Source organism: Pedobacter africanus (assembly GCF_900176535.1).
Taxonomy (GTDB): domain Bacteria; phylum Bacteroidota; class Bacteroidia; order Sphingobacteriales; family Sphingobacteriaceae; genus Pedobacter; species Pedobacter africanus.
The window spans coordinates 1-115,343 of sequence record NZ_FWXT01000002.1 but is presented as its reverse complement, the minus strand read 5'-3'; the positions used below and the strand labels follow the sequence as shown (position 1 = coordinate 115,343).

The 115,343-nt window shown below is 43.1% G+C and carries 93 protein-coding genes, 1 other RNA gene and 1 riboswitch (1 of these 95 running past the window's edge); of the genes, 36 read left to right on the top strand and 58 right to left on the bottom strand.

Annotated elements, in window-relative coordinates; all coding sequences use genetic code 11:
* Positions 1-415, top strand: the 3' portion of a protein-coding gene (locus B9A91_RS14840; RefSeq protein ID WP_084239800.1) for a sulfite exporter TauE/SafE family protein. 266 nt of this gene lie to the left of the window's left edge; the window shows 415 of its 681 coding nt (coding positions 267-681); its start codon lies beyond the left edge, outside the window; its stop codon occupies positions 413-415.
* A gap of 3 nt (positions 416-418) precedes the next feature.
* Positions 419-805 carry a group III truncated hemoglobin gene (locus B9A91_RS14835; protein WP_235012568.1) on the top strand — a complete coding sequence of 129 codons (387 nt, stop codon included), beginning with the start codon at positions 419-421 and terminating at the stop codon, positions 803-805.
* A gap of 7 nt (positions 806-812) precedes the next feature.
* Here B9A91_RS14835 and hemN read toward each other — a convergent pair whose 3' ends face one another.
* The 4 genes from hemN to B9A91_RS14815 form a co-directional block, all read right to left on the bottom strand.
* Positions 813-2,177, bottom strand: coding sequence for an oxygen-independent coproporphyrinogen III oxidase (gene hemN, locus B9A91_RS14830; RefSeq protein ID WP_084239798.1), 1,365 nt, complete (start codon positions 2,175-2,177; stop codon positions 813-815).
* Positions 2,167-2,643, bottom strand: a complete 477-nt coding sequence (locus B9A91_RS14825; protein ID WP_084239797.1) for a Rossmann-fold NAD(P)-binding domain-containing protein — start codon at positions 2,641-2,643, stop codon at positions 2,167-2,169. The genes hemN and B9A91_RS14825 overlap by 11 nt, the downstream gene beginning before the upstream one ends.
* An 82-nt stretch (positions 2,644-2,725) precedes the next feature.
* Complete coding sequence (locus B9A91_RS14820; RefSeq protein WP_084239796.1) at positions 2,726-3,784, bottom strand: response regulator; 1,059 nt, start codon at positions 3,782-3,784, stop codon at positions 2,726-2,728.
* Positions 3,785-4,969 (bottom strand): PAS domain-containing sensor histidine kinase, encoded by a 1,185-nt coding sequence (locus B9A91_RS14815; RefSeq protein ID WP_084239795.1) that lies wholly within the window; start codon positions 4,967-4,969, stop codon positions 3,785-3,787. It lies immediately after the preceding gene.
* A gap of 133 nt (positions 4,970-5,102) precedes the next feature.
* Between B9A91_RS14815 and B9A91_RS14810 the strand changes: the two genes are divergently transcribed.
* Positions 5,103-6,875: a hypothetical protein gene (locus B9A91_RS14810; protein WP_084239794.1), complete on the top strand. Its 1,773-nt coding sequence runs from the start codon at positions 5,103-5,105 to the stop codon at positions 6,873-6,875.
* 42 nt (positions 6,876-6,917) lie between these two features.
* Here B9A91_RS14810 and B9A91_RS14805 read toward each other — a convergent pair whose 3' ends face one another.
* From B9A91_RS14805 to B9A91_RS24250, 18 genes are all read right to left on the bottom strand, one after another.
* On the bottom strand, positions 6,918-7,559 hold the full coding sequence (locus B9A91_RS14805) for an SCO family protein (RefSeq protein ID WP_084239793.1): 642 nt from the start codon (positions 7,557-7,559) through the stop codon (positions 6,918-6,920).
* Entirely contained in the window at positions 7,559-7,993 is a 435-nt protein-coding gene (locus B9A91_RS14800; RefSeq protein WP_084239792.1) for a hypothetical protein, read from the bottom strand. The genes B9A91_RS14805 and B9A91_RS14800 overlap by 1 nt, the downstream gene beginning before the upstream one ends.
* An 11-nt stretch (positions 7,994-8,004) precedes the next feature.
* Entirely contained in the window at positions 8,005-9,288 is a 1,284-nt protein-coding gene (locus B9A91_RS14795; RefSeq protein ID WP_144008949.1) for a sialidase family protein, read from the bottom strand.
* Positions 9,289-9,299: 11 nt separating this feature from the next.
* The gene (locus B9A91_RS14790) at positions 9,300-11,606 is read right to left on the bottom strand and encodes a TonB-dependent receptor (RefSeq protein WP_084239790.1); all 2,307 of its coding nucleotides are present in this window, start codon (positions 11,604-11,606) and stop codon (positions 9,300-9,302) included.
* A gap of 261 nt (positions 11,607-11,867) precedes the next feature.
* A complete protein-coding gene (locus tag B9A91_RS14785) occupies positions 11,868-12,239 on the bottom strand; it encodes a hypothetical protein (protein ID WP_084239789.1) in 372 nt (123 codons plus the stop codon).
* 71 nt (positions 12,240-12,310) lie between these two features.
* Positions 12,311-12,700 (bottom strand): acyl-CoA thioesterase, encoded by a 390-nt coding sequence (locus B9A91_RS14780; protein ID WP_084239788.1) that lies wholly within the window; start codon positions 12,698-12,700, stop codon positions 12,311-12,313.
* A gap of 149 nt (positions 12,701-12,849) precedes the next feature.
* Positions 12,850-13,854, bottom strand: coding sequence for a beta-ketoacyl-ACP synthase III (locus B9A91_RS14775; RefSeq protein WP_084240242.1), 1,005 nt, complete (start codon positions 13,852-13,854; stop codon positions 12,850-12,852).
* Positions 13,855-13,907: 53 nt separating this feature from the next.
* On the bottom strand, positions 13,908-16,226 hold the full coding sequence (gene metE, locus B9A91_RS14770; RefSeq protein ID WP_084239787.1) for a 5-methyltetrahydropteroyltriglutamate--homocysteine S-methyltransferase: 2,319 nt from the start codon (positions 16,224-16,226) through the stop codon (positions 13,908-13,910).
* Positions 16,227-16,408: 182 nt separating this feature from the next.
* Positions 16,409-16,600, bottom strand: a riboswitch (cobalamin riboswitch).
* 59 nt (positions 16,601-16,659) lie between these two features.
* Positions 16,660-18,414 carry a HAMP domain-containing sensor histidine kinase gene (locus tag B9A91_RS14765; protein WP_084239786.1) on the bottom strand — a complete coding sequence of 585 codons (1,755 nt, stop codon included), beginning with the start codon at positions 18,412-18,414 and terminating at the stop codon, positions 16,660-16,662.
* 35 nt (positions 18,415-18,449) lie between these two features.
* Positions 18,450-19,580, bottom strand: coding sequence for a sensor protein KdpD (locus B9A91_RS14760; protein ID WP_084240241.1), 1,131 nt, complete (start codon positions 19,578-19,580; stop codon positions 18,450-18,452).
* A gap of 124 nt (positions 19,581-19,704) precedes the next feature.
* Positions 19,705-20,775 carry a porin gene (locus tag B9A91_RS14755; RefSeq protein WP_084239785.1) on the bottom strand — a complete coding sequence of 357 codons (1,071 nt, stop codon included), beginning with the start codon at positions 20,773-20,775 and terminating at the stop codon, positions 19,705-19,707.
* A gap of 8 nt (positions 20,776-20,783) precedes the next feature.
* Entirely contained in the window at positions 20,784-21,350 is a 567-nt protein-coding gene (locus B9A91_RS14750; protein WP_084239784.1) for a K(+)-transporting ATPase subunit C, read from the bottom strand.
* Positions 21,351-21,362: 12 nt separating this feature from the next.
* Positions 21,363-23,393 carry a potassium-transporting ATPase subunit KdpB gene (gene kdpB, locus B9A91_RS14745; RefSeq protein WP_084239783.1) on the bottom strand — a complete coding sequence of 677 codons (2,031 nt, stop codon included), beginning with the start codon at positions 23,391-23,393 and terminating at the stop codon, positions 21,363-21,365.
* A 9-nt stretch (positions 23,394-23,402) separates the two neighbouring features.
* The gene (kdpA, locus tag B9A91_RS14740) at positions 23,403-25,121 is read right to left on the bottom strand and encodes a potassium-transporting ATPase subunit KdpA (protein ID WP_084240240.1); all 1,719 of its coding nucleotides are present in this window, start codon (positions 25,119-25,121) and stop codon (positions 23,403-23,405) included.
* Between the two features lie 10 nt (positions 25,122-25,131).
* On the bottom strand, positions 25,132-25,209 hold the full coding sequence (locus B9A91_RS24600; protein ID WP_084240239.1) for a potassium-transporting ATPase subunit F: 78 nt from the start codon (positions 25,207-25,209) through the stop codon (positions 25,132-25,134).
* Between the two features lie 262 nt (positions 25,210-25,471).
* Positions 25,472-26,008 (bottom strand): pyridoxamine 5'-phosphate oxidase family protein, encoded by a 537-nt coding sequence (locus tag B9A91_RS14730; protein ID WP_084239782.1) that lies wholly within the window; start codon positions 26,006-26,008, stop codon positions 25,472-25,474.
* A gap of 86 nt (positions 26,009-26,094) precedes the next feature.
* On the bottom strand, positions 26,095-27,441 hold the full coding sequence (locus B9A91_RS14725) for a sigma-54-dependent transcriptional regulator (RefSeq protein WP_084239781.1): 1,347 nt from the start codon (positions 27,439-27,441) through the stop codon (positions 26,095-26,097).
* A gap of 20 nt (positions 27,442-27,461) precedes the next feature.
* Positions 27,462-28,415 (bottom strand): hypothetical protein, encoded by a 954-nt coding sequence (locus B9A91_RS24250; RefSeq protein WP_200815667.1) that lies wholly within the window; start codon positions 28,413-28,415, stop codon positions 27,462-27,464.
* Positions 28,416-28,610: 195 nt separating this feature from the next.
* Here B9A91_RS24250 and B9A91_RS14715 point away from each other — a divergent pair, with 195 nt between their 5' ends.
* Complete coding sequence (locus B9A91_RS14715; RefSeq protein WP_084239780.1) at positions 28,611-29,264, top strand: SCO family protein; 654 nt, start codon at positions 28,611-28,613, stop codon at positions 29,262-29,264.
* Between the two features lie 3 nt (positions 29,265-29,267).
* Entirely contained in the window at positions 29,268-29,690 is a 423-nt protein-coding gene (locus B9A91_RS14710) for a c-type cytochrome (protein WP_084239779.1), read from the top strand.
* Positions 29,691-29,732: 42 nt separating this feature from the next.
* Here the strand turns inward: B9A91_RS14710 and B9A91_RS14705 are convergent, their stop codons facing one another.
* The 3 genes from B9A91_RS14705 to B9A91_RS14695 all read right to left on the bottom strand — a co-directional run bounded on the left by B9A91_RS14705 (position 29,733) and on the right by B9A91_RS14695 (position 34,786).
* On the bottom strand, positions 29,733-31,040 hold the full coding sequence (locus B9A91_RS14705; protein WP_084239778.1) for a PepSY-associated TM helix domain-containing protein: 1,308 nt from the start codon (positions 31,038-31,040) through the stop codon (positions 29,733-29,735).
* A gap of 157 nt (positions 31,041-31,197) precedes the next feature.
* Positions 31,198-32,421, bottom strand: coding sequence for a DUF4374 domain-containing protein (locus B9A91_RS14700; RefSeq protein ID WP_084239777.1), 1,224 nt, complete (start codon positions 32,419-32,421; stop codon positions 31,198-31,200).
* A gap of 1 nt (position 32,422) precedes the next feature.
* Complete coding sequence (locus tag B9A91_RS14695) at positions 32,423-34,786, bottom strand: TonB-dependent receptor (RefSeq protein WP_084239776.1); 2,364 nt, start codon at positions 34,784-34,786, stop codon at positions 32,423-32,425.
* 675 nt (positions 34,787-35,461) lie between these two features.
* Between B9A91_RS14695 and rnpB the strand changes: the two genes are divergently transcribed.
* An RNA gene (rnpB, locus tag B9A91_RS14690) (RNase P RNA component class A) lies at positions 35,462-35,836 on the top strand.
* Between the two features lie 72 nt (positions 35,837-35,908).
* Positions 35,909-37,315: a sigma-54-dependent transcriptional regulator gene (locus B9A91_RS14685; RefSeq protein ID WP_084239775.1), complete on the top strand. Its 1,407-nt coding sequence runs from the start codon at positions 35,909-35,911 to the stop codon at positions 37,313-37,315.
* A 47-nt stretch (positions 37,316-37,362) separates the two neighbouring features.
* Here the strand turns inward: B9A91_RS14685 and B9A91_RS14680 are convergent, their stop codons facing one another.
* The 12 genes from B9A91_RS14680 to B9A91_RS14625 all read right to left on the bottom strand — a co-directional run bounded on the left by B9A91_RS14680 (position 37,363) and on the right by B9A91_RS14625 (position 53,302).
* The gene (locus B9A91_RS14680; RefSeq protein ID WP_084239774.1) at positions 37,363-38,685 is read right to left on the bottom strand and encodes a DUF3472 domain-containing protein; all 1,323 of its coding nucleotides are present in this window, start codon (positions 38,683-38,685) and stop codon (positions 37,363-37,365) included.
* 10 nt (positions 38,686-38,695) lie between these two features.
* Complete coding sequence (locus tag B9A91_RS14675; protein WP_084239773.1) at positions 38,696-39,655, bottom strand: BT_3987 domain-containing protein; 960 nt, start codon at positions 39,653-39,655, stop codon at positions 38,696-38,698.
* A 19-nt stretch (positions 39,656-39,674) separates the two neighbouring features.
* Positions 39,675-41,516, bottom strand: a complete 1,842-nt coding sequence (locus B9A91_RS14670; RefSeq protein WP_084239772.1) for a RagB/SusD family nutrient uptake outer membrane protein — start codon at positions 41,514-41,516, stop codon at positions 39,675-39,677.
* 8 nt (positions 41,517-41,524) lie between these two features.
* The gene (locus B9A91_RS14665; RefSeq protein ID WP_159451704.1) at positions 41,525-44,851 is read right to left on the bottom strand and encodes a TonB-dependent receptor; all 3,327 of its coding nucleotides are present in this window, start codon (positions 44,849-44,851) and stop codon (positions 41,525-41,527) included.
* 233 nt (positions 44,852-45,084) lie between these two features.
* The gene (locus B9A91_RS14660) at positions 45,085-46,248 is read right to left on the bottom strand and encodes a FecR family protein (RefSeq protein WP_084239770.1); all 1,164 of its coding nucleotides are present in this window, start codon (positions 46,246-46,248) and stop codon (positions 45,085-45,087) included.
* An 81-nt stretch (positions 46,249-46,329) separates the two neighbouring features.
* Entirely contained in the window at positions 46,330-46,893 is a 564-nt protein-coding gene (locus B9A91_RS14655; protein WP_084239769.1) for an RNA polymerase sigma factor, read from the bottom strand.
* Between the two features lie 155 nt (positions 46,894-47,048).
* Positions 47,049-48,833 (bottom strand): chloride channel protein, encoded by a 1,785-nt coding sequence (locus B9A91_RS14650; RefSeq protein WP_084239768.1) that lies wholly within the window; start codon positions 48,831-48,833, stop codon positions 47,049-47,051.
* A gap of 11 nt (positions 48,834-48,844) precedes the next feature.
* Positions 48,845-49,567, bottom strand: a complete 723-nt coding sequence (locus B9A91_RS14645) for an RluA family pseudouridine synthase (RefSeq protein WP_084239767.1) — start codon at positions 49,565-49,567, stop codon at positions 48,845-48,847.
* Positions 49,568-49,597: 30 nt separating this feature from the next.
* Positions 49,598-50,287, bottom strand: a complete 690-nt coding sequence (locus B9A91_RS14640) for a response regulator transcription factor (protein ID WP_084239766.1) — start codon at positions 50,285-50,287, stop codon at positions 49,598-49,600.
* A gap of 105 nt (positions 50,288-50,392) precedes the next feature.
* Entirely contained in the window at positions 50,393-51,502 is a 1,110-nt protein-coding gene (locus tag B9A91_RS14635; RefSeq protein WP_084239765.1) for a TlpA disulfide reductase family protein, read from the bottom strand.
* 5 nt (positions 51,503-51,507) lie between these two features.
* Positions 51,508-52,971, bottom strand: a complete 1,464-nt coding sequence (gene gatB / locus B9A91_RS14630; protein WP_084240238.1) for an Asp-tRNA(Asn)/Glu-tRNA(Gln) amidotransferase subunit GatB — start codon at positions 52,969-52,971, stop codon at positions 51,508-51,510.
* 82 nt (positions 52,972-53,053) lie between these two features.
* A complete protein-coding gene (locus B9A91_RS14625; RefSeq protein WP_084239764.1) occupies positions 53,054-53,302 on the bottom strand; it encodes a hypothetical protein in 249 nt (82 codons plus the stop codon).
* 233 nt (positions 53,303-53,535) lie between these two features.
* Between B9A91_RS14625 and B9A91_RS14620 the strand changes: the two genes are divergently transcribed.
* Positions 53,536-54,678, top strand: coding sequence for a histidine decarboxylase (locus B9A91_RS14620; protein WP_084239763.1), 1,143 nt, complete (start codon positions 53,536-53,538; stop codon positions 54,676-54,678).
* On the opposite strand, the gene B9A91_RS14615 is transcribed toward B9A91_RS14620, so the two are convergent.
* Positions 54,650-56,521, bottom strand: a complete 1,872-nt coding sequence (locus B9A91_RS14615) for a TonB-dependent receptor plug domain-containing protein (protein WP_159451703.1) — start codon at positions 56,519-56,521, stop codon at positions 54,650-54,652. The two genes, B9A91_RS14620 and B9A91_RS14615, sit on opposite strands and share 29 nt — an antisense overlap.
* Positions 56,522-56,827: 306 nt before the next feature.
* Between B9A91_RS14615 and B9A91_RS14610 the strand changes: the two genes are divergently transcribed.
* Together B9A91_RS14610 and B9A91_RS14605 are read left to right on the top strand one after the other, a co-directional pair.
* On the top strand, positions 56,828-57,526 hold the full coding sequence (locus B9A91_RS14610; RefSeq protein WP_084239761.1) for a 3-keto-disaccharide hydrolase: 699 nt from the start codon (positions 56,828-56,830) through the stop codon (positions 57,524-57,526).
* A 51-nt stretch (positions 57,527-57,577) separates the two neighbouring features.
* A complete protein-coding gene (locus B9A91_RS14605; RefSeq protein WP_084239760.1) occupies positions 57,578-57,712 on the top strand; it encodes an alanyl-tRNA synthetase in 135 nt (44 codons plus the stop codon).
* Positions 57,713-57,729: 17 nt separating this feature from the next.
* Here the strand turns inward: B9A91_RS14605 and alaS are convergent, their stop codons facing one another.
* Positions 57,730-60,432 (bottom strand): alanine--tRNA ligase, encoded by a 2,703-nt coding sequence (gene alaS, locus B9A91_RS14600; protein ID WP_084239759.1) that lies wholly within the window; start codon positions 60,430-60,432, stop codon positions 57,730-57,732.
* Between the two features lie 136 nt (positions 60,433-60,568).
* Between alaS and B9A91_RS14595 the strand changes: the two genes are divergently transcribed.
* From B9A91_RS14595 to B9A91_RS14570, 6 genes are all read left to right on the top strand, one after another.
* Complete coding sequence (locus B9A91_RS14595) at positions 60,569-60,904, top strand: MerR family transcriptional regulator (RefSeq protein ID WP_084239758.1); 336 nt, start codon at positions 60,569-60,571, stop codon at positions 60,902-60,904.
* 217 nt (positions 60,905-61,121) lie between these two features.
* Positions 61,122-62,936, top strand: a complete 1,815-nt coding sequence (locus B9A91_RS14590; protein WP_084239757.1) for a ComEC/Rec2 family competence protein — start codon at positions 61,122-61,124, stop codon at positions 62,934-62,936.
* A 7-nt stretch (positions 62,937-62,943) separates the two neighbouring features.
* Positions 62,944-63,723 carry an enoyl-CoA hydratase/isomerase family protein gene (locus B9A91_RS14585; protein ID WP_084239756.1) on the top strand — a complete coding sequence of 260 codons (780 nt, stop codon included), beginning with the start codon at positions 62,944-62,946 and terminating at the stop codon, positions 63,721-63,723.
* Positions 63,724-63,741: 18 nt separating this feature from the next.
* The gene (locus B9A91_RS14580; protein WP_084239755.1) at positions 63,742-64,419 is read left to right on the top strand and encodes a hypothetical protein; all 678 of its coding nucleotides are present in this window, start codon (positions 63,742-63,744) and stop codon (positions 64,417-64,419) included.
* Between the two features lie 12 nt (positions 64,420-64,431).
* Positions 64,432-66,297, top strand: coding sequence for an LTA synthase family protein (locus tag B9A91_RS14575; protein WP_084239754.1), 1,866 nt, complete (start codon positions 64,432-64,434; stop codon positions 66,295-66,297).
* Positions 66,298-66,301: 4 nt separating this feature from the next.
* The gene (locus B9A91_RS14570) at positions 66,302-68,476 is read left to right on the top strand and encodes a S9 family peptidase (protein ID WP_084239753.1); all 2,175 of its coding nucleotides are present in this window, start codon (positions 66,302-66,304) and stop codon (positions 68,474-68,476) included.
* A gap of 35 nt (positions 68,477-68,511) precedes the next feature.
* On the opposite strand, the gene B9A91_RS14565 is transcribed toward B9A91_RS14570, so the two are convergent.
* Positions 68,512-70,479, bottom strand: coding sequence for a sensor histidine kinase (locus B9A91_RS14565; RefSeq protein ID WP_084239752.1), 1,968 nt, complete (start codon positions 70,477-70,479; stop codon positions 68,512-68,514).
* A gap of 92 nt (positions 70,480-70,571) precedes the next feature.
* Here B9A91_RS14565 and B9A91_RS14560 point away from each other — a divergent pair, with 92 nt between their 5' ends.
* Positions 70,572-71,438, top strand: a complete 867-nt coding sequence (locus B9A91_RS14560) for an aldose 1-epimerase family protein (protein WP_084239751.1) — start codon at positions 70,572-70,574, stop codon at positions 71,436-71,438.
* A 166-nt stretch (positions 71,439-71,604) separates the two neighbouring features.
* On the opposite strand, the gene B9A91_RS14555 is transcribed toward B9A91_RS14560, so the two are convergent.
* Both B9A91_RS14555 and B9A91_RS14550 read right to left on the bottom strand, forming a co-directional pair.
* Positions 71,605-72,417 carry a DUF4249 domain-containing protein gene (locus B9A91_RS14555; protein WP_235012567.1) on the bottom strand — a complete coding sequence of 271 codons (813 nt, stop codon included), beginning with the start codon at positions 72,415-72,417 and terminating at the stop codon, positions 71,605-71,607.
* Positions 72,418-72,420: 3 nt separating this feature from the next.
* Positions 72,421-74,751 carry a TonB-dependent receptor gene (locus B9A91_RS14550; protein WP_084239750.1) on the bottom strand — a complete coding sequence of 777 codons (2,331 nt, stop codon included), beginning with the start codon at positions 74,749-74,751 and terminating at the stop codon, positions 72,421-72,423.
* Positions 74,752-74,846: 95 nt separating this feature from the next.
* On the opposite strand from B9A91_RS14550, the gene B9A91_RS14545 reads away from it, so the two are divergent.
* The 5 genes from B9A91_RS14545 to pdeM are packed head-to-tail and all read left to right on the top strand — an operon-like array spanning position 74,847 to position 81,399.
* On the top strand, positions 74,847-75,614 hold the full coding sequence (locus tag B9A91_RS14545) for a DUF2625 domain-containing protein (protein WP_200815666.1): 768 nt from the start codon (positions 74,847-74,849) through the stop codon (positions 75,612-75,614).
* Positions 75,615-75,663: 49 nt separating this feature from the next.
* Positions 75,664-76,665, top strand: a complete 1,002-nt coding sequence (locus tag B9A91_RS14540) for a ligase-associated DNA damage response exonuclease (protein WP_084239749.1) — start codon at positions 75,664-75,666, stop codon at positions 76,663-76,665.
* The gene (locus B9A91_RS14535; protein ID WP_084239748.1) at positions 76,662-78,269 is read left to right on the top strand and encodes an ATP-dependent DNA ligase; all 1,608 of its coding nucleotides are present in this window, start codon (positions 76,662-76,664) and stop codon (positions 78,267-78,269) included. Before B9A91_RS14540 ends, B9A91_RS14535 begins: the two co-directional genes overlap by 4 nt.
* Positions 78,270-78,293: 24 nt before the next feature.
* Complete coding sequence (locus B9A91_RS14530; protein ID WP_084239747.1) at positions 78,294-80,774, top strand: ligase-associated DNA damage response DEXH box helicase; 2,481 nt, start codon at positions 78,294-78,296, stop codon at positions 80,772-80,774.
* Complete coding sequence (gene pdeM, locus B9A91_RS14525; protein ID WP_084239746.1) at positions 80,764-81,399, top strand: ligase-associated DNA damage response endonuclease PdeM; 636 nt, start codon at positions 80,764-80,766, stop codon at positions 81,397-81,399. The genes B9A91_RS14530 and pdeM overlap by 11 nt, the downstream gene beginning before the upstream one ends.
* Here the strand turns inward: pdeM and B9A91_RS14520 are convergent.
* Genes B9A91_RS14520 through B9A91_RS14505 form a run of 4 tightly spaced genes read right to left on the bottom strand, consistent with a single transcriptional unit; the run spans position 81,389 to position 84,702 of the window.
* The gene (locus B9A91_RS14520) at positions 81,389-82,000 is read right to left on the bottom strand and encodes a hypothetical protein (protein WP_084239745.1); all 612 of its coding nucleotides are present in this window, start codon (positions 81,998-82,000) and stop codon (positions 81,389-81,391) included. The two genes, pdeM and B9A91_RS14520, sit on opposite strands and share 11 nt — an antisense overlap.
* Position 82,001: 1 nt before the next feature.
* Positions 82,002-83,267 (bottom strand): adenosylmethionine--8-amino-7-oxononanoate transaminase, encoded by a 1,266-nt coding sequence (gene bioA, locus B9A91_RS14515; RefSeq protein WP_084239744.1) that lies wholly within the window; start codon positions 83,265-83,267, stop codon positions 82,002-82,004.
* Positions 83,264-83,704: an NUDIX domain-containing protein gene (locus tag B9A91_RS14510; RefSeq protein WP_084239743.1), complete on the bottom strand. Its 441-nt coding sequence runs from the start codon at positions 83,702-83,704 to the stop codon at positions 83,264-83,266. The genes bioA and B9A91_RS14510 overlap by 4 nt, the downstream gene beginning before the upstream one ends.
* Positions 83,701-84,702, bottom strand: a complete 1,002-nt coding sequence (locus B9A91_RS14505; protein WP_084239742.1) for a cation diffusion facilitator family transporter — start codon at positions 84,700-84,702, stop codon at positions 83,701-83,703. The genes B9A91_RS14510 and B9A91_RS14505 overlap by 4 nt, the downstream gene beginning before the upstream one ends.
* A 113-nt stretch (positions 84,703-84,815) precedes the next feature.
* Between B9A91_RS14505 and B9A91_RS14500 the strand changes: the two genes are divergently transcribed.
* Positions 84,816-86,009, top strand: coding sequence for a pyridoxal phosphate-dependent aminotransferase (locus B9A91_RS14500; RefSeq protein ID WP_200815665.1), 1,194 nt, complete (start codon positions 84,816-84,818; stop codon positions 86,007-86,009).
* Between the two features lie 235 nt (positions 86,010-86,244).
* On the opposite strand, the gene B9A91_RS14495 is transcribed toward B9A91_RS14500, so the two are convergent.
* Both B9A91_RS14495 and B9A91_RS14490 read right to left on the bottom strand, forming a co-directional pair.
* On the bottom strand, positions 86,245-87,486 hold the full coding sequence (locus B9A91_RS14495; protein ID WP_084239741.1) for an ABC transporter permease: 1,242 nt from the start codon (positions 87,484-87,486) through the stop codon (positions 86,245-86,247).
* A 93-nt stretch (positions 87,487-87,579) separates the two neighbouring features.
* Positions 87,580-88,284, bottom strand: a complete 705-nt coding sequence (locus B9A91_RS14490) for a hypothetical protein (RefSeq protein ID WP_084239740.1) — start codon at positions 88,282-88,284, stop codon at positions 87,580-87,582.
* A 206-nt stretch (positions 88,285-88,490) separates the two neighbouring features.
* Between B9A91_RS14490 and queA the strand changes: the two genes are divergently transcribed.
* Together queA and B9A91_RS14480 are read left to right on the top strand one after the other, a co-directional pair.
* Entirely contained in the window at positions 88,491-89,540 is a 1,050-nt protein-coding gene (queA, locus tag B9A91_RS14485; protein ID WP_084239739.1) for a tRNA preQ1(34) S-adenosylmethionine ribosyltransferase-isomerase QueA, read from the top strand.
* Between the two features lie 8 nt (positions 89,541-89,548).
* Complete coding sequence (locus B9A91_RS14480; RefSeq protein WP_084239738.1) at positions 89,549-90,223, top strand: 2-C-methyl-D-erythritol 4-phosphate cytidylyltransferase; 675 nt, start codon at positions 89,549-89,551, stop codon at positions 90,221-90,223.
* Between the two features lie 48 nt (positions 90,224-90,271).
* On the opposite strand, the gene B9A91_RS23980 is transcribed toward B9A91_RS14480, so the two are convergent.
* The 6 genes from B9A91_RS23980 to B9A91_RS14455 form a co-directional block, all read right to left on the bottom strand.
* Positions 90,272-90,433: a lmo0937 family membrane protein gene (locus B9A91_RS23980; protein WP_144008948.1), complete on the bottom strand. Its 162-nt coding sequence runs from the start codon at positions 90,431-90,433 to the stop codon at positions 90,272-90,274.
* 156 nt (positions 90,434-90,589) lie between these two features.
* Positions 90,590-90,811 (bottom strand): DUF2795 domain-containing protein, encoded by a 222-nt coding sequence (locus B9A91_RS14475; protein ID WP_008240955.1) that lies wholly within the window; start codon positions 90,809-90,811, stop codon positions 90,590-90,592.
* Positions 90,812-90,940: 129 nt separating this feature from the next.
* On the bottom strand, positions 90,941-91,489 hold the full coding sequence (locus B9A91_RS14470) for a cob(I)yrinic acid a,c-diamide adenosyltransferase (RefSeq protein ID WP_084239737.1): 549 nt from the start codon (positions 91,487-91,489) through the stop codon (positions 90,941-90,943).
* 8 nt (positions 91,490-91,497) lie between these two features.
* Entirely contained in the window at positions 91,498-92,304 is an 807-nt protein-coding gene (locus tag B9A91_RS14465) for an ABC transporter ATP-binding protein (RefSeq protein ID WP_084239736.1), read from the bottom strand.
* A 51-nt stretch (positions 92,305-92,355) separates the two neighbouring features.
* Complete coding sequence (gatC, locus tag B9A91_RS14460; RefSeq protein WP_084239735.1) at positions 92,356-92,646, bottom strand: Asp-tRNA(Asn)/Glu-tRNA(Gln) amidotransferase subunit GatC; 291 nt, start codon at positions 92,644-92,646, stop codon at positions 92,356-92,358.
* Positions 92,633-93,376, bottom strand: a complete 744-nt coding sequence (locus B9A91_RS14455; protein WP_084240234.1) for a lysophospholipid acyltransferase family protein — start codon at positions 93,374-93,376, stop codon at positions 92,633-92,635. The genes gatC and B9A91_RS14455 overlap by 14 nt, the downstream gene beginning before the upstream one ends.
* 88 nt (positions 93,377-93,464) lie before the next feature.
* Between B9A91_RS14455 and trpS the strand changes: the two genes are divergently transcribed.
* The 10 genes from trpS (at position 93,465) to B9A91_RS14405 (ending at position 108,363) form a co-directional block, all read left to right on the top strand.
* The gene (gene trpS / locus B9A91_RS14450; protein WP_084239734.1) at positions 93,465-94,463 is read left to right on the top strand and encodes a tryptophan--tRNA ligase; all 999 of its coding nucleotides are present in this window, start codon (positions 93,465-93,467) and stop codon (positions 94,461-94,463) included.
* Positions 94,464-94,508: 45 nt separating this feature from the next.
* On the top strand, positions 94,509-95,123 hold the full coding sequence (locus tag B9A91_RS14445; RefSeq protein WP_084239733.1) for a deoxynucleoside kinase: 615 nt from the start codon (positions 94,509-94,511) through the stop codon (positions 95,121-95,123).
* Between the two features lies 1 nt (position 95,124).
* Positions 95,125-95,859: a 3-deoxy-manno-octulosonate cytidylyltransferase gene (kdsB, locus tag B9A91_RS14440; protein ID WP_084239732.1), complete on the top strand. Its 735-nt coding sequence runs from the start codon at positions 95,125-95,127 to the stop codon at positions 95,857-95,859.
* Positions 95,856-96,389, top strand: a complete 534-nt coding sequence (locus tag B9A91_RS14435; RefSeq protein WP_084239731.1) for a hypothetical protein — start codon at positions 95,856-95,858, stop codon at positions 96,387-96,389. The genes kdsB and B9A91_RS14435 overlap by 4 nt, the downstream gene beginning before the upstream one ends.
* A 506-nt stretch (positions 96,390-96,895) precedes the next feature.
* Complete coding sequence (locus B9A91_RS14430; RefSeq protein WP_084239730.1) at positions 96,896-99,673, top strand: outer membrane beta-barrel family protein; 2,778 nt, start codon at positions 96,896-96,898, stop codon at positions 99,671-99,673.
* A gap of 1 nt (position 99,674) precedes the next feature.
* Positions 99,675-100,433: a GLPGLI family protein gene (locus B9A91_RS14425; protein ID WP_084239729.1), complete on the top strand. Its 759-nt coding sequence runs from the start codon at positions 99,675-99,677 to the stop codon at positions 100,431-100,433.
* Between the two features lie 156 nt (positions 100,434-100,589).
* Positions 100,590-102,206 (top strand): CTP synthase, encoded by a 1,617-nt coding sequence (locus B9A91_RS14420; protein WP_084239728.1) that lies wholly within the window; start codon positions 100,590-100,592, stop codon positions 102,204-102,206.
* Between the two features lie 20 nt (positions 102,207-102,226).
* On the top strand, positions 102,227-104,029 hold the full coding sequence (gene yidC, locus B9A91_RS14415) for a membrane protein insertase YidC (protein WP_084239727.1): 1,803 nt from the start codon (positions 102,227-102,229) through the stop codon (positions 104,027-104,029).
* A 182-nt stretch (positions 104,030-104,211) separates the two neighbouring features.
* On the top strand, positions 104,212-107,064 hold the full coding sequence (locus tag B9A91_RS14410; RefSeq protein ID WP_084239726.1) for a S9 family peptidase: 2,853 nt from the start codon (positions 104,212-104,214) through the stop codon (positions 107,062-107,064).
* A gap of 27 nt (positions 107,065-107,091) precedes the next feature.
* A complete protein-coding gene (locus B9A91_RS14405; RefSeq protein WP_084239725.1) occupies positions 107,092-108,363 on the top strand; it encodes a nucleoside recognition domain-containing protein in 1,272 nt (423 codons plus the stop codon).
* On the opposite strand, the gene B9A91_RS14400 is transcribed toward B9A91_RS14405, so the two are convergent.
* Positions 108,349-109,272 carry a LysR family transcriptional regulator gene (locus B9A91_RS14400; RefSeq protein ID WP_084239724.1) on the bottom strand — a complete coding sequence of 308 codons (924 nt, stop codon included), beginning with the start codon at positions 109,270-109,272 and terminating at the stop codon, positions 108,349-108,351. The genes B9A91_RS14405 and B9A91_RS14400 overlap by 15 nt on opposite strands.
* Before the next feature lie 96 nt (positions 109,273-109,368).
* Between B9A91_RS14400 and B9A91_RS14395 the strand changes: the two genes are divergently transcribed.
* Positions 109,369-109,986 carry an NAD(P)H-dependent oxidoreductase gene (locus tag B9A91_RS14395; protein ID WP_084239723.1) on the top strand — a complete coding sequence of 206 codons (618 nt, stop codon included), beginning with the start codon at positions 109,369-109,371 and terminating at the stop codon, positions 109,984-109,986.
* 58 nt (positions 109,987-110,044) lie between these two features.
* Here B9A91_RS14395 and B9A91_RS14390 read toward each other — a convergent pair whose 3' ends face one another.
* The 3 genes from B9A91_RS14390 to B9A91_RS14380 all read right to left on the bottom strand — a co-directional run.
* Positions 110,045-110,869 carry an energy transducer TonB gene (locus tag B9A91_RS14390; RefSeq protein ID WP_084239722.1) on the bottom strand — a complete coding sequence of 275 codons (825 nt, stop codon included), beginning with the start codon at positions 110,867-110,869 and terminating at the stop codon, positions 110,045-110,047.
* Positions 110,870-110,954: 85 nt separating this feature from the next.
* Entirely contained in the window at positions 110,955-111,950 is a 996-nt protein-coding gene (locus B9A91_RS14385; protein ID WP_084239721.1) for a PorP/SprF family type IX secretion system membrane protein, read from the bottom strand.
* Between the two features lie 10 nt (positions 111,951-111,960).
* Positions 111,961-115,343, bottom strand: a 3,383-nt coding sequence (locus tag B9A91_RS14380; RefSeq protein WP_144008947.1) for an Ig-like domain-containing protein, incomplete at its 5' end; no start/stop codon positions are given.

Below are 115,343 nucleotides of genomic sequence, written 5' to 3'. Positions count from 1 at the left end.
CTCCTCCAGACTATTTAAGCTCAGCCTATTTAAAAACCAAACCTTCCTGCTGGGTCCATTCAACAAAGCATTCAATTACGCACTGAAACATCAGGCCAATCACCTGATCATTGGCTTCATCAACGGATTTTTACCTTGCGGTTTTGTATACCTGGCACTTGCCGGCGCATTGAACACCAATGGGATACAAAATGCGATTGGTTACATGTTCTGGTTTGGACTGGGAACCTTACCTTTGATGTTTATAGCGACACTTGGCCTGGGCTTCACAGGGACGGTGTTCAGAAGAAAAATTAACCGGGTGGTCCCCTACCTCATGTTGTGCATCGGCATATGGTTCATACTGAGGGGAATGACCTTAAACATCCCTTATTTAAGTCCAGCCAATACCAACGAGATCAGCAATTGCAGATAAATCATGAAAGACATACTAAACAAGACAGACATACAATACCTGGTAGAGACATTTTACAGTAAGGCATTAAACGACACGGTGATCGGACCGGTATTTAAGCAGGCAGATTTTAAGCTGGAGGCCCACATTCCTGTAATGGTCGCTTTCTGGGAAACCCTATTGTTTGATGTGATCACCTATAGCGGAAACCCAATGCTGAAGCACCTGGAACTGAACCGTAGGGTGGCTTTGAAAGGCCCGCATTTTGAGCGCTGGATGCAAATCTGGGAAGAAACGGTAAGCTCTGAATTTCAGGGACCGCTTGCCGAAAAAGCTGTGATAAGGGCCAGCTCTATCGCCCAACTGATGAGCTATAAAATTCAACAAGCTGGTCATTCGACCAGCCTGTAATTGAGCATTAATCTGCGATACTGAACACCTGCTTTTCAGGTTGTTTTTCCCATAAGCGTGCGTCCAACGTCATACAAATATTCCTCAGGAAACGTTTACCAAACCCGGTGACACGCAATTCACCGGCCGATAAAAGCACTAACCCGTCCTGAGCGAGCCAGCGCATTCTGAGCAATCCTTCTGCCAGGGCGTTGTTTTCCGCTTCTTCAAGCGTCCATGAAGTATAACCCCGGCACATGATGTTCAGAATATTTTTGCGGATCAGCAGATCCGTTTCATTTAAAATATGTCCTCTGAAAACCGGAAATTCTCCATTGTTAACCATTTCCATATAGTTTTCCACGGTTTTTACATTCTGAGCAAAAGCATCCCAGCTGTCGCTGATCGATGATACGCCTAAACCGATCATCAGTTTACTGTACTGGTGTGTGTAGCCCATAAAATTGCGGTGCAGGCTACCGTCCCGTTCAGCTTTGTACAGACTGTCGCTAGCCAACGCAAAATGATCCATACCGATCTCTGTATACCCACCTTCCTTTAAGCGTTTCCTGCCCAGTTCATATAGTTCCTGTTTAGATTCGGATGAAGGCAGATCGCTTTCGGTATACCGGCGCTGTCCAGGTTTAACCCATGGTACATGTGCATAGCTGTAAAAGGCGATACGATCGGGCTTTAGCCTCAACACTTCTTCGATGGTATTGGCCAGGCCATTAAAAGTCTGGTTCGGCAATCCGTAAATGAGATCGTAATTGATGGAATGATAACCGTTTTCCCTGGCCAGTTCAGAAATTTCTGCCACCTGCTCAACGGTCTGCACCCGGTTGATGATCACTTGTACCTCCGGATCAAAATCCTGGATACCCAGGCTCAGCCTTCTGAAACCCAGTTTGTTTAAAGCCAGCAAATGTGCTGCAGTGGTATTTGCAGGATGGGCCTCGAAACTAAATTCGGCCTCGGGATGAACAATGGCCTTGTCCAGTAAACCATTAATTAAAAGCTCCAGGTTGCCGGCGCTGAAAAAAGTCGGCGTGCCGCCTCCGAGGTGAATCTCTCTGATCAGGGGCTTACTTTCGAAAAGTCTGCAATATAGCTGCCATTCCTTTAACAGGGCATCGATATAAGATTTTTCTACGCCATGGTTTTTGGTGATGCGGGTAGTACAGCCGCAGTAAGTACACAAGCTTTCACAAAAAGGCAGGTGTATATACAGGCTAAGCCCATCTTTGGCATTACTTTCTTTAAAGGCATAGACAACGGATTTGCTCCATTTCTGTACATCAAACCCGGCTTCGTCCCAATAGGGAACTGTTGGATAACTGGTGTAACGCGGTGCGGCAACATGATATTTACTGGTCAGCGGTTTAGTGTTCATGCGTTTGAACGTTATGGTTTTTTGATGAAGTTTGTTTTACCTGATCGCATGCTCTTGAACAGACACAGGCATTGCCCAGGCAACGTTTATTTTGCCATTTATCAAGGTTCAGAATGGTTTCCTCTGCCAATGCCATCGGCATATCGGTGTGGTTAAGCCCAATCAGGGCAGTTAAGGGGACGCTCGCAATACGGATAGCCCTGAGGGCCGCAGCGTCCTGGTCAATATGTGCAGCGGAGGTTGAACGTGTAGCTATGTATTTCACACCCAGATCGGCCAGGCTATTGATCACAGCTGCCGATAGGTCATCCTCTTCAAATACGATTACAGCCTCTTTACCTTCAGCATAGCTTACAGAGTCAACACTTAAAACATTAGATATTAAAGTGATATCATGTCTTTTACGATTGGCTATTGCCAGGGGCTCTTTCTCGAACGACTTTATACTATACGCTACTACTTTCATGCATCCTATTATTGATGCATCAAAATTAGTGGTATGCAAGTACTCAGGGAATGAGTTTAATCAAGCAAAAATGTGATCTTAATCAGTTTTTCATGTTCCGCAGTTTCTGTTCATCAAGGATGATGATCTGACTGCCTTTTCTTTCGATGATAGCTTCGTCTTTGAAATCGCTCAGTATGCGGCTCACAGTTTCTGTGGCCATGCCTGCCATTGCGGCAAGATTATCTCTCGATACCTTTAAGTTTGAAACCGCAGCTTCCTTTTCCTGTTTACAGAGGCGGATCAGCACTTCAGCCATCCTTTTCCTTACGGAATGATAGGCCAGCTGCAGCAGTTGCTCTTCCTTGTCCAGCAGGTCATTTGACAGGATTTGGATAAACTGTCTGGCTACATCAGGATATTTATCCAGCAGTTCTTCTACCATTTCCCTCGGCAGCAGGCATACGGTGGTGTCTTCCAGGGCTTCAGCAGTTTCGGCATAGGGCTCATGACTCAACAGGGCCGGAATGCCGAAATACTGATCGGCGGTATAGATCCCTGTCAGTAATTCCCGGCCATCCTCAGTTAATTTCAAAGTTTTCACCTTTCCACTCAGTACCAGGTATATCCCCGAAACAGCATCACCATCGTAATAAATAACCTGTCTTTTTTTGACATTGCGCACCTTACGCTCTGCAATCACTTTCTGAAGTTCTTCTATGCCCGAAGTACCGCTGAGGAGATGGCTGAGTTTGTCGAGCGACTGGCTATAAAACTGTTCCTGTTTGTCTTTTTTATTCAGACGGCTTTCAATGGCGTTGAGCAGCTCCACATCATCAAAAGGCTTGGTCAGGTAATCATCTGCGCCCATTTCCATGCCTTTTCTCATGTCGATCCGTTCTGCCTTTGCCGTCAGAAATATAAATGGTGTAGCTGCAGTACCCGCATTTTTGTTCAGCAGGTACAATACCCCATAGCCATCAAGCTCGGGCATCATGATATCGCAAAGGATAAGGTCCGGCAGGTGTATCGTAGCCATTTCAACCCCCATCCTACCATTCTTCGCCTGCAACACTTCGTAACCGGCAAGTTCCAGTATTTCAGCGGTACTTTCTCTAATGTCTTCGTTATCTTCTATAATCAGTATCGTAGTCGTCTTCATCTATTTGTTAAAAGAAAGTTTAAAGGTTGTTGCTTTGTTAATGCTGCTTTCGAAATGGAGGTTACCCTGCATTAACGTAGCATACCGGAGTACAATATTTAAGCCCAGCCCCGTACCAGGGATATTGCCGGTATTGTTGGCTCTGAAAAATGGCTGAAACAGGTGTTTCTGGTCAGACTCCGGTATACCAATACCATTGTCTTTAATGGTAATGAAGCATTGCTTATCATTAATCTCCGTATTGAATTCTATGAAGGTATTTTCTCCGGAATATTTGATGGAATTGGAGATCAGGTTGATCATACAGTTCCGGATCAGGTTCTGATCCAGGTTTACCATACTTTCCAGGCCGGTATGCTGATAAATGATGTGCTGCTCCTGTTTGGCAATCATCTGCATCTCTTCGGTTACTTCTTCTGAAAGCTTCACCAGATCAAAGGGTGCAAAAGTCGGTTCTATGATACCGGCTTCCAGCCTTTCCAGCGATAAAAAGTCGTTCAGTATAGTGGTCAGGTTCCCAACCGCATTCTTTATTTTCCCTACATGTTTGGTAATGTTCTTATTGTTGAAAGGCTGCGCATACTTTTCAATGAGCGAGGAAGAAAGCTGTACAGAACTGAGTGGTGTCCTGAACTCATGGGAAGCCATAGAAACAAACCTGCTTTTCATCTGGTTCAGTTCTTTTTCCTTTTCCAGCGACAAACTCACTTCTTCCTTGGCTTCACTCAGTGCCCGCACTGTTTTTCTCAATGATTTGGTCCTCTCCTCTACCAGTTCCTCCAGTTCGGCGGCATATTCTCGTAAACGCTCCTCCGCCTCTTTCTCTTTGGAAAGATCGTGTATAAAGCCGGTATAAATGATACGGTCATCGTATTGAACTTCACTTACAGCAAGTCGGAAAGGAAAGGTAGTTCCATCTTTACGCAGTCCCCTTACCTCACGTCCGATGCCAATAATGCGTTTTTCATGTGTAGTCTGGTAGCGATGCAGGTAACCGTCATGCCCGCTTTTATCAGGCTCGGGCATGAGCATATTGATATTGCGGCCTTTTACCTCATCCAGACCATAACCAAAAAGCTTTAGCGCAGCGGGATTCAGACTTTCTATGCGTCCACGGGTATCAATGGTAATGATCCCATCGATAGCAGTTTCTATAATGGCCTCTAATAATCGGACTTGCTCCATAATGTCTTTTCACAAATATATAAATTTTGTCATTACCCGATTTATCGCCCCTGTCATATTTTAAGATGACCCAGATCATATTTTATGCTGAAAATACTCCGCTATTTTGTGGCCTGAACTTTTTATTTAAGCCATGCATCATACTTTTCACATTCCTGTCCTGGGCCTGGGTTATTCCATTGACACCCCTTTAAAGGTAGCCAGATACGGCATTTCTTCAGTTGTTTCAATAGTCGACGATGAACTCACTGAGCGCATGCGCGAATTTCACTCGGTAAAACAGCTGGAAAGTTATACGCCTATTGGTAAAAAGGAGGCCGACAGCAGGGCAAGGCGGATCACGGCCTATCTGAACTTACTGAACAAACTCGTGAACATTCAGTTTGATAACCTATTGAATAATGACAACAACGATTTCGACAAATATTTCGAGCTGCTGCCAGATCATGCTGTCCTAAAGCGCCAGTACCAGGACTTGCAGAAAGTAACTGATCCCGAAAAGCAAACACAGGCGCTTGAAGTGCTAAAAAGCAGGATGCAACCGGGGAAAATTGATGTAAACATCATGTCTAAAGTAGACAAGGCCAATTACGGTGTGGGTAATGAATATCTGGGTGATGATTTTACGGATGCCCTGGCCGCTATGCGTGGCTTTGCCAATAGTGAACTTAAAGCATCGGTAATCATTTCAGCTGGTTTAAACCCAAAGTTATACCACTATATGGAGCAATGCAGCTGTTTTTACCCCGACCAATCGGGGGCATTGAACAAACAGATCATCCTTAAGGTAAGCGACTTCCGCTCGGCCATGATCCAGGCAAAAATGCTGGCAAAAAAGGGGCTTTGGGTTTCAGAGTTCAGAGTAGAGTCTGGCCTGAATTGTGGGGGCCATGCCTTTGCAACGGAAGGTTTTTTGCTGGGGCCTATACTGGAAGAATTTAAGCAAAAGCGAGCGGCGTTGATGGAAGAATTGTTTGACATTTATGCCGCTGCATTAAATACAAAAGAGATTAACCTATATGCCACTCCCCCACAGCGCATCACCGCGCAGGGCGGCGTAGGCACAGCAGAAGAACACCAGTTTCTGCTGAGCTATTATCAGCTGGACGCCGCCGGCTGGGGCAGCCCGTTTTTACTGGTACCGGAAGCTACAAATGTAGATGAGGCTACCCTGAACGACCTGGCAAATGCGCAGCAAGACGATTATTACCTGAGCAACTCTTCACCTCTAGGTGTACTTTTTAACAGTTTCAGAAAAGGCAGCATAGAACAGCAGCGCCTGCAGCGGATAGAAAAAGGAAGGCCCGGAAGCCCTTGCACAAAAAAATTCCTTTGTACAAATACTGAATTTACAGAAATGCCCATTTGTACCGCATCAAGGGAATACCAACACCTAAAGCTCAAAGAACTCCAGGCACAGGCTTTGTCCGATACAGCATACCAGCAGCAGTTTGAACAGATTACCGAAAAAGTATGCCTGTGCGAGGGGCTTTGTGCTTCGGTTTACCTAAAAAACGGTATGATAAAAGCAAAGGAAAGCAAGGCGGTGAGCATTTGCCCAGGCCCCAACCTGGCCTATTTTTCCGGAAAATACAGTCTAAAGGAAATGGTACAGCACATTTATGGAAAAACAAACCTATTGGCCATGGTGAACCGCCCTAACCTGTTCTTTAACGAGCTGAACCTGTATATCGATTATTTAAAGAAAGACATCAGCACACAACTCACGGAACTGAACAGCAAAAAAGAAAAGTACTTCCATAAGTTCAAAGCGCAGCTGGAAGAAGGAATTGCTTATTACAAACAACTGTTGCCGGTACTAAAACAACATACAGCTATTCCCGTAGCTGAATTGTACCGTCAGTTGCTGCTGGCTGAGCAAAAACTAGAAACTTGTAAACTATAAAAGCATACTGCTTCTCTCAGCTGAAGAAGCAGTATGTCTGTTTTATCGCTGTTGGTATTCCGCCAGCAGCACATCCATATCTTTCATCAGCTGGGCCACCTCTTTATCCTGAGTGCCGTCATACGCTCCGCGGATGCGTTTTTCCTTGTCTACCAGTACCAGGTAGCCCTGGTGAATGAAACCCCCGGGTGCGTTCTTGTCTTCCTGGGCCGAAACCAGGTAATTGCGCTCGGCCAGGGCATAGATCTCGTCCCTGGTACCCCAGAGGTATTCCCATTGGGTACCTTTGATGCCAAGCTTGGTAGCATAGGCTTTCATCCTTGAAGGCGTATCATATTTTACGTCAATCGTATGCGAGGCCAGTTTCACTTCCGGATTGCCCAGGTATTTTTTATACACTTTGAGCAGGTTCCGGTGCATAACCGGACAAATGGTCGGGCAAGAAGTAAAAAAGAAATCGGCCACATAAATGTGCCCGTCAAAATCCTTCTCTGTAACCACGGCACTGTCCTGGTTTAAAAGCTTAAAGGCAGGAATTGTCCTGAACAAGGTATCGGTACGTGTTTTACCATCGACCACTTTCTCCTGGACCTCCATTTGTAAAAATGGAAGACGTTTGGGTTTGTTATGGCAGCTATAAAGGGTGGCAGACAGCAAGAAACTCAATATTAATGCAGCTTTCATTATTTTCCGAATTTATTTAAGTAGGCGGCCGAAGATTTGATCTCCTTTTTATAAAGGCTGTCTACCGCTTTAATTTTCACCATTTCATCTTTAAAATACTGCACCGCCTCCGCATTGGATTTGCCGCTTACATCCGGTTCAAACTTATGCATCCAGTCGTTCATGCTGTCTTCTGCTTTCGTCAGATCGGCAATTAAAGCCTTTAAGTTCTCTTTTTCCTTCAGGGTATCCACATCCGGAAACCTGGCTTTGAGGCCTTTCAGGTCTTTTAATAACGTATCCAGTTTCATCTGGTTGTTTACCACCACGCTCTGGTCGGCCATTACCACATCATGAAATTTCATTACTTCCTCGCGTACCGTTTTATAATCTACACTTTGCTTACAAGCACTTACTGCTATAGTTACCAGTAAAATTCCTATTAATTTTCTCATTCTTTTATAATTTACTCGTTTAAATTCATCAGGGTATAACATAGTTTCGCTGCTGGTTTTTGTTCCCTTACCCAGGCAATCAGGATCTTCTCCTTAACAGGGATCAAAACCGCGTGATGGTCTGCTTCCTTTCCTTCGGTAACAGCTACTGTTTTTTCGAGGCTGCCGTTCTTTAAAATACTTAAGATAATTTTTGCCGCTCCTGCGGGAGGATGGCTCATGTTCATACTGCCATGCGAATGGTTCATTTTATGGTCTGGTTCTGCACTAATGGGCTCTTCACAAACCATTGCCGCCTTGTCCTGCGAAAGGGCAACCAGCTGAGGGTGCCTGCCGGAAGTGGTAAGCAGGGTTCGCCTGCCAAACCCTGATTCCGGATTTTTTGCTGAGCTATAGTACAGGCCTGCACCTCCGCCAGCGGTAAACCATACCACCTGCAGTCCCTTCCTATCTGCTGCCAGTGATGGACCGGAATGCGGACAGCCTTCTATTTCCCAATTGTCGTTACTGATCGTTCTGGCTGAGGTAAAGGTTTTTCCGTTATCTGCCGACACCTTGTACACCATATCACGTACCTGTTTGGCTGTAAGTGCAGAAGGGAACATGATGCTCCGGTATGCAAGATGGATCTTGCCGGCATCGTCGGTAAATATAGCTGTGCGACAGCACTCACAGGTACCTTTATCCAAACAGTTGTCGGCCCCGAAACCCTTTCCCTTTTCCGTACGCGCAAAAAACAATGCCGAGCCTTTTATACTTTTTCCATAGCGTCCATCCAGCCAGATGGCTGCGAGCTCCCCATCTTTTAAGGTAGCGACGTCAAAGAAGCTACGGCCATAGCTATGGCTGGTATCGCTGTGTAAAAAACGGGATGGCGACCAGCTCTTTCCGGCATCGTCGGACAGGCTATAGTATATGGCACCAGCATAAGGGTTCTTTTCGTTAGGGAAACGTTTTGAAAAAACGGCGAAAACGGTACCATCAGCTTTAAAGGCAATTTTGCCCATGCTTTCGGCAGAATTACTGCAGCCCGCCGAAGCGGGAACAGTAACTGCTGTATTAAAACTATTTTTTTCTGCATCGAAGACTGCATATTTCAGCCGGTACAATGAATCCCCGCCGTCTTTTTCGGTCCAGCACAACACAGCGTTTCCATTGTGGTCTGTTGTAAAGTATGGTGCAGTAGCTTCAATGCCCGGGGTGCTTAGCCCTTTTACCTGTGTGGCATCTGGCGATGTGGTACAGGCATTGAGCAGGCCCAGCAGGCCTAACACGATAAATGATATTTTCTTCATCTGCATGATTGTTAAAATAAATATTTAATATTCAATCCTCCGTAACCGTTCCGTTTTGGAGATGGATTAAAATAGGCCGGCTGTGCCCCTCCATATCCCACAGCATTTAAAGAAACTATGGAACTGTAGCTTTTATTGAGGATATTGTCTAAACCGGCATAAGCATTCAGTTCAAGGTATTTTAACACTTGCTTTTTGTATCCAAGTTTTGCATTCAGTACCTGATATGAGGGATTATAAATCAGATTGGCATCATTCAATGGCAGACGGTCGCTATAAAAGTAATTGCCATAAAAGTAAATCCCGGTTTTTGTTTCCAGGTCTAAACCCGCATTGAGCACCCAAGGTGCAATACCGGTCAGCTTATTACCGTCATAAGTAGCGCTAACCTGGCCTTGTGCATTCAGGGTCTGGTAATCTTTAAACTTGAAATCGGAATAGGTCAGCGCAGCAAAAGGACGCAGACTTACAATTTCAGCTCCATCATCAGCTTTTAACACCTGGTATGACAAAGCAAGCTCTACACCATTGTGGCTGGTTTTTCCGGCATTGTTGTAAATCGTAATACCCTGTTGTACAGACTGCGCAATCAATTCGCCTTTCATGTCCATTTTAAAGACAGCGAGATCGTAGGCCAGTCTGGACCGCAGTACATTTCCTTTGGCGTTCAGTTCATAATTCATGGCCTTTTCTGCCTGTAGTTTTGGGTTGATGGTTCCATCTACATTCTTGATCTCGGAGCTGGATGGCGGAGAGAAGCCAGAACTTACACTGGCGTGCAGGCTAAGAGCATCGCTAAAGGTATGGCTCAGTGCAATACGGGGTGTGGCCTGTGGATCAAACTTTTTAACGCCGCTTTGCTGCTGCTTTAAATAATCGTTCACCGCATAACGCATGCTGTTGTAGCTGAGGCCCAGGATTAAGCTGGTTTTCGGTCCGAGATTGGTTTCCGACTGATAGAAAAGTGAATATTGTCTGTTCCGATAATCGATGTTAGCGTTTATGGCCCCTTCTTTGCCCTGGGTGTTTACGTATTGTGTGCCTTTGGTTAGGCCCTCATTAAATTCTGCACCTATGGTAAAGCGGGTAGGCAACAGTGTAATACCCGGGTCATAGCTAAAACGGGTCCGGCCGCCATAGCTCTGGTAAAAATTCCGGATGTAGGCATATGGAAGCGGGTGATCCAGATCGTAAAAATAGGTAAATACACTTGTTGAATTGGAGAACTTGTCGTTGAAACGGTATTGCTGCCCCAAACCAATGCGGGTCCAGGTCTGATACCTCCCTGCCGCTTTATCCAGATTGGTTGTATTTGCCTGCAGGGGATCGGCCACTACCTGATCTGCAGTGAGCGATCCAGGGATCTGGGAGTGCTGGGTAGTCCTGTTCAGCATTAGGGTGATGATGCGCTTGTCGCTCGGAAAAAGCTGGAAGTTACCGGTCAGGAACCGGCGCATGTCGTTGCTATGCTTACGGTAGCCATCATATTCCTGCCAGCCATAAGAGACATAACTATTTACTTTGTCGCCCCCGCTGCGATAGGTAGTGGCCAGGCGGTGTAAGCCATAGGCGCCTACCAGGCCTGATGCCTCCAGGCTCTGTTCCTGGTAAGGTGCACGCTGTAGCTGGAAGTTGATCACGCCTGCAGTTCCTGCCCCATAAATACTTGATGCCGGGCCTTTAATCACTTCGGCCCTCCCAATACTATTTACATCCAGTGCTTCAATACGGGTAGTACCATCTGCCTCGGTAACCGGAATTTCGTTCACATAGATCTTCACACTCCGGACACCATATGCTGCGCGCACGCCGTTTCCACGAATGGAAATCCGGGCCTCTGAAAGCGTACTCTGGTCCATGCGTACACCCGGAATCGCATTTAGTGCCGGCTGTAAGGAAACTGCGTTTCCACGATTAATGTCCCTTGCGGTAATCAGGGCAATACTACCTGCCGTTTCCTTATTGGTTTTGTTTTCGTTATAGCCGGCCACCCGCACCTCATTCAGGCTCAAACCATCAGCCTCCAGCTGTATGTTGAGCTCATTTTCGTGTCCGGATATTTTTACCAACTGGGTCCTGTACCCTGGCAGCACAGCGGTAAATTTACCATCTGGCTGCAGTGCGGCTATCTCAAAAAAGCCTTTGGCGTCCGACTTTGTCAGTTCCAGGGCTTCTACATTGAAAAGCATGACCCCGGCCAGTGGCTGCCGGGTCTGGGAATCATATACGTGGCCATTTACGACCTGTTTTTGGGCATTCGTCTGCAAAAAAAGCATGACCAGCCCTATGGATAGAATTAAATATCTTAAAGGGTTCATTATTAAAATTGATACAGCTATCCCTATCTACCTTCAAAAAAGAATAAAAAGGAATAGACGGAAATTCAAGAAAAATTAACTGATTGTTTCTATCAGAACGCAAAAGCAAGATGTAAACAAGATATTTAATACAATGATAGACTCACAAAAAAACTCCTGCTATGTTGCTGTGCTACTAAATAGAAAATTTACCTTCTCTGAAGAGGCATAGGAATAATTGGCGCTCTTCGCGCCATTTGTTCCAGCCTCAGAAGAGAACGGTTAATTTTCCTTTGGCGGATGAAATATCGCAGCCGAGTGCCTTGGCAAAGCAAAAGGGATTTCTGCTGCCCTTGAAGGCCTCAGGTGCTTAACAGGCGAAGTACAAACCAATTTCTGAAACACAACCGCATCCTGTATCTGTACTTTTTGCGAAGATCGTTCCTGTTTTTCCTCTTTCTCCTGGGCCTGTTTCAGCTTTTTCATCAGATAGCACTTCCCATTACAATGCATCTCGGGCTTATCCCTATTGATACACAGCTCTTTGGCAATGTAATTCCGATTGGCTTCGAAACCGAGATAGACGAACAGATTGCTGCAATTTGCACTGAGCAAACTAAATAAAAGCAATATGGAAAGTGGTTTCAACAGCATTTTGCTGCAAAGGTAAGCATCATGACGGATGATTCCTTATAAAAGTAAAAGAATTCCTAAAAAAGGGAAGCCTATCCCCTGAAAACAGGAACAGGCTTCTTATGCTCATCTATGGCCACAAAAGAGAATTCGCCGGTTACGGCTTTTTCTCTGATGTCTGAATACATTTGTTCGATATAGATCTCTACCTTTACCTTCAAACTGGTATTGCCAATGTGGCTTACCCTGCCAATGAGCTCTACAATGGTACCTGCAGGAATCGGCTTATTGAAATCTATCCTGTCGCTGCTTACCGTAACCATACGCTGTCTGCTAAACCTGGTCGCGGTAATAAAGGCCACTTCATCCATCATGTGCATGGCCGTGCCACCGAACAGCGTATCATAATGGTTGGTTGTATTTGGAAAAACTGCTTTAAAAATCCGGGTCTCGGATTCCTGTATTTTATCTTCTATTGTCATTTAGTATTTTGTTGTGATACTGACTGACCGGCCGGCAAATGCTGAGCAAGCCATGCAATAACAAGAAATTTACCTTCTCTGAAGAGGCATAGGAATAATTGGTGCTTTTCGCGCCACTTGTTCCGGCCTCAGAAGAGAACGGTTAATTTCTACTTCTCTCTGAGTGTGCCCCACTTCAGGTAAGTTGCCCCCCAGGAGAAACCAGCGCCAAATGCAGTCAATATCATTTTATCACCGTATTTAAAATCATCTCTAAAATCCCATAGGCACAACGGAATAGTGGCAGCGGTGGTATTTCCATAACGATGAATGTTTACTTTAACCTGTTCGGCAGATAAACCCAGGTATTCTCCTACAGATTGAATAATCCTTAGGTTTGCCTGGTGCGGAATCAGGTGGTCGATCTGTGAACTCACCAGGTCGTTCGATTTCAGCACCTCATTGCAGGTATCTGTCATACCCTGAATGGCAGCCTTAAATACCACGCGGCCATCCTGACGCACATAATGCAGTTTATCATCGAGCGTAGCCTGTGAAGCCGGGAATTTAGAGCCCCCGGCAGTAACGATCAGATTTTCTTTACCAGAGCCATCTGTTCTGAAAAAGCTGTCCATTAAGCCTACCGGCTCTTCGGTCTGCTCCAGTAAAACTGCGCCGGCACCATCTCCAAAAAGGATGCAGGTATTGCGGTCTGTATAGTTTACAATTGAGCTGTTTTTATCGGCCCCGATCACGACTACTTTTTTACAACGGCCGCTTTCAATCATGCTGGCACCGAGCGTAAGGGCATATAAAAAACCACTGCAGGCAGCATTGGTATCAATACCCCAGGCATTTTTTAGCCCCGCCTTCTCACACACCATGCTACCCGTGCTCACCATTACATAATCTGGTGTAGAGGTAGACACGATCACGCAATCAATTTCGTCCGGACTCACATTACCGTCTTCCATCAGTCTTTTAAGGGCGTAAGTCGCCATATCTGAGGTTGCAATTTCAGGGTCGTTCACAATCCTTCTCTCCTTTATCCCGGTCCTGGCAACAATCCATTCATTATTGGTATCCACCATTTTTTCGAGGTCATGGTTACTTAAAACCGTATCCGGAACATAACCCCCAACCGCGGTAATCACCGCATTTTTCCTTATTCTCATTTGTGCGTACGTAATTCTGTAAAAGAAGGCAGGCATACCGCCTGCCTCTTTTTTTACAAAGTTACAGCTTCTTCCACAGATTCCCGCAGTACTTTTGCAGCAGCTACCATTTCTGTTAAAGCTTTTTTTGTTTCAGCCCAGTGCCTGGTCTTTAAGCCGCAATCAGGGTTTACCCACAGCTGTGCCGCAGGGATAACCGATCTGGCCTTTTCCAGTAAGGCAACCATTTCTTCTTTAGCGGGTACGCGTGGAGAATGGATATCGTAAACACCCGGACCGATCTCATTCGGATACTTAAAATCAGCAAATGCATCCAACAATTCCATTTGGGAACGCGAGCATTCTATGGTGATCACGTCTGCATCCATATCGGCAATGTGCTGAATGATGTCGTTAAACTCCGAATAACACATGTGTGTATGGATCTGGGTATCGTCTTTCACCCCGCTTGCAGAAATACGGAAAGCCTTGACCGCCCATTGCAGGTATTCCTGCCAATCGGACTTGCGCAGCGGCAGGCCTTCCCGGATGGCGGGCTCATCAATCTGAATGATCTTAATTCCCGCTTTTTCCAGGTCGTTCACCTCGTCCCGGATGGCAAATGCAATCTGCGTGCAGGTTTCAGATCTGGGCTGGTCGTTACGAACAAAGGACCATTGCAGTATGGTAACAGGGCCGGTAAGCATACCTTTTACCCATTTTTTGCTGAGCGATTGTGCATAAGCCGACCAGCGTACCGTCATAGGCTCCGGACGGTAAACATCCCCATAAATTACCGGTGGTTTTACACAGCGGCTGCCATAGCTTTGTACCCAGCCATTTTTGGTAAAGGTAAAGCCGGCCAGCTGCTCCCCAAAGTACTCTACCATATCGTTGCGTTCAAATTCGCCATGTACCAATACGTCAATCCCAGCTTCTTCCTGAAAACGGATGGTTTCTTCAGTTTCCTTTTCAATCAGTGCATCATATTCAGCAAGGCTCAGCTCTCCTTTTTTATACCTGGCCCTCCAGCTGCGCACCTCTGATGTCTGCGGAAAAGAACCTATGGTTGTTGTAGGAAACAACGGCAGTCCCAATGCCTCCTGTTGCAATTTCTGGCGCAGGGCAAAGGGATTACCGCGCTGATCGTCTTTTACTGAAATTGCTGCCAGCCGCTCCTTTACAAAAGCTTTATGAATCAGGGCCGATGTTTTCCTGCTTTGATGTGCTGCTTCATTTTCTTTTAATTTAGCAGCTGCTGAGGGGTAGTTGGCAGCAATTTGCTTCAAGCTAACTATTTCATCCAGCTTTTGCCGGGCAAAAGAAAGCCATTGCTTAATTTCGGGGGTCAGGACTTTATCATTGTTTTCCAGCTCCAGGTCGCATGGCGAATGGATCAGGGAGCAGGACGAACCGATAATCAACCTGTTTTCCTTTACCCTATCCAATGCTGTTTCAATTAATGACAAGCTGGCCTTGAAATCATTCTTCCAGATATTACGTCCGTCAACCAGTCCCAATGAAAGTTTCATCTGATCTGGCAGATCGGCCAGTACAGTTTCAAGCTGCTCCGGACTGCGTACCAGGTCTATGTGTATGGCTTGTACCGGCAGGGAGGCCGCAAGTGCTGTATTTTCCTTTAACGCACCAAAATAGGTAGCCAGTAAAATTTTCAGCTTGGGGAACTGCTTTTTGATCTCGGCGTAAACGTAAGCATAAGCTGCCTTGTCTTTTCCTGTAAGGTCCAGGGCCAGAAAAGGCTCATCAAACTGTACCCATTCCACGTGTTGTTCTTCCAGTTTTCTGAGGATTTCCAGGTATACCGGAAGCAGATTTTTTACCAGATCTACGCGCTCAAAACCACTTTCTTTCTCCTTGCCCAGCAGCAAATAGGAAACAGGGCCAATAATAACCGGTTTGGTATTAATGCCCAGCCTTTTGGCCTCATTGTATTCATCCAGGATTTTAGTTGAAAACAGTTTAAACTGCTGGTCTTTTGTAAACTCCGGAACAATGTAATGGTAATTGGTGTCAAACCATTTGGTCATTTCCATGGCAGTAATGTCCAGTCCATCTTTCTGATACCCCCTGGCCATTGCAAAATACAGGTCGAGTTCAGAATTGCCCTTGTTCAGGATCACCTCATGGTAACGCTTAGGGATAGCGCCTACAGTGAGCGAAAGGTCCAGCACCTGGTCGTAATACGAAAAATCGTTGGATGGGATGAGGTCAATCCCGGCGGCTTTTTGCAGTTCCCAGTTGTGTTTACGGATGTCCCTTCCAGTTTGCACCAGGCTTTGGATAGAAGAATTACCTGACCAATATTGCTCGCAGGCTTTTTTGAGTTCTCTTTTGCTACCAATGCGCGGGTAGCCCAGATTGTTTGTTAGCATTTTCTTGCTTTTTAATTGATGAAAAAATCAGTTAAAAGCTCTTTGCTGAAATCTCAATGCTGATGCGATAGTAAAAAGAAGGAAAATGGATGTAGCCTAAGCAGGAAACAGCTCCTGGCGTCAATATGACGGGAGTAACCAAAGACTGACACCAAAAAACCTCTGCTTCAAACCGCGAAAGCAATGTCAATTCGGTAAGGGCAGGTCTCCTGACTTGTAACATTTTTACCATCCTTCCCATTCCCCAGGGGGAACAGTGGATATGCTAAGGGTAAAAACTCTTTGTGTTACTTACAGTTGCGCGACAGTTCGTGATTTACACACGATTCCCTATTAATCTACAATTAAGTAAAACCATTACCGGTTGATGAAAGAAATAATTAAAGAACTTATCCCTGCAAAGGTAAGCTAAAAAACTGATTATAAGAAGCCATCAGGATGCTATAGGTAATGAAAAACAAAATTTACTGCCCTCTCCCAATGCACTCTCTACCCATATATTACCCTCTTCGGCGGTAATAAAATCTTTGGAGATGGCCAGTCCGAGGCCCGACCCTGATTTATTATTGCCATCCGTTGGCACCTGGAAGTACTTATCGAACAAACGTTTCTGATACTGTTCTTCAATCCCCTTCCCAAAATCGCGGACCGAAAACTCTATGGCACCGGCATTTTCAATAACCTGTACAATGACCTTTGATTTTTCAGGACTGTAGCGCAGTGCATTTGATAAAAAGTTGACCAGTACCCAGGCTGTTTTTTCTATATCTACATTGACATGAGGAAGGTTGTTCTTCGAAACCAGTTCCAGTTCTATAGATTTCTGCTCGGCCTGGAACCTTACAGCATCCATGGCATAAATGGCGATTTTGCGGGGATCAGATTTTACAAAGTTCAGCTGCAGGTTCCCGGTTTCTACCTGTGCAAGGTCAAGCAGTTCACTAGTGATCTTTAACAGGCGACCGCAATCTTCCCTGATGTGCTGTACCAGTTCTTTCTGCTCGGCATTCATGGCACCCACCCTTTCATCGTCCATCAGTTTTAAGCTCATTTTAATAGAAGAAATAGGGGTTTTCAGCTCATGTGATACGGTAGCGATAAAATTGGTCTTGGCCTCATCCAGTTCTTTAAACTGGGTAATATTTTTAAGGATATAAACCTGTCCCGCGGCTTTGCCGGTTTGCAGCACTGCATTGTCGCCATTATCATCATAATTGGGTACTATTATTTCCCTGCGTTCAAGCTGGAAATAGGATTCTTTATGATCGGCATAAATTTTCATGGGTTTATCTGCCCCATTTTCCTGTAAAATGCGGTTTAGGAGGTCGTTCTTTTTCCGCAGTTCCATGGCATCCATACCCAATACCTGCTGCTGCTCAAAGTTCATCAGCTGTGCCGCTACCCTGTTCATGAAAAGGACCTCCTGTTTTTCATTTAACCCGATAATGGCATCCTGCATCTGCTCTATAATGGTCTCAATCCTTAGCTTTTCCGATTGTATTTTGGCCAGGTTACTGCTCTCCCATTTGTTCAGTTCGGTGGCCATCAGGTTAAAAGAGGCTGCCAGTTCCGAAAATTCATCAGAGCCTTTAAATTCCAGTCGCTGTTTATAATTTTTCCGGCTGATCTCGCGGATCGCATCAGCAAATTCGCGCAGCGGGTTGGCCACAAAACCAGGGAAGTTCACAATAAATGAAAACAGGATCAGGAAACACACCGAAGCTGCAAAGATCACATACATCGCTGCCCGCTCTATCGAAGCCTGAGCAGCCGAATTTTTCCTTACAATAGCATTCATGTTCAAATCGTCGATGTGCTTTAACTGCCATCTAACCTTATTTAAAGCCTCTTGTTTTTCGCTGAGGGAAACTGCCGGATTCACCATAAGTGTGTAAGCAGATTTCAGAGCTGCTACAGCCTTGCCCTCACCTGCTTCTGTAACATTCTTTCCTTCAAGTGCCAGCTGCTCATCGAAAGCCGCCATAGCTTTTGCCGGTAAGGGAAGTCCGTTCCCATCCAGTATGGCACGCATCTCACTGGTATAGTTCAGCGTTTCATAATTGTCTTTAAGAATAACCTTCGATCTTTTGGAGATTTCATTCATGTAGTATAAAGAAATGCCTCCAAAAAAGAGGATCACCACGAACAGGAATCCAAATCCGAGGCGAAGTTTTGTTTTTATCTTCATGATCTTAATTTTTTATTGTTTTCATTGTTAAGTACCTAGCTCAAAATCACCAGGTCCGTTTCGGTCGACGAAATACTTCGCAAAAGTTGGTTAAAAATTGCAGTTCTCATTATAATCTGGAATAAATTTAAATGTGGCTTTCCGATACATATTGTTGTGATCTCCTTTTCTTCCGCCACCTTTAATATCGTTTGCGTAATCTGGTTGCTTTTTACCTTAATTACCTCTGCCCCCAGCTCAGTGGCCAGTTTAAAATTATTGATCAGGTGCCTTTGAAGGTCGAGTTTTACCCTGTCGCCACTTTCATGGCTGTTCTGCACATACAAAACAATCCAGGGCGAATGGTAATACGATGCCAGTCTGGCCGTTTTGCGGATCACAATTTTAGCGGTGGTATTGTTGGTTGAAATGCAGGCCATAAAGCGCTCAGGGCGTAACTTGATCTGTTTGGGGATTTCCAGGCTGATCTTTCTTTCCAGGTGATGGGCCACCTCTTTCAGGGCCAGCTCACGCAGCTGTAAAATCCTGTCGGATTGAAAGAAGTTGCCTAAAGCCCGTTCAATTTTAGTCTGATCGTAAATTTTCCCTTCTTTTAAACGGTCTATCAGCTCATCGGCAGTTAAGTCTATATTTACAATCTCATCGGCAAGTTCCAGTATCTTGTCAGGGATCCTTTCGGTAATCGGTATCCCGGTGATCTTTTCGATCTCCTCGTTCATGCTTTCCAGGTGCTGGATGTTAACGGCAGAGATCACACTGATACCCGCCTCCAGTATATCCACTACATCCTGCCAGCGTTTGGTATTTTTACTGCCCTCCACATTGCTATGCGCAAGTTCATCCACAATAACCACTTCGGGGTGCAGGCTAAGAATGGCATTCAGGTCCATTTCTTCCAGTTCCTTGCCTTTATAAAACAGCTTTCTTCTGGGGATCAGCGGAATCCCGCTCAGCAATGCATGTGTTTCGACGCGGTTATGGGTTTCTATATACCCGATCTTTATGTCGATCCCGTTTTTCAGCAAGGCATGGGCTTCCTGCAGCATACGATAGGTTTTGCCCACACCGGCGCTCATGCCTATGTAGACCTTAAATTTTCCTCTTCTGGATTTTTTTACCAGGTCCAGGAATTTTCGTACAGAGCCGGATTTATTTTCTTCTTCCATTACCTTTACCATTTTATAATGATGTACGCTTCAGGGATAAGGTACCATAATTTTTTATTCATTTCATTTATCAAAATTAATACAGGACCAGCCACACCAGCGCCAGCCCTGTAAAAACTAAAGCTTAAAAAGAAATGGCAATACTGGCAGTGAGGGCCGCATTTGTATTTACCGGGTTCTCATTTTTTACAAATATTTTATCCTTGCTGTCGTACAGTTTTCCTTCAAGCCTTACAACAGCATTGCTGATGGGTGCATAGTCTACATTTAAAGAATAACCTGTAGTTTTAAAACCGTTTAAAGTCCCTGTGGCTATAAAAACGCCGCTCTTATCGTGGTAATGTTCTACCCTTCCGGCCACTTTCCATTTATCGGCAAAAATATACTGTGCTATGGCCACCGGTGAAAAGACCTCATTGTGCCCTGAACTTCCCTTTTCTTTTTGCTGTGTACCATAATCCAGACCTAAGGTTAGGCCAAACCTATCTGTAAGCTGGAATATGCCATACAAATTGTGATAAAACCGGGTTACCCGCACCGAATCTATACCTTCTGTGCCCAGATAATTGCTGTAGTTGACCGTAATCTGAGCTGCAGGCTTCCAGGTGAGTTGTACACCACCTGCCGGCTTACTGTTTCCGTTCTGCCGGTTAATGCGCTGCCAGCCGTTCAGATAGAGCAATACAGCTGCAAATTTTCCATCACTGGTCGTATAACCCAGTTTGGCACCCGATTCATAATAAGGCGTATTTTCTGAGGAGATGTTCCTGGTAAGCACCCAGCAATCCTTTGATACCGCACTTTCAAAACCGATGTGCGAAGCGAAAACCCCCGCATCCAGCCATAAATTGGCTGCTTTAGAAAGCTTTACACCCGCATTGGCCTCATAAATATTTTTAAGTACACCAGGCTCTGCAGCCAGGTTGGCATTGGTATAGGTACCCGCCATTACGGCCAGGTTTGCCCTGATGCTCCCGTTGTCGAAGCTTCCTTTAATGAAGCCCAGATTCAGGTTTACCTCATTGTGACGGTTATGTGAGTAGATAAAACCAGGGCGGTTGTTATGGGCAGGCTTGTTAAAATCGTATCCGTAATAAGTTTCAAGGTAGCCCGATACTTTAATTTGAGGGCTTTCTTGTGCGTACAAAATTGATCCTGTTGAAAGGGCTACTGCTAATGTTAAGAGTTTCTTCATGATATTTTTTATTTTTTTAATTCGTCAAGGGCAAGGTTTAATTTCAGCACATTTACAGATGAGGGCCCGAACATGCCCAGCAAAGGTCCTTCTGTATTTTTTACGACAAGTTCGGCTACTGCCCTGTCGCTGATGCCACGTGCGGCAGCCACTCTTTTGATCTGGATGAGGGCAGCCTGTTCAGATATATCCGGGTCCAGCCCACTGCCGGAAGCGGTAACCAGGTCGGCCGGGATATCTGCTTTTTTCAGATAAGGATGGTACTTTAGCAGGGTATCTATCCTGCCGGCAACATCTTTCAGGTAATCAGGATTTGAGGGGCCCTTATTTGAGCCGGCAGATCCTGCGGCGTTGTAACCCACCGCCGATGGCCTGCCCCAGAAATATTCCGGCTTGCTGAACGACTGCCCCAGTAAAGCATAACCAACCACTTTTCCATTTTTAATGATTTTTTCGCCCCCGCCATTGCCTTTGGAGAAACCTCCGGCAAAGGCAACAATTAAAGGATATATTACGCAGAGCAGTAACAGCAGCACTGCGGTAAGGCGTATAGATTGTAACAGGTACTTTTTCATGATTTCTATTTTTTAAACGAATAACCCAACAAATAAATCGATCAGCTTGATGCCTATAAAAGGCACTATTACTCCCCCCAAACCATAAATCAACAGGTTCCTGCGCAGCAGGGCACTAGCGCCTATGGGTTTATAGGCCACCCCTTTCAGGGCCAGCGGAATAAGAAAAGGAATGATGATGGCGTTAAAGATCACTGCCGATAATATGGCGCTTTCCGGACTATGCAGTGCCATGATGTTGAGGTGCTGCAAAGCAGGGATAGCAGCAATGAACAGGGCCGGAACAATAGCAAAGTACTTGGCTACGTCGTTGGCAATGGAAAAGGTGGTCAAGGTACCGCGGGTAATCAGCAGTTGCTTGCCGATCTCCACGATCTCGATCAGTTTGGTCGGGTCGTTATCCAGGTCAACCATATTACCTGCCTCTTTGGCTGCCTGGGTTCCGCTGTTCATGGCCACGCCTACATCCGCTTGCGCCAGGGCCGGTGCGTCATTGGTACCATCGCCCATCATGGCCACCAGTTTACCCTGGGCCTGTTCTTCTTTGATGTAATTCATTTTATCTTCCGGTTTGGCCTCCGCAATGAAATCATCAACACCGGCTTTTTCGGCAATAAACCTGGCAGTTAAGGGGTTGTCCCCGGTTACCATCACCGTTTTTACACCCATTTTACGCAAACGTTCAAAACGCTCGCTGATGCCCGGTTTAATGATATCCTGCAGCTCTATTACCCCCAGGGCCTGCTCATTCTGCGCCACCACCAAAGGCGTGCCCCCGTTGCCGGCAATGGCCTTTACCTGGTCTTCAATATCCATAGGGAAAGGGTTTCCAGCCTTTAAAACGATGTTCCTGATGGCATCGAAGGCTCCTTTGCGGATACGGTTGCCATCGGGGGTATCTATGCCGCTGGACCGTGTTTCGGCGGTAAATTTGATGAACTTCGAGCCTTCTGGTGCCTGGGTCATGGTATGGCTGTCCTGTACTGCTGCCAGCTCCAGGATCGATTTGCCTTCAGGGGTCTCATCAGCCAGTGAGCTCAATACGCAGGCATCCATAAAATTTTTGATCATGACCCCTGTAGTCGGGTAAAAGTTGGTGGCCTTACGGTTACCGATGGTTATGGTACCCGTCTTGTCGAGCAGCAATACATCAATATCTCCGGCAGTTTCCACTGCTTTACCAGATTTAGTGATCACATTGGCACGCAGTGCCCTGTCCATCCCGGCAATACCAATGGCCGAGAGCAGTCCGCCGATGGTGGTAGGGATTAAGCAGACAAACAGTGAAATCAAAGCTGCTATGGTGATGGGCGTATTGGCATAGTCGGCAAACGGTTTTAAGGTTACACATACAATGATGAATACCAGGGTAAAGCTGGCCAATAGAATAGTCAGGGCAATCTCGTTTGGTGTTTTCTGGCGTGATGCACCTTCTACCAGCGCAATCATTTTATCCAGAAAGCTTTCGCCTGGCTGGGTGCTTACCTGCACTTTGATATGGTCTGACAAAACTTTTGTGCCCCCGGTTACGGAGGATTTATCGCCACCCGATTCGCGAATCACCGGTGCAGACTCACCTGTGATGGCCGATTCGTCAATGGTGGCAATACCTTCAATGATCTCTCCATCTGTTGGAATGGTATCACCGGCTTCACAAACAAATACATCGCCCTTTTTAAGCTGACTGGAGGAGCGGACCTCGATGGTTCCGCGGTCCAGCAATACCTTTGCAGGTGTTTCTTCCCTTGTCTTTCTTAAACTATCGGCTTGTGCCTTACCACGTGCCTCGGCAATGGCTTCGGCAAAATTGGCAAAAAGTACGGTAAGCAGTAAGATCAGGAAAATAAAGAAGTTATATAAAGGCGAACCCTGTCCGGCATTGCTCATCGAATAAACGGTAACATAGGCCATGATGAGGGTGCCAATTTCGACCGTGAACATAACGGGGTTACGTACCATCACCCTTGGATCCAGCTTGATAAAGGATTGTTTTAATGCAGTCTGCACTAAAGCGGGTTCAAATAATTTATTGGAAGTTTTCATTGTTCTGTTTTATTTAAGCATGGTAAAGTATTCTGCCAGCGGGCCCAGGGCCAGGGCAGGGAAATAAGAAAGTGCGTTTAACACAATGATCACGGCAAAGGTCATCAGGCTGAAAGTGAGTGTATCTGTTTTCAATGTACCAGCCGATTCAGGAATATACTTTTTAGCACCCAGCAAACCGGCAATGGCAATGGGGCCAATGATGGGCAGGAAACGGCCCAGCATCAGTACAAAACCTGTAAGCACGTTCCAGAACACATTGTTATCGCCCAGGCCTTCGAAGCCGGAGCCGTTATTGGCGTTGGAAGAGGTTACCTCATACAGCATTTCTGAAAAGCCATGGAAACCTGGGTTGTTCAGCCAGTTTTTAGGTTGCACCGCCCAGGCGGCATCGGCGTAACTGGTAAATACATAACTGGCTATTGCCGTACCCGATAAGATCAGGAAGGGGCTTAGCAGGGTAATGAGTGCTGCAATTTTGATTTCCCGGGCCTCTACCTTATGTCCTAAAAATTCGGGCGTACGGCCCACCATCAATCCGGAAATAAATACCGCAATGATCAGATAAATGAAATAGTTTAGCATTCCTACCCCACAGCCACCGTAAAAGGAGTTGATCATCATACCGAGCAGCTGCCAGGTACCGCTCAGCGGCATGGTACTGTCGTGCATGCTGTTCACCGAACCGGTAGAAATGATGGTGGTTACCGTGCTCCAGTAGGCCGAAAGTGCCGGACCAAAACGAACTTCCTTACCTTCCATTGCCCCGCTTGCTTGCGAGATACCCATTTTGTTAAGGGCAGGGTTCCCTCCCAGTTCACTGCTGATCATGGGGATGAGCAGCAGCAGCATACCAATGGTCATTACACCAAATATGGTCCATGCCAGCTTTTTACGCCTGATGAAATAACCAAAGGCAATGACCATGGCAATGGGGATGACTACCTGTGCCATCAGTTCTACCATTGCGGTCAGGTAATTCGGGTTTTCCAGCGGATGTGTGGAGTTGGCACCAAACCATCCGCCACCATTTGTACCCAGGTGCTTTATGGCAATAAAGCCTGCAGCCGGGCCACGCGATACATTTACCGTATCGCCCTGTACCGAAACAAACTGATCTTTGCCTTCATAGCTTGTTGGCGTACCATTAAAGGCCAGGATCAGTGCGATGATGAGCGACAAAGGCAAAAGCAAACGGGTGATGGATTTCACAAAGAAATCCCAGAAGTTGCCCAGTTTAACGGCTGTTTTATCTCTAAAGGCTTTAAAGAACACCACTGCAGCGGCTATGCCTGTAGCACAGCTTACAAACTGCAGGAACATCAGTACAAAGTGCTGGGTAAGGTAAGTCACGCCAGATTCGCCCGAATAATGCTGCAGGTTACAGTTCACCACGAAGCTAATGATCGTATTAAATGACAGATCAGGACTCATGCCCGGGATACCATCAGGGTTCAGGGGTAGTTTATCCTGGTACATCAATACAAAAAAGCCATACACCAGCCAAACCAGGTTGATGGTCAGCAGGGCTTTCATGTGCTGCTTCCAGTTCATTTCTTCTTTGGGGTTGATACCCGACAATTTAAATATGCTGTTTTCAACAGGTTTCAGGAAATCTGTCCAGACCCGTTCCCCGGCAAAAACTTTTGCCAGGTATTTACCCAGCGGAATAGCGATAACCAGCGTAAGCAGGTACGTAGCAACAATTCCAAGTAATTCAGTGTTCATCATGTTGTAATTAAAATTTTTCAGGTTTAATCAGCACGTAGATCATGTAAATGAATACGGCAATAGCGATAAGGAATAATGCGATCATAGCTTCTCAGATTTTTTCGAACCAGTCGATTGATTTGTAAAACACCCAGCATAATATGAGCAGGGCAAGGAGTAAAAGGATTGTTAACATAATTGTGTCGTTTTTAAATGGCTATAGCCAATTGGCATACCACAAGGACACAAAACACCACAACAAACTGATAATCAGATATTAAAAAGAAAACAGAAAAACCTAACAAACAAAAAACCCTTCCAAAATGGAAGGGTTTTTATCATTATGAAAGGAATCAGGAAACCAGGTACTATATCCTGATCTGTCCTTCTATGGAGTCATCAAGGGTTTTGCCGATTGCGGTACCGATCAGCATTTTAACACCTGCTACAAGGTTCCCATGCTTGTTGTCCCAGTAATACCCGGCCGATGGAACTATTTTCAGGAGCGAAATACGGGGATCGTTTTCACCCTCGGTAAACCATACTTTCAGAAAAGGGCTCCACAGTTCTTTGATTTTTGCCTTATCGTCATGAATACTGGCTTCGGCAGTAAGGTACAGATAATCTGAATGTTTTGAACCCTGAAAATAAAGCTTCACTCTCGAATCCATTGCAATTTCAGCATTAACATGGCTATCATTTGCACTGATGATCCACAAATTTCCTTCCTCATCGACCTGTTGAATGGTCATAGGCCTTACGCCACCCGAAGGCCCTGAAGCCGGTTCTGTACAAAAAAAACAGGTTTCAGCCTGTTCAATCAGGTCTTTGATTTTTTTAACGGCCTCTTCGTGACTTAAGTTTTCTGTAGTGTCTTCCGGTTGATTCTTATTGATGCTGTTCATAGGAATAAAATTTAGTAATTTTGATGTCCTTATTAAACAGGCAATGCAGGGGAATGTTTCTGTTCTTTCCCGGCAAATAAAAATTTTCAGATTCCTGTATTTATTTTCAATTCTTCAATTTTCCGGTACAGGGTAGTCAGGCCAATACCCAGCAGTCTTGCGGTTTCTGTTTTGTTGCCACGGGTGTATTTCAGTACTTTAACGATATGCTGTTTTTCTACAGTTTCCATTTTTAAGGCATCCGTTTCAGAAATTTGTCCGCCTGTATGAAACTCATAAGGTAGCAGGCTGCCACTGAGTTCCTGCCCATCCGCCAGAATGGCTACACGTTCCATCACGTTTTTCAGTTCCCTGATGTTACCTTTCCAGGCGTGTTTGGTTAAAAGTGCTGCAAAGCTCTCTTCCATCTTAAAATCTGGCTTGTTAACCTTTGCCGAGAACTCCTTCAGGTAATGCCTGGCAATCGGCAATATATCGGCCCTGCGCTGTGCCAAAGGCGGTAGTTCTATAGCAAATACAGAAAGTCGGTAATAGAGGTCGAGCCTGAATTTTCCCGCCTCTGCTTCTGTTTTCAGGTCCCTGTTGGTAGCTGCTATTATCCGTACATTTATCCGGGTGGTCTGCGTATCTCCTACTTTTATAAAAGTCTGGTTTTCTAATACCCTCAGCAATTTGGCTTGCAGGTCAAGGTTCATCTCCCCGATCTCGTCCAGAAAAATGGTACCTTCATTGGCTTCTTCGAACAGGCCTTTTTTATCTTTAACAGCCCCGGTAAAGGCGCCCTGTTTATGGCCGAAAAGCTCACTTTCCAATAGTTCGTTACTAAAACCACTACAGTTTACTGCTACAAAGGGTTTCATTTTTCTGGGGCTTTCATAATGTATGGCCTGCGCAAAGACTTCCTTTCCGGTACCCGTTTCGCCCAGCAGCAACACGGTCGTATCTGTTAAGGCAACCTTTCGTGCCAGGTCTACCGCAGCCAATATGGCCTTGGATTGTCCGAGTATGCCCTCAAAGCTATACTTTTTAACTACCTTGTTTTCAAGCTCATTTACCCTGTACTGTAGTTTTGCCTTGTCCAAGGCTTTATATACCAGCGGAATGATTTTGTCGTTGTCATCGCCTTTGGTGATGTAGTCAAAAGCCCCGTTGCGCATGGCCATTACCCCATCGGCAATGGTGCCAAACGCAGTAAGGTTAATTACCTCCACATAAGGCTTTACTTTTTTGATCTCTTTAACCAGTTCAACCCCATTAATGTCGGGCAGTTTTACATCGCTGAGCACCACATATACATCCTGCAGGGCCAGGGTTTTAAGCCCCTCCTTTCCCGTAGCAGCCTGAAAAACCCTGAAACCTTCCAGTTCTATGATCCTTGCCAGCAGGCTGCTGATCTTCTTTTCATCATCTATAATTAGAACGGTATACTGCATGGCTTAAAATTTCAACAATATTAATAATTATTCGAGACAAAGCAGAGTTGCGTGCTTTCCTCTGCCAGCTCAAAATTAAGCGCTTTTGCCCTTAGCGTGAATTTACAGCGGGTATGATTCTTTACGGTGTTTAAAATTTCTTTTTCGCTATAACTGTGATCGTAATGGATCTCTACCGTAAAGCGACATTGCCTGGCCGGTTCAGGTTCATATAATCCGGTATGAATTTCAGTAACTTCCATTCTTACCGGATTGGGAAGGTTTCTTTCAATAGGAAAAACATATTCCGAAAACCATTTGATGTCGTTCAAAGCTGTACATAAGGCATTTGTGCCCGCTGCAAAAGGCACCAGGCTATTGCGGGGGTAAGCCACACAATCCAGTACCAGCAGCTGCTGCTCATTGTTCCTGTTTTTTGGTGCAATTCCATCTTGTTTATGCGGATCAAAAAGCATGGCTGTGCACAGGCAGTTGCATTTCTGCTTGTTTTCCAGGATATTGTAATTTACACAGCTTTTGCAGCCTTCCCAAAAACCTTCGTCATGCGTAATCTCGGCAAAGCTAACGGGCTCAAAGCCAAGCTCGCTGTTCAGCTTCATAATTGCAGCACCAGAGGTAATACTGAAGATCCTGGCCTCCGGATACATGCGGCGCGACATGCGGAATATTCGCTCTTTTATTGCTCTGGCCACCCCGGCATTCCTAAACCGGGGCGCAACGATTAATCCGGAATTAGACACAAAGGCGTTATTCTCCCAAAGCTCAAAATAAGAGAAACCTACCCATTCTCCTGTGCCGGTAACCGCAATAACCGCTTTTCCATTCTTCATTTTTTCTATAACACTTTCAACACTCCGTTTAGCAATGCCCGAACCCCTCGCTATGGCCGAGGCTGCAGTCTCCTCCACAATTTCCTGTGCATACCTGGTGTCGTCTGTATTCGCTATGCGAACAAATATCATTTGATTGTCCATGATTAAATTCAATTTTCCAGCAGGGTTTTCAAAACCTATGCCTGTTTCGTTCCTTGGACTAAAAAGCGCTACCTACACCTATAAAACGTCTTTTATTTATTTCATGACCATTTTATGGCAATAGCAGACCTTATCAAAACGGAAGGGTTAATTTCATTTTAGTTACCTTTGCCCATGGTCCAACAACACTACATCATGAAATTAAAATTTTTCTTTCCACTGCGTTTTTTAATTATACCTGTTTTACTGCTTTCTGCCTGTCAGGACGCAAAAAAACTGCCTATACTAGGCCCCAGGGCTGCAGAAACGGTTAAGAATGCCGATGGTACAAGCCGCGTAGATACGGTTTACCAGACCATCCCGGTATTCCGTTTTTTAAACCAGGACAGTGTATATGTCACCAACGATAATTTTAAGGATAAGATCTATATTGCCGATTTCTTTTTTACTTCCTGCAGTAGCATCTGCCCTACCATGCACCGCAACATGAAAACCATATTCGATAAGTTTAAGGACAACCCGGATGTGATGTACCTTTCGCACACCATTGATTTTAAATACGATAAACCATCTGTACTAAAGAAATATGCGCAGAAGCTGGGTGTCGACAATGGCAAATGGCAATTTGTATGGGGTACAAAAGACAGTGTGTACAGCATCGCAGAAAAAAATTACCTGGTTGCCGTAGCCGAAGATGCTACCAACAGGGACGGCTATATCCACCAGGGCTGGCTGGTATTGATAGACAAACAAAAACGCCTTCGTGGTGCCTATGATGGCACAAAAACCGAGGATGTTGCCAAATTGATCAAAGACATTCCTGTTTTACTGGCAGAATATAAAAAGTAGGCTATGCGCAGGTACTTTACAGGCACTTTATTCCTGCTTTCCATTGGTCTTATTGTATTTTCCTGTCAGGACGCAGCCCAGGTAAAGCAGGATGTTTATTATGTGAACGGCCGGGATCTGTACATCAAACATTGCCAGAATTGCCATGGCAGCAATGGCGAGGGCCTGGGTACTTTGACACCTCCGCTTACAGACACCATCTTTTTAAAGCAAAACCGACAGAAACTGGCATGTTTTATCAAAAACGGAATTAAGGAGCCCATTACCGTAGGAGGACAGGTGTATGAAGGTACCATGCCTGATTTTGCTGTACTGCATCCTATTGATATTGCCCAGTTACTGGTTTACATCAGCAATTCTTTTGGAAATAAGCAGGGCATGTATACCCAGGAAGAAGTGGAGGCTGCATTAAAAAAGTGCAAGTAATCTATTTATAAAAAAGAGGGAGATTAAAAATCTCCCTCTTTTTTATAAGCTTTCGGCCATTTCCGGCTTAGCTGTTGCTCCTTTCTTCGCTGCCCTTTGCAAAGGCTTGTCCTGTCCTGCAGGCTTTTTCTTCTTTTTAAACTTCCGTCCGTACCAGATCAGAAAACCAGTGATGGGCAAGCTGGCCCCGATCAAAGAGGCCAGAAATGCCAGCACTTTACCTGGAAAACCAAGGATGCTACCTACATGGATATCATAATTCATTTTACGGAGCTTTACCGCAGCGCTTGCATCTGCGTAATCTACGGCATATGCATCCTCTCTTTTAAGTTCGGCCAGCGTGTGCTGGTCGAAAGTATAGCCTTTGCTGTTGTAAAATTGCCCCGCTGTTGGATACACGGTAATGGCAATGATAGCTTTAGCCTTGGCAGTATCCGGAAAATTGTAATAAAAGCCCTGAGATTTGGGGTGTTTTGCAATTACCTTGTTCCAGGCCAGGTCCATAGCTACTTCAGGAGTATAATGTTTATTGAGCTGCAGGGAGTCAGACTCCATACGTTTAAATTCCCTTAGCTTTTCTCCTCCCGAAGTTACCCAGTACAATCCTTCGCTGTACCACTTGATGCCATATACCATTCCGGTAAGTGCGATGGCCAGCAGGAAAAGCAGCGAATAGAAACCCAGCACGTTGTGCAGGTCTAGGTTTACCCGTTTAAAAGATGCACCCCATTTAATCTTGAAGCTTTTATCGCGGGTAGATTTGTTCCATTTTTTTGGGTACCACCAGATCAGACCTGTAATGAGCAGCACCACAAAAACCAGGGTTCCATAATTTACAATCGGCCTGCCAATTTCGTAGGGCATCCAAAGGAACCTGTGCCCGTTTAAGATAAACCTAAAGAAATCCGTTTCCCCTTTTTTAAGTACTTCCTTACTGATAACCTCACCGGTATAGGGGTTGATCTTAAGGGTAACGCCGCCACCCCTTCTACCGCCGCCGCGTTCGCCTTTTTCTTTTTTCTCCACCTTGTCTCTCAGGTTCAGATTGACGGTACGCCCCTGCTGGTAACTGGCATAGGCAGGAAGCTTATCTGGATAATCCCGGGCGACAAGGGCCGATAACTGTGCAGGGGTGATTACAGGTTTATCCTGTCGTTCTACCTTGGTTTCAGGTTCCAGTAAACCTTCAATCTCGTCGTTAAATACCCAGATACAGCCTGTTAAACATACAATCAGTACAATGATGCCCGATGCAAGCCCCAACCATAGGTGGAGCCATTTGTTGATCCTTGTAAAAAGAGAATCCTTGCTCTTCTTTTTTGCTGGGGTGTTTTTGTTTGCCGGTACCATCTGACGATTGATTTGAATATAGATCGATGTATTTATTTAGATTGAATATAATTAAGTCGCAAAATAAAGCAAATGTTAGCCTAAGCGCAACACTTACTTATAATTATTCCAGATAAATAAGTGTTGTGCGTTAATAACTATGAGGCTGCAGTCTGACTTACTGCAGATGCTGAATAGCTGTGATTACCCCACCCTCAACTTTTAACCCTCTGGTTGCTGTCGCTGTGCCCGCATCAATTTTGTAAACATAGCTGCCAGCTGAATTTGCGAGGTTTACACCAACGTAAGCGGTTCTACCGTCTTTAGGTGTATAATTATTGGTAGTGATACCTGAGATCTCGGAAACTGCAGGTAAACCGCTTACCAGCTTCACAGTACTGTTTACAACGTTTACTATGGCCAGTTGTCTGCCTGTGGCGTAAGCGCCTTTTGTCACTTTAGGTTCAATATGGGCTACAAAGTTGTTGTTGCCAATATACAACCAGTTAGTGATCACATATCCATTTGAAGCTGTTTCAAAATTCATAAAATAAGTATTGTCAAATACTTCAGTACCTGATTTGATACGGATAATCGCGGAAGGTTTGGTTGAAGTCATCACTCCCCCTGATTGTGCAACAGCACTGGAGAAGGCGTATACATCCCCATTTTCAACCAGGCCAAGGCCATCTACAAAATACCTTCCGATAAAGCTGGTACGTGTGTCTTTGATGGTTTTCTCGTACTTCATATCAGGGTAAGAATACACCGCAATACCTGCATAATCAGGATAATCAGTCTCAAATGATCTGTTCTTTATCCCGAAGAAAGGTGCATACACTTTATTTCCGACCTGCTTGATCCAACTGAAGTGAGCAATCTCGCCATTACCTGTAGGTTCAATTGCATTTACACTGCCGTCTGCGGCAATGAGCAAACTATTGGTATTAACACGATACCAGGTAGCCAGCGTATTACCGGTTGCTGCAATTGTTCTTGGAATTTTAAACATCAGGATATCATCGTTTACGGGAGCAAAAGCCTGCACCGTTTCCGATTGGAAATTAGATATTTTAGTCAGCTTACCGTTGGTAATATTATAAGTAGTAACCGCACCCGGATTTCCCTGTCCGTACAGCATACTAAAAAACTTGTTGTTACTGGTTACATAGTAACGATAAGAACCGTCCTGCTCAATTCCGTTTCCGGCAGTAGAGATCGTTCCGGATTCCAGGCTTCCTGCCGTCAGCAGATAATCGGCCACGCCAGTTGTTGCGGCAGGTGTAACGGCCAGAATAAAATTGCCCGGATTTTCAGGGACATCTTTATTATTCTTAGTGCATGAGGTCATCGCCACAGCCAGACTGAGCGCAGCTAGCGCTTTTGTAAAGTTTGTTTTCATATTATTTGTTGTTAAAGAAATATCTAAGGTTTAAATAAAAAGCACGACCAGGCTTTTGCAGGCTAAAATTATCGTACATCCGTTCATCAGTAATATTGCGTGCTTCCAGGCCGATGTTGTACTTGCCCTGAGCCATACTGTACACAATATTTATGTCGTGGGACAACTGTGCAGGCACAACAAATTTGCTCGTAACATCTCTTTGTCCTCTGCTTGGCCAATACAACCAGAATTCGTGCACATACATGAGGTTATAGCCGATGTTCAGGTTGTTGCCCTTTCTCCATACATTTTTCAATGCTGCAGATACATCTGCATTCCCAAACAGGTAGGGAATGTTAGGCACCTGGTCCAGGTATACCGGGCTCAGGGTGCTGGTACGGTTACCATTATTATCGTTCACATATTCCTCCAGGTTTTTGATCATCTGATAAGTAAATGTTGCACCAGCGCTTAACCAGCCTTTATAGGAATACCTGATTTCGGCATCTCCACCCCAGGCTTTTACAGCTTCCCTGTTTTCCAGTATGTTTTTGTTTTGATTGGGGGCAAATGACATCATGATATAGTCGCTGGCATAGCGGTAAATTCCATTTGCGGCTACTGAAAAACGGTGATCTTTATTCCATGCAAATCCATAGCTGAATCCTGCGTTAAGGTTATGACTGTTCTCCGGTCTTAAATTTGGGTTGCCTATCAGGTTTTCCAGATCCCCGAATATATCGTTTGACTCCGGCAAGCGGTTAGCCAGCTCATAAGAAGCTTTCAACTGGAAGTCAGGCTTTAAATGGTAGCTTAGCGCGGCACCATACCCTATTTTGTCAATTCCCGGCTGCCCCCCTCCATTATCGCTGATGACGGACCTTTGTGTCAGCAGTTTTCCAAAAACGGTAAGACTAAATCTGTCTTTCAGATCATAAGAATAACCTAAACCGATTACATTTTTGCTGAGTTTCTTTACCCGGTTATTATCTGCATTGCCGGGGTTTTCCTTATCATTTACCTTTCGGTTAAAAGTATTGTAAACATTATTCAGAGAGATGGAACTATTTTCGTTAAGACGGTAGCTAGCCATAGCCGTAGCCAATCCGTTGTTGTTTCTGTACCTGGTCATGGTACGTCCCTGCTCTCCGCTGGAGCCAATTGGCCTGAACCCGCCATACCAGTCAAACCTCCCGCTTACGGTATCAATGTTTTGCTCGTAGCCCAGGTTGTAATTGGCATTGATGGTCAGGTCAAGCCCTTTAATCAGGTTTTCCTTCTTATATTTAAGGCTCGGCATCATGATACTGCCCCGTCTGTGCCATCCTCCATAAACAACTGCCATACGTGCACCAGTCTGCATTTCTTTGTAGTTTTTACCCATGGTCATCCCTAGTAGAAGTTTATCTGCAAAACTTTTGTCAACCAGCCCCACATTGGCAATCAGTGTTTCATTATGATAGGTATCGTGAAACCGTGGTAAGACAGCTTCGGGTGCATAGGCACCGGTATTGATATCAGCAGCTTCTACATGCACCTTATAGTTGTTGTCGGAATAATTCTGGAAGGCATTTAACTGTACCGTAAATCCATTTTTCGTAGTAGCGGCGGCGTTAATAACAGTTCTGTGAGTATTGAAAGAGCCATAAGCGTAAGAAATGTCTGCATAGTTACGGTAGTAGTCACTGGTTACAATGTTGATGGCACCTCCAAGGGCATCAGAGCCCAGCCACATGGGAACCACTCCTTTATAAACTTCCACACGATCGGCAATATTGATCGGGATGTTATTGATCTGAAAAGAGGAACCAAAATTATCCATCGGAATTCCATCAATAAAATACCTGATACGGTTCCCGGAAAAACCATTGATGGATAAATTGAAACTGGAACCTACGCCGCCTGTTTCCCGTACCCTTACGCCTCCTACACGATCCAAGGCCCCTGAAATATCCAGCGTAGTGTTGTATAGCTTTTTTGCGTCGATCGCCGTCACATTAAAAGCCTGCCTGTTTACTTCCTGCGCCTTGGTACGCCCAATGACGTTAACCGTTTCCATGTTATGCGCATCTTCTTCAAGACTGAAGTCAGCATTTTGCGGCGGGCCCGCTTCTACCTTTATATTCTTTTTCCGGGCTTTAAAGCCAATTGCAGTAACACTTAGTATGTAACTACCGGGCTTTACATTGCTGATGCTGTAATTTCCGTTTTCATCTGAGACCGCCCCATACGAGGAATTCTGGAGCCTGACGGTTGCTGCAGGAACCGCTGTGCCATTACTGCTTTTTACCTTTCCAGTGATGCCTGACAGTTGTGTCTGGGCATTTGCAAAAAAAACATTGGCACATACTATGGCCGGCAGCAAAAATTTCTTAATTTGCATTACTTTTAACTACGATTAAAGGTGAACCGGGTTCTCCCGGGATAAGCCGCACGGGTCCGAACCGTGTGGCTTTTTTTATACCGCAAATATAGGTTTATTTAGAACAAGTCCAAATAAACTTTAAAAGAAATTCTTATTTGGCTAACCCCTACCCTTTTTATTGCAGCAGATGAGGTGAGCGAGTTTATATTTGGTTATGACCTCGGCCCAAATTCCAGGGCCAATCTATAAAGATAGCCTTTGACTTCCTGAACCATAGTATATGAGTGTCATATAATGCCATAATATTCACATATAAACCACAAGTAAATTCCATAGTTGGAATACCCTTGAAATACCCCAGGGGTATATCAACCCTATTCCAACGGTAACTCAAGGGTAACTCAATAGTAGGTTAATCTAGTGTTTTATATGTCTTTTATATGTGAATTACTTGTAATTATTAGCAGTGAAGGCAAAGCGCAGCTCAGGCGGACTAGCTATTTTAGTATGATCTGAGATTTTTTGAGTAAAAGAGCGGTCGTTGATATTTGAATATACTAAGAATTGCCAGGAAAAACAAGTTATATGTTATTCGTTATAATGAGGTTTAATTTTTCTGCTATTATCAAAACCATTAAATCCTTTTAAGATAAGATGGAACCGTATCAAAAAAGAAATGGTATCTTTGCAGAAAATGCAAGCTGTTCTACCGCTGTTCCTGTTTACAGGAAAAGAGGAAAGTCCGGGCAACACAGCGCATCCCGCTTCCTAACGGGAAGAGGTTCAGGAATGAATGCCTGAATTATGGAAAGTGCCGCAGAAAATACACCGCCAATGGCTCAGGCACAGGTAAGGTTGAAAACGTGAGGTAAGAGCTCACGATTGTTCCGGGTAACCGGAGCACTGGTAAACCCCGGGAGTTGAAAGACCAAATAGGCTAACGCATGTAGGGCTGCTCGTCCGATGTTAGTGGGTAGGTCGTTAGAGATAAATGGTAACATTTATAGTAGATTAATGGTAGAATCCCGTTTACGGGCACAGAACCCGGCTTACAGGCTTGCATTTTTATTATTTTATAAATGGGTTATTGATAATAAAAATTATATTAGTACCCAAACACAAAAATGATTGGCATTACCTATGGCAAAACTATTGATAATTGATGATGAAAGGGCAATAAGGAATACGCTCCGTGAGATTTTAGAATACGAAAACTACGAGGTTGAAGATATTGACAATGGCATAGAAGGCTTGGACCTGATCAGGAAAAAGAAATATGACCTGGTGCTATGCGACATAAAAATGAATAAGATGGATGGAATGGAAGTACTGGAACAGGCACTTGCCTACAGTCCGGACCTTCCTTTTATCATGATATCCGGCCACGGCACAGTGGAAACTGCCATTGAGGCCAGTAAAAAAGGGGCTTTTGATTTCATTTCCAAACCGCCCGACCTGAACAGACTACTGATTACCGTTAGAAATGCGCTGGACAGAGGTACTTTGGTAACCGAAACCAAGGTACTTAAAAGAAAAGCAAGCAAAACCAGGGATATCCTGGGCAGCTCTGAAAATATCAGTAAAATTAAGGAAACCATCGAACGGGTGGCCCCTACTGAAGCGCGCGTATTGATTACAGGCGCAAATGGTAGTGGTAAAGAACTGGTAGCCCGCTGGCTGCATGAAAAATCGCAGCGCGCTGAAAGCCCGCTGATAGAAGTTAATTGCGCAGCTATACCATCGGAACTAATTGAAAGCGAACTGTTTGGTCATGAGAAGGGCTCCTTTACTTCAGCAGTAAAACAACGCATCGGTAAGTTTGAACTGGCGAATGGCGGTACACTTTTCCTGGATGAAATTGGCGATATGAGCCTTTCTGCACAGGCAAAAGTACTGCGTGCCTTGCAGGAACATAAAATTACCCGTGTAGGGGGCGAAAAAGAGCTGGAAGTAAATGTACGGGTACTTGCGGCAACAAATAAAGACCTGCTAAAAGAGATCGAGGCCGGAAATTTCAGGATGGACTTGTACCACCGTCTGAATGTGATCAATATCCATGTTCCGCATTTGACAGAACGTACGGAAGACATCCCTGAAATAGCATTGAACTTCCTGGAAGAGATTTGCAGAGATTACGGGATGCCGGTTAAAAAGATCAGTGATGGCGCCATGACAGCGCTGCAGGCATTGCCCTGGACAGGTAATGTACGTGAGCTGCACAACATGATAGAACGTTTGATCATTTTGAGCGATAAGGTCATTACAGAAAATGATGTGGTTGCATTTGCAAATCCGGGCGGGGGTACCAATATTGGTTCAGCAAATTCGTCCAACGGCCATGCGGGTGCTGTTTCGGGCACTGCTGTTGATTATGATAAATTCAGCAATTTCCAGGATTATAAAGATCATGCCGAAAGAGAGTTCATCAAGTTTAAACTGGAGAAGAACAACTGGAATGTATCCAAAACTGCCGATGACATTGACATTCAGCGCAGTCACCTGTACAGCAAGATAGAGAAGTTTGGCCTTAAGCGGGCCGCAGAATAGTTAAATAGCCTCCCGGTATTTCCAGGAGGCTTTTTCATGACCGGGTTTTAAGGCAGTGAGTTAAAGTCGATCACCGGCGCAGTTCCAGTAGCTGGACGGGTAAAAGTTTGTTTAACTTCTACAAAATCAGCAAAAAAACCGCCGTTCTGCATGTAGAAACGGCCATTGGTAACCCCGGCTGCATAGTCTTTTCGCTGCCCGTTGTTCACCGTAGCATCTCCGGTAAAATAGGCACTGGTAAGCTCCGTCCAGATCCCCGAAGCACTTCTTGCCCATTGGTTATGATACTCCGCTTTTCTGCCCATATAGCCGTTTACATCCCTGAAATTCTCTAAAAAAGAATAAACGCCTGTCAAATGGGCATTGGTATTTGGCCGTTTCCAGGTAACCATAAACCGCCATTGATTCAATTCGGGTGCAAAAAACCAGGCCGAGAACAATGTATTTCCCTGTCCGTCTGGTTTGGCCTGCGTAAGAAATTTATAGGTGTTCCCGGCTACCCAGTTAAACAGCAGGTAAGACTGTCCGCCCTCTCCTTCTCCGGTGAAGGTTGTGGCAACTACATCAGTCCCTTTCCTGGTCCAGGTTGTCGTTCCATTGGCCGGGTTCCACACAGAAAACAGCACTCTTCTTTCTGTCGCAGAGTTTACCTGGATACCAAAATATCCACCATCAAAACCATTCGACATAAAATAGCTTCCAATGTTGTCCTGCCCTGCCGGCACTGTAAGTTCACTATAAAACCATTCTGTATTTGCTGGTACAGCATATTTGAGGTGAACAGAAGGGCCACGCCTGGACCAGTAAAAATTATTGGCATCATTGGCATACAGCACATTTGAGGCCGTAGCGCTACCGCTGATCTCCAGGTCGGAAACATCAGCAAAATAGGTAGATGTTTTGGAGATGCCCTGAAAGTCGATTTTTACATAGCCTGCGGCGGTAATATTCAGGCTGCCTACCTCGTAAGTGCTGTAGGCTGCTCCCGACAGGTTTACCGTAAAAGGTGTACCATTGATACTGAGCTTAACCACGCTGCTGCCGGAAGGTACACTGGCCTTCATTTTAACGCTTAAGCTGCCTGGTACCCCTAACCTGAAATAAGCACTAAAAACACTATTTGGATTGGTCCATCCTGCCATTTTAGTGCTGGTTACGGTTTCCGAGCTGCCTGCAGCAAGGGTAGTGACAAAGGCATTGCCCGCCATCGGTACAATTAATGAAGGACCTGCCGGATTAGGTTTAACCGGTTCGGGTACGACAGGAACCGGCTTTTCTGTGCCCGCTTTTGATGCCCCGGCCTTCTTACAGGAAAGGGTGATCATAGCCATGAACAACATCAGGGCTATGATCAGGTTATGGTTTTTCATAGGATTAAGATCAATACCTGTAAACTGTAAACTCTGCCATAAAAGTTAGATCTTGCTTACCCTCGAGCAGGGTTGCCCTGATCTGCCTCAGGTACTGCCTGGTGATGGGATATTCCTGAAAGCTTTTTACAGCCGGATCAAAAGCCAGGTTATCGCCCAGCAGGATCCAGTTTGTGCCATCCAGTGTACCTTCAAGCTTAAATTTAGTAAAACCATTGGCATTGTTCTGCCTTGCGGCAATGGCTACTTTAGTCACGTATATAGGTTGAAGCATATCGAAATTCAGCCAGTGCGGGTAACTGCTCCTTGGCAATGGCGAATACCTGGAATGCCATATGGTAGCCAGATTGCCGTCTATAAGTGCAGAGGCGAGGCCTGTAGATTCGCCTGTTACCTGCTCTGTAGATGCTGTGGCAATCCAGCCTGTGGTTGTGGCCGGAACTTCTTCCAGCTTTGGCGCAACAATAAAAATCGTCTTTGCCATAGGGCTGATGGTATACCCTGAGGCGTCGGTGATGGTTAAGGGCAGACAATAGCTTTTGTCGGAACTGAACTTTTTGGAAAAGTACTTAATGCTAACCAGATCGGACGACATCCCTCCTTTTGGAATGGTAACTTCCAGCTTGCCCACCTGGTAAGCATCTGCCGGAAATTTCTCATAGGGAGGCAGGGCCGAATTGAGGCGGATGGCATTGATGCTGTCAAGCGCTTTCTGATCAACAGAAAATTTAATACTGATATTGTTTGCCGGTAAACCCAATGCACCATAACCTGCACCAAAGGTAAATTCCCGTGCATCGTCCGTATAAGGAAATATGGTTAAATTCTGCGTGCCTCTGTTGGCCTTGGCAATAAATATCTGCGCACCAGCTTTGGAGTCGGTTTCAAGTTCAAAAGCGTCATTTGTTTTGCAGGCAGCAAAGCAAAGCAAAACAAACAATGCCAAAAGGTTATATTTTTGAGTATTCATATGTTTCTTCTGATAAAGGTTAGTAGCCCGGAAACTGGACCAATTGTTTGTTTCTATCCGCTTCGTTCTGGCCGTAAGGCATAAAATAATACCTTCTTTGCCATGAGGCCCTGTTGATTACAGGTGTCCGTTTATGAAATGCAGGATCTGAAAGCGAGGTGCCGGCATCCATGTTCATGCCGTAAAAAGCGCCGCCCTGGTTAGATCCAAGCTGATCGGCAATTTTCCATCTGCGGACATCAAAATAACGGTTGCCCCCTTCAAAACAGAGTTCAATTCTCCGTTCCAGGCGAATCTGCTTACGCAATTCCTGCTGGTCTGCTCCGGCAGATAGTGCAGGCAAACCTCCTCTTAGCCGAACCTCGTTCAGGTATTTCAATACATCAGGATGACCTGGCTCGGCCTCGTTTAATGCTTCGGCATAGTTCAGGTAGAGTTCTGCAAGCCTGATGAGCATAGCTGGCCGGGCTACGTTTACGGCAGGGTTTACACTATAGGTAGGATGTATGTTCTTACGAACTACATAACCTGTTTTAGGCCAATCTCTAGGCGCCCCTGCCTTACCTGAAGTTCCGGAATTGAAAAATTCAACCCTTGCATTGTTGGCGCCTGTTTTCGCCACGCCCGGATTAACAGCCCCGTTAAAGGTAATGTCTACATAAAAACGGGCTTCACGACCGGTGTACATGGTGTTTGTTCCGGCAACATAGTATACTGTAGCAGGTTTATTATAGGTATTTTCATTATAGGCAGGATTACCGGCTATCGGCGAACCGTCGCTCATCCTGAAATCATCTACCAGGCTTTGCACAACGCCCAAGCCATTGTATCCAGTTCCCTGTGTAGACCGCGGTGCTACCCGTATTTCCCAGGAACTGGTAGCTGTTGCAGGTCTTAACCATATTCCTTCTGTTTTCCAGCCATCCCAGTAAAGGTTTCTGCAAGCCAAAAAGGCCGCTCTGAAAGGATCAGCGTCTGTTACCTTGTAAATACCCTTGCCATTGGAAACAGCAATATCTATGGCTTGTTTGGCTGCATCTGCGGCTTTTTTCCAGCGCGTAGCATCATATACCGGGTTAATCAGTACTTTGCCATCCAGGTTTTTAAAGTCTGAAAATTCGGAGTTTCCATTGTAAAGCGGACTGGCATGATACAACAAAATCTGAGATTCAACTGCGGTGGCGATGATCTTATTGATACGCCCGGTCTGGGCAATATCGAGGTCGGTAGTGCTGCCTACTACATAATTGTTCAGTGGCAGATCTGCTTTAGCTAAAGCAATTTCCTGCAACACAAAAGCCACACATTCATCCCATGAGCTCCTTGGAATCTGAAAATCGTCTGAAGGTGTCGCGGATTTTAAAGGCATAATCACCACTGGCCCCAGTTCTTTCATCATCATCCAATAATAAAACGCCCTTAGAAAACGTGCTTCGCCTTTGTACTGCTTAATGAGTTCGGGACCATTCACCAGGCCGAGTATTTCCTGATTGCCATCTACCTTCTCCAGGAAAATGGTGGCAGCACGGATTCGTTCGTAATAACTGGTAAACCTTGTGGGGGTATTGCTCGGCGACAGGGCACCACTTACTATTGCAGGCGTGTTCCAGTTGGAAGCATCCATCTCGTCGGTAGTGGTGTGAAATACATAACCAAAGTTATCCTGGTTCCATATGTCGGGCACCATTGAATACAAGCCGGCAAGCCAGCTTTCTGTCTGCCCTCTGTTGGTAAAAATATCCTCTACTTTTATCAGGTTGTCTGGAACAGTATCAAAATATCCCTTTTTACAGCCCAGGGGTAAAATTGTGGCCACACATAGCAATGCAGCGAATATTTTATTTATCTTTTTAGTTTTCATGGCTTCTGTTATTGAAAATTAGCACGTAAACCTATATTGTATGTGGTAATGTTAGGATAGGTGGCTCCTCTGCCATCACCAAGTTCCGGGTCCCAGAATTTCCATTTTGAAAAGGTGAGCAGATTGGTCCCGTTAGCAAATATCCGCAGGCGTTTTATAGCCGCTTTTTGCAACAATTTGTTGTCAAATGTATAACCAATCTCTGCGCTCTTCAAACGGATATAATCCGCACGTTTGATCCACCAGGTGCTGGTGTTATAATTGGTTGTGATATCCTGATTGGTAGACAACCTTGGATAAAACGCATTTGGGTTCGGATTTTCAGGAGTCCAGCGGTCATTAATGGTGGTATATACGTTTCCGTAAGAAGGCCCTTGAGAAAAAGGTGTGGTACCAAAACCGCTGGCATAACTAAAATCCACGAGGGCCGCCCCTTGGAAAAACAGACTGATGTCGAATTTTTTAAAGCCACCGCCCAGGTTAAGTCCATATACAATCCGTGGTACTGCACCATAACCTATGGCTGTCTGGTCGTTCGAGTTAATGATTCCGTCCCCATTCAAATCCTTATAACGGATATCCCCTGGCCTGACATCACCGGTTTGTACTGCGGCATTGTCAATTTCATCCTGGTCTTTAAAAAGACCGGTTGCGATATAGCCAAAACGCTGACTGATCGGCTGGCCAATTCTGTTCAGGTAATCGTAACGCCATGGCGGCAAACCATCAAATTCAGCCAGGTTTTTGTTGTAGTTAAACGTTCCCCTAAAACTAAAGAAGTTGTCTTTGGAAAAATTCCTGGTATAGTTTAGTGTGGCATCTATTCCCTTATTTCCGGTAGCACCGATGTTATTGTAAGGAATGTTCCCTATGGTAAATCCCGAGTTATAAGGGATTACATAGTTGGGCAATAAAATACCTCTTCGCTTTTCATTAAACAGCTCTACAATCAACTGAAGGTCATCTTTAAGAAAGTTCATTTCAATCCCTAAATTCTGCCTGTAAGAGCTTTCCCATTTTACATCTCCACCGATACGGCTTTCACCAAAGCCGGCATAATTTCTGGTAGCACCGGGTTCACCAAAAGTATAATCATAACCGCTATTACCAATAGTGGTAAGGTAAAGGAACCTGAGTGCTGAACTGGTTACTGCGGCATTTCCCGATTTACCGTAAGTGTAACGCAATTTAAAGTGCGAAAATATACCTTTTAAGGATTCAAAGAACTCTTCATTGGATACGATCCAGCCTGCACCTATTGAGGGAAAGAATCCATAACGTTTACTTGGAATGAAATTATCTGAGCCGGAATAAGAAAAGTTTGCTTCTACAAAGTACCTGTCTTTGTAACCATAGGTACCCCGGCCTACCAGATTGCGCTGGCGGTAGGGAATGGCCCCTTTATAATCGGTTACATTTGCCCTGGCATCGCTGTAATCAGATTGATTGAACAAGGCTAGCCCGGATACATCATGATCCCCGAATTTTCTGGAATAGTTGAGAGAAAATTCATTGTAGAAACGCCTGTCGCCATACCTGGAATAAGCAAAGCCCAGATTGGCTGTTCCAGGGGTGCTTATAGCGGTAATCAGGTTCCCATCAGCATCCCTTCCACTGGCAAAATAAGTTTGCAATGTCCGGATTCTGTCCAGGTTATTAGTTACATTAACATCAAATGCAAAGAGCGCCGAAAGATTTAGCCCCTGTGTAATGAAATTCATATCCTGAACTACTTTCAGATTGGAACGTACGGCATTGTTGTAAGTATTGGTAACACCTGATTGTGTAAGTGCCATAAAGGGGCTCGGCAGTGTACCAGGCAATTGCGGCCATAAACCGTTTGAGTATTTTGCAGGTATAATGTGCGGCGCAGAACTTGTGGCCAGGGCAAAAAGTTCGTTAACACCATAGCCCGGCTGATTAACATTGGTAATGTAGCCATTGATCCCGAAATCAAGTTTTGTGGTACCAGTGATGTTTACCCCTACGTTACTGGTAAAATTGAAGCGGTCGAGTTTTAGGGTTGAATTATAGGATTGCACCTCGTCGCGCTTGAACATCCCCACTTCACCATAATAGCCTGCTGAAATGTAATAATTAGAAGTTTCCGAACCGCCCCTTACATTCAAACTGAACCTGTTGTTTCTTCCGTATTTGTTGAACAGGGTATTGTACCAGTTCACATTCGGATACAGGTCTGGGTCTTCGCCAGAAGTATGTTTGGCAATACGTTCTTCGGTATACAAAGGCGTACGCCCCCTCATGGTAAGCCCTTCATTATACAGGTTCATGAATGAAGGAGCATCCAGAAATTTTGGCAGTTCAGTAAATTTGCTGGCGCCCTGGTTGGCCTCCGCATTGATAGTTGGTTTGCCGGCTTTGCCTTTCTTAGTGATGATGATAATGACACCATTTGCCCCCCTTGTACCATATACTGCAGTTGCTGAAGCATCTTTTAAAACGGTAAAACTCTCTACATCTTCAGGATCAATGTTATTAATTGAACGATCTGGCACACCATCAACTACCAGTAAAGGGGTTTGCGGACTGGAAGCGAAAGTGGCAATACCACGGATAAAGATATCTGCGCCATCAGCGCCGGGTGCTCCGCCTCTTTGATAAGCAACCACACCTGCCAGACGACCAGCGATAGCGGAAGTTAAATCGCGTACAGGGAGTTTTAATTCCTCTGGTTTTAAGGTTACCTGGGCACCAACCAGACTGGCTTTCTTTTGCCTGCCAAAACCGACTACGGCTACTTCTGCCAGGCTGCCCTCTTCAGGCTCCAGGGTAATGTTCAGGTCTACCCTGTTTCTAACCGGTACCGTCTGTTTCTTATAACCAATGAAGGAGAACTCTAGCGTATCCGTTGGTTCCACTTCTATGGTATATTTGCCTGCATTGTTAGTTACTGTCCCATTCTGCTCGCCCTTTACCTTTACACTCACACCGGGGATCGGGTTGGCCAGTTCGTCTTTTACGGTACCTGATATCTTTAATGGTTTTGCATTGGTTTTTAGCCGGTAAATAGGTTCTGCGGGCTTTTCTTTGACCACTATGGATTTTCCCATAAGGGTAAAAGTCAGGGGGCCTTTTGCCAGTACTTTCTCCAGTGCATCTTCCAGCGTTACTGCTTTCAGGCTTAAAGTCAGCGGTTTTATCTTATCCATATCGGTAGAAAGGATAATGATGTTATAGCCTGATTGTTTATGGATGGCCTTGAGCACATTGTTCAAAGGCATATTGCTAACATTCAGCGTAATTTTCCGTTGCGCTATGCTGGCTGCACTGACTTGCAGTAATGCCGATATTAACAAAATTATGGTCAACTTCATTGCTAATAGAATTTTCTTGTTCATACAGAGGCTCCTATATAAACCAGACAAATAAATTTTCATACATTTGGTTAGTTTTGGTCAGCGATTACGCATGGCATTTCCGTGCCGAATGGTAATCAGATTCGATTAATTGTTTTGTCAGACTGTTTTGAGAAGGATGACCCGGACTTTTCTACGGGGGTGCTACAACACCCCTTTTTTAATTTTACCGGATCAACGCAGGGTAAAGTTTAGCGCATAATGGTGATCCTCCTTCCTTCAGTTTTAAATTTAAACTTATCTGTTTCTTCCAATAGTTTCAGTACTTCTGCAAGCTGCGTATTCCTTGTAAGCGTTCCTGTTATTTTGGTCTTGTCGTCGGCAATTCCCTGGTAGTCCACCTCTACATCATACCAGCGTTCCAGCTTGCGCATCAAGGCTTTAAGGTTATCGTTGTCAAAAATAAAATAGCCTTCTTTCCAGGCCACTGCTTCTTCTGTATCTACCTCTTTTACATTTAATGCCGATGGAGAGAGCACCGATTGCTGTCCGGGTGCTAATATCTTATAACTGCTACCCTCCGCGGTACGAAATACTTTCACACTGCCTTCCAGGAGTGTGGTTTTAATTGCAGATTCATCACTGTAAGCATTTACATTGAAATGTGTGCCCAATACTTCTATGGTCTGGTTGTCGGAAATAATCCTGAAAGGTTTCTTTTTATCTTTGGCAACCTCAAAATAAGCTTCACCTGTAAGCTCAACCTTTCTTTCTGCACCATCAAATTTTGTTGGATATTTTAAGGCAGAAGCAGCATTTAGCCATACTTTAGTACCATCTATCAAGGTAATCTGGTACTGGCCTCCCTTAGGGGCCTCCAGGGTATTGTATTTACCGGCCTGTTCCTTACCCTGCTCAACAATCTGGTAGGCGATCTGTCCATCGGCCGTTTTGGTAATTTTAACACTCCCCTGCAAGGCGAGTGTGCCTGTTGTACTATCTGTTAAGGCAATTCGTTTTCCATCGGCCAGTGTAAGGTAAGCTTTATTTGTTCCGGGTTTAATTTGAGCTTGTGTTGTGGCCAGACTTTCTTTATGCCCATTTGCATATTGTGTTGCAAAATAAAATAAGCCTGCCCCCAGCACCACAAACAAAGAAGCTGCAACCAGCAGCCGTTTTATGCTGAAAGTCCTGACGGCCGAAGGGGCCTGATACCCTGCAGCTGTTAGTTTGCCGGATATCCCTTTCCAGATGGCGTCGTTTGCATCATCCAGATCAGGTTCAGGCAATTCATCCTTTGAAATGAGGCTTTGTTTGTTATACCAGTTTTCAACAACAGCTATTTCTTCGGGCGTACATAGTCCCTTATTAAATTTATCAAGTAGTTCTTCCTGTTCTGAATGTGTATGTTTCATCGTTTTACAAACCGTTCTTAAGAGCGATTTAGAAGTATAACGACTTAGGGAACGGCAGGTAGTAGCCGGGACTAAAAAAAATTAAAAAAACATCAAAAACGAGGTAAGTTTGGTCCTCAGGATATGCAAGGCATTGTTCACTTGCTTTTTGACCGTCTTATCAGAGATGTTCAGATAATCTGATATTTCTTTGTATGTTTTATGCTCCTTCCTGCTCAGTTCAAAGACTGCCCGCATTTTGGGAGGCAGCGATTGGATTTCGGCTTCTATCCGGCGCGCAAGGTCGCGTTCACGCACAAGACTATCCGGCGCTGCTGCCTCAATTGCCATTTCTACCTTCAGCGAGGCCATATACCTGGCTTTTACTTTTGAATGCTTAACCTGATCCAATATCCTGTTTCTTGTACTGGTATAAAGAAAGGCGGCCAAAGGAGTTTTTATGGCGAGGTCCTTCGCCTTTGCCCAAAACATGGTAAAGACCTCCTGAACGACATCTTTGGCCTCATCATCGTTCTGCAGCATTTTACGCGCATGCCGATAAAGCAGTGCCCAGTACTTATCGTATATGGCTTTATAGGCACAGGCATCGCCCTGCTGAAATAAAGTCAGTAAATCTTCGTCATCTACATGTAGCAGTCTACTCATACAAATATTTAACTGGGCGCGAAGAAATATTCCTTCGTTTATTTACACGTCCAGGTGGTTATTAAATATTCTCCGTTCAGTTTTTGTTGTGTCAGGATAAAGCTATAAATAATTTATAACAGAAATGCTACACAAACGTTTGCGTAAAATTCAACCTACTCCATATAGTCGGCCTGTCTGCTTAACAAAGCCCTGTATTTGTTAAAGATACTGGTTTTGGAAACAAAGCCCAGGTACCGTCTTTCTTCATCCAGCACAGGAAGCAGCCAGGCGTTTTCCTTTTCCATCTTCTCCAGTACCAGTTTCAAAGGGTCAGAAATAAATACCAGTCCGGGAGCCTCCTGCATCAGGTCGTTCACATGCAGTTCCTCACCGGTATGTATTCCTTTTTTCAGCATATCTTCTGCATATACCAGTCCCTTAAACTCCAGTCCTTCCCCTACGACCGGAAACAGGTTGCGCTTAGACTGCAGCATTTCATTCCATTTTTCAGACAGCAGTTCGTTTTGGCCCAGCATCAGGTAATCTTTTTCTACCAGGTACCTTAGCTTCATCATGTTCAAAACGGTAGTGTCTTTATCTTCATGCGAAAGCAATTCGCCTTTTTTGGCCAGGGGTTCTGTATAAATTGAATATTTATATTTGCCCCGGTTAATCAGGTAAGCGATTGCTGATGTGATCATTAAGGGTACCATTAAAATATAGCCCCCTGTAATTTCCGCAATCAGGAAAATACCTGTAAGCGGTGCGTGCATGATGGCACTCAGCGAGGCTGCCATACCGGCAACTATAAAATTAGCGACATTTAAATGGGCAATACCAAGCGTATTCACAGTAAATGCAACAGCAAAACCTATTAAACCGCCCATAATTAAACTTGGTGCAAAAATACCTCCGTTTCCGCCCGCCCCTAATGTGATCAGGGTTGCGGCCGACTTGGCGAACACTGTAATCAAGGTAAACAAAATGATTACCCAGGGCAGGCTGCTGTAGTCTGAAAAAATACTGTTTGAAATCACCGCAGTGTAATTGCCCCCAAGCAGGTTTTTAATCGTGATATAGCCCTCACCATACAGGGTTGGAAATAAAAATACCAGCAGCCCCAGCATTAAGCCACCCAGCACCACTTTTTTATAAGGGTTACTGATTTTGTAAAAAGCAGATTTAATAATGCCATTTATCTTTTTGAAATAGATAGAAAACAGGCCGATCAGGACCGCCAGCAAGACGTAATAGATCAGTGCATTTATTTGCCAGCCCTCGGTTACCAGGTAAAAGAGCTGTTCGTTATAAAACAGGCGCGATACTACCGCTGCTGTAGCAGAAGCCAGCAATAAGGGTATAAATGCCGGAATGGTAAACTCCGGCAGCAGGACTTCTATGGCAAATACAATACCTGCAATGGGGCTGCCGAAAGCCGCTGCAATACCAGCTGCTGCACCGCAGGCCAGCAGTAAAGTGGTTTCCCTGTAGGATAGGCCAAAAAAACGACCCACTACAGAACCTATACCACCGCCACTGGTTACTATAGGTGCTTCCAAACCTGTAGAGCCACCAAATCCAACGGTAAGCGCAGCGGTAATGACCTGCGAATAGATATTATGCGGTTCAATTTTACTTGATTTTTTGGAAATGGTATACAATATAGGTGTTAGGCCGGTTTCAAATTCTCCCTTTCTGATGAACCTGCGCACATACATAACCGACAGCAATATACCGATGAAAGGAAAAATGAAAAAGAGATAGTACTTGTATTGCCAGTGAAAACCCGACTGTAGAAAATCTTCTATGTGATGGGTTAAGGTTTTGAGCAGTGAAGCAGCAAGTCCCGCCAGTATGCCCACAATGAGGGCCGCGATGACCAGAAAATTTCTATTCGATATTTTTGTCTTCCTGTATTGGTTAATGCTGTCTATATAATTTACCGCCCTTACATACATTTTAAACTGTTTTATGCATCAAACTTATCCAATAATTTGATGAGCGTTGCGAAGTCTTTAGGGTACGGTGCTTCAATGATGATATCCTGTCCGTCGGTACCCTTAAATACCACATGCCTGGCATGCAGTGCAAAGCGTTTCATAATAGGTTGTTCCTCTTCATCCTTGGCTAACCTGTAGCCTTTTTTTAAACTGGAAAGGTATACAGGTTTTCCTCTGTACATGTCATCGCCGGCAATTGCAGCTCGCTGTGTGGCCAGGTGGATTCTGATCTGGTGCATACGCCCGGTGATGGGCTTACATTCTACCAGCGTGTAATGTCTGTAGTTCTTTAGCGTGTTAAAAATGGTTTCGGCACGCTTGCCTTCTTTGCGGTCAATGGTTACACTTTTATTGCCGTCATTCAGAATGGGCAGGTCTATAAAAAGTTCATTAAAGCTAAACTGACCGTCGACCACAGCGTGGTAGGTTTTATTGACCTTGCGCTTTTCAAACTGTATGGAAACATGACGATAAGCTTCGGGTGTTTTGGCAATGATGATTGCTCCGGATGTTTCTTTATCCAAACGGTGACAAACCTGTGCATCAGCACTGTATTGTTTGGCAAGACGAAGAATATTAACTTCTCCTGAACCGCCGCGTTCATCCAATGATGCAACAAATGGCGGTTTATTCACTACGATATAATCATCGTTTTCAAACAGGATCAGATCTTTAAAAGAGGGATATTTCAATATAATACGAATTTCTTAGCCACAAAAGTACTAAGAAAGTTCGAATTTATAGCCTACCCCTTTTACTGTGGCTACATAGGATTCACCCAGCTTTTCACGTAGCTTACGGATATGCACATCAATGGTACGGTTGGTAACCACTACCGAGTCTTCCCAGATGTTTTTAAGGATGGATTCCCTGGTGTATACTTTTCCGGGTTTGGAAGCCAGCAGATAGAGCAATTCAAACTCTTTTTTGGCCAGTACCACCTTTTGACCATCCTGGTAAACCAGGTAAGCCTCACGGTCGATCACCAGGTCACCGATCTCCACTTTATTATCGGATACCTCGTCTGTGCTTGAGTTCCTTCTCAAGATGGCATTGATGCGGCTTACCAGCGCGCGTGGTTTTATCGGTTTAGCGATATAATCGTCTGCGCCTACATTAAAGCCGGCAATTTCAGAATATTCTTCACTGCGTGCAGTAAGGAACACCATGAACGTATTTTTAAATTCAGGGATGGCACGCATCAGACGGCAAGCCTCTATACCATCCATTTTCGGCATCATAATATCCAGGATGATCAGATCTGGGTGCACCTTCTTCGCAATAGTAATACCTTCCTGTCCGTTCCCCGCCAGGAAAACCTGATAACCTTCCTTTTTTAAGTTATATTCTATCAACTCTAAAATGTCTGGTTCATCATCAACAATAAGTATCTTCTGTTTTACGGTGCTCATAGCTTTAATTATTTGTTACGAAATTAGGTAATCAATTATAATATAGCGTTAAACCCAAGTTAACAAATTGTTAAGAACATCCTGTATATTAACATGAATTTAGGGTTAGCGTAAAGTTTTATTTAAAAAATCATCCAAAGCTGCTCCACGCAGGTTTTTAGCAATGATTTTACCATCCGGATCAATAATAAAAGAGCTTGGGATAGCCTCAATCGAATATAGCACGGCAGTAGGACTGTCAAAATCTTTCAGGTCGCTGGCGTGTGCCCAGGTTAAATTATCGGCTGCAATGGCAGCTTTCCAGGCCGCTACATCCTTGTCTAAAGAGATACCTAAAATGGTAAAGTTCCTGTCTTTATAGGTCTGGTAAGCCTTTACTACATTTGGATTTTCCTGACGACATGGTGTACACCAGGAGGCCCAGAAATCAAGCATTACATATTTACCTTTAAAGTCGGACAGTTTAAGCGGCTTGCCATCAACGCTGTTGATGCTGAACTGGGGTGCCGGTTGTCCGATCTGAACAGACTTTAATTTAGCCATTCTCAGCAGAAACTCAGTTACCGCCGGATTCTTGTTAAAACTGCTTTTTATTTTATCAGAATAAGCCACCAGCTCTTTTTCGTATTCGGCAGGATTTAGCAGGTTCACGGCATAAAAACCTGCAAGCGAATTGGTATTTTCCTGGGCAAATTTTAATACTGCCTTATTTAAAGCATCAATTTCCTGCGTATATTGCGGGCGCATCTGCTCCATGATCACATCTCTTTGATCGGGTTTGGCAGCAACAGTTTCATCAAATTTCCTTTGGATCTCATTTATTTTAACCATATACTGGTTTTTAGTTTTGTTGAGCTCCTGCAATTTATCTGCCTCGGCAGCGCCCGAAATGCTGTAGGAAAGATTTTTATCAGACAGATCGGCTTCGATCTTGATGTGATCGCCGTTCTTCGCAATGATCATGTATTCACTATGTCCGGACGAGATCTTGAAAAAATCTGCTTCAGGCGTGCTGTGGCTAAACTTAAACTCGCCCTTTTCTGAAAAAACGGTAGAATCCAGGGGTTTTGCCTGGTCCTTTTGTAAGCCAAACAGGTACACCTTGCTGCCAGCAGCAGCATTCTTAAACTGTCCTTCTATCACAAAACCACTTTTATCCTTACATGCGGCAAACACAATGCAAAGTACCAGCACATATCCAATCTTTTTGATCATATCTATTATTTTAACTTATCCTGTAACAATTGATTTATTTTCTGTGGGTCTGCCTTACCTTTAGCCAGCTTCATCACATCCCCGACAAACAGTCCCAACACTCCTTTTTTTCCTTTCTTATAGGCTTCTACCTGCGCCTGGTATTTAGCAAGCACTTCATCTACAAACGCAGATAATGCATCTCCATTGTCTTCAATCAGTAAATTCAGCTTTGCCGCCAATACCATCACATCTTCTGCAGGTGCCTTAACCATTTCGGGCAACAGCTGCTGCAGGGCAACCTGCTGACTGATTTTCTTATCATCTACCATATTAATCACATCGGCCAATTGCTCGGGTGCAACCTTAAAATCCGTTATCGTGACTTCCTTTTCATTGAGCATGGCCCTTATTGGGCCCGCCAGCCAGTTAATCAGGTTCTTTTTGTTGTTTACATGCACCAATGCATGGTTAAAATAAAGCAGCAGGTCCTGGTCTTCCGATAACATGGTTGCTTCTGAACTGCTTACCGCATAATCGGCCACCAGTTTCTTGGCGATTTCCTGTGGCAATGCAGGCATATCAAATTTCATCTGGGCAAGCCATTCGTCGGAAATGTGGACTGGTGCCAGGTCCGGGTCCGGAAAATAGCGGTAATCGTTGGCTTCTTCCTTACTGCGCATAGGTGCCGTAGTACCCTGATCGGCATCAAAAGTTAAGGTACTCTGTACGATATTTCCGCCACTGCTGATCACTTGCTGCTGACGGACAAATTCAAATTCTATCGCCCGGCGTACATTTCGGATGGAGTTCAGATTTTTCACTTCACAGCGCGTTCCAAACTCGGATGCACCCATTTTACGAATGGAGATATTGGCATCGCAACGCAGACTGCCTTCTTCCATATTGCCGTCACTTACGTCGAGGTACCGCACCAGTTTTCTGATCTCGGTAAGCAGTAATGATGCTTCTTCGGCACTGCGGATATCAGGTTCTGTTACGATTTCAATTAAAGGCACTCCTGCCCTGTTCAGATCGACATAAGAATATTTATCGTCCTGATCATGCATGCTTTTACCTGCATCTTCTTCCAGGTGGATCCGGTTAATTCCGATTCGTTTTTCTTCACCTGTATTTAGGGTAACATTAAGAAAGCCATTTTGGCAAATCGGCTTATTGTCCTGCGTAATCTGGTAACCCTTAGGCAGATCGGCATAAAAATAGTTCTTTCTGTCAAAATAATTAACCTGGTTGATGCTGCAGTTTAAGGCCAGGCCCATCCGCACGGCCTTTGCAACCACTTCTTTATTCAGTTTTGGCAGCGCACCCGGCAATGCCAGTGAAACTGCTGAAATGTGTTCATTGGGTTTTGCACCAAAAGATGCACTATCTGGTGAGAATATTTTGGATTGTGTATTTAACTGTACGTGGATCTCTAAACCAGATACCAATTCGAATTCTGATAGAGAAACTGGAGTTTTCGTACTCATTTGTGCGCAATAGTTTTCTTGGTTCCTGATGTATTTTACATACAAACATAACCATTTATAAGTTATGATGAAACAAAGCCTGCTATCTGCTGCTGCTCAGAGAGTCCTGCAATGGATAGTTTAAGCTATCTGTGCTGACCGTATCCGTTTGAGGTGATGCCGGTAAAGTCTCTGTTTGAACTACAGTTTGTTTTTTTTTCTTTACAGGCCGGGGGTGCTTGTTGTAGAAAACAGCACCAATGGCTGTCCCTAAAAGTGCAGTACAGGCGATGGCAAGGTACCTGAATTCTCTTCTTTTGTAGAATGGTATAGTGATTTTCTCTTCCGTCATTTTAATCGGTAATTAATTAAATGCCCTCTAAAGTACTTAAACCAGCGTTGTATTTTAAACAAAAAACGCGGAGCAGGCAAATTTGTTTGATGTCAGTTCAGCGAAAAGGAGACCTAATCAGTTTTTTATTCCAAAATCAAAAAATAAACAAAATAATATTCCTATTTAAATAAAAATTACCACACATTATTTCAGTTAATATAGCTTTGTAATTCAAAAACTTAGTACCAAAAATGAGTAAATATTCCTTATCAACAAACGAAGAACAAGTGTTGGCCCGGTTACTGGAAGAAGTAAAATTAAATACCCGTTATTTTATGGGCTATCCGGTCTCGAAAGATTTTAGTTATACTGAACTGATGCCTTTTATGGAGTATCCGATGAATAACCTGGGCGACCCTTTTGTACCTTCTACCTATGCTGTAGGCTCAAGGGAAATTGAAAAAGAGGTAGTGCGCTTTTTTGCCGAGCTATTCAGAGCGCAAGCCGACGATTGCTGGGGTTATGTGACCAACGGAGGCTCGGAAGGTAACCTGTATGGCCTGTACCTGGCCAGGGAGCTGCACCCTAAGGGCATGGTGTATTATTCGGAAGCTACACATTACAGTGTGCAAAAGAACCTGCATCTGTTAAATATGTCCAATATCGTCATCAGCACCCAGCATAACGGAGAAATTGATTATGAAGACCTGGAAAACACCATCCGTATGAACAGGCATATGCCAGTGATCATTATGGCCAATATAGGCACGACGATGACCGAAGCCAGGGACGACATCAGCAAGATCAGGCAGATTTTAAAAAAACTGGCCATCAAACATTATTATATCCATGCAGATGGGGCTTTATCTGGCAGCTATAGCGCGTTGATTGAACCCCGTCCGGCATTTGATTTTGCAGATGGTGCAGACAGCATTGCCATTAGCGGTCATAAATTTATCGGCTCGCCTATTCCCTGCGGTGTGGTTGTGGTCAAAAAATCCAACCGCGACAGAATAGCCCGCTCTGTGGCCTATATCGGCAGTATGGACACCACCATTTCTGGCTCAAGAAATGGACATAGTCCGCTCTTTTTGTGGTATACGATCAAAAAGCTGGGTATTAAAGGCTTAAAAGAACGTGCCAGCCATTGCCTGGAAGTAGCAGCTTATGCCGAACAGCAGTTGAAGGCCATTGGGCTGCCAGCCTGGAGAAATGCCAACAGCATTACTGTAAACTTCCCCGAACCTGATATCAAAATCCGTCAGAAATGGCAACTTGCTGCCGAAAACTCCTGGTCGCACATCATCTGCATGCCTAATGTAAACAAAAACCAGATTGATGAGTTGATAGCGGAAATCACAGCAGTTAAAAAGCCGTTTTTAGCCCCAGTGTAAACCAGCTGCCTGGCATAGGAACGGCTCCTGCTTCTATATACTGTACGTCGAATATATTTGCGGCGTCGGCATAAATACTGTAATGCTGCCTTTTAAAAGCCAGTCTTGCATCCATGGTCATATAATCTTTATAACTGATGCGTTCGCAATAGCGAGTGGTCAGTGTTAAAGTAAGTGCCTGGTAAAGGCTGGCAGTTAAGGTAGTACTCAGCTGGTTGCGCAAACTTTCCAGTGCATAACGGGAAAAGTTTGCACTTTCCAGTGTTTTTTTAAGGTCGGGTTTAAGATAGGTATAAGATGCGCCTAAACGGATATCATCTAAAACTATGCTGCCGGTTTTTAAGGTATAATCTGCAGCAAGGGTTAAACCTTTGGTATGGATACGACCGAAATTTTGCGGCTGCCATGGGTCGGTCTGCAGGGCTTTAACCCAGTCTATAAAACTATCAATCCTGCGTATAAAATAGCTTACATTTAACTGGAGCCTTTCATTGTTAAATTTCAATCCGCCTTCTGCATATATTGATTTTTCAGGCTTCAACTGATCGTTCCCTATATTGGTAGGTCCTTTATAATAAAGATCGGTATAGGTTGGCAGGCGTTGTCCGGTACCCAGATTGGCAAATATCCGCCAGTCGCCATAAAAGTTATAGCCAACATCCAGTCCGGGAAAGGCCTGCCAGCCATAATCGGAATTGTAATTGGTATAAACACCAAGGTTGGCCAGTAATCCGGCTAGAGGCTCAAATTTATATTCGGTAAACAAACCAGCATTGTTACGGTTTCTTTTACCCAGATTGGTGCTGCTTATACGTTCGGTCCTGGCTTCCAGTCCCAGCCCAAATGTTCCCATCTCTGTCTCTATAGTATTGTTCAGTTCGACGTCCAAAACATGGGTCTGGTGATGGTTATGAAACTTATCCGGCGTTTGCTTAATATACAGATAATCATCTACATTATTCCTATAGCTAATGCGGGGTACGATGGTCCAGTACTGGCTTAAACGGCTGGTATAAGCAACCGAAGCAAGTAACGTTTTAATGGTTTCTTCAGATTCCTTGTCGCCTGGAGCAGAATAAAAGCTGTTTGCACCAAAATTGTTGTGCACGTAACCCGCCATTACATCCAAAGCATTTGTTTTTCCTACCTGGTATTTTCCCTGATAATATACTTTCTGATTATTGAAGGCAGTATTGTAACGGTAACCATTTCCTGCTTCCTTACCGGCCGACAAGAGGTGGCTAGAGCCTTTTAAGACGAGATTGCCACTGGCGCGCAAACCATAATTGTAGTACTTATCTCCTGAAATGTTGTTCTTAAAGCTACTTCCAGCAAAAACATTAGCGGCGGCTCCTGTATTTACGGCATTCCTTGTCACGATGTTGATGGCGCCGGTTAAGGCATTAATACCATAAATTCTGGATGCTGACCCACGCAATATTTCAATATGGTCAATGTCATCGATACTGACCGGAAGGTTCATCATGTTGTGACCGGTTTGCGGATCGGAAACTTTAATGCCGTTGAGCAGGACGAGCGACTGGTCGAAAGTCCCGCCATCTATACTGATATCGGCCTGCAAGCCGCCCGGACCACGCTGTCGTATATCTAAACCCGAAACATAGCTGAGCAGTTCGCCTACCGATCTGGCCGGCAAATTTTTGATCTTTTCAGCGTCTATGATCCAGATATTCCTGTTCTGTTTCGAAAATGGCAGCTGTATCCTGTTTTCTTTGATTACAATTTCATTCAGTTTCCTGATCGTATCTTGCTGGGCATAAGCAGTTAGTGTGGCGGAGAGTAACAGTACCGGAAAAACAAGGCCTTTTAAATGCATCTTCATTTTAATTTTGGAGCGGCAAATATAGCCTGTTTCCGGCATTCCTGCTCCATCCTTTTATCCGGGGTTTGATATGGATGTATGCTAAAGGGCGGATGACCCTACATCATTAAAATAAATTTTTCCAGACCTGCAACGACAAAGGTTAAGATTTCATATTAAATTAACCTGTCCAAAAGGACAGGAATAAAAAAAAGCGGGAATAATCCTCCGACCATTCCCGCTCATCTAAATTAACGCTCTCAGTAATATAGACGCTGGTTTATCCTGATTATTGTGCAGGGATTAAAAAAAAATTATATTTAATGCATGAAACAATCCTTAACTACCACATTATCAATTATTGCATTTTTATGCTGCAGCATCGCATCTTTGGCTCAATCTAAGCATTTATTTAATGGAACAGACCTCAGTGGCTGGCATAGTGATGTGCCCGATCACGACAAGAACCCGGATATCCGGCCCTCTTTTCTAGTACGTAACGGACTTTTAGTGAGTATGGGTAATCCAAAAGGGCATTTGATCACGGATGCAACTTATCAGAACTATCGCATTGAAGTGCAATACCGCTTTTCGGCCAAACCTGGAAATTGCGGGGTCCTGGTACACGCCTCGACACCAAGAGCCCTTTATGGGATGTTTCCGAAATCCCTGGAAGTTCAGATGCAAAATCAGAATGCCGGAGACTTTTGGTGCATTGAAGAAGACATCACCGTGCCCGATATGGAAGCCAGACGGGGGCCAAAAGAAAACTGGGGGGTAAATGGCAACAAACAGCGCCGGATAAAAAGAATGGCTGACAACGTTGAAAAGCCGGTTGGCGAATGGAACAAAATGATTGTGGAATGCCTGGACGATAAAGTAAAAGTGTGGGTGAATAATAAATTGGTAAACTATGGTTATAACTGCACTGCAAAAAGCGGACAAATTGCCATACAGGCAGAAGGCTCGGAAGTAGAGTTCAGAAAAGTTACCTTAAAACCTATTAAAAAATTAAGTAAAGATTAGGAAAAACTCCTTAATTTTGCAGGATATCATCTTATTTATCTGGCATACAGCATGAATACCAAACCCACATCAGAAAAAAAAGCAGCCATTTTAAAATGGCTGAGAAGAGTTGGTGTATGGGGATTTTTATTTTTCCTGGCCAAAGGGTTGGTATGGCTTGCTTTAGGATATTGGGTACTTAAATAAGTACCCAATATCAAATACTATTTTGAGATCAGCGCTTCTGCTTTATGCAGCACTGTTGACAACCCGTTTTTATTTTTACCACCAGCGGTTGCATAAAACGGCTGTCCGCCACCGCCGCCCTGAATGTCCTTAGCCAGTTCCCTCACGATGTTTGAAGCGTTTAAGCCTTTGTCTTTAACCAGGCTTTCGGATAGCATTACCGTAATACCAGGCTTATCGTCTATCAAGGTTGTGAAAACCAGGAAAAGATCGTCTACAAGGTCTTTCACTGCAAAAGCCAGATTTTTAACCGCATCTGCATTTGGCAGATCAACATGTGTTGCAATCAGGTTAATGCCGTTAATAGTTTTAAGGTGATGAACGATTTCATGTTTAAGGTTGGCAGACTGCTCCAAAACAGCCTTTTCCGCATCTTTCTTTAATTTGTTGTTTTCTTCAATCAATGCAGCAACGGCACTGCTCAGGTCTTTGTTACCTTTTAGCAGGGTCCTCAATTCATTCAGCTCTTTGTTTTGATCCAGGACAAAGGCTTCTGCTTTATCAGCGGTGATGGCCTCAATACGCCTTACACCAGCGGCGACCGCACTTTCTGAAGTAATCTTAAAGTACCCGATCTGACCTGTAGCCTGAACGTGCGTACCGCCGCAAAGCTCCTTCGAGTAATGGTCATCGAAAGTAATGATCCGTACCAGGTCGCCATATTTTTCGCCAAACAAAGCGGTAACCCCGCTTGAAATGGCCTGATCGTAAGGCACATATCGTTGTTCCTTTAAAGGGATATTTTCTCGTACTTTTTGATTTACCAGGTGTTCAATCCGCGCCAGTTCCTCATCTGTAACCTTTGCAAAATGCGAAAAGTCGAAGCGCAGGTAATCCGGGTTTACCAGTGAACCTTTCTGGCTCACATGACTGCCCAACACCTTTTTTAAGGCCGCGTGCAATAAGTGCGTTGCGGTATGGTTGTCTTGGGAAAGCAATCGTTTTTTCTCGTCAATCACCGCCCAGAACTGACCTTCCAGATCTTCAGGCAGCGTATCAGCATAATGGACAATGACTCCGTTTTCTTTCCGGGTGTCGGTAATCTCAACAAAGAAAAGGCGACTGTGGTCTTCCAGGCGGCCTGTATCTCCTACCTGACCGCCACTTTCTGCATAAAATGGTGTTTTGCTCAATACAATCTGGTATTGGTCTTTCCCTTTTGCGCTTACCTTTCTGTATTTAATGATTTCCGTCTCTGCTTCTACATCATCATAGCCCACAAATTCAACTTCAAGATCCGGGTTCACCAATATCCAGTCGCCCGTATCCACTGCCGTAGCGGCGCGCGAACGCTCTTTCTGTTTAAGCAGGGCTTTGTTGTATTCGTCCATATCTACTGACCAGCGTTTTTCGCGGGCCATGAGTTCGGTTAAATCTATTGGGAAACCATAGGTATCCTGGAGCTCAAAAGCAAACTCTCCAGAGATGATCATCTGGTCTTTCAGTATGCTGTGCACCCAAGGGTCCTCAAAAGACTTTTCGGGTTCTATCGCATTCTCAGACATTAAGAAATCTGCCTGCTTTTTTATATAGTTATCAAAACGTTGTATACCCGTAGCTAAAGTTCTTAAGAAGGAAACTTCTTCCTCCAGCACCACCTTTTGTACAAAATCCTGTTGAATGAAAAGTTCATCAAAAACACCTTTAAACTGTTCGGCCAATACCGGTATGAGTCCATTCAAAAAAGGGTCCTTCAAATTCAGGAAAGTATAGGCATACCTTACCGCCCGGCGCAGGATACGACGGACCACATAGCCGGCTTTGTTGTTTGAAGGCAGCTGTCCGTCGGCAATAACAAAAGATATTGCCCGGATATGATCGGCCATTACACGCATTGCAATATCCGTTTTCTCATCAGCACCATACTGTATCCCTGCTTTGGCAGCGATAAACTGGATGAGCGGCTGAAACACATCGGTATCGTAGTTGGAACTTTTGCCCTGTAATACACGTACCAGTCGTTCAAAGCCCATACCGGTATCCACGTGCTGTGCCGGCAAAGGCTGCAGTGAGCCATCTTTAAGGCGGTTAAATTGCATGAATACATTGTTCCAGATCTCAATCACCTGAGGATGATCGGCATTAACCAGGGATTTTCCCATTACGGCTTTACGTTCCTCGTCAGGCCGGCAGTCGACATGAATTTCCGAACACGGACCACATGGTCCGGTATCTCCCATTTCCCAGAAATTGTCCTTTTTATTGCCCAATATAATCCGGTCTTCCGGCACATATTGTTTCCATAATTCATATGCTTCGGTATCCCTTGGCAAACCTTCTTTTTCGTCCCCCTCAAAAATGGAAACATAAAGTTTGTCCTTCGGAATTTTATAGACTTCTGTAAGCAGTTCCCAGCTCCAGGCGATGGCTTCCTTTTTAAAGTAATCGCCGAAACTCCAGTTACCCAACATCTCAAACATGGTATGATGGTAGGTATCGATACCTACTTCTTCCAGATCGTTATGTTTACCGGAAACACGCAGGCAGCGTTGGGTATCGGCAACCCTTGGGAATTTAATGGGTGCCTCCCCTAAAAATAAATCTTTAAACTGGTTCATCCCTGCATTGGTAAACATCAGGGTCGGGTCGTTTTTAACTACTATAGGTGCAGATGCAACGATATGATGCTGTTTTGATTCAAAAAATTTTAAGTAGGCCTGTCTGATTTCCTTAGCTGTCATCCTTCTGTTGATTTATTTTGAGCAAACTTAGATAAAATTATTTTTTTTTCGGGTGTCCATGGATACTTGCTTAACTTTAACTAAGTTTGAAAGCTTTAAATAAAACCTGTAATTAATTCATAATCAACACAAAAATATGCCTTACAAAGAACGGGAAATTAATAAAATGTATTATACCATGGGAGAAGTCACCGAAATGTTTGGTGTAAACGCCTCCCAGATCCGCTTTTACGAAAAGGAATTTGATGTGTTGCAGCCTAAAAAAAACAAGAAGGGCAACCGCTTATTTACACCTGAAGATATTGAAAATCTGAAAATCATATTCCATCTGGTAGACGATAAAGGCTTTACCCTAAAGGGAGCTAAAGAACACCTCAAAAACAACAGTGGTGAAGTAAAAGAAAACCAAAAGATCATTGCCTCACTGGAAAAACTAAAAGACTTCTTACTAAAATTAAACGAAGAAATTTAATTAGTAAATTAATTTTTTTTATTTGATTGTATTTGTTGTGATTTGGCCAATTTATGCCCATCACAATGAAGACAATATGTTTATTATTTTTGCCCTGCCGCTATCACTACGGGAAGACACTTGTGGATAAAGAGAAGCTGCCCTTAGAAAGGACATTTAAGCGAATCCCCGGAAACAAAAAAGCAGAAGTTAGACTTCAGCTAAGTTAACAGTTCCGATGATGCTTGCATATAATAATCCGTTTAAAGGATTCCCTTTTACAAGAATTGTGCTACCCTTCTCATTGGGTGTCATGAGTACATATCAGGTAAAGCTACCCTACCTTTTAGAGGCACTCTCAAGCCTGAGTGCCGGACTGCTCCTGCTGCTGTTTGTCCTGATTTTTCAGAGAGGGCGTTTTATATCACATCAGTATAAGCGAAAAGCAGGTTTGCTGCTACACTGCTTTTTTTACCTGTATGGATGTTTATCTTCTACTTTATATAATCATAAATTTAACACTGATTATTATGTATTTAAAAAATATAAATTTCTAAAATTAGAAATTATAGAGGAACCGAAAATGAAACCAAATATTATTTGGCTTGAGGGAATGGTAACAAATGGCTATCATTTGGATTCCTCAGGCCAGGTAATTTCAGAAAGGGCGTCGGGAAAAATAAGGGTAGCACTACAGCTGGATTCTCTTATTCCCATTTCACTGGAATACGGTGACCAGTTGATAATTCCTGCTGCATTTATTGCAACAGATGCTCCAGGCAGTTCGGCAGAATTTGATTTTAAATCCTGGCTGGCTTCCAGGAATATTTATCACCAAACTTTTTTAAAACAAACAGATTTGGTTAAACTATACAATAACAATGCTCACCCATTAATCAGATACGCCTTGAAGCTTAGGGAAAAACAAGTCGCTTTTTACCGAAAAATTATTAAAAACGAGGAAGCTGTTTCGCTTGCTGCCACTCTTATACTTGGCTACCGCTCCGACTTAAGTCCAGGAACTTTAAATATCTACTCCAAAACCGGTACCATACACGCACTATCCGTCTCAGGGATGCATGTAGGCCTGATTTATCTGGTATTGAACTGGCTGCTGTTTTTTTTCAATAGCAACCGGACTTTAAAATATATAAAAACCCTATTGATCATAACACTGATCTGGGCCTATTCCTTATTAACCGGCTTCTCCCCCGCTGTACTTCGATCGGCGATTATGCTTTCCGTATTTGTTATAGCCAGGTTATTTAACAAACGTGCAAACAGCTATAACGTCATTGCATTTGCGGCTTTCTGCCTGTTGCTTTACAACCCATTCCTCATCTGGGACATTGGTTTTCAGCTTTCATTTCTGGCGGTTTTTGGGCTGATGTACCTGCAGCCTCGTATCTATGCCTGGTTAGCCTTTAAAAATCCTCTATTGGATAAGACCTGGGCTGCAATAACAATGTCTGCCGCAGCTCAGCTGGCAACTTATCCATTAAGCATATACTATTTCCATCAGTTCCCACTCTGCTTTCTGATCAGTAACCTCTTTATCATGATACCGGTTACTTTAATCTTATACATCGGTATAATTACCCTTCTTTTTAAAATTGAATGCCTGGGACCTTTGCTGGAAGCACTCATCACGTTTACCAATACCGGTTTGAATAAAATTGCCTCACTGCCATTTTCTGGCATCTCCGGCATCTGGATCGCCAAGACCGAACTGCTGTTACTATACGCTGCAATAACTTGCTTTGTGATCGCCATGCAGCATTATCAAAAACGGATGTTATTTGTATCAATATTTGCCTTTTTTTGTTTTCAGTGCCTTGGAAGCTACCATAAATTAAAAGCGGCACAACAAAAAAAGACCATCACGTTCAAATTGAAACACAATTACGCCATTGCCTGGATTTCTGCGCATAGCGTTATTTTATATACCGACCTTGATCCCGATAGTAAGTCCTTCAACTATGTGATTAAACCTGTTCTTGATCAACACCAGATAGAGCGGGTTATTTTCTTATATTTGGCCGGACCAACTTAATATTTGTATGACTGAAGCCCTGGTTTTATATAGCGTTAAGGAGCGTATAGCAACCATATGCATCAACCGTCCCGACAAACGGAACGCACTGAACCCTCAACTTGTTGCTGAACTGATCGCTGCATTTAACAGCGCCTCGAGGGACGAAGATGTTAAAGTAGTTATCTTAAAAGCTAATGGCCCGGTCTTCAGCGCAGGGGCCGATCTCGCCTATCTTCAGCAACTTCAACAAAATTCATACGAAGAAAATCTGGCCGATTCTGAGAACCTGAAGACACTCTTTACCACAATTTATGATCTGCCAAAAGTGGTAATTGCTCAGGTTGAAGGGCATGCCATTGCCGGGGGATGTGGTTTGGCAACAGTTTGCGACATTACCTTTGCAGTTCCTGAAGCCAATTTTGGCTATACCGAGGTTAAACTTGGTTTTGTACCGGCTATTGTAGCTTGTTTTTTGTTGCGTAAAACCAGTGAAAGCATTGCAAAGAGACTGTTATTGAGCGGCGCGTTGTTCTCAGCACAGGAGGCCTTAAATTACGGACTTATCACTTTTGTAACAAACAAGACAGATATCAGTCTTAATGTAAAGAATTTTGCATTAAGTTTGTGTACTGAAGCTTCAGCCAATTCGTTAATGGTAACCAAGCAGCTGATCGGGCAGACCACAAATCCGGGGCTTGAAAAAAGTTTGACAGAAGCCGTACAGCTCAATGCCCGGGTAAGAGAAAGTGAAGATTTCAAAAAAGGTGTTGCTGCCTTTATCAGCAAGGAAAAAATAAACTGGTAAAATTTTATAATTCAAGACATGTTTAAATCTATTAAAACCGGAGTTCTGGCAATTATTTTAATCGGAACAGCTATTATAGCTAAAGCCCAAAAAGTTATGGATTCGGGAACGATTACCTATGGGATAGAATATTTACTTACAGATGAGCAGAAAAAGCAGATTGACCCTTCGCTGCTGCCTTCTGAAAGCAAAGTAGAATTTAATGGAAACCTGTCTAAAATACAGGTTGATATGGGCGCTGCCATGTTGAAGGTCATCAATGATGGAGAACTTAGCAATTCACTGGTCCTGGTAGACATCCCGATTATGCAGAAGCAGTATGCTGCAAAACTTTCCAAAGAAGAAGTAGAACAACAAAGGGGTGGTTTAACCTTCAGCGACTTTAAAGCAACCGGTGAAAAACAGGTGATCGCTGGTTTCAATGCTGAAAAGTACACTTACAAAGACAACAACGGGGCAACCTACGAATTGTGGGCCACGACAGAACTTAAATTACCCAAAGGAGGCAACCCTCCGGGTTTTAATGCCTTAAATGCTACACCTATTAAATATTCAAACAGCCAGGACGGCTTTAAAACCATGGTTACCTTAAAAAATGTTAAAGAAGGTAAAGTAGGGCCTTTCTCCCTGGATATTCCGAAAGGATATGAGCAAAAAACAATGGCCGAACTAAAAGCAATGCGGGGCGGACAATAAGCCTGGAATAAAATGCTGAAAAGTCTGCTCTTTTTTTTACGGTTCTTCCTGTTTTGGCTGCTGTTCTTTTTTTTAGACCGGCTGATATTTTTACTGATCTACCACCAAAAAATAGCCGCTGTTCCTTTAGCTGAAACGGCAGCTACTTTTTACCATGCGATCCCATTAGACCTGTCTATGACAGCCTATCTGGCCGTTATACCGTTATTTAGCTACATGTACTGGCTATTAAACGGCAGAAAAATAGTGGAGCTGAAATGGGTATCAGTTTACAACAAAATCCTGATCGTCCTTTTCAGTATCATTGCTGTGGTTAATTTTAACATCTACAGAGAATGGGGCAGCAAGATAAACGCCAAAGCGCTTGGATTTGCTTTCCTATCGCCCGGAGAAGCAATGGCTTCCAGTGCTTCCTCGCCTATCGGCCTGTCCGTATCCCTGCTCATTCTGCTATCTGCACTGGGTCTATTCCTTCAACGGTATGTAGTACTGCGTAAACTGAGCTTTAGCCGCAGTCCAATATGGATTCGGGCAATTGTTTGTCTGGCCTTGATAGCTGGAAATTTTCTCCTGATCAGAGGCGGCCTGCGGGGATCGCCCATCACACAGAGCATGGCCTACTTTTCGGAACAGCAGGTGCTGAACCATGCTGCTGTAAATACAGAATGGAACCTGCTTTCAAGTATACTTGCATCAAAAATGACAAAAAAGAATCCTTATGTTTATCTGGATAACCAGCAGGCAGAGCGGGATATCAAAGCATTGTATACAACTGAAAAAGATACAACTACCCTTATTCTGACAACCAAACGCCCCAATGTAGTAGTGGTAATTGTAGAAAGTTTTACAGCCGACCTCACTAAAACGCTTGGTAACGAGGATGGCATTACCCCCCATTTTGATACCTTGATGAAGAAGGGTGTACTTTTCAGTCAAATTTATTCTGCTGGAAGCAGGACAGATAAGGGACTTATTGCCACGCTTGCAGGTTTTCCTACCCTTGCCGCCGGAAGCATTGTAAAATGGCCGGAAAAAATGCAGAAAATCCCTGCCCTTTCTCAGGTATTCTTTAGAAATGGATACCATACTTCTTTCTTTTATGGAGGAGAATCTGAGTTCGACAACTACAAAGCTTTCATCTTGAGCCATGATTACCAGAAACTGGTTGATAAGAACAATTTCAAAGGCAATGAAATGAAATCTCGCTGGGGAAAATTTGATGAGCTTGTATTTGAAAGACAGTTGGCCGACCTGAGCAAGGAAAGTCAGCCTTTTTTCTCTACACTCCTTACCCTTACCAATCATGAACCTTATGAACTGCCAGGCAAGTCTAAATTCGGAAATTCCGACAATACAGCAAAGTTTAAGAGTACAGCCTATTATACGGATTCCTGTATCAATGCTTATTTAATCAATGCAAAAAAACAGGCATGGTATAAAAATACGTTATTTGTATTTGTGGCTGACCATGGTCATCTGCTTCCAAAAAACATACATGACATCTCCACCCCAGGACGTTATCATATTCCGTTACTGTTTTATGGTGATGTGATTAAAGATGAATTCAGGGGACGCAAATTTGACCAGGTAGGCAGTCAGACCGACATTGCGGCCACCCTTCTTGCGCAACTTGACATCCCAGCCCAACAATTTATATGGAGCAAAAACCTGCTGAACCCCTATACCAAACCGTTCGCGTTTTTTAGCTGGGACAATGGCATGGGCTTTATTGATCAGCAGCAATGTGTTACATTTGACAACGTAGGAAAAATGATTTTATTTAACAGCAATGCAGAAGACAAGGCAAAAACACTTCAAACAGTTGACCATGCCAAAGCCTATCTGCAAAATGTTTATCGTCAATTTATAGAACTTTAATAAAATGAATTTCAGAAATGTCGTTTTTAAACTTGCTTTAGTCGCAATCATCGGCTTAGCGGCAAAAGTCAATGCACAAAATAAACCTGAGCTGAGGTGGACCAAGGATGGGAATGCCTATTACCAGATCATGGATGGAGAACTCATTACCGTTTCTTTGCCTCAAAATGACCGCAAAACGATTGTAAGCCGGGATTTGCTATACGCTGGTGGGAACAACATCCGCGGTATTAAAGATTTTGAGCTTTCTGAAGATGGCACCAAAGCATTGATTTATACCAACAGCAAAAAAGTATGGCGCTACGAAACCCGGGGTGATTATTTTGTTGCGGATTTAAAGAACAATACACTTACACAGGTAGGCAAAGACAAACCTGCTTCATCGCTTATGTTTGCCAAATTCTCGCCGGATGGCAACAAGGTAGCCTATGTAAGCAAACACAACTTATACGTAGACGATCTGCAGGCTAAAACCAGCAAGGCACTCACTACAGATGGTACCGATCGGATGATCAACGGAACGTTTGACTGGGTGTACGAAGAAGAGTTTGACTGTCGGGATGGCTTCAGGTGGAGCCCTGATGGACAATCCATCGCCTACTGGCAGATTGATGCTACTAAAATCAAAAACTTTTTAATGATAGACAACACGGATTCCATTTACCCTTATGTAATTCCGGTTGAATACCCTAAGGTTGGAGAAAACCCTTCGGCCTGTAAAATCGGTATTGTAAGCATCGCTAAAGCAGAAACCAGATGGCTGAACATCCCTGGCGATCAGGTACAGCATTACATCCCCAGGATGGACTGGATTCCAAATTCCAATGAGATAATCCTTCAGCAGCTGAACAGGGAACAAAACGTAAGTAAGCTTTTTGTAGCAAATGCGGCTTCCGGCACAGCTGAAAACATCTATACTGAAACCGATAAGGCCTGGATAGACGCGGGTGCCCAAACCTGGGAATGGATCAATGCTGGAAAAGAATTCATATGGATGAGCGAAAAAGACGGATGGCGCCATGCTTACCGTATCAGTAAAGATGGGAAAAAACAAACGCTCATTACCAAAGGGGATTTTGATGTGATTGAAAAATCTTTGGTAGACGAAAAAAACAACCTGCTGTATTTTATGGCCTCGCCCAACAATGCCACACAAAAATATCTGTACAAGGTTAAGCTGAGCGGGGGTGCCAAGGCTGAAATGGTAACTCCTTCTATCCTTCCAGGCACACATACCTATGAAATCTCGCCTAATGCAGTATTTGCACGCCATACCTATACCACAGCAAGCATACCTCCAATTACCGAATGGATGAAACTGACCACGTTAAACCCACTTACCATGGAAGGTAGCATTACCAATCAGCTGGGTAGGATAAAGCCTCCTAAAAACAAGGTAGAATTCTTTAAAGTTACAACAGAAGACGGCGTTGAACTGGATGGCTGGATGAAAAAACCAGATAATTTTGACCAGACAAAAAAATATCCGGTAGTATTTTATGTGTATGGCGAACCCGCTGCCCAGACCGTTACAGATACTTATGGCATGGGTGTAAACTGGCTTTATGCAGGTGATATGCCAAAAGATGGCTACATCTATATTTCTCTTGAAAACAGGGGTGCTCCTGCTCCTAAAGGCAGGGAATGGCGTAAAAGCATTTACAAAAACATAGGCGTATTGAATATACGTGACCAGGCAATGGCTGCAAAAAAAATTATACAATGGCCATTTGTAGATAAAAACAGGATTGCCGTATGGGGTTGGAGCGGCGGTGGCTCTTCTACCCTGAACCTGATGTTCCAATATCCGGAAATTTACAAAACTGGAATTGCCATTGCTGCTGTAGCCAATCAGCTTACCTATGACAACATCTATCAGGAGCGTTACATGGGATCTCCCCTGCTTACCAAAGAGGCTTATATCAAAGGTTCGCCAATTAGCTATGCGAAAAACCTTAAAGGAAATCTGCTGTATATTCATGGTACGGGAGATGACAATGTGCATTACCAGAACGCAGAGATGCTGATCAATGAGCTGATTAAAAACAGAAAGGTGTTTCAACTGATGTCTTACCCCAACAGGACACACAGCATTAATGAAGGTCAGGGTACTTCAGAACACCTGGCTTTAACTTATACTGAATTCCTGAAGCGCAACTGCCCTCCCGGAGGAAAATAAGAAAATAAAAAAAGCAGCTTTAAGAGCTGCTTTTTTTATTTAAAGTAGATCTTAAAGGTTGTCCCTTCGCCTACGACGCTGCTTACCGCAACTCTTCCACCCATGGCATCAATTTGGTTTTTGGAGATAAATAAGCCTATCCCACGGGAATCGGCATTGCCATTAAACGTCTTATACATACCAAACAATTCATCGCCATACTTTTCCAGATCTATGCCAACGCCATTGTCGGTGATTTGAAGCACTTGCTGCTCATTCTCCAGGTAACAGCTCAGTTCCACAACCGGCTTACGGTCTGCGTGACTATACCTGATGGCATTGAAGATAAAATTGAGGAGAATGCTTTCCAGATAAGCAGGGTTATAATTTACAACCATATCACAAGCCTCGCTTTCCACGATCTGTGCATTTTTTGCAGCGATTTCTGCATGTAAAGCGCGCAGGGTCTTTGCGATATATTGCTTCACATTCAAAGCCTCAACCTTGATATTGATGCTGCTATGAATATTTACAACCTGGTTTAAATTGAGCAGTGTTTCATTTAGGGATGAGGAAGCCCTTTTTAACAGGTCGAGCAATTCTGTTCTTTCCATGTCAGAGTTTGCCAGCTCCATCAGATTGGAAATTGCCTCTATATTACTGGTATGGGAACGGAGATTATGGGATACGATATAAGAGAAATTCAGTAAGCGCCTGTTTTGCTCATTTACCAGGCTAAATGAATCATTTAATGTCTTTTCTGCCTTTTTCTGCTTGGTGATGTTGATCATAATTCCCCTCAGCAAAACAGGCTGCTGGTTTTCAGCAATCACATTTACAATATCTCTTAACCATACTACAGTCCCATCTTTGGCGATCATGCGGTATTCAAAATCATGGGCCTGGAGTGCTTTTGTACATACATCACAGTAGGTAACCACCCAGTCCTTATCATCAGGATGTACATGATCTGCCCAGAAAGAATGAGAGTTAAGCCATTCTTCGGGAGTATAGCCCAATATCTCTTCTGTTTTCCTGCTGATAAATGTAAAATGGAAATCAACAGGATCGGCCTCCCATACAATGCCATCAATGGTATCTATTAAAGAGCCCATTCGCTGTTCAGAAGCCCTGGTTTGCTGATCTGCTATTTCCTTGATTTCAGCGGGCTTCTTAAACACTTTCATAGTCAACACCCCACAAACCAGGGCAAAGGCAAGTCCTAACAACAAGGTAAAAAGCAGTTGAGCAAACAAGGCATACCTGCTTTTTACGACCAGGTAAAGTTTCCAGTCTCCATCCGGAAAAAAAACATGCTCATAGGCATTTTTCCTAAAGTCCTTTTCGCCTGAAAGAAAAAACTCTTCCTTTCCCGTTGCAGCATCACGTTTTGAAAACTGAAAATAAAACTTCTTATTGGCATTATTGTACAGTCCTGCCTGCTGTAAAAAGGCATCCAGCTTAATCACCACAGCAGAAAAGCCCCAAAATTTATGATCTATAAACAAAGGTATACGGCCAATAATTCCCGTACCGCCCTGTTTGAGCTTAATGGGACCGGAAAAATACATTTTTTTGTAATTGACGGTTTTATAGGCTCCTATGGCTATCTGTCTGGGTTCCTTAAATACATTCATTCCCAGAACCTTCTCGTTTCCTTTTAAAGGATAAACGTATTTAATGACCCCATCGGGTACCAGCTCTACAGCCTGCAACATAGAATTGGAAGCTAAAAGTTCTGCTCCCACTTTTTCGAAATCAACAGGATTACCCTGCTCATCCAATGTAAGGGCAAGAAGAAATGCAGACGTATAGCTGTTTTTCAGCGACTGATCTATATTTTGTTTTACCACATTTAATATGCCCAGCATCTCCTGACGTTCATTCTCCTTAACAATCTGGTATTTCTGATTGGTAATGAAGCCAATGACCAGGAGCAAAAACAGAAAAACCAGGATTCCCGCTAACCTGGGACGTTCCAGAAGCCGGTTTATCATCTCCGAAAACCTGTTTTCAAACTTCATATAAATTGCCGGATACTGATCTGAATAAAAACATTGCAGTTTTTTAGCTGAGTTCTAATATAACAAAAAGGATTTTTTTATTTTTATCCATTATGATTTTCCTTGAGAACGATTATTTAAGAGCTTCTTTTGCAGCTAAAGGTGCAGAATTGCAGAGTTTAAAAAATAAAAACAACAATGCTGAGTACCTCTGGTCGGGTAATCCTGACTACTGGGGAAAATTCAGCCCGGTTCTATTTCCCATAGTAGGTGGTTTAAAGCAAAACACTTACTATTATAAAAACAAAGCCTATCTTTTGCCCAGGCATGGTTTTGCAAGAGACAAAAATTTTGAGTTGAACCAGATCGGCAGCACAGCCCTGGTATTTTCACTAAAACATGATGAAGAAACTTTAAAGGTTTATCCCTTTCCTTTTAAACTTCAATTGCATTACACCCTAACAGGAGCAAGACTTTCATGCAGCTATACTGTGTCAAACCCTGCTGAAGATATTTTGCTGTTCTCCATTGGCGCACATCCGGCTTTTGCAACTGAAGTAAATGCAGACCTGGCCTATACCGATTATTTCCTGCAATTCAATAAGGAGGAGAGCTTAACGTATCATAAGATCCGAGAGGATTTGGTTGACCATCAAACTGCAACTATAGCATTATCAGACAGAAAACTACCTTTAACACATGAGCTTTTTTATGATGACGCATTGATATTTAAAACCCTAAAAAGCGATTGTATCAGTCTGAGAAACGATAAGAATACCAGAGGAATCCATTTCAGTTTTAAGAATTTTCCCTTTTTTGGCATATGGTCGGCTAAAGATGCAGATTTTGTTTGTCTTGAACCCTGGCAGGGAGTTGCCGACGGGATAGATCACAACCAGCAATTGGAACATAAAGAAGGTATCATAATCCTGGGCCCCGGCAAGCAGTGGACCGGGAGCTGGGGTGTTGAATGCTTTTAACTGCTCTCCTCGTATTCCTTGCTTATCTACCATAGCTATTTAAGCAGACTGGCAGCCGGTTTTGTTATTCTATCCAATGATTTACCTGCAATGATATTGGGCACATCGTACCTCCGCAAAGCCTTAATCCCTTCTTCTTCAGTTGAAGACAGGTCTGATTATGCACTTACCTGATCACGGCAGTCCTTTTGCTTGAAGTATAGGCGTTAAAAATACCCAGGGCTCCGTTGTTAAAATTAGAAACCGGATTTGCCGGAGAAACAGGTGGCCCAGCCTCACCGGAATTTTGTCCAAGGCTGTAAAAATATCTGTAAACATTGCGATCCACGCACTGGAACTCTACATGAAGGCTATCGCCTGAAACCAGATCGCCCAGATCCTTAAAAATCACGTCTGATACTTTATTGCCGTTGTTAAAGCGGTCTTCGTTTACTACATCCTTCTCCACTGTTCCTTTAATTTTTAAAATATATCTGTATTGGTTCTGCACATCCCGGGGGTCGTTATAATTTACTGCGATATAAGTATTTGTAGTACCAAAAAAATCAAACTGCCTGAAGGAAATCGAATCCAGCATTACCTTTGCGGGCATGGTGGAACTGGCGCGGTATGTTTTTCCCTCCACAGTAACATCCAAAGTATAACGTCCACCTGGAATACCACGAAATTTAACGGTTTGGTAGAAACCTGGTGCTATTTCGGTATAATTAATGGTACTACCGTTAGGCCGGGTTAACACTAGCTTTGCGCCGCTTAGTCCATTAAACTTATTGCGTTCTGTGAAGTTATAGGTCTTGGAAATTTTTACCACCTGATTTTCATTCTGATCGCTCACCCCGCCCTCAATAACCACAGCAGGTTCGGCATTAGCCAGTTTCAACTCAATTACCTTTTCACAGCCCGGCAACACCATTGCAGAAAGAAAAATGGCTAAGATGACCAGCTGTTTTAAACTCTTGTTTCTTTTTAAGTCCTTCATTCGTTAAAATTTAAAATTCCAGCTTACCGAAGGGATAATACCAAATAAGGTCGTACGTATTGCCTGCGTTCTGCTGGCATCATTCGGATCGTCCTTAAAATCGATCGAAAATGCGTTATGCCGGTTATACAGATTATATATCCCAAAAGACCAGCTGGACTGCAGTTTCCTGCCAGGCCTGCCTTCGAAGGTTGCTGATACGTCCAGGCGATGATAGGCCGGACTGCGGTACCCATTTTTCTCCGTATAGTAAAAAGCCGTCCTGCCGTTCAGCTGATATTTACCACTTGGATAGGTTACGGCATTTCCAGTGTTGTAAACAAATACCGAAGAAAGGGTCCAGCGTTTGCCCGCCTTATAAATGCCTACCAGCGATAAGTCGTGGGTCCTGTCCTGCCTGGCATAAAACCACTTGTTATTATTAATGGTATCAAAAAGGCGTTCCGTTCTTGACCAGGTATAGCCTAACCATCCATTAAATCTGCCAAACCGTTTTTTTAAAAAAAGCTCAATACCATATGCCCGGCCATCCCCGTACAATAAATCTGCTTCGACATTCCCATTCCCACGTAAATCTGTTCCGCTGCGGTATTCAATCTGGTTTTGCATCCATTTGTAGTACATCTCGGCCGAAAATTCGTAGTTATCGTCATTAAAATTCCTAAAATATCCTGCAGCAAGCTGATCGGCGACCTCAGGCTTCACATTATTGCTGTTCATAATGTAAAGGTCCGTAGGCGAAGTTGAAGTCGAATTAGACATCAGGTGTACATTTTGAATGTTACGGGTATAAGCTGCCTTTAACGAGCTGGAACTTGTGAGCTGGTAACCTGCTGAAATACGGGGTTCCAGATTAAAATAGGTTTTCACGAATTCACCAGTTTGATAAGCTACCGTGCTGACCGTATTTCCTTCCGTATCATAACTTTTGATGTTTCCAGGGCCAAGCAAGGAAAAACTACTTACCCTCAGCCCATAAACCAGGTTCATTTTGTCATTTACTATCCATTCATCCGATAGATAAGCGGCCAATTCAATCCCACTCCTGTTTTCGTAATTGGTTTCGTTTACGCTCGAAGTTGCAGTGGCAGTAAGCTTACCCGGAGCAATGTTATGGTGTATGGCATTTATGCCAAACTTCAAACTGTGCGCATTACTCAGGCTGTATTCAAAATCCTGCTTCAGATTGAAATCCCTGATGGAAGAATTTACCTCAAAATTGTTTTCTTCCATAAAGTTCTGGATTACATAATTGTAGTTGCTGTAAATTAAAGAAGTATTGGAAAAAAGGCTATTGCTATACAAATGGTTCCATCTAAACGTTACTGTAGCATTTCCCCAGTTAAAGCCAAAAGTATCAGACAGCCCCAGTTTGTCGCGGCCAAAATATCCAGACAGGTATAAAGTATTCTTTTCATCCAGCTGATAGTTGGCCTTTGCATTCAAATCGTAAAAGAACAGGGTATTGCTATTTATCGAGCTATCTGGTGATAAGGCCAGGAAAGCATCCAGATAGGTCCTTCGGGCACTCAACATAAACGACCCTTTATCTTTTACTATCGGCCCTTCCATCTTTAGTCTGGAAGAAATCAGGCCTATGCCTCCTTCCGCGGTGTATGTTTTTCTGTTGCCCTCGTTCATTTTGATGTCGAGCACCGAAGCCAAGCGCCCCCCATATTGAGCAGGCATTCCGCCTTTATACACACTGACATCTTTTATGGCGTCGGAATTAAATGTTGAAAAAAAACCCAGCAGATGAGATGCATTGTAAACAGGAGCCTCGTCTAATAGAATCAGGTTCTGATCAGTTGAGCCTCCTCTCACATAAAAGCCACTGTTCCCCTCACCCGCCGATTTAATACCCGGCAAAAGCTGAATGGTTTTTAATACATCACGTTCACCCAGCAGCACCGGAACATTGTTTATCTCGCGAACAGCTATTTTTTGCAGCCCCATTTGCGGGTTACTTACATTTTCGTTGCGCTTTATTACCGAAACTACCACCTCATTTAACTGATTATACTGTTCTAACGTAAAATTAAGCCGGGTGTCTTTTGTAATAATGATACTTCGTTTAAATGTTTTATAACCAATAAAACTAACTGAAATTTCATAACTACCTTCAGCGGCGCTAATGGAATAAAAACCATAAGCATTACTGATAGCCCCAGCCTGAATACTGCCTGTAAGTTTAATACTTGCGCCTATTAATGTTTCACCTGTGGTGGCGTCTGTTACATTTCCGTTGAGTATTTTTTTTGTTTGGGCATTTATAAATTGACATTGAACCATTAAAAAGAAGAGCACCAGAACAATCCCCGTAAGCTTTGGCATAATTACAACGTGAATTGTAAAAATAGAAATTTTACGCTATTGTCTCTTATATTTGGCAGATATCTGTAATTTGTAACAGCTAAACCTACAAGTCAATGAAACGCGCCATCAAATACAGTTTTATACTGTTCCTCAATTTTTTAACGTTAACATGCCTTGCCCAGCAAAAAATGCAGAGCCTGGATGAACTGATTAATACCACTGATCCTGCGTGGCCCCTTGTTTTAAAATGGATAGATTCCGCAAAAAACAAAGTCGAAGTCCTTAAAGTTGATTCGGCTCAGGCAAAAGAGGCATTGTTTAACACCCAGGTTTCGACTTACACCACGCTTGGGGCTATAATTTACAATACCGGCGGGATCATAGTAGACCAGGGCTGGTTAAGGATATTGGGTTCGGGGAATGTAAAGCTCAATCGTTCTGTTTCTGCCTGGAACAAAGGGAAAACCATTAAAGAATATGGTGATCAGCCAGCATACCTGCTGGTTGCCGACGATGCGGTAGGAGGCTTTTTTGCCATAAACTACGGTGCCTTTGGTCAGGATTTAAAATCTATCTATTACCTGGCCCCCAACAGCCTGAAATGGGAGTCGCTTGAGCTTGGCTACACAGAATTTATCCGATTTTGTTTTGATGGGAACCTGACCGATTTCTATAAGGGGCTGAGGTGGTCTACCTGGAACCAGTTTATCGCCAACCTGGACGGAAACAAGTCTTATAGCTTTCGCCCGTATTTATGGACAGAGGGTGGTATGGACATAGAAAAATGTAGTCGAAAACTCGTACCTACTGAGGAACTTTTCAAATTCAACATCAATAAACAAAAAGAACTCGAAGCAAAAGCTGGAACTAAAACCGAATAGACATACCAGATTTTAAAACTATATAGACTTAAATCGTGTTAATCACCAGATGACACTGATCAGCTTTACCCATAAAGGCATTTACTGTAGACAGGGCAATTTTTACATAGACCCATGGAAACCTGTTAACCTGGCCGTAACAACTCACGGGCACTCAGACCACGTAAAATGGGGCAACCAGGCCTACCTCTGCCATGAACTGACAAAGCCCATTCTTGATCAAAGGTTGGGTCCTGGCTTAAAAATAGAAACACTCCCCTACGGTAAGGAGATCAGTATCAATGGCGTAAAAGTGAGTCTTTTTCCGGCAGGTCATGTCATCGGATCGGCCCAGGTAAAGCTGGAATACAAGGGTGAAGTTTGCGTCGTTTCTGGCGATTACAAAACAGAATACGACGGCATCAGCACAGAATTTGAAGCTGTAAAATGCCATACTTTTGTATCAGAAAGTACTTTTGGGCTCCCCATTTATAAATGGCAACCACAGCAGATCCTATTCGATCAGATTAAAAACTGGGTTTCAGCCAACCATGATAAGCAAAAAACGAGCGTATTAATTGCCTATAGCCTGGGCAAGGCACAACGTCTCATTAAGGGCCTTGGCGGCTATGCCCCTATTTATGTACACAATTCTATTGCCAACCTGAACGAGAGGCTTATAGATGCGGGTGTCAATTTACCCGAAACGATCCGGATTAATGCCGACCTCAAAAAAGAGGAACTCCAAAAGGGGATCTTAATTGTGCCACCCGCTCTTGCTGATGGAAAATGGATAAAATCGCTGACAAACGCCGCGACAGGAATTTGCTCCGGCTGGATGCAGGTAAGGGCGGGCAGAAGATGGCAAAGTGCCGATGCAGGTTTCGCCCTGAGTGACCATGCAGACTGGCCAGGCCTGCTGTCGGCTATCAAGGCTACAACAGCCGAAATGGTATTTGTTACGCATGGTTACAGTGCTGTATTTTCCAGGTACCTGAATGAGATTGGTATAGCGGCGCATGAGGTAAAAACGCAATATGGTGACGAAGCGGAAGAGGAGGAACAGCTTTGAAGCGTTTTGCAGAACTCATACAGCAATTGGAACTGAGCAATAAGACCAACGATAAAATTGCGGCCCTTACCGCTTATTTTGAAGAGGCCAATGATTTGGATAAACCTTATGTAATTGCCATGTTTACGGGAAAACGTCCCAGAAGGCCTGTAAGCACTGCACTCCTTAAACAATGGGCCATTGAACTAAGTGGTATTCCGGATTGGCTTTTTACAGAATGTTACCACAATGTGGGTGATTTAAGCGAAACCATTGCATTGGTACTGCCGCCCCCCACAACCTCAGACAACCGTAACCTGCATGAATGGATCCGTGACCTTACTTTGCTCAATGAGAAGGATGATAATTATAAAAAGACATTTATAGGCAATGCATGGAATAGTTTGGAAATACCTGAACGCTTCATTTTCAATAAGCTGATTTCAGGGAATTTCCGGATAGGGGTCTCTGGTAAGATGCTGGTAAATGCGCTGGCTAAATTAAGTGGAACAGAAAGCAGCAAGGTTATGCATAGCATCATGGGTAAATGGGAGCCCGGACAGATTTCATACCATGAGTTGCTGGCAGGGGCACATGTAAATACCGACAACTCCTGGCCCTACCCTTTCTGCCTGGCCTATGCCCTTGAAGCAGAACCTATAGCATTGGGATTGACCAGCGAATGGCAAGCCGAATGGAAATGGGATGGCATACGCGGGCAAATTGTAAAAAGAAATGGCGAACTGTTCATATGGTCCCGAGGTGAAGAATTGGTAACCGAACAGTTTCCTGAGCTTCATTTTTTAAGGGACGAGCTGGAAGATGGAACGGTACTGGATGGCGAAATACTCTCTGTAAAAGATGGAACAGTGCAGGCTTTCAGCATACTGCAACAAAGATTAAATAGAAAAAAGATAGGTAAAACGCAGCTCACAGATGCACCAATCGGTTTCTTTAGTTACGATCTGCTGGAGTACGGGGGAAATGACCTGAGGTCGGAGCCCCTCAGTACGCGAAGACAACTATTGGTTGATACTATTGGGCGATTGCGTACTGAAAGCATCGTATTGTTATCACCCATCATTGAGTTTGAAACCTGGGAACAGCTGACCCAACTGAGAATGGCTGCGCGCGACATCAATAGTGAGGGCATCATGTTAAAAAAACTGGATTCCCTATACCATAGCGGGAGGAAGAGAGGTCACTGGTGGAAATGGAAAATCAACCCCTTCACAATTGACACCGTCATGATATACGCGCAAAAGGGAAGCGGGCGAAGGGCTAATTTTTATACTGATTATACCTTTGCAGTACGTGATGGGGCACAGCTGGTCACGATCGCTAAAGCCTATTCAGGATTAACCGATAAAGAAATAAAGGAAGTAAATGCATTTGTGGTAAAAAATGCCATAGAAAAATTCGGGCCGGTACGTACGGTAAAGCCCGAATTGGTATTTGAAATTGCTTTTGAGGGAATTACAGAGAGCAAAAGGCATAAAGCTGGACTTGCCCTGCGTTTTCCACGCATTGCCCGATGGAGAAAAGACAAAAAAGCGGATGAAATCAATACGCTTGATGACTTAAAACAATTGTTACAGGCTACATTAACACCGCCAAACCCTTAGATTTACGTTATTGAGCTTTATAAAATGGAACTGGAAAAAAGCAAAGGGTACAAACAGGTGACTAAATGGCTAAGGAAAACCCGAAGAAAGCCCTTTAAATTTCAAACCGATGCCTGGCAGTATTATGCCGAGGGTTATAGCGGCCTTATTAACGCCCCTACTGGTTTTGGCAAAACCTTCTCCATTTTCCTGGCTGTGGTGATTGATGAAATCAACAAAGAAGCAGACCAACCCGGGTTGAAACTCATCTGGATTACTCCGCTCCGCTCGCTGGCCAAAGACCTGGCAAGGGCCATGCGTGAGGTTTGCACAGCACTCGAACTCAACTGGCATATAGGTGTCCGTAACGGCGATACGCCGCAGGATGAAAAACTGAAGCAGAAAAAGCAGATGCCCGAGGTGCTCATCATCACCCCTGAAAGCATTCACCTCCTCCTGGCACAAAAAAACACATTCAGTTTTTTCGATACATTGCAATGCATTGTAGCAGATGAATGGCACGAACTGCTGGGCAGCAAACGCGGGGTAATGACGGAATTGGGTATCTCCAGAATTAAGGGTCTGCTTAAGGAAAGGCAGCCTGACCGCTTGCTCAGGATATGGGGCATATCTGCAACTATAGGTAATATGGAACAGGCCATGGAAGTGCTCGTGCCTTATGCAGATGCGTTAAAGACCATTGTAAAGGCAGACCTGGAAAAGAAAATCGACATCAGGTCTGTTTTACCCGATCATATAGACCTGTTGCCATGGGCAGGGCATCTTGGACATAAACTGGCCGAAAAACTCCTGCCAATAATCTACAAAAGCAAAACCACCTTAATTTTCACCAACACCCGCGGACAGGCGGAACTCTGGTACCAGACCCTGCTTGGCCTGGATGAAAACCTGGCTGGAGTGCTGGCCATTCATCATGGATCGATAGACCATGAATTGCGGAACTGGATTGAAGACGCCTTACATTCCGGTGCCTTAAAGGCAGTGATCAGCACCTCTTCATTAGACCTGGGGGTAGACTTTAAACCCGTTGACACCGTTATACAGATCGGCTCACCAAAGGGTGTAGCCAGGTTTTTACAACGTGCAGGCCGGAGCGGACATTCGCCATACGAAACCTCCACCATTTACTTTTTACCGACCCACGCACTGGAACTGGTGGAGGCTGCTGCAATTAAAGAAGCAGCCAGAACACAAAATATTGAAAGTAGGGAACCGGTAGTGATGGCCTTCGACACCTTGATCCAGTACCTGGTTACCCTTGCCGTAGGCGATGGGTTCGATGAAGCAACACTATTTTTTGAAGTAAAGGAAACCCATGCTTTCCAGGAACTGCTGCCCCAGGAATGGAGCTGGATCATGCAGTTCATTACCACTGGAGGCGACAGCCTGACCGCATATACTGAGTTCAGCAAGGTAGCGAAGATTGACGGACGCTGGAAAGTAGAAAACAGGCGGACAGCCATGCGCCACCGCTTGCAAATAGGCACCATAGTAAGCGACCCCATGCTGAAGGTTAAATTTATAACCGGTGGCTATATAGGCATGATTGAAGAATCTTTTATATCAAGAATGAAACCTGGCAACAGCTTTACCCTGGCTGGCAGGGTACTGGAATTCATCATGATAAAAGAGATGACGGTTGTGGTCAGGAAAAGTAAGTTAAAAAGGGCGATCACCCCAAGCTGGATGGGTGGGCGCATATCGTTGACAGCTAATCTGGGTGCCATTCTGAGAAACAAATACAACGAAACTTTAGATAAAACGCATCAGGACATAGAGCTGGATTTCATCTATCCTTTATTTCAAAGGCAGAAAAAAGCTTCGCATGTGCCTAAAGACAATGAGTTTCTGATCGAACTGATCACAACAAAAGACGGATACCACCTGTTTGCCTATCCCTTTGAAGGCCGCCAGGTACACGAAATCATGGCTGCACTAATTGCTTACAGGCTAAGCAAAACCCAGCCTATTTCATTTTCTATTGCCATGAACGATTATGGATTTGAATTGCTGAGCGAACAAAATATCCCCATAGACGAAAGAGACATTAAGGCATTGTTCAGCCCCAAAAATCTTGGAGAAGACATTGTGGCTAGTGTAAATGCCACTGAAATGGCAAGAAGGAAATTCAGGGATATTGCCTGTATTTCAGGTTTGGTATTCCAGGGTTTCCCCGGCAGATACATAGCCAATAAACATCTGCAATCATCTGCGGCTTTATTCTTCAATGTATTCAGCGATTATGACAAACATAATTTATTGTTAAGACAAGCGTATGATGAGGCTTTCTATCAGCAGATTGAAGAGCCCCGGCTGGCCGCAGCGCTGCAACGTATACAGTTGAGCAAAATTATAGTCGTAAAAACGGACCGTTACACCCCACTCTGCTTTCCCATTAAGGTAGATAGCCTGAGGGACAGCATGAGTTCTGAAGAGTTGAGCCAGCGCATTGAAAGAATGACTGCGGAAACCGAGAAGAAAACAAAAAGAAAACATGACAATTAATTTTAAAGGAGAACAGCTGGTCCTGAGTACAGAGAGGGCAATTTATTGGGAAGCACAGCAGATGCTCATTGTAAGCGATCTGCACATTGGCAAATCTGCGCATTTCAGAAAAAATGGCATACAGGTACCCTCAACTGTCGGAACCACCGATCTGCACAGGCTCAGCAATTTGATAACGCAGTTTATGCCTGAAACCCTCCTGGTTACAGGAGACATGTTCCACAACAACATCAACAGTGATGCAAATGCCTTTATGGAATGGAGGAAAAAATACCCGGATTTAAAGGTGGTACTGGTAAAGGGGAATCACGATGATCTGAGAAATGAAGACTATGAAGCACTGGGGATCACCGTACATTCTAAAGAACTGCTGCTGTTTCCTTTCCGGTTTATCCACGACAAACCGTCAGCAATTGATGAGTATTACAATATTTCCGGACATATTCATCCCGGTGTCATGCTCTATGGTAAAGCAAGACAGCAATTGAAGTTCCCTTGTTTTTACTTTGGTGCCGATTGTGCAGTGTTGCCGGCTTTTAGTGTTTTTACAGGATTAAAAATCATGACACCAGGTAAAGGCGATAGTTTTTATGTCATTACCCCGCAAAAAGTGGTTAAGCTGTAACCGCAACCTGCAAATTTTTAATCCACTTGTCGAACATCTCCTGTTCAATTTTAATGACCACTCCGGCATGCGCCTCCCAGTCTGCCGAAAATGTTTTCAACTGGTTCAGCATCTCTTCCAGGTGCCCCTCTTCTTCCAGGATAATTGACTTCACATTGACTTTGCTTCCCGCACCGGTTAAAACCTCCTGATAAACCGGGTAAAGCTCATCTGCACGTACTTCAATCGCATAGGTAACAAACAAATAGGCTGCAAATTTCAATTCATATCCGCTTAAGTTAAAATGCTGCTTCAAATAGCGGCAAACAGCAACGTCTAAAGCGTTTAAATAGAATTTGGTATGGTTGGGTGTAAGCAGTTCATCGCTGGTATAGGTTTTACATAAATTCCCATCCAGTTTATCGAGTTGCTTTTTCAGGTAATAGGCATGACGGTGCTCCTCGGCAGCGTGTTTCAGGACAATCAGGTTCACTTGCTCCTTGTGTTCTGAGGCTGAGATTTTCTTTGCGCCTGCGTTTTCCATGTACGACAAAGTATTTAACCATTTGGCGTGCAAAACGTTGTCTTTCACTATATGCTCTAAAATTGCCTGAAGCTGCATGTTATATATCTTTTAATGCCTGTAAAATAGTTTGGTAAATATACTCCAGATCTTCATTACTGATCACATATGGAGGCAAAATATATAAAATATTGCCCAGCGGGCGCATAACAATACCGCGTTCCAGGAAGTAAAGATACAACTGGTTCCTTAATCCATTAAGATAACAAGTATCAGTACCGGTTTCCCATTCCATAGCCAGGATGGTACCCCTTTGCCGGATGTTTTTCAGTTTCGGATGCCCCCCGATCTTTGCCGCAAATGCCTGGTGACTTTCGCTTATTCTTTTGATGTTAAGCAGTGTGTCAGGTTCGAGCAAAATATCCAGACTGGCCAGTGCTGCGGCACAGGCTACCGGGTTAGCTGTAAATGAGTGCCCGTGGTATAGCGTTTTTAATTTATCCTCACTCAAAAAAGCATTAAACATTTTATTGTTGCAAGTGGTAACGCCCAAAGGCATGGTTCCTCCGGTCAAGCCTTTAGACAGGCAAAAGATATCCGGCCTGTTTTGCAGCGCTTCACAGGAAAAGTACTTTCCTGTACGCCCAAAGCCAGTCATCACCTCATCAGCGATGGTCAGGATCCCATGTTTCTGACAGCACTCAATCAACTGATCCAGGTAGGCCGCATCATACATCAGCATACCACTGGCACCAAGCACCATAGGTTCGAAGATGAAACAGGCTACTTCATTTGAAAGGTAATTGATCCTGGATTTCAACTGTTCAATATTCCCGGCATTGGGCAGATCTATAAACTCTACATCAAACAACAACGCGTTAAAGGGGTCAGTAAATATACTGCGGCCGCTTACAGACATGGCCCCAAAAGTATCACCATGGTAAGCCTCTTTAAATGCGATGATCTTTGTACGTGCCTTGCTGGTATTGGTCCAGTATTGCAGGCACATCTTTAAGGCCACTTCTACGGCTGTAGATCCGTTATCACTGTAAAAGACTTTTGTCTGATCTCCCGGCAATAAAGGAAGCAAACGCTCGGCAAGTTGCACGGCGGGCTCATGGGTAAAGCCCGCAAAAATAACATGTTCCAGCGTACGGAGCTGCTCCGCAACTTTCTCGGCGATATGGGGATGCGCATGTCCATGGATATTCACCCACCAGCTGGAAACTGCATCGATATACTTTTTGCCATCTTCAGCAAAAAGGTACACCCCCTGGGCCCTTACAACCGGAACATGTGGCAAGGGGTCTTTCATTTGCGTATAAGGGTGCCAGATTACTTTTTCATCACGTTCGGCCAGGCTCATGAATGTATTTGTTTTAGCAACAGCTCAATTGCTGTTTTATCCGTTTTAAAAGTCACGTCCTCCGTTTTGAGTTCGTTTATATTGATCCATCGGAACGACTGCAGGGTATTCTGGTCAAAGTCGAATGCAATGGTTTTAAAATTCAGTTTTAGTGGGCTTACGGCTTTAACCAGATAATAAATACTCAGGATCTGACTGTCGTTAAATGAGGATTGTTCGTAGAAATCTGTGGTATATAAGTGATACAGCACTTCGATTTCCGCATTGCATTCTTCTATGAATTCGCGTTTCAATGCATCAATTAAGCCTTCCCCAAGTTCCAAACCTCCTCCCGGAAATTTACTGAACCTGCGATCGCCCGATTGCTCGTCACTGATCAGCACTTCATTATGCTCATTAATCAACAGCCCGTATACCCTAACGTTAAAATAACTCATTGCTGGTCGAAATGTTTTTGGTTTTTGGTTGCATTTTCAATTGTCCATTCAATCTCGCCCCTGAATGCTTCCTGTCTGACCGGACATTCCTTCATGCGGCAATAATTACAGCAGGCAGGCAAACAGGGGTCGGCATGGATAAAAAGTTCTGTTTTACGGTGCGCCTTACCATTAATCATTTGGTCAATTTCAGATATTTCCTGGTGCACCTTGTTCAGATCGAAATAATACGGCAGGGTAATGTGACAATCGATGTGCAGATCTGCCCCATATTGCTGAGCTCTTAGGTTATGTACATCAATCCAGGGATCTTTACGGTTCTTTTGCAGTATATCAATAATTGTGGCTACCAGGTCAACATTACTTTCATCCATCAGACCACCTACCGAACGACGTGTGAGCTTGTACCCATTGTAAATGATGTAAAGCCCTAACAGTATGGAAATTACGCTATCAAGCCAGTATATTTCTGTGAGCCTGATCAGCAGGATGCCAATCACCAGACCCGCACTGGTAATTGCATCGGTTAAAAGGTGCTTACCATCGGCTTCAAGCGTTATAGATTGATGTTTCTTTCCTGTATTGATCAGGTAATAGCCTACAAAAAGGTTTACCAATCCAGTTGCTCCTATAATGGCAGCACCTTCATACAGCTGGGTAATTGGTTTTGGATAAACCAGGTCATAGCCCGATTTAAAAACAATAATCACCCCGGCAATGGCAATCAGCGTTCCCTCGATAAAAGCTGAAAAGAACTCTACTTTTCCATGTCCGTAAGGATGGTTTTCATCTTTAGGCAGCGTAGTCAGGTAAATGCTGTAAAATGCAAAGCTAGTGGCCAGTACGTTTACGATACTCTCGGCAGCATCTGTAAGTATGGCATTGGAATGGGTGATAAAATAGGCAACAAATTTTGCCAGCATGAGCACGATGCTGATGCACAATGCGGTTAATATGGCTTTTTTCTGAGGTTGCAAATTGCTGAGTTTAGCATCCAAAAGTACAGTTTAGCTGTCAATTTATATAAAAAGTATTTTTTTTAATTTATAATGGCGTGAGGTTCATATATTTGTTTCCGCACAAAATTTAATTTGCCTTCGCACCAATTACTATGACATTTTTATCCAAAAGAATCAACAACCTATCGGAGTCGCAAACCATCAAAATGGCGAAGTTAGGTAGAGAACTATCCGCACAAGGGATAGACGTTATTAACCTTAGTTTCGGGGAACCAGACTTTTTTACACCTGATTTTGTTAAGGACGGAGCCAAAAAGGCTATTGACGACAACTTCTCTTATTACAGTCCAGTTTCAGGCTACCCTGAATTACGCAAAGCTATTGCTGAAAAGTTATTGAGAGAGAATGGGCTGACTTACAGCTTTGATCAGATTGTAGTTTCTACAGGTGCCAAACAGTCGCTGGCCAACGCCGTAATGTGTCTTGTTGATCCGGGAGATGAAGTAATTGTACCTACTCCTTACTGGGTATCTTATTCAGAAATGATCAAACTTGCCGAAGGCGAGACGGTATTTATCAATGCTACCGTAGAGAATAATTTTAAAATAACAGGCGCACAACTGGAAGCTGCGATTACGCCTAAAACCAAATTGTTCATGTTCTCTTCTCCATGCAATCCTACAGGATCAGTATACAGCAAAGAGGAGCTGGCAGATCTGGTTGCTGTTTTTGAGAAATACCCGAACATCTACATCATTTCTGATGAGATTTATGAGCACATCAACTTTGTGGGTAAACATGCTTCAATTGCAGAATTTGATTCCGTGAAAGACAGAGTGATCCTAATCAATGGTTTTTCTAAGTCCTATGCAATGACTGGCTGGAGATCTGGCTATATGGCTGCAAACAAAGAAATCGCCAATGCCTGCGATAAATTACAGGGGCAGATCACTTCAGGCACCTGCTCTATAGCCCAGCGGGCCTCTCTTGTTGCCTATCAGGGCGGACTGGAATCAGTAAACCAGATGGTGGCCGAATTTAAAAGCCGCAGAGATATCGTATATGCTTTGTTAAAAGAAATCCCGGGCATTAAAGTGAACCTGCCGGATGGTGCTTTCTATTTCTTCCCTGAAGTAAAAGCTTATTTTGGTAAAAAGAATGGCGACCAGATAATTACTAATGCAGAAGACCTGTGCCTGTATTTATTAAATGAAGCACATGTATCAACAGTTACCGGAGAGGCTTTTGGTAATGAAGATTGTATCAGGCTTTCTTATGCTGCTGCTGAAGATAAACTGAGGGATGCCGTTTCAAGAATAAAAGCAACTTTAGCCAAACTGAGCTAAGCAAAACATCATCAATAGTGCAAAACATTTGCACAAAAAAGTCTGGTTATTATAAAATAACCAGACTTTTTTATATCCAGTATATAAATAAAAATAGCGAGTTTATGCTGATCCGCCATTCTAAAAAAGAAGCGCATGCCAGGAGAAAGCCTAGGAATTTTTGCGCTCCTTCGGCGCAAAAGGTTCCAGCTTTCGAGTGGTCATGTCTTCTTTTTTAGCGCAAAGGGAAGCCATATTAGGAGCGGATCGCTTCTACAGGATCTAACCTTGAGGCCGAGTAAGCCGGCCAGAAACCGGATATGGTGCCAATGATAAATGACACGCCAATTCCAAGAATTATATTTTTCATAAACAATACCATTTCGAAGCCCAGGGCACCGGAAATGAGCGTTACGATATAAACCAGGAACAAACCAAGCAAACCGCCCAACAAACAAAGTGCAATGGCCTCAAATAAAAACTGTAACAGAATGAAATAATTTTTGGCACCCAACGACTTCTGAATGCCTATGATATTGGTACGTTCTTTAACAGAAACAAACATAATATTGGCGATGCCAAATCCGCCTACAAGAATAGAAAAGCCCCCAATTACCCATCCCGCAATATCTACCACCCCGAACATTACATCCAGTTGATTAGAAGCAATCGTGCTTTTGTTTAATGCAAAATCATCATCTGCACCAGGCCTGATTTTCCGGATGGCCCGCATGGCCCCACGAATTTCACTTTCAATTTCATCCAGAGCAATATGCTCTTTACCTCTTACCGTTACAGTTGGGTCATAACGTCCATTTTCTATATCAAACAAACTTTTTGCAAAATTTAAGGGAATCAGGATATTCTTATCCTGCGACATACCCAGCATATCTTCTCCCTCCTTTTTAAAGACGCCCACAACGGTTAGGCGTCGTCCCATTGCAATGATCTTTTTGCCCACGGCAGGTTCACCGTTAAACAGGCCTTCGGCGATATCTGCTCCCAGAATGATCACCGGGGAACCGGCTTTACCTTCATTTTCCGTAAAATATCGGCCCTCCTGAAAATCTATGTTCCAGGTTTTGTTAAAGTCCTGCGATGCCGCTTTTAAACCCGCTCCTTCTACAGAATTGCTCCGATATTTCACCGTCCTGCTGTCTGCATAAATTTCGTAAGAGACCCCTTCCGCATGCTCCAAACGTTCTTTAAGTGCGTTGTAATCTCTTAAAGAAGCCTCTGGCCTGTTCATATACTTCCACCAAGGGTAATCGCCAAACCCACCCCAGGGCCATTTCTGAACGAAGATGGTCTTTGAACCCAATTTATCTATGCTTTCCTGAAGTTTGCTCCTAAAAGTATCAGCGGCGGAGAATACAAAAATGATGGCAAAAATACCTATGGTAATTCCCAGTAAGGAAAGCATGGTACGCAATTTATTTTGGCGCAGGGCATCAGCTGCAAACCTAAAACTTTCGCCTATTAGTCTGAAAATAATCATAACGTTTAGACCAAAGCTAGCAAAAAAGGTTACAGCAATTCGTCTTATAATTTCAAAAAAGTAAAGCCCGGCCTATATCAGTTAAAAACCAGCCTACTGCTTGGTCATGCTTACACTTAAAACCGAAGGCAATCTCAATACCAGTTTCTCGAAAAGTGCCCTGTTTACAGTATTGCTAACCAGAATGGTATTGTTTGGCGCAGTACGTGTTGTTTGTCCAAAGTCGCTCGCAACAAGCCCCTTCACCAGGCCATTCAATTCAATAGTGACCCTGGCAATATATTTACCTTGTTTAATTTCGATTCTTGGGGCCTCCAGCTTAAACACCTGAGAAACATTCAGCTGAACAATAACAGGTATCACCGTACCCGAGGCTTCTATATAAGTCCCTTTAAGGATCAGTGGCGGGTTACTTACTGACTCGCTAACAGTGATCTTGAATTCATTTTTCTCATATACACCTGAAGACAAAAAAACGGTGCCCGATAGCGAATCTGGTTTTAAGGCATTAACTGCATACAGATTTTTCGTTTCCAGTGAAATAGGGTTCCCTCCGCGGGTAGCGCTGAATTCGACTTTTGAAATGTTTATACCTGCACTGCTCCAGTTAACACTACCTGGTGTACCGGCAGGTACAATGGCACCGCTTGCACCTGAGTTTGCGGTCAAAGACGCATTCAGGTTAATGGCATTGAAGCTGTAGCTAAGTTGTGTATCTGTGGTATCGCTGCTTTTGGTACAACCTAATAAACACACAAACAAAAAAAATGCAGCAATAGTAAAGTAGATTTTTTTCATGTGAAACAACTTTAAGGTTTATAAAAGATTTTAGTTACAATAAAGATAATTAAAACTATAATCGAATTCTGTAGAAAATCTGAAGATGTCCAGATTGAGGCATAAAATTATTGAAGAAACTAATTTATCGGCAGGCAAGAAAATAATTATACATTATTAAAAATTATATTTCGTAAATTTGCGCCCTAAAATATTACATCAAACATATGAAGTTATCTCAATTTAAGTTTAATTTACCTGAATCACTGGTTGCCAATAATCCTTCAGAAGAGAGGGATGAGGCCCGTTTAATGGTTTTACACAAGGATAGTGGTAAAATTGAACATAAAATATTTAAAGATGTTTTAGAGTATTTCGATGATCAGGATGTGATGATCCTGAACAACACCAAAGTATTTCCAGCCCGCTTGTACGGGAATAAAGAAAAAACAGGTGCTACTATTGAGGTATTTCTTTTAAGGGAACTAAACAAGGAACTTCGCTTATGGGATGTTTTGGTTGATCCGGCCCGTAAAATCCGGGTAGGCAACAAACTATATTTTGGAGATGATGACCTGTTGGTTGCTGAAGTTGTTGACAACACCACCTCACGTGGCCGGACTATCCGTTTCCTTTTTGATGGTACAGATGAAGAATTCAGGAAAAATATTGAAATCCTGGGTGAAACTCCCCTGCCAAAATACATTAAACGTAAAGCAACTGCGCAAGATAAAGAACGCTATCAGACTATTTTTGCAAAACACGAAGGAGCCGTTGCAGCCCCTACTGCAGGTTTGCATTTTAGTCGTGAATTAATGAAACGCCTGGAGTTAAAAGGTGTAAACTTTGCTGAGGTTACTTTGCACGTTGGTTTGGGCACATTCAGATCTGTTGAAGTAGAGGATTTAACCAAGCATAAGATGGATTCTGAGCAATTTATCATTGAACAGAAAGACGCGGATATTGTAAACAAGGCAATTGAACGTAAAAAAAGGGTATGTGCAGTTGGCACAACTTCAATGCGTGCTATAGAGTCGGCTGTTTCATCCGCAAGAACCTTAAAAGCAGCTAACGATTGGACCAGCAAGTTCATTTTCCCTCCATATGATTTCAGCATTGCAAACTCAATGATCACCAATTTCCATACACCAGAATCTACATTGCTAATGATGGTAAGTGCTTTTGGCGGATATGATTATGTAAGACATGCATACGAGGTGGCTTTAAAAGAAAAATACCGTTTCTATAGCTATGGAGATGCGATGCTGATCATCTAAATGCGCAGATGAAATATTATGCAGTTATAGTTGCAGGTGGCTCTGGCAACAGAATGCAAAGTTCCGTTGCCAAACAGTTCTTATTGCTGGATGGAAAGCCACTGCTTATGCATACTATTGAAGCTTTTAATCGGTGCCCCTTAAATCCGGAAATCCTACTGGTGTTGAATATCCACCAGCATAGTTACTGGGAAGAACTTTGTGCGGTCCATAACTTTGACATCTATCATCAGGTAATTAAAGGTGGCGAACAAAGGTTCCATTCTGTCAAAAATGGATTAAGGGCCATTACAGGTAAGGGGATTGTAGCGGTTCATGATGCCGTAAGGCCCTTGGTTTCATCAGACTTAATTCTAAGATCTTACCGGAATGCCGAAGAGCTGGGCAATTGCATCCCCTGCATTCCACCTTCAGATTCGGCAAGAAGGTTATTAAATGATGGTACAAACGAAGCCTTGAGCAGAAATGAACTTACATTGGTGCAAACACCCCAGACATTTAATGTGGATGTCTTAAAAAAAGCATACCAGGTTCCTTTCAGAAATGAATTTACAGATGACGCTTCTGTAGCTGAATATTCCGGGCATAACATCTATCTGATTGAAGGCGAAAGGAAAAACATAAAGATTACCTATCCTGAAGATTTGGAGATCGCTGCTATCTTCATGAAAAATAGAAACTAAACTACTTTAGTTGCACAGCAGATGTGCTGTGCAACTAAAGCTATCGTATTATGCGGCTCTGTTAATAACTTTTAACAGAATTGCAATTACTGCAATGACCAGTAAAATATGGATTAATCCACCCACATTAGGGCCGAACCCATTAAAAAAGAAGCCAATAATCCATAATATTACCAATACTACGGCCACAAGATAAAGTAGATTTCCCATAACAATTAATTTTTAGATATATGTTTTTTAAGTATGGCATAGGGTATCATTTGCCCCATGACATTACATTAACAATAACCAAACTAAAAAGTTCTGAAAATAAAAGGCCCTGGAAAATCCAGGGCCTTTATACTTGTTATGGTTTTTAATTAAACCTTAATATTCATCTTCATTAAAAAAGAAGTCATCCTTTGTCGGATAATCAGGCCAGATCTCTTCTATAGTTTCATAGGGTTCGCCATCATCTTCCAAAGCTTGTAAATTTTCGATCACCTCTACAGGTGCGCCTGATCGTATACCATAATCAATCAATTCATCTTTTGTTGCAGGCCATGGAGCGTCTTCCAGGTGCGATGCGAGTTCTAGTGTCCAATACATATTTATTACTATTAGGTTATTCAAATTTATTTCGCAAAAGTATATTAAAAAACACGAGCAAAACAAACTTTTTTTCCACTATTTTTGTTACTATAGCTTTGTTTTCCAGTTACATCTGCTCTGACTGTTTTACAATCGCGGAATCCAGATATTTTCCTCTGTTTTAGCTTCTGAATTCAGTTTTCGTGCCAAAACAAACAAATAATCACTTAAACGGTTCAAATAAACAGTCATTTTTTCGTCAACAAAGCTATCAGACGCTAAATGAACGGTTAAGCGTTCGGCCCTGCGGCAAATGCACCGGGCAATATGACAATAGGAAACTACAGTAGTTCCGCCAGGGAGTACAAAATGTTTCAATTCTGGTAACGTTTCGTTCATGTTGTCTATTTCCTGCTCCAACAGATTGATATCGCTCTCATGAAGATCCGGGATCTTCATCCTCGATTTTTCCGGATCAGCAGCCAAAGACGCCCCAACCGTGAAAAGGCGGTCCTGTATTTCCTTCAGTATTTTTTGATGATGCACTTCAATATCCTGGCACATAATCAGGCCGATATAAGAATTCAATTCATCTACAGTGCCATAACATTCTATTCTTAAATGAAATTTAGGCACCCTGGTACCCCCTATCAGCGATGTTAATCCTTTATCACCTGTTTTGGTGTATATTTTCATCCGTCTTGCTAATTTATCTTTTCAAAATCATCGCCCTTTTCTTTTAATCCGGATAAACGGGGCGAGACCGTTTTAATGTCAGTGTTTTGGTAATCCTTTTCAATCAAGCCGTCGCGCATCCTTACAATCCGGTGTGCATGCTGTGCAATATCTTCTTCATGCGTCACCAGGATGATTGTGTTTCCTTTACTATGAATCTCCTCCAAAAGCCCCATAATCTCAATAGAAGTCTTTGTGTCCAGATTTCCGGTAGGCTCGTCAGCCAGAATAATGGATGGGTTATTGATCAAAGCCCTTGCAACTGCAACCCGTTGTCGTTGTCCACCCGAAAGTTCATTAGGCTTATGGCCTACACGATTCCCAAGGCCTACATTCTCAAGCGCTATGAGGGCACGTGCATCCCTGTCTTTTTTATTTGCACCTGCATAAATCAGTGGTAAGGCCACATTGTCGAGAGAGGTGGACCGAGGGAGCAGGTTAAATGTCTGAAAAACAAAACCGATTTCTTTATTCCTTACCTCGGCCAGATCATTATCACTCATATGACTAACATTGGTACCATTTAAAACATAATCACCTTTACTTGGTGTATCCAGACAGCCTAAGATATTCATTAACGTAGATTTCCCTGAACCAGAGGGGCCCATCAAAGCAACAAATTCGCCTTTATGAATGTCCAGCGTAACCGACTTTAATGCATGTATCACTTCAGATCCGATGACGTATTTCCGGCCAATATCTTTAATGTTGATCAAGGCTTTATCTGTCTTTCCATTCAATATACCCAGCTTAGCTGATGTTGCTTCTTTCTCCATCACTTTTTTATTTTTTAGACACGAACTTGTATTCCGATGTTACAAATTGTGCTATTTTTCTATGATCTTTGGCACCAGGAAGAAATTTTCATTATGAAGTGCAGCATTTTTCAATCCGTCTTTTACACTGATTTCCTGTTTCACCTGATCTTCGCGCCACACATTCTCTCCGACGTTCATATACACTAAAGGTTCAACACCGGTAGTGTCCAGCTCGTTGAGTTTCTCCATAAATGTAAGGATCTTGTTCATATCCGGTATCAATGCAATCATCTCCTCTTCTTTTACCGCAATTCTTGCCAGATTTGCTACTTTATGTATGGTTTGCTTATCTATAATCATTAATCACAAGTTTACTGTTTATCATCTCAAAAATACGGTCTTTTAATTCATCTGAATCATCTATTGTCAAATTAACAGTTAGAACAGGTTTATGAACATAAATATTGCATACACCAGGAGATGATCCGTATTTCGATCCGTCATCCCACATTCTTTTCCAGATATCTGTTAAGCTAACTGCCACAATAGGTACCTTATTTTCTATTGCCAACCGGAATGGGCCGTTTTTAAACGGCATAAGCTTTGGGGGATAGTGTTTATCATCAATTCCTCCTTCCGGAAAAATAATCAGGCTCATCCCCTGTTTCAGATTTTCAGCGGCCCTTTTAAATGCCCGGAAAGCAGAAATCCGGCTTTCGCGATTAACAGGAATGTCAATGGTTTTAAAAAATATTTTCAGCACCGGGTTTTTGAGCAATTCCTCTTTTCCCATAAAATGAAAACGTCCCCTAGCCAGGGTACAGAGAATCATAATATCAAGGTTAGAGGTATGGTTTGAGCAATAGATATACGTTTCCCCTTCTTCCAGCGGCTCTTCAAAAGTAAAACGGAATGAAGTACCGATAAAAAAAGTACAAAGCCGGCTGTTTAATTTACGTAACCAGTTTAGCAGATCATAAGTTTTAGGATTTTGCGCCGATAAATAATAAAAAGGAAAAAAAATAATTGAGAATAAAAGAATAATAAAAATGGAGTAAATTCTATGTGCTTGCTTCAGGTGGTCAATCATGGTTTTCAAAAATAATAAATACAGACTGTATGAATACAAAAAAGTATTTTATTAATTTCGGCCTCTTGAAATAAAAAGCAATATTCTAATGAAAGAAACGGTAGTTAGTGGAATCCGTCCAACAGGGCAGTTACATTTGGGAAATTATTTTGGTGCAGTAACCAACTTTGTAAAAATGCAGTATGATTACAATTGCTATTTTTTCATTGCAGACCTTCACTCACTAACCACCCATCCTACCCCTCAAGACCTGCATGGTTATGTAAGACACGTTCTGGTAGAATATCTTGCCTGCGGAATTAACCCCGAAGAAACAACCATCTACATTCAGTCCGATGTTCCTGAAGTTGCTGAATTGTATTTATACCTGAATATGAATGCCTATATGGGTGAACTGGAGAGGAGCACTTCGTTTAAGGATAAGGTAAGGTCGCAACCCGACAATGTAAATGCAGGCTTGTTGACGTATCCTACCCTGATGGCGGCGGATATCCTGATCCATAAAGCAACAAAAGTCCCTGTGGGTAAAGACCAGGAGCAGCACCTTGAATTTACACGTACTTTTGGTAATCGTTTTAACCGGCTCTACAATTCAGATTATTTCCCTGAAGCCTTTGCTTTTAACTATTCGCAAAACCTGGTTAAAGTACCGGGACTGGATGGGAATGGTAAAATGAGTAAATCAAGCGGCGATGGCAATTGCATTTACCTGGCTGACAGTCCGGAAATTATACGTAAAAAACTATCCCGTGCAGTAACAGACAGCGGGCCAACTGAAGAAAACCAGGTAAAACCGGAGGCCATTCAGAATTTATTTGACCTGATGAAAATTGTTTCTCCTGCGGATACACTTGCACATTTTGATGAATTGTATAATAAAATGGCCATCAGGTATGGTGATTTCAAAAAACAGCTGGCAGAAGATATGATTGTATTCAATACCCCTATCCGCGAGCGTATTGAAGACTTATCCAAAGACAGCGCTTATTTACGCCAGGTGGCCAAACATGGCGCTCTAAAAGCCAGAGAAAGTGCCCAGAAAACGATTAAGGAGGTTAGAGAACTGATTGGGTTCAAATCATTTTAATAAAAAAAATAAAAACACTACCTTTCTGATCTACAAGAATAAAATATGCACATAGCAATAGTGGGAAACATTGGCGCAGGAAAAACTACTTTAACAGGGTTGCTTGCAAAGAATTACGGCTGGGAGGCCTTATATGAGGCAGTAGACAACAACCCCTATCTGGAAGACTTTTACTCCGATATGAAACGCTGGAGTTTCAACCTTCAGATCTATTTTTTAAACAGCCGTTTTCAGCAGATAGTAGATATTCAGAATTTCAACAGGAATGTAATTCAGGACAGGACTATTTATGAAGATGCGCACATATTTGCCGATAACCTTCATGAAATGGGTTTGATGACTACCAGAGACCATCAGAACTATAAAGCCATTTTTGAAAATGTAACCTCTTTTATTAAACCGCCCGACTTGCTGGTATATCTGCGAGCCTCGGTACCTACCCTGGTAAACAATATACAAAGAAGGGGCCGTGAATACGAAACCAGTATCCGCATAGACTACCTCTCAAAATTAAATGAGAAGTACGAAACCTGGATTAAAAATTACAACCTTGGCAAACTGCTGATTCTGGACAAAGACAAGCTTGATTTCACCAATAACCCGGAAGACCTGGGCACCATTATCCAATCTATAGAAGCCGAAATTAACGGACTGTTTTAGGATGAAAGTACTCGGCATTATACCTGCACGTTTTGCTTCTACCCGTTTTCCAGGCAAGCCGCTGGTGGAAATACAAGGCAAAAGCATGATCCAAAGGGTATATGAGCAGGCCTTAAAAGCCGAAAGTTTAACCAAAGTGATAGTTGCTACAGATAATGAGCGGATTGCAACCGAAGTAAGTTCATTTGGAGGGGTCTTTGTAATGACGGCCAGCACCCATCAGAGTGGAACGGACCGCTGTGCCGAGGTAGCCCGTCATTTTCCCGATCATGAGATCGTCATCAACATTCAGGGAGACGAACCATTCATCAATCCTAAACAGATTGATCTGCTCGTATCTTGTTTTGAACAGAAAAACGTACAGTTGGCCACACTGATCAAAAAGATCCATACCGAGGAAGAATTATTCAACAATAACATCCCAAAAGTGGTGATCAACAGCCGACAGGAAGCGATTTATTTCAGCAGGCATACCATTCCCTATATCAGAAATGCAGAGAAAGACCAATGGCTAAACAGCCAGCAGTTCTATAAGCACATAGGAATTTATGGCTATACTACCCGCAGCTTGCAGGAGATTACAAAACTAAAGCCTTCTGCGCTTGAAATCGCAGAAAGCCTTGAGCAGTTAAGATGGATAGAAAATGGCTATGCCATTCAAACCAAGGTTACCGATATAGAAACTATAGCTGTAGATACGCCTGAAGATCTGAAAAAAATAATTTTTAAACCATGAAAAGCCATCTACTCCCTGTTTTGTTATTCATGCTATCTTTCGCTGCCTGCAGTCCTTCGGGAAAGGAAACCAAAGGTGAGATAGAAGACCGGGTAGTATTAAAGCCATTTAGCGATACAACAAAGGTAGATACCTTTAAGGTTTCGCTTACCGGTGAGGTAGTAAAAGATATGAATATCCAATTTACCATTACCGCCCACAACGGCAGGCAAATTTATAACAAAAATTTTAAGGCTACCGATTTGATTGACAACTATAAATCTACGGTAGACCTCAAAAAAGAACGCAGCCAGATGGCCTTTATAAACGAAGAGTATAAGTTGTTTTTTGAAGATGAAAACTTTCTGGAGCCAGCTGTTACCGAAAATGAAAATCCAGACAAGAACACTCCGGATACTGTTTTTTATAACGAATTAAAAAAGTCTGCCTTAAACGGATTTAAATATCGTTCAGGTAAAGAGACAAGCGTATACATCGCCTGGTCGGAAAGTGCGCAAAAAGTAAAAATCTACTATAAGTGCTGCAAATAATCTGTTGATAATTTTATTGCTAAAAAACCTCTTTTCTACAATGCAGAAGCAGGTCTCTTCACAAAAAATCAATACTTTGTAGAACTCATCAAAAAAAAATAAAAATAATATTATGATTGTTATAAATTTTATATTATGTTTATATAATCAAACAGCAAATAGTGTTTGATTTTTTTTAACCAGCATATTCTAACCAAATATACATTTATAGAAAGGCCCGGGTTTGTCCGGGCCTTTTTTATCACCATCTCTTCGGCTGCTTCTACTAGCCAAGCTAATCGTAAGTGTGCATTTTATACTTGTTTATATACATCTATGAGACTTTGCTTAAACAAGGTTTTAATATGAAAATTATGCAGTTGGGCCACTGGGGGCATTTATAGAGCGACTTGTCAAAGTCATCAAAATCTTTAAACGTAAAAGAGGATATTATTTGGAAAAAATTAATGCAGACAAGAAAATAGTTCTTAGCTTTAAGAACTCCGCTTGGTTCTTACGTGGTAATTATGCTGAAAAAGACTTTTATATTTATTCTTTTTACATTTTCTGTACTTACCGTCTGGGCACAAAAAGCAAATATAAGAGGCGTAGTTACCGACACCGTTGAGAAAAGAAAATTGGAAAATAGCGCGATATTGCTGATCCGGTCTTCAGACTCTGCAATGGTAAAGACAACACGCGCAGACCGGAATGGTAAATTTGAGCTCAAAAACCTATCGGCCGGCGATTATAAGATACTCATCTCCTACCCCAAAATGGCCGACTATATCCGCAACCTGAGGATATCTGACACTTCAAATATTGTTTTAGGAGATGTGAATATGGAGCTGAAATCCAAGGTATTAAAAGAAGTTGTAATACAGGCAACCAAAAGTGCTGTGAGAATGAAAGGCGACACCCTGGTATTTCAGGCTGACAGTTTTGCTGTCAGGGCCAATGCCAATGTCCAGGAATTACTGAAAAGATTGCCGGGGATTGAAGTGGATAAAAGCGGGACCATTAAAGCCCAGGGGAAAATGGTAAAAACAGTCCTGGTTGACGGGGATGAGTTTTTTGGAGATGATCCTCTGCTGGCCACAAAATATTTAAAGGCCAACGCAGTTGAAGAAATACAAGTGTATGATAAAAAGAGTAAAAGCGCCGATTTAACTGGAATAGATGACGGCATAAAAAACAAGACGATCAACATTAAATTAAAGGACAATGCAAAAAATGGTTACCTGGCTACCATCGACCTAAATACCAATGTGTCAGATTTGGGTGATTATGGTGGAATGGCAGGTATATTTAAGAATAAACTCAAAGCGGCCATTTACGGCAATTACTCAAATCTGAACAACGAATCTAAAATAAACAACTCCATGCGCAAGCTGAAAGGCGAGGAATATGATCTCATAGAAGTTGGCGATGACGGGAGTTCTATTATGTATGTATCGGGTGATGATGATGAAGATTATATAGCTGCGTCGGGTGGCTTACCAAACAATTTTGGTATCGGAGCTTATTATGCCGATAAGTTCAGTAAAGATAAAATGGGATTAAAACTGAATTTCAAAAGTTTTGACAACAACAATGTCAATCTCACAACCACCAATTCACAGGAGTTACTTCCGAATGAGACAAAGTTTTTCAGTTCCGGTAGAACAGCAAACAATGCAAATGTTGCCGGAGAGTCTGTAAAAGGAACATTCAACTACAATACCGATGCCAAATCCATTCTAAAAATCTCATTTGGCGCTAGCCGGAACAGGAATGAAAACACTGCTGTAGGTGGAAATGAAACCCGTGGTGACAATGGTATTTTCATCAGCCAGAATAAGCAGGAGAATACAGGGAACGGCCACAGCGATATATTTAATGGAAATATCAATTGGTCCAGAAAATTCGAGAAAAAAGGCCGTACAATTTCCATCGACCTTCAACCAGAAAGCCAGAACAGCAATAGCACCGAAAACAGTACAAACCGCACAGTTTACTTCAATGCCAGCGGGGACAGCATCAGGGTTGAAAACACTGATCTGAGAAAAAAGAACACCGGTAAACAGAATTCTATAGGAATGCGGGTCAATTATACAGATCGCCTTACCAAGAGGTGGACTTTTGAAACCGGATATAGTTTCAAAACCATATCATCCGGCAGCAACCGTCTGGTATTTGACAACATCGCAAGCAACCCAAAAAAAATAGATTCCTTAAGTAACGACTTTAAGTTTATTAATTTTTCCAATGTAGGCAAAATGATCTGGCAGTACAGTTATGAGAATTTTTCGATATCAAGCGGACTTGAAGCTACGCAAACCAATTTTGAACTGAAAGACCTGGATAAGCAGACCGACTTTGAAAGAAGCTATCTTAACCTATCGCCCCGTACCAATCTCCTGTATAAGATAAACAACAGTAATACACTTGCAGTTAATTATAATGGGTATATGCAGCAGCCAAGTATAGATCAGCTTCAGCCTGTAAGACAAATAAACACGCCTTTGTATCAGATTATTGGAAACTCTGCTTTAAGACCTTCTTTTACAAATAGTTTTGGCCTTTCTTATAATAGTTTTCAGTTCAATTCAGATCAGTATATCTCGGCCTACTTTAATTATGGTTTTACGAATAACGCTATTGTGAGCACCGAACTTGTAGACGATTTCAACAAACGGATTTCCAGTTTCATCAACGCCAATGGCAACAATTCTATCAGTGGCAATCTGAGTTATTCCAAAGGTTTTTCTAAATCTCACCTGCGTTTTGGAATTGATGTGGGGTTTAACCGTTCCAATACCATAGCCATTATCAATGCCACACAAAACAAAGCCGCAAATACCCAATATAATTTAAGGGGATCACTTAATTATTATACACAGCAAATTGAGTTCAGCTATATTCCATCTGCATCTGTCATGACAGGAAAATCATCAATCGGAGAAATTAACGATGGAAGAAGTCTTACTCACAATCATGAAATCTCCGGAACGGTACAACTGCCCTTCAATGCCGAATTCAATACTTCTTTCTCGCTATCTTTCAGACCAGCCAATGCATCATTTGGACAAGACCTGAACACTGCAATATGGAATAGCTACCTGTCGGCAAAACTCCTGAAAAGCGAAGCACTCGAAATTAAGTTATCCGTTACAGATATACTAAACCAGAAAATTGGTTACAATAGGTTCGTAGGAGGCAACGTTACAAGTGAAGATACCTTTAGTTATATCCCAAGATATGTGCTTATCGGATTAAATTGGAATTTAAGTGGTAATTTTATAAAAAAAACAACAGAGCGGTAACATGAAACAGGTCATTACATTTCTTGTATGTTTTTGCTGTATCTGCCTGCAAGCCCAGGAAAGGTTCATCCCATATGGCAAAATTACGTTCGAAAAGAAAGTTAACCTGCGAAGGAGCCTGGAAAACTCTGGATTGCCCCAGGAAGCTAAAGAAAAAATGAAAAAATACCAGACCAGTAATTGGGATTTCATTTTTGATCAGCACAAATCCCTGTACAAACCAGGTGCAAAAACAGATGAAGAGGAGCATAAAGGCTTCTTTTTTTTCTCCCTTTCCAAACCAAGCAATGAAATATATACAGATTACAGCAGGAACCTGAGGGTACTAAAACGTTCTGTAATGGATGATAATTATTTACTTACAGATACCATTCCTGTTCTGAGTTGGAAAATTATGCACGACATAAGAACCATTGCCGGGTATGAATGCAGAAAAGCAATAGGTATTATCCACGATACGGTATACGTAGTTGCATTTTATACAGATGAGATTTTACTTCGAGGTGGCCCGGAAGGCTTTAATGGCTTGCCTGGCATGATACTTGGTCTCGCCATTCCACGTTATTTTACCACCTGGTTTGCCACCAAGGTTGATGGTTTTAGTAATCATCAGGCAGAAATAATACCGGCCAACAAAGGAAAAAAGGTAGAAACAGAGAAAGATCTGGAAAAACTGCTTGAATTATTTACCCGCTACGAGCCCAATAAAAAAGAAAAGTGGGAGGAAGCAAAGAAACGGCTCTACGGTTTCACCCTCTAACAATTTCTGGATTAAGCGCTTATCATCACTTTTTGCAATTCCCGATTATTTATAAAAAGTACCTCCCTGCTTCAGTTTTATTTCCTAACTTTGTATCCCGTACAAAAACAATAAGACAGTATTTCATTTGCTGCTTTGTTTCAGAAATTCACAAACATGACTAAGTATATTTTTGTTACGGGCGGTGTTACTTCCTCATTAGGTAAGGGCATCATTTCCGCTTCATTAGCCAAATTATTACAAGCACGCGGCTACAGTGTTACCATCCAAAAGTTCGACCCCTATATCAATATTGATCCGGGAACATTAAATCCTTACGAGCATGGAGAATGCTATGTTACCGAAGATGGAGCAGAAACAGACCTGGACCTTGGTCATTACGAGCGTTTTTTAAATGTACCTACCTCGCAGGCAAATAACATCACTACAGGTAGAATCTATCAAAATGTAATCAATAAAGAAAGACAAGGCGAATACCTTGGAAAAACAGTACAGGTAGTACCGCACATCACCGATGAGATCAAAAGTAACATGCGTAAGCTCGGCGAAACCGGTCAGTACGATATCGTAATTACCGAGCTTGGCGGAACAGTAGGCGATATCGAGTCGCTGCCATTTATTGAAGCCGTACGTCAGTTCAAATGGGAAGAAGGGGCGCATAATGCCATAGTAATCCACTTAACGCTTATCCCCTACCTTGCAGCTGCAGGTGAATTAAAAACCAAACCTACACAGCACTCAGTAAAGGCATTATTGGAGTATGGCATTCAGCCTGATATCCTGGTATGTCGCTCTGAACGTTCCATATCATTGGATATCCGTAAAAAAATTGCATTGTTCTGCAATGTAAACGTAAATGCCGTAATCGAATCGCAGGATGCTTCTACCATATATGATGTTCCTTTATTAATGATGAAGGAACAGCTGGATAAGACGGTTTTGAGTAAACTTAAACTGGCGCAGAGAAATGAACCGGATATGGAGCGTTGGAAAGAATTCCTTGGCCGCCTGAAAAACCCTACATCTGAGGTTAAAATAGGTTTGGTGGGCAAATATGTAGAATTACCGGATGCCTATAAATCGATCATTGAGTCATTTATACATGCCGGTTCCAGGAACGAGTGCAAGGTAAAAGTAGAATACATTCACTCAGAAAGTATTTACCCGGATAACGCCAAAGAAAGGCTAGCCCATTTGGATGGTGTACTTGTTGCACCCGGCTTTGGAAGCCGTGGTATAGAAGGAAAAATAGATACCATTCAATATGTGAGAGAAAACAATGTGCCATTCTTTGGAATATGCCTGGGTATGCAATGTGCTGTTATTGAGTTTGGTCGTAATGTGCTTGGTTTAAAAGGAGCAAATACAACTGAAATCGATGAGGAAGCTGTACATCCTGTGATCAATATGATGGAAGACCAGAAAAACATTACAGCCAAAGGCGGTACGATGCGACTCGGTTCTTATCCATGCGACCTGAAAAAAGGCACCAAAGCCTATTCGGCATATGGCAAAACGCACATTACAGAGCGTCACAGGCACCGTTACGAATTTAACAGTGCATACCTGAGCCAATATGAAGAAGCAGGTATGATTGCCTCAGGCGTAAACCCACAGAGTAATCTGGTTGAAATTGTTGAACTAAAAAACCATCCTTTCTTTGTTGGTGGACAGTTTCACCCTGAATTAAAATCAACTGTTGCTAATCCTCACCCACTTTTTGTTAAATTTGTCGCCGCTGCGATGGAGTTTGCGAAGAAGAAAACAAAATAATACGCGTTTAACTAACAATAATGGATAAAAATACGTTTACAGGATTATTCCTGATCATGATCGTTTTGGCAGGTTCTTTTTATTTTTTTAAGCCCAGTGATGCGGAAATAAAAAAAGAGCGTGAAAGAATTGCTGCCGATTCGGCAAAAAAAGCCGGCGTAAACCCGGCATCAGCTCCGGCTGCAACCGCAGCGGTTACCCCCCTGGTAGATTCCGCTGCGCTGGCAGGTCCTTTTGGCACCAACATTACCGGAACTGCAAAAACAAATACCCTGGAGAACGATAAGCTAAAAATAACCTTAACCAACAAAGGAGGTAGAATCCAGTCGGTAACGGTAAAAGGACAAAAAACCTACACCGGCAAACCAGTTGTCCTGTTTGATGGGGACCAGAACAAATTTGGTCTGAACCTGAACATTGGTGGAAAAATGGTCAACACCAACGATCTTTACTTTACAGCTGTAACAGGAAATAACACCGTTGCTATGCGTGCAAACTATTCAGCCGATAAGTATATTGAATTTATCTATGACTTAAAACCAAACAGCAGCCAGGTAGGTTTCAATATCAATTTAAACGGACTAAACCAGGTAATCCAGGGCAATACCATAGCATTAAATTGGGAAGCGACGCTACTTGAGCAGGAAAAATCGAGTAAAAAAGAACAAGAACACTCTGCACCATATTATAAATACCTGGAAAAAAACCCTGATCATTTAAATGTGGCAAAGGATGAGGAAGAAGAACTAAAAGAAGGAAAGATCGAATGGTTTTCTTTCAAACAACACTTTTTCTCTGCGGTATTGATTCCTGCAGTTCCTTTTGACAATGGAAAACTGGCAGTAAAAGTAAGCACTGAGCCAGGTAAAATAAAATGGTATGGTGCAACCATGCAGATGCCTTTTAACCAGCTTGCTGCCCAGAACTATGCCATGAACTTTTATTTTGGCACCAATAAATTCTCTACTTTAAAGGAACAGGGCCACGAACTGGAAAAACAGGTTGACATGGGCTACTGGCCATTAAAATACATCAACAGGTTTGTGGTATTACCTGTGTTCAACTGGTTGGAAGGATTTGGCTGGAGCTATGGCCTGATCATCCTGCTGTTAACCATTGCATTAAAAGTTGCCATGTCGCCACTGACTTACAAATCCTACCTTTCTATGGCTAAAATGAGGATTTTGAAGCCGGAAATGGACGAGATAAAAGCCAAAGTTGGTGAAGATAACCCAACATTGCTGCAACAGGAATACCTGAAACTTTACAAACAGGTAGGTGTAAACCCACTTGGAGGGTGTTTGCCTATGCTTTTGCAGCTGCCTTTTGTAATGGCCTTCTTCTTTTTCTTCCCTAACCTGTTCGAATTAAGGGGCGAATCTTTCCTATGGATGAAAGACCTTTCTACTTATGACGATTTTATTAAGTTCGGTTTTAATATCCCGTTCATTGGTGACCACCTGAGCTTAATGTGTGTATTGATGACCATCTCTACGCTAATTTACACTTACTTTAACAACCAGATCTCTGGAGCAACAGGACAAATGAAATATATTGGCTACATCATGCCGATCATATTTTTAGGCGTACTGAACAGTTATCCATCAGGATTGAACTACTATTATTTCCTGGCCAATATGCTGACCTTTGCTCAGCAGTTCCTGATCAAATCTATGGTCGATGATGAAAAAATCCATAAGACCTTACAGGATAACAAAGCGAAACCAGTGGAGAAGAAAAAGAAGTCCGGATTTAGTGCTAAGTTAGATGAATATATGCGCCAGCAGCAACAGGCAGCTGCTCAGCAAAAAAAGAACAAGTAACCATTTGTGGGTTACCCATAAAAAAAGCACCTTTTAGGTGCTTTTTTTATGGGGGATATTTTCCCTTTAAAGCCAATTTGTAGTCTGTGAATGTAAAATTTGACATACAATCATCATATATACCTAAAATTTTCCAATTTTTAAGCTTGAACATATACAGGCGATAAAAACCAATACTAACCATGCTAAAAAAACTAAGTCCGCTCTTATTCTTGTTGCTATTTTCCAGTGCAGGTTTTGCACAAAAGAAACCATTAAACCATAACGTTTATGACAGTTGGGAAGCTATAGGGGCAAAACAGCTATCTAACAATGGTTTGTGGTCTGCTTATACCATACTAAAACAGGAAGGTGATGGCAATTTGTACCTGCAAAATCTGGTTACCAACACTAGAATAAACATAGCAAGGGGCACAAACCTGCAGTTTAGCAGCGATTCAAAACATGCCGCCTTAGTGGTTAAACCCCTGTTTAAAGATACCCGCGAAAGCAGGATAAAAAAGAAAAAACCAGATGATATGACCAAAGATTCTCTGTTTATAATTGATCTTGCAAATTCAGGTATTACAAAAGTAGCCAGAATTAAATCTTATAAAATGTCCGAAAAAGGCACCTCACTCCTGGCCTACCTGTTGGAAAAAAGCCCGGATACAACAAAGAAAACAAGACCAGGCCTTACACCTGCAACACCAAAAAAAGATGATGCGGAGGCATTTGCATTTGATGAGCCCGAAAGCAAAACCAAACAGGAAGGTACAGATCTTATCCTTAAAAACCTGACCACAGGCATCGAACGTACATTTAAATATGTGAGCGACTATAGCTTTAACAAGAACGGTAAACAAATGGTCTTTGCCTGCACAGGTTCAAAAAAAGACAAAACTGCGCCTGAAGGCGTATTCCTGCTGAATACAGAAAAAGGAACTGTGAAAACCCTTGTAAATGGTAAAGGAAATTTTAAAAACTTCCAATTTAACGAAGAAGGAGAATACCTTGTGTTTTTGGGAGAGCGCAGTCCTGAAAAAAAAGAAATTAAAGATTTTAATATCTATTATAACTCTACAAGCCTGGATACCGCCCAGATCCTGGTCGACAATGAAATGAAAGGAATGCCTGCAAAATGGGCGGTTAGTGGGGATACCAGGCTAAGTTTTAGTAAAGACGGAAATAAACTATTTTTTGGAATTGCACCTGTAAAGCAACCAAAGGACACCACTTTGGTAGATTTTGAGCATGCAAAATTAGATGTATGGGGCTATAAAGACGATTACCTGCAACCTATGCAGTTAAAAAGACTCGAAACTGAGCTCAAGCGCTCTTATTTAACGGCAATGGAAATATTTAACAGCGATCCAAAAATTGTTCCGCTAACGGATCTAAAATTACCGGAGGCAACTCCTGTAGCAGAAGGCAATGCCAACTTCGTACTGGCTTCTACAGACTACGGCAACAGGATCCAATCGCAATGGACTGGAAGTTCAATAAAAGATTATTATCTGGTAGATACCAAAACAGGTGCAAGAAAGAAGATCATTGAAGGCCTGTCCGGATTTGCAGTTGCATCTCCTGCCGGTAAATACATCGTTTATTTCGATAAAACAAATTCAAACTGGTACACCTATAACGTACAGAATGCAAGCATAGTCCATTTAAACAAAGGTCTTGCTGTCAAATTTGTAGAAGAAGATAATGATGTCCCTGACGAACCAGGTCCATATGGCGCCGCCGCATGGATAGAAGACGATAAAGCGATATTGATTTACGACCGCTACGACATCTGGGAATTCTCTCCTGATGGAAAGGCCGAACCACAAAACATTACAAATGGGTTTGGAAGGCAAAATAAAATCACCTTCCGTTACCAGAAAACCGATCCGGAAAGCAAATTTCTGGAAAAAAAGGCGCATATATGGCTTAGCGCATTTAACAATACTACTAAAGAAAACGGTTTCTACAAAAAAAACATTGGCGACCGTAAGAATCCCGAGCTGGTTGTAATGGAAAAAATGAAATATTCCGACCTGAGCAAAGCCAAAGATGCCGAGCGCTATATTTTCGACAAAGGCAGCTATGTAAATTCTCCGGATGTGTATGTATCATCGGATATGAAAACCCAGGTAAAGCTAAGTAATACCAATCCACAGCAGCAAAATTACAACTGGGGCACGGCAGAGTTGGTAAAATGGACTACACCTAAAGGTTTTAATGCCGAAGGAATATTGTATAAGCCTGAGGACTTTGATCCGGCGAAAAGGTATCCAATGATTGTTTATTTCTATGAGAAACTTTCAGATGGACTGTACACCTATAACGCTCCTGCCCCAACCCCTTCACGGTTAAATATCCCTTATTTTGTAAGCAATGGATACCTGGTATTTGCACCAGATATCAGTTATGAAAAGGGTTATCCCGGCAAATCCGCAGAAGAATTCATCAATTCAGGAGTGGAATCATTGAAGAAAAACACATGGGTTGACGGCTCTAAAATAGGAATTCAGGGCCAGAGCTGGGGTGGTTACCAGGTTGCCCATCTAATAACCAGAACCAACATGTATGCAGCAGCATGGGCAGGGGCACCAGTAGTGAACATGACTTCTGCTTATGGTGGAATGCGCTGGGAAAGTGGAATGAACAGACAGTTCCAGTATGAAAAAACACAAAGCCGCATTGGTGCTACCTTATGGGAAAAGCCAGAACTGTACATCGAGAACTCTCCTTTGTTTAAGCTGCCGAATGTAACAACCCCGGTTGTTATTATGGCCAATGATGCGGATGGTGCTGTGCCATGGTATCAGGGTATTGAAATGTTCACCGGTTTAAGACGACTTGGAAAACCCGTGTGGATGTTAAACTATAACAATGAAGCACATAATTTAATGCAAAGGCAAAACAGAAAAGATATACAGATCCGTGAGCAACAGTTCTTTGATTATTATTTAAAAGGTGCCAAAGCCCCGGTATGGATGGTAAATGGTATACCGGCAACAGAAAAAGGCAAAACATGGGGTTTTGAACTAACAGATGAAAAACCTTAAATTAGAGCCTGAACTAAATCATCTTTAATGGCGTTAAGTAGAATCTGGTCTGCCTTTATTATTGTTGCTATTGTAGTAGCAGGTGTTAAATGCTTCTTTTTTGGGCAAAGTGATATTTTCAACTGGATGGTCATCGGCAAGGCCGATGATCCGGCAAACCCCTTAAAGCTGGATGGCATCATACAAACCTGCTGGGTTGCTGTTGAGCTTTGTTTGAAACTTATAGGAATCCTGGCCTTGTTTATGGGATTGATGAGTATCGCTGAAAGGGCTGGTGGAATTCGATTGCTATCAAGAATTGTCGGCCCATTCTTTTCTAAACTTTTCCCCGATATTCCAAAAGGACATCCCTCAATGGGCCACATGATCATGAATTTCTCAGCCAATTTACTGGGGCTGGACAATGCAGCTACACCATTTGGATTAAAAGCCATGGAAAGCCTGCAGGAGCTCAATCCGAGTAAAGACGTGGCTTCCAATTCCCAGATCATGTTCCTGTGCTTACATGCAGCCGGATTAAACCTGATCCCGGTTAGCGTAATTGCCATAAGGGCTTCACAGAATGCATCCAACCCTACTGATATATTTATTCCCTGCTTAATTGTAACCTTTGTTGGCACCATAGCTGCCATGCTGATTGTATCTTTTAAGCAAAAGATTAACATTCTTCAGCCTGTCATTATCATCTGGGTGCTCAGCATTTCCTTTGTAATTGCCTTATTGGTATTGTATATCGTTTCTTTAAATGCAGAAGGCATCAAATCATTTTCGGGTATCTTGAGTAATGGTTTGATATTACTGGTGTTTTTATTGATTGTTTTAGGCGGGCTTTATAAAAAAATAGACGTTTTTGACGCCTTTATTGACGGTGCAAAAAATGGCTTTGATACTGCCATTAAGATTGTACCTTACCTTGTAGGCATGCTGGTAGCCATATCGCTCCTGCGTACCAGTGGAACTTTTGATGTGGTGATCAGTGCTATAAAAAATGGATTTGCATTCCTGGGCGCCGATACCCGTTTTGTAGAGGGGCTGCCTACTGCCCTGATCCGGCCTTTAAGTGGCGGGGCAGCACGCGGAATGATGGTAAGCACCATGGAAACTTATGGGCCCGATTCTTTTGCCAGCAGGCTTTCAGGAATATTCCAGGGTGCTTCAGATACCACTTTTTATATAGTAGCCGTTTATTTTGGCTCGGTAAGCATAAAAAACACACGTTATGCCATTGGCGCCATGTTACTGGCCGATCTGGTAGGTGTTTGTACTGCCATAGGTTTAGCCTATTTATTTTTTGGTTAAAAGGCTTTGCGGTTCTCCCATTTCTTTCAAAAAGATGTCTTTTATCACTTTGATCTGTTCTTCATAAACGGTGTTTTTACGCGTGCCGAAGTATAGCGTGTTTTCAATAGGCTCCCTGCCTTCCCAAAGTACTTTTATGTTCCCGGCGTCTAGCTCCTGCCTGGAAAGAAAATCAGGCATTACGGCCAGGCCTTTACCTGTACTTAAACATCTGATAATTGAGCAGAGGTTCGGAACAATATAATTAGGCTTAAAATCGGGGCGCTTACCAAAGTTATTATACCAAAACCTCCGCTGATGTTCCATGTCGCCTGTGGTTCCGTACCAGGTTTGCTGCTTTAACCAACTCAGACAAGCAGCCTTGTCATTACGCTTAACAAAATTTTCGAAATCTTCTACAGAAGTTCCTTTTCCACATACCAATACTATTTTTTCTTTGAAAAAGGGTTCGTACAACAAACCCTTATACTCTCCTTTTTGCGGGGTAATGATCAGATCGAGGATACCCGCATCAAGATCACTCAGCATTTGAGGATAATCTCCAAATTTAATGATCACATTAAAAGGAAGCCCGGGCAGATAAGATTCGAGTGTATATTGAAAGGTTTCAAAACACATACCTATACTAATGGTTGGAACATCGCGTTCCACACTTTTATGGAAGTGCCTTTCAGCCTCTTCCAGTTTTGCAAGTGGTTCCTGAATGTAATTGTAAAGGACCTTGGCCCTTTCTGTCGCTATCATTTTCCGTGAAGTACGATCAAATAATTTGTAACCCACGTAGGACTCAAGAGAACTCAAATGCAGACTCACCCCGGGCTGCGAAATATATAAAGCCTCAGCAGCACCTGTAAGCGTACCACATTCATATATCACTTTAAAAGTTCTGAACCATTCCAGATTTACCATGCCTATCTATCATTATTATAATACAAAAGTATAAATTATATTATTTTATTTATACTATACAGCGCCGTAATTTTGTATGATAATTAAGATAAAGACATGACAAAAATATTCGTTATCAACGGAGGGCAGGTATTCGGACATTCCGGCGGCCTGTTCAACAGGAGCATCACTGAAAAGACACTCGACTTTTTTAATAATAAGCCCGGGTTCGAAGTCAGGCATACCGACATCAATCAGCCTTACAACATTAAGGAAGAAGTTGAAAATTACAAATGGGCCGATATTCTCATTTACCATACACCTGTATGGTGGTTTCAGCTTCCGCATGAATTTAAGAAGTATATTGATTTGGTGTTTACAGAAGGGCACAACAATGGCATTTACCATAGCGATGGTCGTTCTGCTGCCAATCCCGCTGTCAATTACGGAACAGGTGGCCTGATGAATGGTAAAAAGTATATGCTGACCACCTCATGGAATGCACCTCAGGAAGCCTTTACCCTACCCAGAGAATTTTTCAACCAGAAAAGTGTGGACGAAGGCCCTATGTTTGGATTTCACCGTATGAATGCATTCACAGGTATGAAACCGCTGGAAGGCATACATTTTCATGATGTAGAAAAAAATGCAGATGTGGTAAAGGACCTGAAACGCTACGAGGCACATCTGGAAAAGATCTTCAGCAGTAATCTCGAAATAGGCATGTGTGCCTAAAAATAAACGCCCCCCAAAAGACTGTTTTTTTGGGGGGCATAGTAAAAGCGGCTGGTACCTATTGCGCTAAAGAAAAGTTAATTGGAATGTTGTATTTTACACGTACGGCTTTTCCGTTCTGAATACCAGGCATCCATTTCGGACTTCCTGTGAGCACCCTTACAGCTTCTTCATCTGTGCCATAGCCTAGTTTCCGCTCAACTTTGATATCGGTAAGCGTACCGTTTTTTTCAATGATAAAGGACAGGAACACTTTTCCTGATATGTTTGCTTCCTGCGCTGCCGCCGGAAAACGGATAGCTTTTGACAGGTATTTGTAGAATTTATCCATTCCGCCTGGAAAATCAGGCTGCACTTCTAAGGCTCTAAAATCTGGGTACACATCGTCGCCTGCTGCAGCCACCTGTTCTTTACCAATACCCGGGGTTTCTGTAATTACAAGCTGCCCATCTTCCTGCCCCTCTACTGTTTTCTGGCCCGGATTAGCAATTGCCAGATCTTTTAGCTGTACCGGATCTAAATCATCGACTTTGTCATCCTCTACAACCACGGGTGGTAAAAACTTAATTTGATTTTGTTTGGGTGCCGGAGGTTCAATAACTGCAGGCGGCGGCGTTTCCGGGTTCAGGGCGGGAGGCGGCTGCACTTCTACAACCCGTTCATGAATTCGCGTATCATCTACCCTATCGCTCCCTTTTACCAAACTGATCAGCTTAGGAGATAAAAAAAATAAAATAAATAAAGACCCCGCAATAAAAAGGGCTTTACTTGTATCAGAAGCGCTTTGCCGGCGAAGCGCATAAGCACCATAGCTTTTGTTTTTCTGATTAAACACAATCTCCAGCCATTGGTTACCTGACAGATCAATTTTTGAACCTAACATTGCTTTAGAATTTAGAAGTTAATATTATACCATACATTTACTGTAAAGATGCCATCACTTCTGCTATTCCATAAGCAAGAGTAAATTAAAAAACACGCGGACAAATGAATGATCTGGGCACCCTTCCAAAGGTTAATCCAAGGGTAAGTTCATGAGAACCATTCTGGTTGCTGCTCAGCTTGCTGGTTACATGATCGTAAGAGTACCCGATGCGAAAACGTTCGCTCAGAAAAACCTGGACAATACCGGAGATTGAATTTTGTTTGCCGAGATTAAGTGTGTTGTACTGTTTCTTCCACAGACTGAAACCCGTTCTATAAGACCCGCCAAGCCACAACTTATCGTTAAATATGGCCATCACATTAAAGTCAGCACTTGTTGGACCTTTAAAATCTTCCTTTATCATAAGACTGGGACGAACCCGCACATCGGGCGAAAGATTGGCCAGACCACCCATAATGAGGTACGCATGCCTGCTGCGTACAATATTGAAAGCAGCAGAAACACTCCTTACATTAACATCCGATCCCGAAAAGGCATCCATCAGGGAAAGTCCCATATACCAGAAGTTGGAATTGTAAAATACACCAAACCTTACATCAGGTACAATACGGCTATCATTTTGTCCTGCAACCGCCCGGTCACCGCCCTCTCCTGTTTTGATCATATCTCCTTTCAGGTTATACTGGGCGGCACCTATTCCAATGCCAAAACTCAGTCTTCTGGTATCATCCTGATCGAGCTGCAACCGATAAGCATAGTTTGCAGTTACTGAAGTAGAAGATTGAGGGCCTATTTTATCAGAAGTAATCTGGAAACCAAGTCCCATTTTCCTGTCTCTCGGGTCAACGATGCCGTCAAGAGATACCGTCCCGGTCTGGGGAGCACCTTCTACCCCAATCCATTGAGCACGAAGCGCAAGTTGTGCAAACCACTCCTCCTTATAACCAGCATAAGCTGGATTTACGCTTAAACTATTGAATACATATTGAGAGAATTGTATGTTTTGCTGCGCGGCCGAATACCCCGCAAACATGCAGAGAAAAAATACGGAAGCCACAATGCGTTTTACAATCTTCATTTCAATTCATTTATCTTTTTATCAGTATCCAGCTTCTCCTGGACTCTTCTTTGCCCGCTTTTGTCAACTTTAATACATAGAAATAAGTACCGTCATTTAAACCGTTTCCGTCCCATTCATTTTTATAGTTGTTATTTCTGTAAACTTCATCTCCCCATCGGTTGTAAACAAACAGGCTAACCTTCTCGTAATTTTCCAATCCGGTAATTACAAAAGTGTCGTTCTTCCCATCGCCATTTGGTGTAAAAGTATTGGGCACATCCAGATCCGGAGGCACAACCGTAATGGTTACAATCGCTACGTTAGATCCCAGACCATTTGCATCATCTACTTTATAAGTAAATTTCTCTATTCCGAAAAAGCCTTTATTTGGTGTATACACTACTTTTCCATCCTTGTTAACAGATAGTTTGCCGTTGGTTGGCTGACTTTTTACTTCCAGCGTTGATGCATCCAGTGGAAACAATGCTGGTTTGTCATTATTGATAACCGGTACAGCCACCTCTACATCTGCTTTCGTATTGGCATAGTCGTCTATGGCTATCGGATACCTTGTAATATCGATTACAGTTGGATCGTCGTTATTTGCAGCTGTACCCGAAATATCGGTTACACTGATCCCAGATCTGGTTAGGCCCGTTACCGTGGCAGTGTTGCTTACATTACCTGCAACCTTTTCAGGATTGGTAATGGTGTATTGGGCTATGCCGCTGGTGGTTGCTCCAGGTGCCAATGTAGTTTGACTTAATACAATAGGCTGGATAATTTTCGGGTCCTTTACTACCAGATTATAGAGGGTCATATTCCCATTATTGGTGACCGTAAATGTATAGGTCATTGTTCGGAAATCACGATTCATTGCTCCTGTTTTAACCAGGGCAACCGAAGGATTGGCATCAATATTTACTTCTGCTATGGCCGATTTGGATTGTGGATATTCCATTGAACTTACCGTTGCTGTGTTTACAATCTTTCCGGTATTAACATCTGGCAGGCCAAAGGAATCAATATTATTCTGGGTAATGGTATAAGTTCCACTATAAATCCAGCTTTCTCCTTTTTCCAGAATATCATTGCCATTATCACCAGCCGACCGATAAAGCAGCCCTCCCAGCAATGGATCGTTAACTTTAACATGGCTATGGTTGGCATTGCCATTATTGGATACTACAATAGAATACTTAATCTCATCTCCCGGAGCAGAAACGTTGGTTCTGTTTGCAGACTTAGTGATAGTTATATCCAAACATACCGGAACACGGACTGTAATTTTAAACGGTTGCCCTGCACAGCCTCCTGCTTCTGCTATTGGGGTAACCAGATATACAACATATTGCTCGGTTGTTGTGGTGTTGATCAATGTGGCGTTTAGTACTTTGCCTGAGCCATTAACCGCTCCTGTAACAGTAGAATTTACCGTCCAGCTGAAGCCTGCAGGAACCGCATTGCCTCCTTTTTGGATGTTGTTTACATTTTTGGTTTGAAGGTTGTAACTGAAAGAAGATTGCGTACAGCTCAAGCTATTTACCACATCGTCAAACCCTTTAGGCACTTTATTTACGGTAACGTTTGTAGCAGCTGACATTGTACTTGCACAACCGGCCTGGTTGGTCACTTTCACTGTATAGTTACCAATTTCATTCACACCCAATGTTTGTCCGTTTGCCCCCGGTATAAGAATTCCGTTTTTGTACCATTGATTTCCTGCTGCTGATGACGAGGTAAGCGTAACTACCCCTCCTTCGCAGAAAGTAGTTACCCCCGCCGGTGAAATGTTTGGCAATTCCGGATAAGGGCTTGCTGTAACCTGGGTTGGTAATGAAGGGCTGCTGCTGCAACCATTTACATTGGTTACCAATACATGGTAAGCGCCAGTTTCTGTAGCAATATAGGTCTTGCTGGATGCACCGGGTATAACTGCTCCATCTTTATACCATTGGTAACCACTGGCAGCACTGGAAGTTAAGGTCACCGAATTGCCGATGCAGAAAACCGTGTTGCCCATAGCTGTAATCGTTGGAATAACTGGCAGAGCATTTACCGTAACGGTAATTTCATTGGAAACCGGGCTAGCGCAATTGCTTGTATTGGTAACCACAACTGTATATTTACCTGCTACTTTTGCTTCATAAGTTTGCCCTGTGGCATTGGTTATTGGAGTTCCATTCAAATACCACTGATAACTTCCGTTAGCTGAAGTGCTTAAAACAACACTTTCCCCATCACAGAAAATCGTTCCTCCATTAGCAGTGATTACCGGCTGGATTGGCAAAGCATTTACCGTAACCATAACCTCATTGGAAACCGGACCAGCACAATTGCTGGCATTTGTCACTACAACCGTATATTTACCGCTTTCTGTAGCTGTATAAGTCTGTTGTGTCTCACCAGTTAACAAAATATTACCCCTGTACCACTGATAACTGACAGCAGAGGATGAAGTTAGGATTACGGAACCTCCAGCACAGAAAGTGGTTAATCCCGATGCTGTAACTGTTGGTTGTGCTGGTAGTGGGTTGACTGTAACACTAACTGATGCTGAAGCCGGGCTTGCACAGGAATTGCCATCGGTAACCACCACAGTATAGCTACCACTTTCTATAGCTGTGTAAGTTTGTTGCGTTTCACCAGTTAACAAAGTAGTTCCTCTGTACCATTGATAGCTGGTTGCGCTACTAGAGCTAAGCGTTACTGAACCGCCAGCACAGAATATTGTTGGTCCTGATGCTGTAACTGTTGGTGCAGGTGGTAAAGGGTTTACTGTAATCGTGATTCCAGCAGAAGCAGCGCTTGGGCAAGTGTTACCGTCAGTAAACACCACAGTGTAAGCACCTGAAGCATTGGCCACATAAGTCTGGCCGGTTGCTCCTGAAAGCAATACCCCATCCCTGTACCACTGGTTACCTGTCAAAGCACTTGAAGTTAAAGTTACGGAACCACCAGCACAGAAAGTTGTTAATCCCGATGCTGTAATCGTTGGTGCAGGTGGCAATGGGTTTACTGTAACTGTGATTCCAGCAGAAGCAGCGCTTGGGCAAGTGTTACCGTCAGTAAACACCGCAGTATAAGTACCTGAAGCATTCGCCACATAAGTCTGGCCGGTTGCTCCTGCAAGTATTACCCCATCTTTGTACCACTGGTTACCTGTCGAAGCACTTGAGGTTAAAGTTATGGAACCACCAGCACAGAAAGTGGTTAATCCAGATGCTGTAACGGTTGGGGCCGGTGGCAATGGGTTCACTGTAACTGTGATTCCAGCAGAAGCAACACTTGGACAAGTGTTACCATCGGTAAACACCACAGTATAAGCACCTGAAGCATTCGCCACATAAGTCAGTCCCGTTTCTCCTGCCAATAGCACCCCATCCTTATACCACTGGTTACCAGTCGAAG

Excerpts from the sequence above, each read along its gene's own strand:
- pdeM (WP_084239746.1), top strand. The coding sequence starts at position 80,764 with ATGACAATTAATTTTAAAGGAGAACAGCTGGTCCTGAGTACAGAGAGG.
- B9A91_RS14685 (WP_084239775.1), top strand. The coding sequence starts at position 35,909 with ATGGCAAAACTATTGATAATTGATGATGAAAGGGCAATAAGGAATACG.
- B9A91_RS14635 (WP_084239765.1), bottom strand. The coding sequence starts at position 51,502 with ATGATCAAAAAGATTGGATATGTGCTGGTACTTTGCATTGTGTTTGCC.
- B9A91_RS14520 (WP_084239745.1), bottom strand. The coding sequence starts at position 82,000 with ATGCAGCTTCAGGCAATTTTAGAGCATATAGTGAAAGACAACGTTTTG.
- B9A91_RS14820 (WP_084239796.1), bottom strand. The coding sequence starts at position 3,784 with ATGAAGACGACTACGATACTGATTATAGAAGATAACGAAGACATTAGA.
- B9A91_RS14760 (WP_084240241.1), bottom strand. The coding sequence starts at position 19,580 with ATGGAAGAAGAAAATAAATCCGGCTCTGTACGAAAATTCCTGGACCTG.
- B9A91_RS23980 (WP_144008948.1), bottom strand. The coding sequence starts at position 90,433 with ATGGGAAATCTACTTTATCTTGTGGCCGTAGTATTGGTAATATTATGG.
- B9A91_RS14805 (WP_084239793.1), bottom strand. The coding sequence starts at position 7,559 with ATGAAAGCTGCATTAATATTGAGTTTCTTGCTGTCTGCCACCCTTTAT.
- B9A91_RS14640 (WP_084239766.1), bottom strand. The coding sequence starts at position 50,287 with ATGAGCACCGTAAAACAGAAGATACTTATTGTTGATGATGAACCAGAC.
- B9A91_RS14470 (WP_084239737.1), bottom strand. The coding sequence starts at position 91,489 with ATGAAAATATACACCAAAACAGGTGATAAAGGATTAACATCGCTGATA.
- B9A91_RS14705 (WP_084239778.1), bottom strand. The coding sequence starts at position 31,040 with ATGGTACCGGCAAACAAAAACACCCCAGCAAAAAAGAAGAGCAAGGAT.
- B9A91_RS14800 (WP_084239792.1), bottom strand. The coding sequence starts at position 7,993 with ATGAGAAAATTAATAGGAATTTTACTGGTAACTATAGCAGTAAGTGCT.
- B9A91_RS14475 (WP_008240955.1), bottom strand. The coding sequence starts at position 90,811 with ATGTATTGGACACTAGAACTCGCATCGCACCTGGAAGACGCTCCATGG.
- yidC (WP_084239727.1), top strand. The coding sequence starts at position 102,227 with ATGGATAAAAATACGTTTACAGGATTATTCCTGATCATGATCGTTTTG.
- B9A91_RS14790 (WP_084239790.1), bottom strand. The coding sequence starts at position 11,606 with ATGAACCCTTTAAGATATTTAATTCTATCCATAGGGCTGGTCATGCTT.
- B9A91_RS14750 (WP_084239784.1), bottom strand. The coding sequence starts at position 21,350 with ATGAAAAAGTACCTGTTACAATCTATACGCCTTACCGCAGTGCTGCTG.
- B9A91_RS14445 (WP_084239733.1), top strand. The coding sequence starts at position 94,509 with ATGCACATAGCAATAGTGGGAAACATTGGCGCAGGAAAAACTACTTTA.
- B9A91_RS14570 (WP_084239753.1), top strand. The coding sequence starts at position 66,302 with ATGAATTTCAGAAATGTCGTTTTTAAACTTGCTTTAGTCGCAATCATC.
- B9A91_RS14695 (WP_084239776.1), bottom strand. The coding sequence starts at position 34,786 with ATGCAAATTAAGAAATTTTTGCTGCCGGCCATAGTATGTGCCAATGTT.
- B9A91_RS14785 (WP_084239789.1), bottom strand. The coding sequence starts at position 12,239 with ATGCTGTTGAAACCACTTTCCATATTGCTTTTATTTAGTTTGCTCAGT.
- alaS (WP_084239759.1), bottom strand. The coding sequence starts at position 60,432 with ATGACAGCTAAGGAAATCAGACAGGCCTACTTAAAATTTTTTGAATCA.
- kdsB (WP_084239732.1), top strand. The coding sequence starts at position 95,125 with ATGAAAGTACTCGGCATTATACCTGCACGTTTTGCTTCTACCCGTTTT.
- B9A91_RS14715 (WP_084239780.1), top strand. The coding sequence starts at position 28,611 with ATGAAATTAAAATTTTTCTTTCCACTGCGTTTTTTAATTATACCTGTT.
- B9A91_RS14815 (WP_084239795.1), bottom strand. The coding sequence starts at position 4,969 with ATGGAGCAAGTCCGATTATTAGAGGCCATTATAGAAACTGCTATCGAT.
- trpS (WP_084239734.1), top strand. The coding sequence starts at position 93,465 with ATGAAAGAAACGGTAGTTAGTGGAATCCGTCCAACAGGGCAGTTACAT.
- B9A91_RS14825 (WP_084239797.1), bottom strand. The coding sequence starts at position 2,643 with ATGAAAGTAGTAGCGTATAGTATAAAGTCGTTCGAGAAAGAGCCCCTG.
- B9A91_RS14495 (WP_084239741.1), bottom strand. The coding sequence starts at position 87,486 with ATGATTATTTTCAGACTAATAGGCGAAAGTTTTAGGTTTGCAGCTGAT.
- B9A91_RS14410 (WP_084239726.1), top strand. The coding sequence starts at position 104,212 with ATGCTAAAAAAACTAAGTCCGCTCTTATTCTTGTTGCTATTTTCCAGT.
- metE (WP_084239787.1), bottom strand. The coding sequence starts at position 16,226 with ATGCTAACAAACAATCTGGGCTACCCGCGCATTGGTAGCAAAAGAGAA.
- B9A91_RS14395 (WP_084239723.1), top strand. The coding sequence starts at position 109,369 with ATGACAAAAATATTCGTTATCAACGGAGGGCAGGTATTCGGACATTCC.
- B9A91_RS14530 (WP_084239747.1), top strand. The coding sequence starts at position 78,294 with ATGGAACTGGAAAAAAGCAAAGGGTACAAACAGGTGACTAAATGGCTA.
- B9A91_RS14580 (WP_084239755.1), top strand. The coding sequence starts at position 63,742 with ATGTTTAAATCTATTAAAACCGGAGTTCTGGCAATTATTTTAATCGGA.
- B9A91_RS14555 (WP_235012567.1), bottom strand. The coding sequence starts at position 72,417 with ATGAAGGACTTAAAAAGAAACAAGAGTTTAAAACAGCTGGTCATCTTA.
- B9A91_RS14390 (WP_084239722.1), bottom strand. The coding sequence starts at position 110,869 with ATGTTAGGTTCAAAAATTGATCTGTCAGGTAACCAATGGCTGGAGATT.
- B9A91_RS14660 (WP_084239770.1), bottom strand. The coding sequence starts at position 46,248 with ATGAAACATACACATTCAGAACAGGAAGAACTACTTGATAAATTTAAT.
- queA (WP_084239739.1), top strand. The coding sequence starts at position 88,491 with ATGAAGTTATCTCAATTTAAGTTTAATTTACCTGAATCACTGGTTGCC.
- B9A91_RS14385 (WP_084239721.1), bottom strand. The coding sequence starts at position 111,950 with ATGAAGATTGTAAAACGCATTGTGGCTTCCGTATTTTTTCTCTGCATG.
- B9A91_RS14780 (WP_084239788.1), bottom strand. The coding sequence starts at position 12,700 with ATGACAATAGAAGATAAAATACAGGAATCCGAGACCCGGATTTTTAAA.
- B9A91_RS14545 (WP_200815666.1), top strand. The coding sequence starts at position 74,847 with ATGAAACGCGCCATCAAATACAGTTTTATACTGTTCCTCAATTTTTTA.
- B9A91_RS14400 (WP_084239724.1), bottom strand. The coding sequence starts at position 109,272 with ATGGTAAATCTGGAATGGTTCAGAACTTTTAAAGTGATATATGAATGT.
- B9A91_RS14455 (WP_084240234.1), bottom strand. The coding sequence starts at position 93,376 with ATGATTGACCACCTGAAGCAAGCACATAGAATTTACTCCATTTTTATT.
- B9A91_RS14680 (WP_084239774.1), bottom strand. The coding sequence starts at position 38,685 with ATGAAAAACCATAACCTGATCATAGCCCTGATGTTGTTCATGGCTATG.
- B9A91_RS14585 (WP_084239756.1), top strand. The coding sequence starts at position 62,944 with ATGACTGAAGCCCTGGTTTTATATAGCGTTAAGGAGCGTATAGCAACC.
- B9A91_RS14500 (WP_200815665.1), top strand. The coding sequence starts at position 84,816 with ATGACATTTTTATCCAAAAGAATCAACAACCTATCGGAGTCGCAAACC.
- B9A91_RS24600 (WP_084240239.1), bottom strand. The coding sequence starts at position 25,209 with ATGATCGCATTATTCCTTATCGCTATTGCCGTATTCATTTACATGATC.
- B9A91_RS14480 (WP_084239738.1), top strand. The coding sequence starts at position 89,549 with ATGAAATATTATGCAGTTATAGTTGCAGGTGGCTCTGGCAACAGAATG.
- B9A91_RS14765 (WP_084239786.1), bottom strand. The coding sequence starts at position 18,414 with ATGAAGATAAAAACAAAACTTCGCCTCGGATTTGGATTCCTGTTCGTG.
- B9A91_RS14810 (WP_084239794.1), top strand. The coding sequence starts at position 5,103 with ATGCATCATACTTTTCACATTCCTGTCCTGGGCCTGGGTTATTCCATT.
- B9A91_RS14710 (WP_084239779.1), top strand. The coding sequence starts at position 29,268 with ATGCGCAGGTACTTTACAGGCACTTTATTCCTGCTTTCCATTGGTCTT.
- B9A91_RS14650 (WP_084239768.1), bottom strand. The coding sequence starts at position 48,833 with ATGTATGTAAGGGCGGTAAATTATATAGACAGCATTAACCAATACAGG.
- B9A91_RS14775 (WP_084240242.1), bottom strand. The coding sequence starts at position 13,854 with ATGAGAATAAGGAAAAATGCGGTGATTACCGCGGTTGGGGGTTATGTT.
- B9A91_RS14510 (WP_084239743.1), bottom strand. The coding sequence starts at position 83,704 with ATGAGTTATTTTAACGTTAGGGTATACGGGCTGTTGATTAATGAGCAT.
- B9A91_RS14565 (WP_084239752.1), bottom strand. The coding sequence starts at position 70,479 with ATGAAGTTTGAAAACAGGTTTTCGGAGATGATAAACCGGCTTCTGGAA.
- B9A91_RS14610 (WP_084239761.1), top strand. The coding sequence starts at position 56,828 with ATGAAACAATCCTTAACTACCACATTATCAATTATTGCATTTTTATGC.
- B9A91_RS14700 (WP_084239777.1), bottom strand. The coding sequence starts at position 32,421 with ATGAAAACAAACTTTACAAAAGCGCTAGCTGCGCTCAGTCTGGCTGTG.
- B9A91_RS14425 (WP_084239729.1), top strand. The coding sequence starts at position 99,675 with ATGAAACAGGTCATTACATTTCTTGTATGTTTTTGCTGTATCTGCCTG.
- B9A91_RS14665 (WP_159451704.1), bottom strand. The coding sequence starts at position 44,851 with ATGAAGTTGACCATAATTTTGTTAATATCGGCATTACTGCAAGTCAGT.
- B9A91_RS14595 (WP_084239758.1), top strand. The coding sequence starts at position 60,569 with ATGCCTTACAAAGAACGGGAAATTAATAAAATGTATTATACCATGGGA.
- B9A91_RS14590 (WP_084239757.1), top strand. The coding sequence starts at position 61,122 with ATGATGCTTGCATATAATAATCCGTTTAAAGGATTCCCTTTTACAAGA.
- gatB (WP_084240238.1), bottom strand. The coding sequence starts at position 52,971 with ATGAGTACGAAAACTCCAGTTTCTCTATCAGAATTCGAATTGGTATCT.
- B9A91_RS14615 (WP_159451703.1), bottom strand. The coding sequence starts at position 56,521 with ATGAAGATGCATTTAAAAGGCCTTGTTTTTCCGGTACTGTTACTCTCC.
- B9A91_RS14730 (WP_084239782.1), bottom strand. The coding sequence starts at position 26,008 with ATGAACAGCATCAATAAGAATCAACCGGAAGACACTACAGAAAACTTA.
- B9A91_RS14405 (WP_084239725.1), top strand. The coding sequence starts at position 107,092 with ATGGCGTTAAGTAGAATCTGGTCTGCCTTTATTATTGTTGCTATTGTA.
- B9A91_RS14675 (WP_084239773.1), bottom strand. The coding sequence starts at position 39,655 with ATGAATACTCAAAAATATAACCTTTTGGCATTGTTTGTTTTGCTTTGC.
- B9A91_RS14420 (WP_084239728.1), top strand. The coding sequence starts at position 100,590 with ATGACTAAGTATATTTTTGTTACGGGCGGTGTTACTTCCTCATTAGGT.
- B9A91_RS14725 (WP_084239781.1), bottom strand. The coding sequence starts at position 27,441 with ATGCAGTATACCGTTCTAATTATAGATGATGAAAAGAAGATCAGCAGC.
- B9A91_RS14575 (WP_084239754.1), top strand. The coding sequence starts at position 64,432 with ATGCTGAAAAGTCTGCTCTTTTTTTTACGGTTCTTCCTGTTTTGGCTG.
- B9A91_RS14540 (WP_084239749.1), top strand. The coding sequence starts at position 75,664 with ATGACACTGATCAGCTTTACCCATAAAGGCATTTACTGTAGACAGGGC.
- B9A91_RS14620 (WP_084239763.1), top strand. The coding sequence starts at position 53,536 with ATGAGTAAATATTCCTTATCAACAAACGAAGAACAAGTGTTGGCCCGG.
- hemN (WP_084239798.1), bottom strand. The coding sequence starts at position 2,177 with ATGAACACTAAACCGCTGACCAGTAAATATCATGTTGCCGCACCGCGT.
- B9A91_RS14490 (WP_084239740.1), bottom strand. The coding sequence starts at position 88,284 with ATGAAAAAAATCTACTTTACTATTGCTGCATTTTTTTTGTTTGTGTGT.
- kdpB (WP_084239783.1), bottom strand. The coding sequence starts at position 23,393 with ATGAAAACTTCCAATAAATTATTTGAACCCGCTTTAGTGCAGACTGCA.
- B9A91_RS14835 (WP_235012568.1), top strand. The coding sequence starts at position 419 with ATGAAAGACATACTAAACAAGACAGACATACAATACCTGGTAGAGACA.
- B9A91_RS14655 (WP_084239769.1), bottom strand. The coding sequence starts at position 46,893 with ATGAGTAGACTGCTACATGTAGATGACGAAGATTTACTGACTTTATTT.
- gatC (WP_084239735.1), bottom strand. The coding sequence starts at position 92,646 with ATGATTATAGATAAGCAAACCATACATAAAGTAGCAAATCTGGCAAGA.
- B9A91_RS14795 (WP_144008949.1), bottom strand. The coding sequence starts at position 9,288 with ATGAAGAAAATATCATTTATCGTGTTAGGCCTGCTGGGCCTGCTCAAT.
- bioA (WP_084239744.1), bottom strand. The coding sequence starts at position 83,267 with ATGAGCCTGGCCGAACGTGATGAAAAAGTAATCTGGCACCCTTATACG.
- B9A91_RS14560 (WP_084239751.1), top strand. The coding sequence starts at position 70,572 with ATGATTTTCCTTGAGAACGATTATTTAAGAGCTTCTTTTGCAGCTAAA.
- B9A91_RS14755 (WP_084239785.1), bottom strand. The coding sequence starts at position 20,775 with ATGAAGAAACTCTTAACATTAGCAGTAGCCCTTTCAACAGGATCAATT.
- B9A91_RS14605 (WP_084239760.1), top strand. The coding sequence starts at position 57,578 with ATGAATACCAAACCCACATCAGAAAAAAAAGCAGCCATTTTAAAATGG.
- kdpA (WP_084240240.1), bottom strand. The coding sequence starts at position 25,121 with ATGAACACTGAATTACTTGGAATTGTTGCTACGTACCTGCTTACGCTG.
- B9A91_RS14625 (WP_084239764.1), bottom strand. The coding sequence starts at position 53,302 with ATGACGGAAGAGAAAATCACTATACCATTCTACAAAAGAAGAGAATTC.
- B9A91_RS14465 (WP_084239736.1), bottom strand. The coding sequence starts at position 92,304 with ATGGAGAAAGAAGCAACATCAGCTAAGCTGGGTATATTGAATGGAAAG.
- B9A91_RS14670 (WP_084239772.1), bottom strand. The coding sequence starts at position 41,516 with ATGAAAACTAAAAAGATAAATAAAATATTCGCTGCATTGCTATGTGTG.
- B9A91_RS24250 (WP_200815667.1), bottom strand. The coding sequence starts at position 28,415 with ATGGACAATCAAATGATATTTGTTCGCATAGCGAATACAGACGACACC.
- B9A91_RS14435 (WP_084239731.1), top strand. The coding sequence starts at position 95,856 with ATGAAAAGCCATCTACTCCCTGTTTTGTTATTCATGCTATCTTTCGCT.
- B9A91_RS14550 (WP_084239750.1), bottom strand. The coding sequence starts at position 74,751 with ATGCCAAAGCTTACGGGGATTGTTCTGGTGCTCTTCTTTTTAATGGTT.
- B9A91_RS14430 (WP_084239730.1), top strand. The coding sequence starts at position 96,896 with ATGCTGAAAAAGACTTTTATATTTATTCTTTTTACATTTTCTGTACTT.